This window comes from Streptomyces sp. NPDC087263 (genome assembly GCF_044744645.1).
In the GTDB taxonomy this organism is placed as follows: Bacteria; Actinomycetota; Actinomycetes; order Streptomycetales; family Streptomycetaceae; genus Streptomyces.
The window spans coordinates 1-112230 of record NZ_JBIUYT010000005.1; the positions used below are offsets into that span (position 1 = coordinate 1).

Here is a 112230-nt window from a genome sequence, read left to right on the forward strand (position 1 = left end):
CCATGAATGCCTTCGACCTGGCCTTCGACGGCCGCCTCACCGCAGGCCAACTCTAGCCACACCAACCCCAGTTACACCGCTCGCTTTACAGACCCTCTTCTCGCAGGTCACGGGTGTGTAAAGGTTAAGGTGATCCCCATTGCCGTTCGGTTGGGCGTCGATGGTCGCCATTCCGAACGGCAGCGGCAGCGCGCTGGTCTTCAAGCGACTGAGAGGGCGGCCGACGACGCCTCGGGCTGCCGGTGTGGGCGGGCCAGGCGGCGGGACATGAGGGTGATGAAGGCCCACTGGATGTGGGCTTCGGCGTGGGACATCAGACGTTCGTAGTCCCTTGCGTCAGGACGGTCCACCCTGACCGTCCGACTCGCCCCGCAATCCGGACAGTTCGCCGTCCGGGCGGCCTGGACCGCCTCGGTCCTCGCCCTCGTGCGCCGCAGCCGACGCCAGTGCCTCGAGCGACAGGCCGACGAACAGAACGCCGCAGCCCTCGCCGACGGCATCAGCGGATCACCGGGCCCCCGGCACAGCCGCGGGTCCGGAATCAGCGTCCGCGACGACGACCAACCGCAGCCGGGCAACTCCGTCCCTGTCCATGCGGCCACCGTACGACCACGCCTGCTCTACCAGTCAGCGCTCGCGGCGCCGGAGGAGTTCGGATACGCCCAGTGTGACCGTTGCCAGAGCGATGGCGACGAGCCAAGCGGGGTGGCTTCCGGCGGCGCCACCACCGGAGATCACCGATGCAGAGAACAGAATCGCGATCGCGCTGACAATGCTGACCAGCCGGAGCCATATGCGGCTCCGTGCCGCGGCAGGCAGCATGGATTGGCGGGGAGTGCTGGGCGAGGGCACACTGCGAGAGTCGGCGCCGAAATACACGAGGCACAGGACGACGGCGACCAGGGTCAGGATGACGCCCAGCCATGGCAATAGCGCGAACGAGACAGCGGCGGCCACCAGTAGGGCGTAATAGGCCGCGATCCGGTAATGATGTCGACGATCCGGGCCTGGCTCAGCTGGTTCCTGGCCGGTGGTGTCTGGGCTGGCGCCGGATGCGGCCAGGCTGCGGGCAGGCGTCGTCTGGTTGTGTGCGGTGGGAGCGGGCAGGCCGGGTCTGGCCGGCCTGATGAGCGGGTGAGGCCAGAAGTCGTTGCCGGAACCAGGCTCCGGTGCCGGCGGCTGCGATGACTGGGGAGCGGGGTCAGGCGGCGTTGCCTGTGGCTCGACGGCTGGTGTAGTGGTCGGTCCGGGCCCGGCGACCGGTCCGAGCGAAGGCTCGGGTGCCGGCGGAAGGACTGTCTGAAGCCGGGCTGCCGCGGCGGCGGACACAAGTCGGCTGTCGTCGTCCACCAGCCGCTGGAGTTCATCGACGGCACGCCCCCGCACGAGATCGTTACCGACCCGGTGCAGGTGGGCGAGCCCGTCTACGGCACCGAGGCGGTCGGTGGCGGTGGGGCTGGCCAACGCATGGCGCAGGTGTGCTGGCAGGGACCAGTTGATGTTCCGGGCGATGATGATGCGGCCCTCGACGTTGTCCTGTTTCTTAGGCCGCTGCTGTGGCATCTCGTCGACGACCCGGTCGTGGACGTAGCCGTAGAGCTCGTCGAGGGTGATGTCGCCGTCGCCGTCGAGGTCCGCACTGCCGTCGCGCAGGCCCTGGACCAGGTAGCGCGTGAACACCGACTGCACCGCCTGGCCGTGCGCCTGATTCCCCTCGAACGAGTACTGCGTCGCGTCCGACGCGGTCAGCACCGTACGGCCGCGGCCCTGGAAGCGCTCCAGCGCGTGCACCGCCGTGTCCGCCTTGGAGATCCTGCCGGCCGGGAACGCGCCGCTGTAGCAGCAGTCGAGGATCAAAACCTTCTGCCGGGAGGCACACCCCTCCATGGCCCGATCGATCTGCTCGGCGGACAGCGCGGTGAACAGCAGGCCGTCGCGGCGGGTGTTGGCCATTGCCAGGTGCAGCCTCCCGTCATCGTCCTTGAGCCCATGGCCCGTGAAGTACAGGAGGGTGAGGTCGTCACGGCGCCGATCGCGGTAGAAGTCGCCGATGGCCTCACCGACGAGGTGATGCGGTTGGTTGACCAGGGTAGTGACCTCGAACCCGGCGATGGCCGGGTCTCTCAGCACCGCGGCGAACGCCTCCGCGTCGTGTGCCGGAGCGGTCAACTGCCGCAGAGCGCTGTCCTGGTACTCGTAGGTGGCGATGAGCATCGCCAGTCGGCGGCCCATCACTGGCTGCCCGTGTGACGATGGATGTACGCGTCGATCAGGTCACGCCTCTCGGCCTCGGACGCCCGCTCCAGTTCGATCGTGTCACCGTCGATGGTCAGCGAGACACGATGCCGGGCGGAGGACCTGGCCAGCCAGTCGCGTACGGTCTCGACAAGCGCGGTGAACACACCACCGGACGCGCTCAGCGCCACGACAACGGCCCCGACAGCGACGGCATCGGCGCCCTTCGCAGCATCAGGAGGCGTGGCGCTGGGGCCAGGACGAACGGATTCGACGTCCAGATCGGCAATCTCGGCCCTCAGACGACGGGCCCCCCGCTCCCCTGCCTCCGGATCCAACTCGGGATCAAGTGCGACGACCAACAGCACTTCCATCGCATTGTCAGCCCACTGGTCCGCTGGGCTTTCCGTCGAAGCGTCGTCATGCATACGTCCACCCCCGTGGTAACTCGTCGCGATGCCGTGTCTCACAGTGTGGCGTCATTCGGCCACAGTTGGCGGTCAGTCGGAACTACTGGCGGAGCCCGGGGGAAGACCCCGTAGTCGACTACTCATCAGCTGGCGCAGCACTGCGACCCCGAGGACGTGCTCATGCCGGACTCAGAGCAGTTCCATACGTTCTTGGCAGGTTGGGATCAGACACAGCTTCTGAGCTTGTTCTTTATGGTCTGAGTCGGTTTCGTTCGATGATGCTCTCGGGTCGTTTCACGGTCTTACCCACGTCGTAGCGGGTGGCTGGCCGCCGGTTCTTCGAGCCAAGTGGCCTTCCTGGTCCGGGAGTTGAGGGTTTCGGCGCACGGGCCGGACAGGCGAGATGTGGGCGGAGGTTTCTGAACCCCCGGCGGACTCTGGCCGGGGTGAGCCGGCCGGGCTCGGCGGGCTTCTCCCACGGCCGCCGCAGGTCGGCGGCGGCCTCGCGCAGAAGGCGGATCTGGGTGTGTGCGGCGATGATCAGCCAGGTCCAGCGCTCACCGGCCTCGGGAGTCCGCAGCTTCGGCCGGGTCCACCCGAGGGTCTGCTTCATCAGCCTGAAATGGTGCTCGATGTCGAACCTTCGCAGGAACGCCTGCCAGCGCACGTCGACGTCCTCGCTGTTCAGGCCAGTGGCGGACGACCAGAGCCAGAGCGGGAGCGGGTCGCCTCCGCCGGGCAGGCGGTCGACCTGTAGACGGATCAGCGTGCCTTCGATGATGGGGAGTTCACCGGTGTGGTCGATCCATGCGGAGCGGGTGGTCAGGCGGGGGTGGAGGCGGTCCCACGCCATCGCGCGGGCGGTGCCGTACCGGTCGGTGACCTGCGTTGTGGCCGCGTCTGGCTCGCCCCAGGTGTCCGGCTTGGCGAAGCGGAACTCCTTGCCGCGCTTCGGCGGACGCCCGCCCTGGGGATAGGCCAGGGTGTACTCCTTGAGCGTGGGCGTCGGCCGTCGCATGACGCGGTCGGAGCGCACCCGTCCCAGTACCTCGACCGGGAGGCCGGTATGGAGGCGGGCCATGCGCGGAGCGTCGTAGCCGGCGTCGAAGACGACGAGGATGTCGCGGTCGCCGAAGTGCCAGCGGCCCATCTCGATCAGGTCCGTGACCACACGGCGGAGCTGGGCGCGGTGATCTCGGCGACATCGTCCTCGGGGCCGAGACGGACGGCGTCCAGGAGCTGGCACCAGGACGTCCGGCCCGATTCGAGGGCGGCGACGAACGAGTACGGCCAGCCGGGGATGAACTGGTCCGAGGACCGTCCGCTGCGGCCGTAGACGTGGCAGAACAGACGGTCGGCGCGTCAGGGCGGAGCCAGTTGCTGACGTCGACCGCCAGGACCAGACGCCCGTCGGCGGCCCGCGGCATCGGCAGCCCGGCCAGCACCTGCCGCAGCCGGGGCACGTTCACGTCCCCGTGGTTCAACGCCTCGTACATCGCTCCGTGCCCGCGCCGGTGCTCGGCCACCAGCGTCAGGTCCACGGGCGAGGTCACCGGACCGTCCGCGCACAGCAACGCGTCCACGAGCTCGAACAGTTCGTCCCCGCGCGCGGTCAGACAGTCGAATAGGTCCTCCCGGAAGCGTGAGCTTGCGCGAACGCCTCCGCCGGAACAGCATCAGGCAGCAGACTCACCTTCACAGACTTCGTACTGGTCAAGTGCCTCTTTGGGCGGAGCACATGATCGTGCGGAGGCCGCCCCCACGTCCGCCGAACAGTGGAAGCAGAAATCAAGTTCGAGTGACGTTCGGACGCTGGTAAGCAGGTCAGGCGGCAACCAGTGAGGCGTGGATCCGGCTGACGGCACGCAGGATCTCGTCTCGGTTCTTCGCCCTCTTGATCCATACCGGAAGACGGGCCACCAAGGTCATCTTCTGTCCGGTGTCGTACCAGGGCGCTCGTTCCCGCAGCGACGCCTGGACGAAACGACGGATCAAGTCGAGATGTTCGAGGTTGTACGCCCACAACCACCCGTGCCGGGTCTCGACCTGGAGCCACAGCGGCATACCGAAGTATGGATCCGTCGCTGGTTGAGCTGTGCCGGCAGAGAGCGTGACAAGGCGGCCGCTCCACACCCGTGACAGTCCGCAGCCATGACAGACCAGGCGCCGCGGCGTGAACAGAATCCGCCCCCCAGGACTGGCGTCTTCGGGCGCCGGAACGACACGGGCGGCCTTCTCACAACCGGGGCACCGCACCATGATCAAGGTGATGAAGTCGTACTCGGTGCTGCGCGGGTCTCGGAACCGAGCAGAGAGCGTGGCCATGCGGTGAGTATGCAACTGCCGTGCAGAACAGCGCATCCCGATTCAACCGCTCATGCTCAGGCCCGCCAGCCACCCTGCCAGGGCCAGACGGAGGTTAAAGAACAAGCTGAGCTTGACTCTGTCGGGGATCTTGGAGTTTGCCGGTGCGGCAGCAGAGCGTGGCTACGTGTCTCTGGAGTTGCCGCCGGTGGGCAGCTCCTGCTCGATCTGCCGCGCCGTCTGCATCAGTTCCAGGGCCTCGCGCCGCAGGTCGCTGGCGCGCTCACGCAGGTGCTTGACGCGCCGGCGCTGCTGGTCTGTGCTGTAGGAGTTGACGTACTGCCCGCGCGGCCCCGTCAGCAGTCCTTCGGCGATCAGCTGGCGCACCGCGGCCGCCGCTTCCTTGGTGAAGATGTCGAACGTCCGGGTGATCTCGAAGCGGGTCATGAACCGTTCGCCGGGTTCGTAGCTGCGGTGGATCGCGGTCCGCATCATTCGGTAGGCGCGCTCGGTCGGGGTCGTGGTGCCGACGCTGTAGAGCCGGTAGTCGGCGTGGAGGGCCACCAGCCCGTCGGCGGCGAGTTTTTTCAGTGCCGAGCGGACCACGGGCGCGGACAGCCGGAGCTCCCGCGCGATCTCGGCCAGGGCGGGCAGATGGGTGCCCGGCTCAGTGCACGACAGCCGCACCCACCGGCGTACCGACTGCACGTCGTCGTCGTTCGCCACCGCGTCGTCCGCGACCGTCATGTCCGTGCTCCCTCTCCCCAATGTGCCGATGCGGGAACCAGCCTGATCGACCGCGTGACGCGGGCGCCACAAGGTTGGCTTCACCAATGAGTCGTGGCCCCACCCAACAACGAGTGTTGGCCCCACTTGCTGATCGTCAGGGCTGGGAGTAACGACGAGAGTTGGCCCCACCTTCAGGCCGCTCTGCCGTCTCCCTCGCGCTGGTCCGACGTGAGAGTCTTTGCTGCTGGAGAAGGGGTGGCGCCATGGCGGAAACGGCAGACCGAGGTGGCCGGACGGTCCTGGAGGCGCTGGAGCGGGGCCAGGTCTGCAAAGGGGTGGTGTCGTCCATCGAGCAGTTCGGCGCCTTCGTCGACATCGGGGGCTTCCATGGACTGGTGAATGGGGCCGAGTTGACCTGGGCTCACCATTTCGACGCGGTGTCAGACATCGTGGAGGTCGGGCAGGAGGTCACCATCGTGGTCCTGGATGTCGATATCGAGCGGGAACGGGCTTCCTTCTCACTGAAGGCACTTTATCCGGATCCACTTGAGGACTTCGCTCGCGTTCAGTTCGGTCGGGTGATTGCGGGCCGTGTGGAAAGGGTCATGAGGTTCGGAGCCTTCGTCCAAGTCCACGAGAATTTTGCGGGACTCGTTCCGATCCAGGAACTTTCAGAGCGCGACGCAGATGAGCCTGAGAGCATCTTTCGGATCGGTGATGAGGTCATGGTTGAAGTTGTCGCCATCAACATGCATAGGCGCCGGATCCTGCTGTCCCTCCGCTCGTGAAGGGTTTATCGACCGATGGCGAGGTGATCAGTGCGGACCGCAGGTCATCCTGTATTCGTCGCCGCCTGCTGGGCACGGGTGTGGGAGAGGCGGTAGGAGTCGGTTCCGGTCTCGATGAAGTTGCTGCCGAAGGTCAGCCGTTACACCATCCCGGCTCCACCGGGTGGGGCCAACCGAGCCTCACCGCCGGGGCCAGTACCCACTGTTAGAGCCACAAGGTTGCGGTGAATTTCGCGAACACGTCCTGCAGACCGAAGATGGGTGGATACCGCGCTGCCGCTCGGGTGTCCAGTACGGTCACGGACCCCACGCCTTGCCCGGCACGGAGAAAATGCGTGCCCGGCCGCTCGGGCAGGGGGCCGCCCCGCAGGAGAAGGTCAGCGCGATCCACACCCTTGCGCAGGACGAAGAGGTTGCCGCCACCGTCACCAGCGACCTGCTTCGACGGCCGACAGTGATCGCCCAGGTCAAACAGGACCTACAAATCCCCTCACCCAGCCCCCTCCCGAGGCGACCGTGACTGTGGCGCCCCGATGGGGATGCGGCAGTCGACCTCCCCAGGCACTTCACCGCATCCCCGACCAGCCTCCGCCCCCTACCCGCCGACCGTCGACCGTCGAACCATTCATGCCCGACGCGTCAAGATCGCACACCGCTTGGACCGCGGCCACAAGGTGGGGACGCAGGTCGTCCGGGAAGGGTTCGCCCTGCACCGTCTCCAGCAGAACCTCCGCGACGTTCCGCACTTTCACATTGGAGTTCTGGGACACCCTCACCATGATCCGCCAGGCCTCCTCGCGCGGGCAGCGGAACACCTTCACCAGCACTCCGCGAGCCATATCGATCGCGGGACGGCTCTCCATGGCCTGCCTGAGCTGCTGAAGCTCCTGCTCCAGCCGCTAGTAGCGGTCGTCCTTCAGCACGCGCCGGCCATCGCAGGCGAGGGCTCGGGCCAACTTCCTGGCCTGCCCGTCCACGTGCAGGTCGACGGCTGAGAATGCCTGCGGGCCGACACCGCGCAGCGGGATGATGGCCACATGTCGGGGCAGCCAAGGGCGTTGATCTGGTTGGGGATCGGGCTCTGCACAGCGGGGGCCGCTGGGTTGCTCGTGGGCGGGGTGCTCAACGTCGCTATGGCAGATCTTTGGGCGAGCGTGGCAGGGGCGCGGCCGGACCGGTCGGCTGGGGGTTCCCTTTCCGGCGGTCACCGCGACGGCTCCGTCGCTTCGGGTGGGAGCATTGGTTCCGTGGCCACCGGCGACAGGGCTTCCGTGACACCTGTCCCGACGATGCCCACTCCTTCGCCGGCACCTCCGGGCGGGTCTGCCACGGCGTCCGGTGAACGGTCTGTCGCGGCGGGCGGTGACATCGGGAACGTATCGACGGGGGACGCATGAGCGGCGATTCCGCAGAGGCGAGCGGCGAGCGGGCCGTTGCTGCGGGTGGTGATATCGGCAGCGTGTCGACCGGTGACTTCGTCACGCAGGTAGCGCGGGCCACCGTCCTGCCTTCCGAGGCCTTGGACTTCAGCAGGCGGGTATTCCATCTGCCGCAGCGAGCAGAGCAGTTCGTCGGGCGCGAGCGAGAACTGCGCCTGCTGGACGCAGCGTTCACCGGCACAGGAGGTGTTGTCGTCCACGCGGTCCATGGACTTGGCGGCATCGGAAAGTCGACGCTGGCCGCGCGCTGGGCAGCCGACCAGGCGGCCGTGTACAACCCTGTGTGGTGGATCACGGCTGAGTCGCCGAGCGAACTGCAGGCCGGACTCGCCGCCTTCGGCAGAGCCCTTCAACCTGCGCTGATCGACGTCCTGACGGATGAAGCTCTTCGAGAGCGCGCGCTCCAGTGGCTTTCCTCCCACGACGGCTGGTTGCTCGTCCTGGACAACGTTTCCGACCCGTCGGACATAGGGTCGTTGTTGGCGCGGGCGCCGGGCGGCCGGTTTCTGATCACCACGCGACTGGGCGCTGCGACGTGGCGGGGGGTCACCAAGACATTGGACCTGGACGTCCTCGAGCTGGGCGAGGCTGTCCAACTGTTCCAACGCATTTACGACGGTCCCGCCGATGGGGTCGAGGACCTGTGTGGCGAAGTGGGTTGTCTGCCATTGGCCCTCGACCAGGCGGCCGCCTATTGCCGAGAAGCGGGGGTTACCCCCAGACGCTATCTCGACCTCCTGGCCCTTCATCCGGCCCAGATGTTCGCTGCCACGGCGGAGGCCGGAGACGCTCAGAGGACCGTGGCCCGGGTTTGGGAGGTCACTCTGGAACGGCTTGACGGGACGCCGGCGGTCGCCCGCATCCTGCGGACTCTTGCGTGGTGGGCGCCCGAGGCAATTCCCAGGGCGTACTTGGACGGATTGGCCGATCCGGTGACGGTGACCGAAGGGATCCGCCGTCTTGCGGCCTACAGCATGATCACACTTCGTGAAGACAGGATCTCGGTGCACCGTTTGGTCCAGGCAATGGCCCGGGCAGCGGGTCGGGAAGAGAGGCGGCGCGAAAGCGACTTCGCGGCGCGAACGCTCGGCGAAGTCCGCCTGGAAGGCCATGCCTGGGACGCAGCCGCGCAGGGTTGGGCAGCCCACGTCGAAACGTTGGCCAGTCGCGTTCCGGCCGAGGACGATACCGAAGAATTGGCGAGCCTGTTCGTCAAGGCCGCGCTGCATCTCGCCGCTCTCAATCCGACGCGTAGCGCGGCTCTGTGCGCGCGGAGCACTACCGCGATCGAACATCTCCGGGGCGCTGACAGTGCTGAGGCCTCCGGCTTACGGCTGCTCACAGGCCTGGCCCAATCATGGCAGGGCGACTTCAAACGAGCGCACCCACTGTTCGAGAGGCAACTCTCGCAGGCGACTCAGCTCTACGGAGAGGATCATCCGACCACGTTCTTGATGCGTTGTCTCACCATCTCGGTTCAGGCGCGCATCGACCCTGCCCGGGCGCGGGCGCGGGCCGAGGAGACCGTTGAACGGGTTGCGCGGACCCTCGGACACGATCATCCCCTGGTGCTCCGTCGCCGCGCGCAGATGAGTGTCCTGCTGCCTGCTGACGTGAAGCCCGACTCTGCGGGGTCTCGGCTCGCGGACGCGGTGGGGCGACTTGGCGAAGATGCCTGGGAACTGATGCCACTGGGTCGCGCATGGCTGACCGAGTTGGAGTCTGATATCGAGTTCGGTCGCGCTGCCACCCTGGTGGCGAAGATGCTGGATCGATGTCAATCGGTTCTGGGCAGCACCGACGCAGTCACTCTCGCCCTCCGTCTCGAGCAGGTCAGTGTGCTGTTCTACGCTGGCGCTGCGGCGCGTGCCCGGATGCTCGTGCCCGGACTCATCGCCGACTGGGCGGAATACATGGGTGACACAGCGAACACCTGGCACCTGATCGAGTACCTCGCCCCGCTCCTCGACCAGACCAACGAGTAAGCCCATTGCCGTCCGGGCGCCCAGCATGGCCTGCATCATGGCGAGAGTGACCAGTTAGGCGTCGGTCAGCAGCGGCACGATGCCTACTGCAGGCCGCCACGGGGCGATATGCGGTGATGCCTTCAGCAGGTCGTCGGTCTTCACGTACAGGGCGGTGGCGAGGGAGTCCAACTCTGTCTTCACACACCGACGTTGGACTCCCTCGTCTAATGCCCGCAGCCGATCCCTTGAAGTCGATCATTCAGGTGGCACGGCTGCTACTGCTCCTTGGTGGAGGGCCGTCGCACCTCGAAGTGGAAGCATCCGTATTCCAGTGCCCTGACGTGTACGAGCACCACGTCCGGATCGTTGAAGGCTGCATCGAAGCCAGTCGTGGCGTCGGCCGGAATCTCCAGAAGACGGCCGCCTGCGATATGGCCCCGGGCGTCATAGCGGCGCACGGTACGCAGGGCTCCCGGCCGAGCGAAGGGGTAGTTCTCGCCGGGGGTGAACCCGCCGCAGTCGTCGGCATGGATGAAGACGGGACCCTGTTCGTCGTACGCGCCCGGATCTGCACCCCTTGTGGCGGCCCAGCGACGCAACGGGGCGTACGAAGCAAGGGCGATCCGCTCGCCGAGTGTGATGGGGCGCAGGCAGCAGCGCAGCGGAGAGCCCACATCGTCGCCGGTCGCGATGTACGGGGCGCAGGGACGGCCCGCGTCGTCGAGAACCCGCAGTTCCTTCAGGGCGGCTGCGTCAACGGGGAGCACGGTGTATCTGGTCACGTGCCCATGCTGAATCGACGTACGGGCGATTGCTGGCAGGAAACGGACGTCACGTTCGTGCGCGCCCACGCATAAGACCCGTGCCCGCGGCCCCGCGTGGGCGATCGCTGGCGCATCGTGTACGGACCACAGCACGGCGCGGACCGAGTTCCGCAGGGCCACGAGACCCTGATCAGGATAGGTGTCGAGCACGGCGCCGGTGCAAGTCGCGGCACATGCCGTGTCCTCCGCACCCGGGCCTCGACCATGAAGCAGAGCCTCGAACGCCAACTTGACGCCCTCGGCGAAGCGGGCATTCCCGAGACGCGGATCTAGGTCGACAAGAAAAGCGGAGCCAGCGTCGATCGCCCCGGCCTGCTCGCCTACGCCCGCCCCGGCGACACCGTTGTGGTCACCCTCGACCGGCTCGGCCGCAAACCTGCGTGAAGTCCTCAACCTCGTCCACGACCTGAACGGCAAGCAGATCGGCGTGCGCTCGCTGGCCGACCCGCTGCCCATCGACACCGACGACGAGGGCAAGGGCCGCATCGCCTTCCTGCTGCTGGCCTGTTCGCCGAGATGGAGCGCACCTTCACCCCCGAACGCGCTGCCCACGCCCGCGCCGTCGCAGAAGCAGCTGGCCGCCGCGTCGGCCGCCCCATAGCCCACGCCTCCGACAAGATCGAGTACACGCGCCTGTTCAAGGACCAGGGCAGCAGCTACGGGGAGATCAGCACCAGGACCAGCATCCCGAAAACCTCCTTGCACCGCTACCCACAGGGGTAGCCGCACCGGAGGTGCTGAGTGGTCAAGGCCGGACGGCGCCTCCACCGTAGGTCGGCGAGCCCCGACGGCCTGCTCTGGTGGTTGCCGCGGTGCGCGCCCTCGGGGCCAGTGCCGCGCGCAGCGCCGGGGCGAGGACGTGGCGGGTCTCCGACGGAGTGAGGGCAGCGGGGGTGGGGAGGGGGTTGAGGTAGCGGGTGTAGATGAGGCCGCCGAGGATCGTCACCACAGCCGTGGCGCGGGCGGTCGCGTCCCAGCCGCCGAGAAATTCAACAAGCCGGGCCAGCAGCTCGCGTTCCAGGTATTCGCGGATCACTTCGGCGGCCTCGTCGCCCTGGGCGGTGAGCTGTAGGAAGTCGGCGTCCTCCCACAGGTCCGTCACCGCGTCGATCAGGCGGTCGGGGAGGGTGGCCGGGTCGCCGCCGAGGACGTCCTCCACCGTCAGCGCATTGGCGCACTGGAACTGCATCACATCCGCGAACAGGCCCTTCTTCGAACCGAAGTGGTACGCGATCAGCGCCGGGTCGACCCCGGCCACCCCGGCGACCGCGCGCACGGTGGTGCGCTGGTAGCCGCGCTCCAGGAACAGCGCACGGGCCGCCGAGACGATCGACTCGCGGGTCGGCGGGTTCCCGCGGGGGCGGCCTCGGGTGCGGGCGGGGGCAGGGGCGGCGTTATTCATCAGCGTTGAGCCTGCGTTTCGTGACCGGCACAGTCAAGGGCGTTCCGGAAGCCACACGAAGGGATGACCCGACCCCATGCGTATCGCAGTCTTCGGCGCCAACGGACCGACCGGCCGCCACCTCACCGACCAGGCCCTCGCCGCCGGCCACGAGGTCGTCGCCGTGACCCGCCGCCCCGGCTCACTCCCCGCACGGCCCGGCCTCGCCGTGGCCGTCGCCGACGCCACCGACCCGGCGGCCGTCGACGCCGCGCTCGGCGGCACGGACGCTGTCCTCTCCACGCTGGGCGCACGCCTCAGCAAGGAGACCATCACCACGTACTCGGCGAGCGCCACGGCCATCACCGGCGCCATGGCCCGCCACGGCATCAAGCGGCTGCTCGCCGTCAGCTCCAACATCGCCGACCCGAACTGGCGCCCCACCGGCGCGCACTTCTTCAACCATGTGCTCGACCCGCTGGTGAACCGACGTCTCGGCCGCACTCTCCACGAGGACATGCGCCGCATGGAGGCCGTGATCCGTCAAACGGGCCTCGACTGGACCCTCGTCCGGCCCTCGGGCCTCTTCGAGCACTCCGTCATCACGGACTACCACACCGCCGAGACCAGCGCCGACGGCGTCTTCACCGCCCGTGCCGACCTCGCCGCAAGCATGCTGCGCGAGCTGGAGGATCGACGGTACGTCCGTACGGCCATGGGCGTCATCACCACGGCCGTGAAGCCGAACATCGTCAAGCTGATCTGGAACGAGGGCGTGAGGAAGAAGTGAGCCGGGCGACCGTCGAACTCCCGGCCGTCACACAGGCGTTCCTCACGCGCCCCCATACGGCCACCCTCACTACTCTCCGCCCCGACGGCTCCCCGCACGTCACCCCTGTCCGCTTCACCTTCGACGCGACCACCGGCATGGTCCGGGTGACCACCCGCGCGGGAGCCCGCAAGGCCCGGAACGTGGTGGCGGGCGGCCCGACGGCCCGTGTCGCGCTCTGCCAGGCGGACGGCTTCCGCTGGGCCACCCTCGAAGGCCGGGCCGCCGTCACCGACGACCCCCCGCGTTTGGCCGAGGCGGTCCGCCGCTACACCGTCCGCTACCGCGCGGCCCCGCCCGCCTCGCTGGACCTGGTCGTCATCGAGGTCGCCGTCGACCGTGTCCTGAGCCTCAACCTCTGAATCCCCGTCCTGAAAGCGAAGTGACACCGCCGTGCCCACCCTTCCCATCCTCGACTCCACCCTCCACTACCGCGAGTCCGGCGACCCCGACGGACTGCCGTTCGTCTTCCTCCACGGCAATCCCACCTCCTCCCATCTGTGGCGGAACGTCCTGCCGGGTGTGGCCGCGCCCGGCCGCCGCCTTCTGGCCCCCGATCTCATCGGCATGGGCGACTCCGGCAAGCCCGACCTCGCCTACTCCTTCGACGACCACGCCCGCTACCTGGACGCCTGGTTCGACGCCCTGGGCCTTGCCGAGGCCGTGCTCGTCGGCCACGACTGGGGCGGCGCGCTCGCCTTCGACCGCGCCGCACGCCTCCCGGGCCACGTCCGCGGCCTCGCCTTCACCGAAACAATCATCAAACCGCTGGTCGGCGACGAATTCCCGGCGGCCGCAAGGGAGTTGTTCACCCTCCTGCGCACCCCCGGGGTGGGCGAGGAGATGATCCTGGAGAAGTCCATGTTCATCGAAAGACTCCCGGACACGCTCGCCACCCCGCTCGACGCTGCCGACCTGGAGGTATACCGCCGCCCCTTCCCGACCCCAAACAGCCGCCGTCCGGTACTGGCGTGGGCGCGCATGATGCCGCTGGACGCCGAGCCCGCCGACATCGTGGCCCGCGTCGAGCACTACGACGCCTGGCTGGCCGCCAGCCCCGAGGTCCCCAAGCTGCTCGCCGCGTTCGAGCCGGGCCCGGGCGCGATGACCGACCAAGGAGCCGTGGCCTGGTGCGAGGAGAACATCGCCGGCCTGGAGGTCTCCCGCCACGGACTCGCAGGCCACCACTCCCCGGAGGACCGCCCCGGGGAACTGGCCGCAGCGATCAACAACTGGGCCGACCGCCACAGGCTGGCGAGCCAGTAGGTGTCCTCGATCACGACGGTGCCGCCCGTCGCGGGGCCGACTGAGCTGCCGCTGACGTGTGTAGGCGCCGCCATCGCCGTCACCATCAAACGCCTCAGCGAACGGGAGCTCTCGGACGCCACCTCCCGGCCAGCTCTTGGAAGCCCCCGCAAGCGTGACGACAACGACGCCATGCCGAATTGACTGCTCGATCAACTCACGGGCGCGTGCAGGTGACTTCGGACATCAGCGCAGCCGCCTCCGAAAGCTGACACTGATCGGGCGTGAGATCCATGCGGGAAGTCTCTCAGAAGTGCCTCGCACAACGCGCAGGTTTTGAGGGGGCTTTCGCGAACGGCGACCTGCGGAAACATGATCACCCGGGGCCGTTCTCAGAACTCTCACAGATGGTCATTTGTGAGAGGCGCGCAGCATCAGCCTGCTGGCCGGGAGGCGTCACGCCGGGAATCATCCGGCGGGAGGTCTCCCGGGCAAGGTCGGTGTCGCCGTCAACGGCTGTTCGCGGGCGCCTCTTTCGAGGTGGCGACCGCACCTGGATCCGTGGAACGTTGCGCCGCCGCGGAGCCTTCCGCGGGCTTGGACCTGGCCAGCCACAGGCCGGTGAACACGGCGGTGGCCAAAGTGACGGCGCCGGCAGCGAGGAAGGCGCTGTTGAGACCGGTCTCGAAGGAGGCGCCGCCGGATTGGCGGGTACGGACGATGGCTCCGAGTACCGCCACGCCGAGCACCGCGCCGATCTGCCGGGTGGTGCTGCTGATACCTGAGGCGAGGCCGCCTTCCTGCGAGCTGACTGCCTGGATGGCGGCTCCCGTCAGAGGGGACATGGTCAGGGCGAAACCGATGCCGACGACTCCCAGCCGCCACCACACGTTCCCGTAGCCGGTGTCGGCGTGCACCATGCCGAGCGCCAGCAGTCCCGGGCCGGCCAGGGCCAGGCCGCTGGTGACCACGATTCGGAACCCGTACCGGGCGGCGAGCCGGCCCGCGTACGGGCTGACGATCACCATGGCGAGGGTTGCCGGCAGGGTCTGCAGGCCGGCGCGCAGGATCGAACTGCCCTGGACGTACACGAAGAACTGGGAGAAGAAGAACGACGAACCCATGAGCGCGAACCCCACCACGACCATGGCGGTGTTGGACACGGTGAACAGCCTCTGCCGGAACAGCCGCAGCGGCAGCATCGGAGTGGAACGACGCGCTTCGACGGCGACGAAGGCGGCGAGGAGGATCACAGCGCCGGTGAAGCTCACCAGGATCACCGGCGACGTCCAGCCGCGGGCACCACCCTCGATCAGCCCATAGGTCAGCGCCCCCACCCCCAGAACGGACAGCACCGTCCCCGGGATGTCGATCGCCGGGGCGCTCGGATTGCGGGCCTCTTCAAGGCTGCGCAGACCGACCAGCAGTAGGACCACGCCGATGGGCAGATTGACCAGGAAGATGGCGGGCCAGCCGAAGGCATCTGTCAGCACGCCGCCGGCCACGGGGCCTGCGGCCAGACCGATTCCGCTGAATCCGGCCCACAGCCCGATCGCCTTGATTCGTTCTTGCGGCACGGGATAGGCGGCGGCGAGCAGGGCGAGCGAGGCAGGGCTCAGCGCCGCGGCCCCGATTCCCTGCAGCACCCGGCCGGCGACCAGCCAGCCGACCGAGGGCGCGAGGCTGCAGAGCACCGACGCGACGGTGAACACCGCCACGCCGGTCAGGTACACCCGCTTGCGGCCGAACCGGTCGGCGAAGACACCGCCGGACAGCAGCAGCATGGCGACCAGCAGTACGTACGCATCGACGATCCATTGCAGACCGGTCAGCTGAGTGTGCAGCCGGTGCTGCATATCGGGCAGCGCTGCTCCAACAATCGTGTTGTCGAGCAGGACCATGAATTGACCCAGGCAGGTCACCGTGAGCAGCACGGTTGGTCGACTGCGTACGGCCACAGGCGATGCAGCCATGGGGATTCCTCTCAATCGGTGGTTGCGCCTCTCCATGGCCGACACGGTCAGCCTCCGGGCGCCCTAAAGCAGTCATTGACTGCGTTAGGAGACTGTATGGAGGCTCGCCCATAAACGCAAGTAACGACTGCGTTAAGGTGGGGGCATGAACGAGCGACAGCGAGCCCGGCGGCCCGGCGGGCGCAGCGCCCGCGTCGGCGCGGCGGTGCACCAGACCGTCACCGACCTGATCAGCGAGCGCGGCTACGGCAACTTCACCGTCGGCGAGGTCGCAGCCCGCTCGGGCGTGGCCGACAGCAGCATCTACCGCCGGTGGGGCAGCCTGGAAACCCTGCTCACCGACGTGGCGCTCACCCGCCTCAACTCGCGGTCGCCGATGCCCGACACCGGGAGTCTGGCCGGTGACCTGCACACTTACGCGGCCACCGTGGCCCGCGAGATCACCGGACCCGACGGTCTGGCGGTGGTGCGCCTGGCCGTCGCCCTGTCGAGCAACGGTCAGCAGGGCCTGCAGGCGCGTGACGACCTCCTCGCCGAACGCACCCGGCAACTGCAGTCCATGCTCGATCGAGCCCGCGAACGTGGCGAACACGCACCAGACGCGTTCGCCGTGCTGGACCACATCCTGGCCCCGATGTATATCCGCGTCTTGTTCGGCATGGGGCTCACCCCGGACTACGTCGACGGGCTGGTCGACCGATTGCTGTGACCTCGACCTGGTCCGCGGAACCAGCGACGTCACCCGCCTCTGCACCCTCGTCGCGGAGGGCAGGCTCGACTGCCAGATCGAACTCGGACACTCATGGCGCACCATCGCCGAAGCAATCGACGCCCTGCTCAGCCGCCGGGTCGGCGGCAAGGTCGTCCTCCACATCGACTAGCCACACCGGCCGGGGCCGCGCGGTGCCTCCTTCCCCGCTCGTCTTTCAACGTCCCTCCCGGGCAGAGCGCTTGAGTAACCCGTCGTCGACGCGGCAGACGCGGCCCTGGCGTGACCAGGGGCGTTGTCACGACACTGTTGATCATGGCGAGGCCGCGAGGGGCAGTCTGCAGCACGACGATGTCCGCGCCGAGTCCCCGACCATGTCGTCCCGGTACCAGACTGACCTCTACGACCGCCTGACCACCCGCGCCGCTGCGATGCGATGTTCGAACTGGCGACGCAGTGTTGTGCTCGGACAGGCCCGCGCGCACACTTCTCGACCCGGCACTCACGCCGGAGCACCACCGTGCCACGGGGCCTCAAACGGCAGTCCCCGACCAACGACGGACAGGCGTTGCCGGTTTCACAGCGCCTTGCCCGGTTTCACCGCGCCTTGGCAGAGCTCCCGATACCGCAGGCTGCGGACGGCCGGCTGGTGCCGGCCCCGGACGTCTCTTCATGGCTGCGGCCGGACGCCGATACCACGCCAGACCTCCCGTTCTCCCACACCATCGACCCGAACGAGCACAAGGACCAGAAGGTGCCCACCGCGGCCGTACTCAACCGCAGCCACGATCGAGTACGGCCGGACCACTTGGACGGCAGCACTAGACACCGTCCGGCGCGCCGACAGACCGTCCAGCGACATGGCAGGACGGCGAATCCCCTGGTCGTGCGGTCGCGGCGGACGATGTGCATGTCGATGCCGAGGGCGGCGGCATGTTCCACGAGACGCTGGCGGTTGCCTCCGTCGGCCCAGGACTTACGGACGGTGGGATGCTCGACGGCGACCTTCCCGATCAGGGCCTGGCCTGCGATCGAGTCCTGCACGCTCGCAGCGGAAACCACGGTGGCCAGGAGCAGGCCGACGGTGTCGACGACGATGCTCCGCTTGCGGCCCACGATCTTCTTGCCCGGATCGATACCCTGCCCGCGGGCAGGGACACTGCTGGAAGTCTTGATGCTCTGCGAATCGATGACACAGGCGCTCAGTTCTTCCTCCCTGCCTTCCTGACTGCAGACTTGGCGACGCAGCAGGCTGTTGAACTGAACGAAGACGCCCTCTTCCTGCCCACGCGCGAAGCAGGCGTTGACGGTGTTCCAGTGCGGATAGTCGTGCGGCAGGTAACGCCACGGGACCCCGGTCCGGTTCACCTAGAGGACCGCGTTCAGCAGACTGCGCAGGTCATGATCCGCGGGTCAGCCGATACCCAGGCCGCGGCCGCGACGCTCGGACCGCCAGGCGGTCAGGACCGGCTCGACCAACTCCCACCGGGCATCGGACAGATCACTGGGATATCGGCGACGTCAGGGCACGGTCCGGGACTACCCACCAGGCCCAGGCGCTCAGACCAGCGCCCGAAGCAGACGGCGCGCGGACAGCGCCGCCATCACATCCAACGAGTCGTTCGGAAAAGCGCACATGTTCCGGCGAACCTGTGTCAGGCAGTGGCTGAACAGCACGGGTTCAAATTGGAGAGGTAGACCATCGAGCTGGACGTATCCTTCGTGCCGTGACGGCGATATACGTGCTGGACGGCACCCAGGTGAGGACGCTGGAAGACTTCTGGCGACTCATCGGCGAGGCGGTCAACGGCCCTGGAGGCTACTTCGGCAAGAACCTCGACGCCTTCGCTGACTGCCTCAGCGGTGGCTTCGGGCAGCCCGACGATGATGACTACGTTGTTGAATGGCGTGAGCACCAGGCGTCGCGCGAGCGTCTGGGCTATCCGGAGACGGCTCGCCAGCTGGAGATTCGCCTCTCACGGTGCCATCCCACGAACCGTCCTGCTGTCAGCGCGGATCTGGCTGCGGCGCACGCAGAGCACGGGCCGACCGTCTTCGACTGGCTGATCACGATCTTCGAGGATCGTGCCCCTGGCGTCCTGCGGCTTCAGTAACCACCAATGCCTGGTCTTCACCGCTCCGGCAAGCAGCCCTCATCGACGTGGTTTGCGAGATAGATCATGGTGCCTTTGGGGTCCATGCCGAACGCGGCGGCGACGAGGTTGGGATCCATGGTGTTGACCAGGTCGAGCAGTCGAGTGCAGCGGATCATTCGGGGCGGGAAGCCGCAGGCGTCGAGGAAGTGACTGACATAGGCGGTGGACGCCGGGCCCGGCCGACCTTCGTCTGGCGGGTGACCATGACGTGGGGATTGTCTGTCTGCTGGGCTTCGCAATGGGCCAGACAGCATTCCAGCACTGCCCACGACGCCGAGTCCAGGGGAACCGGATGCGGACGGTCGCCGAGCCGGGTTGGGGCGAGCCAAGCCATGGCGCGAGGGTCCAGCGGTGACGGCCCAGTGGCTCAATTGGTCGCTTCCCGGGGGGCGGACTGCTCGCTACGGTGGGTCGGTCACGTACAGAATCAAGGTCCTCTTCCGGGCGGGAGCACCGTTCGCTTCCGGTCTGTGCGGGGCTGTGGACCGCCGGGCACACGAAGCTCAAGGGGGACTTGTGGCGAGCAGGATCGACAGGATCAGAAGGTGTGGCCTATCCGTCGCGGCGGTCTGCGGACTCGTGGCGGGGATTGTGTTGGGTGGGTCGGGCGCTGCGTCGGCAACCGACCCGGCGGACGCCCCACCCGGTTACGCGGGGCCATTCTCGTCGTGCAAAGGCTATGCGCTTCCCCGCATGCCCCTCTCGGACAACGTGGGATACATCCAGGTCTGGAAGGACGATACAGGGAGCGGCACCTACTGCGCGATGACCTTCGACAACCGGGCCGGCTCACACAACATGGAGGTTCGCGTCCGCCGCTACGTCTGGCAGACCTCGTGGTACGACAGCGGCTCCTACTCGACCTACGCCGGAAGCATCTACGTCTCAGGCGCCAACATCTACTGCGCCGAGATCACCGGGTGGGTGGAGGTCAACGGCACCAAGTATTCCGGAGGCGGCCGGGTCAACTGCGACGATTAGGTGTCCAGTACCTGCCCATTGACCTTGACGAGTGGTACGAGAGCTCCGAGCACGTAGCGAAGGTACGCACCCGAGTGCTCGACACCTCCGACCCCTGCCGCCAGGTGGATCTGCTTCGTGATGCTGCCCGCAGTACTGGAGATCGCGGGTTCGGGACAACGGTTCCAGGGACGGCTCGTTGACGGTGACGCTGCCGATAACGTCATCCGCGCTGGTTGGAGCCAGTGCGCGGCGGTTCGCCGGATGTCGGCCGCGTCGACCACTCTGGCACGACTGGTGATCACCCAGGCATGATGACCGACCATGCTGCTGCGACTGGTGTACCTGGGCATGGCGAGCGCCTTCGCGATGCCGCGGCTGCTGCCGATGAGCGATGGGGACATGGACGTAGAGGTCCTGGCTCTGCGCCATCAGATCGCGGTGCTGGAGCGGCAGCTGAACGGGCAGCGGGTGCGGTTCGACGCGGGCGACCGGGCGTTCCTGGTGGCGCTGCTCCAGGGGGGCTAGGGCGGACTTCAGCGGGATCTGTCAGCGATCACGGGGAGCGGTCACGATCCGTGAAGGGTCCGTTCGATACCGGACCGTGAGCCGGGGTACGCTCCGCCGTGGTCGGCCGGACATGACGCTCCGTCATGTTCCGGTGGGGCGGACTGAACCGTGCCGTCGGGGTCGACGTCCAGGGCATGAACCACGACGAACTCGCCTGGCAGGACGTGCTGTTCAAGGGATTCGAGGTGCTGGTCACCACGGCGGTGCACGGCGGGTGCGGGATGGTGGTGCGGCTCAGTGTCTGCCGTGACGCGGGCTCGTGTCCGGCTTGCGGCCGGGCGTCGACACGTGTGCATGACCGCTACGAGCGTCGCTTACAGGATCTTCCGCCGGCCGGGCACGCGGTACGAATCCTGCTCTTGGTGCGGCGCTTCGTATGCGCTGACAGCGCTTGTCCTCAGCGCACGTTCGCCCAGCAGATACCAGGATTGACCAGCCCCCTAGGCCCGTGTCACGGACCGGCTCCGCGCATTGCTGGACCGGATCGCGCTCGCGTTGGCCAGCCGTGCCGGGGCGCGCATGGCCAACGCTCTGGGCCTTACGGCGGGGCGGATGGGGCTGTTGAACCGGATTCGGGCCATGCCCGACCCGCTCTACGACACCCGCAGGCCCTCGGTGTCGACGATTTCGCCACCCGGCGCGGCCACTCTTACGCCACTGTGATCACGGATGGTGAACGGCACCGGCCCATCGATGTGCTGCCGGGGCACGAGGCGGCACCGCTGGCCGCACGGCTGACGGCCCACCCGGGGTGGAGGTGATCTGCCGGGACCGGGCCAGCGCCTACGCCGAAGGCGCCGCGCTCGGCGCCCCGGATGCCCTGCAGGTCGCAGACCGGTTCCATTTGTGGCAGAACCTCGGCCAGGAGGTCGAGAAGTGCGTCGCGGCCCACCGCGACCAGCTGCGCGTTCTCACCCTGCAGCCAGAAGAGGAGGACGCCACGATCTCGACCGGCAGCACCCGTCAGGAGACGTCGCTGCCCGCCGATGCCTTGCCGACCGGGTGCCGGGCTGAGCGCATGCGGGCGCATCATGCCCTGGTCCACGGCCTGTTGAACGAGGGCGTGGGTCTGCGCGCCATCGCCCGGCATCTGGGCTGGGGACGTCACACCGTCCAGCGGTTCGCCCGCGCGGCCCGCTGGCAGGACACCGTCACCGGCCGCCGCACCCGACCCAGCCGCCTCGATGTCCACCGCCCCTACCTGCAGTGACGCATCGACGAGACCGCGGGCGCCATCTCCATCAAGGAACTGCGCGAGGAGCTCGCCGCCCTGGGCCGGCCGGTGCCCTACAGCAGCCTCCGCGACTGGGCGCGCAGCCGTCTGCAGTGGCCCGACAACCCTGCCCGGCCTCCGGCGCCGCCGAGCGTCCGGCAGGTCACCGGCTGGCTCACCCGTCGCCCCTCCACGCTCACCGAGGACGAACATCAACAGCTGAAGGCAGTGCTCGACGCCTGCCCCGAACTGGCCACCGCGCACCGGCTGGTCCGCGGCTTCGGCAACATGCTCACCCAGCAGACCAGCGTCCTGCTGCCCGCCTGGATTGAGGACGCCGCCGAGGCGGACCGCCCGGACTGACCGGCTTCGCACGCGGCCTCACCAGCGACTTCGACGCCTTCACCGCCGGACTCACTCTCCGCTGGAGCTCGGGCGGCACCGAAGGCGCCGTGAACCGCATCAAAAAGATCAAAAGGCAGCTATACGGACAGGCCGAATTCGAACTACTCCTCAAGATGATCCTGCTTCAGTGACCGCCGTGACGGCTCCTCGCGATCAATGCCAGAGCCCGCTGAGACGGGGCCTTTCCAGACTGTGGCCACGGCTCGATTCGGGTCCTGAACGGGGTCTGCTGCGAGAGGAGCAGAGCAGCGTTGCCATCGCCTCCAGCGAAAGGCTTTGCGCGTGCGTCCGTCCGTCCGGATGATGGGGTGGCACGGTGATCAACCACGATGAGACAGGGGCCGTCCGACCGTTGACCCTTGCTTGGGTGAGCCGGCACCTGAAGGCCGGCGAACGGATCGTCAAAACCGAGACACTGCACGGCGGCATCACCGCCGAAATGCGGCGGCTGACCATCAGCACGCGGGACGGCGGCACCCGCGACCTGGTGCTGCGGACTTTCGTCGACCCGTTCTTCGTGGAGCACGCCGAGGACCTGCTGAACCGGGAGGCCGGCGTCCTCACGCTACTCAAGGGGACCGGCGTGCCGGCTCCCGGACCGGTCGCGGTTGATCCGACCGCCGCGCACTGCGAGTATCCGTCACTCCTGATGACACATCTGGCGGGCCGGACGGTCCTCGATGAGGAGGGATTGCAGGCGCGCGTCCCCCTGTTGGCCCGTGAACTGGTGGCAATCCACGCGTTGCGACCCGCCGAGCGGCCCCGGGAGTATGAGGCGTGGACGACCGCCGACGCAGTCGACCCTCCAGACGGCGCCGACGCGGCGGCATGGACCGCGGCGATAGACGTGATCCGCAAGCCTGCGCCGTCCTATGAGGGACGGTTCCTGCACCGGGACTTCCACCCCGGCAACGTGCTGTTCGACGTGCCGCCCCCAAGCCTGGCAGGTCCCCGGATCACCGGGGTCGTCGACTGGGTGCAGACCTCCTGGGGCCCGGCGGACCTCGATGTCGCGCACTGCTCCACCAACCTCGCGCTGCTGCACGGCCCGGCGTGGGGTCTGCGGTTCGCTGAAGCCTATGAGGAGGCTGGCGGGGTGCTGGCCGCGGCTGCGAGCGAGCGGCTGTACTGGCGGCTGCTGGACGCTCTGGCATTCACGGCGGGTGCGCAGTGGGTGGCGCGGCCGTGGCGGGAGGCGGGGCGGGCGGAACTGACGACACCGGCCGTGGAAGAGCGACTGGATGCCTACATCACCGCTCTGATGGACGCGCTGGGCTGAAAGGACGGCCCGGGGCGCGGGCACGGAGACGAGCACCAGGCCCGGCTGCCACGTCCGGCAGCGGAGCCGCTCGCACACCCGCACCGGGGCACCCCGACTTCCGCACTGGCTCCCAGCCGACGGCCCTGCGACACCTCCGAATCGAACCGCGACATCACCCACCGTGACCACTCCCCGTGATCGCTGACAGATCCCTTCAGCGGCCCCATCGGGGCGACTCCAACTGGCCCCAGTGGGAGGGGCGTTCGGGAGTACTGAGGGGTGGTGGCGGGGCGAAGTGGGGTCTGGCAGCGATCACGGGGAGCCGTCACGGTCCGCGAAGGGGCCGTTCGGTGTCACCGAAAGCTGAGCACTTCCACCGAAGGTTCCTTCATCCTGAAGGCTCAGCAAGCGGACAGCGGACAAGGGAGACAAAGATGATCGCGAGGGTGGCCGTTTGGGAACCGATGCCGACGGATGACCGTGACTGGGTGCTGGAGGCCGCTGCCACCGTGCCGGGTGTCCATGGTGCGTATCACCTCATCGATCCTGCGACTGGCAACGGGCTGTCTGTCGCCTTCTTTGAGGACGAAGCCGCAGCTCAAGCAGCCCGAGAAGCGATAGAGAAGCGCGCCGAGGAGATCGGCTGGAACAACGTCCCGCACCCGGCGCCCGCCTCCCAGACGATTTACAACGTCATCCGGCACGGGTAGCCCGGTACCGGAAGCGTGTGCGCTCAACATTCGATGGCAACGCTCGACCTTGGATGGCACGGGACGGGAGCTGTTCGATTTCGGACCGTGAGCTGGGGTACGCCCCGTCACGATGCGCCAGGCATGACGCTCCGTCATGTCCCGATGAGGCGGGCTGAACCGACCCGTCTGCGTCGACGTCCAGGACATGAACCACGACGAACTCGCCTGGCAGGACGTGCTGTTCGCGGACTTCGTGGTGCTCGTTACGGAAGCTGTGCACAGCGCGGGCGGGTTGGTGGTTCGCGCCCGAGGCCGAGCCGATGTCCTCTACGCGATGCTCCGCGACGGAACCTTCTACGAATCCCGGCCGACGACTGCGGTCACCTGACCAACGGCTCCGCAAGGAGGACAACTCGATCAGCCTCGACATCGAACCCGAGCACCGGATGGCCAGAGTCGCTCTCCGGATCCATCAGCACCCACTTGCCCAAGTGCCGCCCGATCTCACGAAGGAAGCCACAGAACACATCTAGTCGCGCCTGGCCCTGCAACTCCCGCAAATTGACGTCGAAGTCAATCTCATCGTCGGCATGGAAACGGAAGATCGCGAGCACACCGGGCACCGGCCAAACTCGCAAACTTGGGCACTCGGCTTCCGCGGGGCGGGCCAGAACGGCCGCCGCACGAGGCACCGGAAGCACCGTCTCGCCTTCGGAGTACTGGTACTTCCAGCCCCTCTCAACGACAAGATCGAGGACCCACTGCCAGTCCTCCACGGAGGCACCTGGGACCCGCACATCCGGCAGCGACCCCATCAGGTCCGGATCGAAGAAACAGCTCACGTCGTCCCACAGCAGATCGGCCATGCCGCCATCCTTCCCGCCTACGCGAACCAACGCAGCCCCGTTTCGCTTGACCAAAGGGATAGAGGCACCCCCCGGATCCGGCCGGCTATCGCCTGCCTCTCCGCAGCGGCGCCCGTCCGCAGGCCAAGCGCCACATGTGTGGGGAGATCCACTGAGCAGGTGGGGGTTCGCCCGAGTAAGGAGTGGCCGTTTTCAAGGAGCGCCATCACCCCGATCTACGACATACGCATCAAGCAGCTCTTGGAGCGCCCGAGGATGGACCAGTCATTCTGGGCCGCGTTGGCTGCCGCACTCCGCGTGGACAATGGCGCCTTCCACGAACAACTGGTCCGTCTCGGCGACAAGGCGGGTATCGGCGAGGGCATCGGCGTTCCGCGTGTGTTCGACGTCATCGCCTGGATGCATCAAGGCCAGCAGGGGCAAGCCGCAACGAGTTGAGCTCCGCGGTGAAGTCGGACAGACTGCGCTGGCCGGACAGCGATCATCCGGACTCAGAGCTCGCACGCGACAGCCCTCGCCTGCTCGTCGCACATCGTGCACACCCGCCGGCCGTCCACCGTGCCGCTCAGACGGCGCCGCTGCCCGCACACCGGGCAGAGCGGCTTGATGACGGTGCCGGTCCCGGTCGCGGCGAGAGCGTCGATGAACCTCACCCGCAGATCCTTCGCGATCACCGCGGTCTTCTCGCCGCGGGTGAACCGTTCGCCCGCCTGGTACCGGATCCGCTCACGAAACTCTCGCCGCTCGGCGGTCAACCCGCCGCCCTGCGCGTACCGCATACGACCGGCCTACCGCAGCGATCAGCACCCGACAACAACCCGAAGAGATCAGTAATTCGAAGCCGCGCTCAGGAAGCTCGTACGGTACCCCGACACCGCGGCAGGCTGACACCAGGCGTCCTCGGGCCAGCTCATAAGCACGTGGTCGCCGGCACCGGTCCGCTCCGTCAATACGACCTGTGCTGCCTCGATCGCATACGAGCCGATTCACTTGGAGAACTTCTCCTCGGCAGTTGCCGCATCGCCCCACCAGCCGTACATGACGGGACGGCCAGAGGACGTCAAGGTGAGAGGGAAGCGCATCGGGTCTGTCACCCGTGCTGGCCCCTTTGCCATCGGCTCGGCTCCCGACCAGGTCGGGCCAGTCGGGCCTTCTGCGTGCCAGGTTCTCACGACGCACGGAGACAGCGACCGACCGGTTCCGAGGCACCACACCTGATGCGCCCGTTGAGACGCGAGGGTTGACGGTACTTCAGCACCCCCCTAAGTTCACGACTTGTAAAAAGCCGTGAATCCCTTGTGTCACCCCACTGATCGTCCACCACAGTCGCATCAGCCTCCCGCCTTCGGAACGCCCCGCCCGATCCAGCGCCCGCACCGCACGCCCAGCGTCGGATGAGCGAGTCTCACCGGCTCACACCGAGCGGCAGGCGACATCCCCCACCCGATCAGGAGTTCCCGTGCCTCTGAGACACCCACACTGGTGGCGACCGCGCTCCCGGACCGCCAGTCCCGTGGTGCGCAGCCGTCGGGCCACGCTCGCGCTGACGGCGACGGCGGTCGGCGCGCTGCTCGCACCCGTCGCTCTGACCACAGTGAACGCACCGTCGGCCCAAGCAGCCGGCGCTCCCGTGCAGGTGTACTTCAGCTCGGAGTCGACCGCCTCGGGATTCGGCCCGGCCAACGCGAACTGGTTCACCAACCCGGCGGCGGGGCTCGCCTCCACCCAGTATCAGTTGTCGCGACAGTCCGACCTCACCGCGGTCACCGCGTCGGGCACGGCCACCATCACCGCTGACACGGCCACCCGTTACCAGTCCGTCCTTGGCGTCGGCTCCTCGCTGGAGGAGTCCACGATCTACAACCTGTCCCGGATGAGTGCCTCCGCGCGTACAGCAGCGCTGCGCAAGCTCGTCGACCCGGTCAACGGTGCCGGGTTCAACATCGCCCGGATCCCGCTGGGTTCGAGCGACTTCACCTCGCGGCAGTTCTACACCTACGACGACGGCGCGGCCGACCCGAGCCTGTCGCGGTTCTCCATCCAGAAGGACATCGACTACAACATCATCTCGGTCCTCAAGGAAGCGAAGGCGATCAACCCCAACCTGCTGTTGTTCGGCAGTGTGTGGAGCCCCCCGGCCTGGATGAAGAACAACAACAGCCTGATCGGCGGCACCCTTCCCGACGCGAACATCCCTGTGCTCGCCACCTACTTGCGCAAGGCCGTCACCGCCTACGCGGGCCAGGGACTGCCGCTGTACGCCGTCACGATGCAGAACGAACCGCTGTTCTCACCGCCGGACTACCCGGGCATGACGCTCACCGCCGACCAGGAACGCAGGATCGCCACCGCGCTGCGCGGCGAGCTGAACAGCAACGGCGCGTCGGCCACCAAGATCTGGGCCTACGACCACAACTTCGGCGACGGCCCGACCTACACCGCCGGGGTCCTCGGCAGTCCCGGCTCACCCAGCAGCGCGTTCAGCTCGGTCGACGGCGTCGCCTTCCACGACTACGGCGGGGATCCGACCGCCATGGCACAGGTCAAGTCGAGCTACCCGACCAAGGACGTGGCCATGACCGAGCGCGCCGTGTGGGGCACCGCCGGCGCGGACCGGATCGTCCAGTACTTCCGCAACCAGTCGATCATGTACCAGGACTGGGTCACCATGCTCGACCAGAACCGCAGCCCGGAGCAGTGGTCCGGTGCACCCGACCCGACCATGTTCATCCAGTCGCCGAGCAACCCGGACACGTACTGGGCACTGCCCGAGTACTACATCGTCGGCCAGTTCTCGAAGTTCATCGCACGCGGCGCCACCCGGGTCCAGACGAACAACGGCACCAGTGGCAATGTCACCAACGTCGCCTTCCTCAACCCCGACGGCAGCCTGGTGACCGTCGTGGTCAACCAGACAGCTTCCAACCAGCCCTTCACGTTGCGGGCCGCCGGCCAGCAGGTCAGCAGCACGCTGCCCGCCAAGACGGTGGGCACGTACATCTGGCCCGACGTCGGCGGGGGCACCAGCGGATCTGTGGACCCGACGAAGTGGTACACGGTCACCAACGCCAACACCGGCAAGTGCGTTGACGACGCGGCTGGTTCGACCGCCAACGGCGCCGCCGTACAGCAGTGGACCTGCGTGTCCGGGAGTACCAACCAGCAGTGGCAGTTCCAGTCCACCGACAGCGGCTACTACAAGCTCGTCAGCCGCAACGCGGCCAACGCCGTCTGGGACGTCACCGGCGGGACGGGAGCCGGCAACGGAGCGAAGATCCAGCTCTGGGCCTACGGCGGCGGTACCAATCAGCAGTGGAAGGCGGTTCCTCAGGCAGGCGGCACGTACACCCTGACGCCACGCAGCAATCCCGCCCAGTGCCTGGACGTCACCGATGGCTCCACCACCGACGGCGCCCGGCTCCAGCAGTGGACCTGCTCCGGCGCTGCTGCCCAGTCCTTCACACTCACCCCTCAGTAGGCCGGATCGGCGCTGCCCGGAGTCCGGCACCCGCGGTGCCGCAGGACGCCGGGCAGCGCCACCCGGGAAAGAGGCGGTCGGCCGGCAGGCTGCGGCGGCAGCCGCCTGCCAGATGTCCCGGAAGATCTCGATCTGCGCCCCGATGGAGTTCAGGCGAGACGCCATTGCAGAGTCTGCTCGCCCACCTGGTGGAGATGGTCCAGGAGGTGAGGGCCTGGGCCGTTCGCGCGCCGAGCATGGCGCGTCCGAGCGAAGCCACGGCGACACATCGACCGCAAGGACAGGCGCCTGCCGTCGACCCGCGGCAGCGGCAGGCCGGCCAGCACTTTCCGCAGTTGGCCGACGTCGATCCGGCCGTGGTTCAGACCGCCGTACATTGGCCAGATCGGCTACCCGCTCGAGCAGTTGGGCAACGCGAAGGCCGTCGCGCAGGAGCTCGGTGTCACCGCCGACCCCGAGAGCCGCTACCGTCGCGGCGCCCGTAAGCACGTCCGCGCCGACGTCGCCGCGACGATCGACGATGCGGTGCGGGCCCGCCAGGAGCCGCAGGTACGCAAGCGCCGGCAGCGACTACATGGTTTTCGACTTCTGAAAGAGGGAATCGAGACCGCTGAATTGACCGGCTGTTGAGCCGAAGCAGGACAGCTGTCACAGAGACGCGCTCGTTGTCACCACGGCGGACATCTGTCACACGCGAGGGATGTGCTGGTCCAGGATCGCCCGGAGCCGCTCGAGGTTCCCAGCCTCATGCACGCCCCGCTTGGGCAAGACGTCGACGCACATGATGTTGGGATCCCGGCTGAGCAGGACAAAGTGACTTGCCGTTTCCCGGTATCCCTGGAAAACGGACCACTTCTGGATCAGTGTGCCGTGGTCGGTACGGCACGTGACCCCGGCCGGAGACACGGTGGCGCGGTACTCGCCCTGCCATCCGACGAGCCGCTGCACCTGGGCGGCTTGCAGCCGCGGGTACCCCCACACCAGCAGGACGACCAACAGGAACAGAACCGTCGAGACCACGTCGACACTCCCGCGGACCACGGCGGAGACCAGCCACTGCCCTACCCACAGGAGGAGGAACACACCCCGCAGCAGTAGCCCGGTCCGCTTGATCCGCTCACGGACCCGCAGGCCGACCAGGGCGTCGGCCGACTGGGGCCGGTACGCCAGTTCAACTACGGTCCGCTCGTCCACGACATTGTCAGAGTTTTCCGTGTGGTTGGTGCGTTGGTCGCTGTGGCCTTCGGCCATGGTCCCTCCCGGTATAAGGCGTGCGGATCATGACGAACCGAAGTCCGCCCTCAGCCCGGGTCGAAGTCCCTCACTCAATCGTGCTTCGGCTCAGCTGTGACCGAATACCTCACTTGGCGAGTGAGCCCACGAGTTGGCGGCTGGTGCGAGTACTTCGTCTGGCTGGTGCGTTTCACGTTCGGCGTGACCAGTCCGCACCGACCTCGGTCCGGCCCTCACCAGGTACCGTGCTGGGAAGAACCCGCCCACGAGACCTCTGAACTCACCCTGACCGACCCGACCAAGGCCTTCGCCCCCACACCGAGTCGGGCGCCAGCATCGCCGGCGCCGCCCGGAACGGCCACCGTCAATATCGAACGGCGGGTGGGTGCGGCCGCCGTCGCCAGAACTCCGGTGGGCCGCAGGGGTCGGCCCACCGGAGTTCTGGCGACGTCGATCAGGCGGCGTACACCCGACCTTCCTTCACCAGGTAGTTCACCGGGTCCGAGCAGCCGATGGACGGCGTGACCAGCAGGCTCACCGCGAGCGGCGCCGGCTCCGTGCTCGCGGTCGAGAACTCACAGATGGCGCCACTGCCCGTGACCGGGAACCAGAACCACCCGTTCACGTCGCCTACGGTGACCAGGTCGGTCTCCTTCCAAGCACCGCCGCTCTGCTTGTAGACCTGGAGTTCCACGGTGGCGGCGTACTGGTCCTCCGGTGACTGCAGGGCGGTCAGGGTGATCTTGTAGTCGCTCCCGAGGACGGACGAGGCGATCTGCTTCTTCTGCTGCGCCGGTGTTGACGTACCGGCACTGGACGCCCCGGCGCCGGCGGTCCCCAAGACCCCCGCCATCAGGAGAGTGAGGGCCGCGGTGGAAGCGCGGCGGGTGCGGACGCGGTGACGGATGCCCTTGCGGACCGTGCTCATGTTTCCCCCGTTGGAACCAGTTTGTGCTGAATGGTCATTGTGCGTCATACGGTAGATATGACGACTCGCCAGGCCCAAAGGTTGTACCGCTGTCCGGTCTCGCGCTCGGCTTCAGCTGGCGGGTCCGTGCCCTGTACCTTCCGCACTGTCTCGGGCTGCTTCATCGGTGGGCCGTCTCAACTTCACTGCACTTCCCCCGTGGTCCACCAGGCCACCGATGAAGGTGCACGCCGCTGACCCGGGGCGACGACCTCCTGCCCGATCCGGTCCCGACCCAAGCCGTCACGCGGCGATCGTCAATCACCCGAACTTCGTGGTCGCCACGCCGGACTCTCCCCGCGAGGACACCAGCACCGTCCAGACCCGGGACCGCATCCGCTACCAGCTGGTCCTGGACGCCGACTTGAACGCCGAAGCCGTCGATCCCCCGCCGCGGCCGAAGACGTCTCAGAGGGCCTTTCCTCCCGCTGTTTCATATCGGGATGCGTCTTTGGGTGAACTGTCAGAGCCCTCGCCAAGTTGGGGTGGAATCCTTGGTAAGGCGGCGGGCTATCAGGGGCGATCAGCGCGATGCAGATCATGGCGGTGGAACAGGTCGGGAGGGCTTCGGCGAAGAGCTCCAGGAACTTGCGGTGCTCGGGATCGCTGACGGTCGACAGCTTCTCAGCGAGCCACCGCTGGAACAGCAGCAAGTGCCGGTCGGCCGGCGGGAGGACGCCGCACTGCATGAGCAGGTCGCGCAGGTAGGCGACCGATCGCCACGGAGTGAGCTGACTCGGCCCCTCATGGGTGAGCGGGACTTGGTTGCGGGCCAGGGCCTACAAGTTCCGCTGAACATGGGGCTGGTCGGTCGAGGTCAGCCCTCCCCAAGGGCGTCTTATCTGTCGGAGCGTGTCAAACAGTGGGAGGAGTTCGGGCCGGATGCTGCCCGTGCCGTCGTCGAGGAGTTCGTGGAGACGCTCGGCCAGGACACATCGGCCGCAGACTCCGCGTCGGTAGCGTCGTGCTTCCTGTCTGCACCGTTCGCAGGTGAAGTCGCCGAGGCCACCGGCGCAGTCGGTGCAGAGCGTCCCGCCGGCCGGTGCGAGGCCCGGGGTAAGCTGGTCGACGCCGCAAGCCCGTGCAGGTTCCGTAGGTCTCCAGGGCCTGGCGTAGCAGCCCGCGCAGAGGTAGCCCTCGGGCCAGTGGGCTGCCCCGAGTCGGACGGCCCGGCGGCATCGCGCGCGCAGAACAGGTATTCGGCGCCGACGCGGGTGCGGCTCATCTTTCGGGCCGGATGCGGGCGCGTTTGGGCCGGACGGCCGACAGATCGACAACCGCGTCGCCGGTGGCGACCTTGCGGACCGTGGCGTTCTCCGCCTTGGTGGCGATCAGATCGGTTGGGATCCAGTCGAAGATGTCGCAGAGCGCGGCCAGCACCGGCAGGGACAGCCGCTCGGGAGTGCCGGTGACCAGGCGGTGGACCTGCTAGAGGGAGAGGTTGATGCCGCGTTCGGCGAGCGGCGGGGCGAGCTCGCTGGTGGTGAACATCCCGGCGGCGGCCATCCGCTCGCGTAGTCGCCACTGGTAGCTGACCTGGCGTTTCATCAGACCCTCCTCGCGGGCTTGAGCGCGGCCTCGACCGTCGCGTCCAGGGCGCGACGCAGGGTGCGGGTGCGGGCCGCTCCGGCACGCGATCAGCGACGGCCGGTGGCCAGGATGACGAGGAACTGGCCGCCGCCCGCCTCGATGTCGGCGGTCACCGGCAGCCCCGGTACCAGTCGGGAGAACCGGTCCACCAGCCAGTCCGCCGCCTCTTGGGCGTCCCGCCTGGTCGGACAACGGCCCACCATCTCGCGGCCCCCCTTGCGCTCCAGCCTCCCGGCAACAGTGATCAGCGGCGCGGGTTCGACCACGTACAAGCGGTCCGGCCAGGCGATGACCACCTTGACCGCGCCCTTACGGGAATTGCACCCACGGTGCGCGAGCCGCTCGGCAACCTTGGCCTTGCGGTCGGCGGTCCGGCCATCGACGCTGGGCCCCCGCGGGTCGTTCACCGACTCGTCGGGGTCGACCGATTCGTCACACACCCAGCAGCGCCAGCCGTCACGCTCGGCCACATCATCAAGGAGACTCACCCGAGCAAACTAGCCTGCCCGGCCACCACCCCGCACACCAGGTGCTCGAGGAACGGGGCAGCCTGCCAGCACTCGGCACCGGCACCACGCCCAGATCTCTTGGCTGCCCGCTCCAAGACGGCGGCACCCAGGCCAGGACACCACCGGACCGACGGCCCGACCGCACGGGCCCGGCGGGCCTTCACCGTGAGCGTGGCGGCGCAGCGGGGCGGGCGGCGGAGTCCGGGTCCAGAGGCGAGGTCGGCTTCACCGCTCAGATGCGCCGGGCTGGAAACGACTGCAGCCGGCAGACCCCGCGGGCGTGATCCGATCACTGCGACCCAGCCCACTACTTTCCCTGGAGCCCATCCGACCCGCGCGGCTCACCTCAGCACACGTCGGCGGGCAGATCCGCGGGAGGAGTAGCGGCGTAGAACCCGCGCAGCGGCTCCTCGATCTTCTTGTCGGCTACCTGGCGGGAGATCAAGGACCGGTCCAGTAGTTGGTGCTGCCGCTGGTGCGGTTGGGGCTGGTCCTTTTCATCTGGCGCCCAGAGCACAAGCCAGCGCAGTTCCAGATCGCCTTCGAGGGCCGCCTGACCCCGAGCAACAACTGACCACTCAACAACCAAGATCAGCCGTTAAATTGACACACCCCGCCTGGGGTTCGATGCTGAGCGGCGTCCAATCGGTCGGCCGTTCCACTGACCCGGTAGCTCCGGGGCGATGTTCATTACTCGCTTGAAGGCGGTGCTGAAGGCGGCTCCGGACCCATAGCCGAATTCAGCGGCCATCGATGAGACCGTTCTGTCGGACTTCAAGAGGATTTGCTTGGCTGAGTGCATGCGCAAGCTCAGCATGTATTTCGCCGGAATTGTTCCGACGGAACTCCTGAATGCGTCAGAAAAGGCCGATCGCGACATGCTTGCCGCTTTGGCGAGTTCACTGACAGGCCAATTCCGCGGTCCAACATCAGCGTCTGCCCCGATCGGGGCGTGGCTGTCTCGTGTGCGATGAGCCGCATCGTGGCGCGCAGCGCGCCAGTCTCGTCCGAGTCCACGGCAAGGTGAATGACGGGGGGTAGGGCCTTCAGTAGCAGATCGGCGTTGGCACGGTCGAAGGTGAGTCTCCCGCCGATCAGCGTGGTGTCAAGTCCGGTGCCGCAGTGCCCGCGTTCTTGTCCCGGTGCCCAGACGGCTTCCAGGAGCACCCGAACCGCCCGCGGATCGCTGGAGAGTTGGTACGGCCTGCCGCCCACGACCAGGTAGCCATCACCGTCCCGCAGTCGCAGCGGTGCTTCCGCGCCCTCCAGCGTGAGCCAACAGGAACCGGCCAGAACCACCCCGAACTTCACATGCAATTGACCGGGGAAGGTCACAGCCCAGTCACCGCCCGCCCTCAACTCCGCACATACGGCGCTCTCGACTTTCGACAGGGACAGTACGTGGGACAGGGGATCCACAGGAATTCCGGACGATCGCGAAAAAAGAGCGGTGCTTCGCGTATGGATTATGCGCCGCGTGCTGGAAGCCGTGGACGCTGACCGGCTGGATGCCGCCGTCGGGTCCTGGCTGGATGCGCGGCTGCACGCCGCCGGCCAGGCAGCAGGACACGGGCGGCGCCGCCGACGGGCGGTCGCGGTGGACGGCAAGGCGGTGCGGGGCACCCGTCACGCCAGCGCCGACGGCCAGCCGGTGCACCTGCTGGCCGCCCTCGATCAGCTCTGTGGTGTTGTGCTCGGCCAGGTCCGGGTGGACGGCAAGACCAACGAGATCACCCGGTTCGCGCCGCTGCTCGAGCCGGTGGACCTGGCCGGGTGCGTCATCACCGCCGACGCCCTGCACACGCAGCGCGAGCATGCCGAGTTCCTTGTCACCGGCAAGAGGGCCCATTACATCCTGGTGGTCAAGAAGAACCAGCCGGGCCTGTACGCCCAGGTCAAGAACCTGCCCTGGCGGCACATCCCGGTCGCCTCCCGCCAGCACAACCGGGGCCATGGCCGCCAGGAGCACCGCACCCTCAAGGCCGCGGCCGTCGCCGTCGGGCTCGCCTTCCCGCACGCCGCCCAGGCCATCTGCCTCACCCGCCAGGTCCGGCCGCTGGACGGCGGGAGGTGGCGGACCGTCACCGTCTACGCCATCACCCGCGTGGACGCCCGCCAGGCAACCCCCGCCCAGCTCGCCGCCTGGATCCGCGGCCACTGGCAGATCGAGGCCCTGCGCCACCTCCGCGACGTCAGCTACGGCGAAGACGCCTCCCAGATCCGCACCGGCAGCGGACCCCAGGCCATGGCCGCCCTGCGCAACCTGGCCATCGGCATCTTGAAAACGGCCGGGCACGCCAGCATCGCCGCCGCCTGCAGGCACCACGCCCGGGACGCCACCCGGACCCTCGAAACCCTCGGACTGCGCCCAGCATGAGCAAAACGGACACGACGCGGCTACACCGAGGCCCTGGAGGTCGCGGTACTCCTCTGCCGTACCGTCACCGCCCGGCCCTCGCAGACGGTGAAGTTGCCGACGTGGCCTGCGTTCGCTCAGGTGACCCGCGCCGCCACCAGGGTCTCGAAGGTATAGGGCCGCAGGCCATCGGTACGGCCGGCGAAGTACCGCTGCTGAAGGTCTGCACGTGCGGGGTGGTCCACGACCTTTAGCCCGCACCGGCTGATCAGCCTCTCGATCTCGGATGCCGGCCAGCCAGGCTGAAGAGGCTCGCCGGCAGAAGCCGCGATCGGCGTGTAGATACGGGCGAATTCCGTCCCCGCGTCGTCGAGCGCACAGTCCTCGGCCCGATAGGAGAACACCACCTCAGACCCGGGAGCAGCCGCCGCGATCGTGCGCAACGTCGACTCGATCGCCTGTGCCGTCAGATAGGGGGCGACGCCCGTCCAGCAGAACATCGCCGGCTGCGCCCAGTCGAACCCGGCCGAGTCCAGAACACCCTGAACCGGTTCGGCCTCGAAATCAACCGGCACGAATACCTGCGAGTCGCTGAGCGGCAGGCCGAGCTCCCTGACCCGCTCGAGCTTCCAGGCCTGGGAGGCAGGGTGATCAACCTCGAACACCGTCAGCGAGCCGAGCAGATCCGGCCGCCGCCACGCGAACGAGTCAAGCCCCGCGCCAAGAATCACGTACTGCGTGAAGGCACCAGCAGCCAGCCGATCCTCGGCGTACCGGCTGCGGGTGCAGACAGCCGCACGGGACTCGCGGCGGACCGGGCCGGGGAACAGCGGATCGAACTGGTCTCGCAGTTGCTGCCATACCGGGCCGACAAGCACCAGGGCCAGCGCATCGTCCAGTACCCACGGCGACGCGTTCTCCAGGCGAAACAATCCACGCGACACGGCCGCAAACATGGCCGTCCTGCTCGGCGCGCTTTCCATGCATTCCTCCTCGCCGGCCAGAACCCAGCATGGCTGGCCACGCCCGCCCACTCCGCGCACTTCACAGGATGCGCGTGAAGCGCCCTGACGGCCATAGCCAGATCGCCTGACAGCCACGATCTGCTCGCCATTGGGATCCTCCAAAACGGCCAGGAACGCCAGCATCACAGCCGCCTGCACGCCACCACGCCCGGGACGCCACCAGGACCCCGAGACCTTCCGACTCGACCCGGCATGAATAAAACGGACATAACGTGACTATGCCGAGGCCTTGGGGGCCAGAGCCGCGGAGTGTTTGAACTTTGTTCGATTGCGCCGTGATCACTCGATGCGGTTGAGGCCGAGTTCCTGTTCGGGGTCGGTGTGGCCGTGGCGGCCGGTGGCGGCGGCCATCGGCTCCACCGACTTACGGTGCCCATCCAGCAACAGCCCCCGCGGATAGACCGCGCCCCAACGACGTTGATCCACCCGCGCGAACGGCTCGAACATCTCCGCCGCGAAGTCCTCCAGAGCACACCGGACCGCGGCCAACTCCCCACCCAGCACACCCGATCAACGCCACAATCCATCAAACGGACACGCCACCACCGAGCGAACCTGACCAAGCCCTACTAGGCTCTGCACGGCTTCCGCGCTGCCGCCTTCTTGACCATCTTCTTCACGGTGGCCTTCTTGGCGGGCGCCCTTTTCGTCGCCTTGCCGCAGCCTTCTTCTTCGGCATGTCGTGGATGGTGACGTCCTCGCCACGGTTCGCCTGCGCCTTCGCCACCGACTCCTTGAGGGCGGCCATCAGGTCGACGACCTTGCCTGCCGGGGCCTTCTGCTCCGGCACCGCGATCGACTACGTCATCAGTACGGCGAGATGAGACACAGCAGACCCTCTTCGACGACTCCGCAAGGCCGAATCCTGAAACTTCGCCGCCGCCTCACACAGGTTTCGCCGGAACATGTGCGCTTTGCTGAAGGTCTTGTTCGAGGTCAGGATGATCGAGCTTTTTTCGCAGCGCTCCGTCCGCTGTGGGGGTGATCCCCGGAACGGGGCCGTGGGCGTTCCGTACATTCCGCGGATCCATGCGGGCCGGGTAGCACTGCCGAAGAGACCTCCCCATCGACCGCATATGCGAACACCGGCCCGAGGCCGTTCCGTGTATGCCGCGGTCCGGACGAAGGTCACCGGGTCCGCGTGCAGGATCCCGGGCGGCCCCCGAGGTGGTCATGGTCCAGACCGAGAATCCTGGGTCCCGGCACCCGGCTGCGTCGCAGTCCTTCGCGGCGGCTGCGCCAACAGGGCTGCGTACAGGCCGCATTGCGGACCGTCCCCAATGTCGCGGCCGACCGGCCGACCGAGCCCCATTAGTACAGACCTGTTGACTGACCTGGAAAGCTTCCTTACGATCCCGGCGCAGATACTCGCCTCACGCGCCGCCCCCCACATCCCTCTTGTCATGCGCGCAACATTCACGTGGCGGACAGGAGTTCAGACAAGAGAACGCCCATGAAGCGCAGACCGCTGGTGCGGAGCCCGAGCGACCTACCGCTTACCCGCAACAGCCAGGCTCACCACCTTCAGCAGGAGGCGCGATGACAAGGATCGGGACCAGCAGCGCACGGCTGCGCCGCCGGTTGGCCACAGTGGCCACCGCCGGCACGATGGCCGCGGGGCTCCTCGTGGGGGCCGTCGGCAGCAGCTCCGCCACCGGCGCGGGCGTCGACTCCGTCCCCACCGGCATCAGAACCGTCTCCAGCAGCTGGACCATCCCCTGGGGCCTCAGCTGGCTGCCCAGCGGCAACGCTCTCATCACCGAGCGCAACTCCTTCCGGGTCTACACCCTCACCCAGTCGGGCACCAAGACGCAGGTCGGCACAGTCCCCAACGTGTCCACCACCGGCGGCGAGGGCGGCCTCATGGGCGTCGCCGTCTCGCCGAACTGGAACACCGATCACTACGTCTACTTCATGCACTCGGCCGCGAACGACAACCGCATCGCGCGGATGACCTTCAACGGCACCACGCTCACCGACTACACCACCATCCTGACGGGCATCGCCCGCTCCACCTACCACAACGGCGGCCGGCTGAAGTTCGGCCCGGACGGCTACCTGTACGCCACCACCGGCGACGCCCAAAACTCCGCCAACGCCCAGAACAAGAACTCGCTGAACGGCAAGATCCTGCGCATGACCACCGCGGGCCAGGCGGCGCCTGGCAACCCCTTCGGCACTCTGGTCTACTCGCTGGGCCACCGCAATCCGCAGGGCCTCACCTGGGACGCCCAGGGCCGGCTGTGGGCCGCCGAGTTCGGCAACGTCCAGTTCGACGAGCTCAATCTCATCACGCCCGGCGCCAACTACGGCTGGCCCACCTGCGAGGGCTCCTGCTCCACCGCCGGCATGACCAACCCCAAGCGCCAATGGACCACCGGCGAGGCCTCCCCCAGCGGCCTCACCTTCGCCGACGGCGCGCTGTACCTCGCGGCTTTGAAGGGCCAGCGACTCTGGCGCATCCCGGTGACCGGCACGGAAACCGGCACCCCGGTCGCGTACTACACCAGCTCCTACGGTCGGCTGCGCACCGTGGAGACGGTGCCCGGTCTCAACTCCCTGTGGCTGACCACGACCAACGCCGACGGCAACGGCGGCCAGCCGGCCGGCTCCGACAAAGTCTTCCAGGTCGACCTGAGCTGAGCCCACCACCGCACACCCCCTCCCACGGCGCAGTCCCGGCCCGTACAGTCCGGGACTGCGCCGGACCGTACGGCGGGGATCACCCGCCCCAAAGTCACAGCCGCCCCAAGGGAGTTCCCCTCGCTCCGGCGCGCCGGCGGAGCCTCAATTGGCCTGCCCCCGGCCTCGTGTCGACACCCGTCGCACCTGGCGTTCCGCAGGATGCCCAAATCGGCAGGCCATGGAAGCGCACCTCCAACGCCACGGGCTCAAGGCCCTTGGCGGCGACAGCGGGATCTCCAGGAGCGAAGTCTCCTGAATCTGCGGTGGGTTGGACGCCCGGCTGGTCATCGTCCGAGACCAGCCGCTGAATCACACCCACTTCCCCTACATCCACCTGGACGCACCCACTGCAAGGTCCGGGTCAACCACCAGGTCGTCTCGCAAGCCGCCATCATCGACACCGGCATCGCCGAGGACAGCAACCACGAAGTCCTCGGCGTCGCGGTCGGGGAACACGAAACCCTGGCGTTCCGGGCCGAGTTCCTGCGCTCGCTGCGAGCCCGCGGCCTGGCCGGTGTGCGGCTGGTCCACGCCGGCGACCACATGGGGCCGGCCGCCACGATCCACAAAGTCATGCTCGGCGCCGTCTACCAGAGGTGTCGCGTTCACTTCCGACGTCCGCGGGATCCCATGTCGCCGCTGTGCTGAACCACCACGGCGACCCGCAAGCCGGCCGATGAACCGACCCGCCAGAGCCACCGGATCTGCGCGGATACGGTGGGCGCTCTCCTGCGCGATCCGACGTTCACCCGGGCTCACAGGGACCACAAAGCAAGACAGTAACCGTTTTCATTTCCAAGGGATGGTCAAGATCCCCGGGCTGTCGCACCCCGCCTGGCAGAGTCGCCTCCACCCCCATGCTGAGGAGATTCCCAGGTGAGACGATTGCTGACCGCTGTCGCCACAAGCACCTTCCTGCTGTTGACCGTACCGGCGGTTCCCGCCGCCGCCGCGACCCCCGCGCGGCCCGCCTCCACCATCGCCTGGAGCACCTGCACGGATACGACGCTGGCCCAGGCCGGCGCCGAATGCGGCACACTCCAGGTCCCTCTCAACTACGCCCAGCCCGCCGGCACCCAGATCACCCTGGCGCTGTCGCGGATCCGGCACACCGTGCCGGACAGCGAGTACCAGGGCGTGGTGCTCGCCGCCCCCAACCCGCTGGGCGGCTCCGGGTACACCGACCCGCTGCAGGGTGCCCTGCTGCCCGAGAACGCGGGCGCCGCCTACGACTGGGTGGGATTCGCCCGGCGCGGCCTGTCCCCGAGCATCCCCGCGCTGTCCTGCGAACCCGGCTACTTCGGCTATGACCGGCCGACGTACGAGCCCGCGACGGCTGCGGAAGAGGAGGCGTGGCTGGACCGGACCGAGGGCTACGCGCAGGCGTGCGACACCGGCAACCAGTCGGCGCTGCTCGACCACATGAAGGCCACCGACACCGCCGCGGACATGGAGACCATCCGCACCGCACTCGGGGCCGGGCAGCTCAACATTTACGCCCACTCCTACGGCACCTACATCGCCCAGGTCTACGCCACGCTGCACCCGCGGCAGGTCCGCCGGATGGTGCTCGACAGCAACGTCGATCCGACACGCGTCTGGTACGACGCCGCCAACTTCGACCAGAACGTCCAGATGCAGAACAACCTGGAGTTCTGGTTCGCCTGGCTCGCCTCGCACGACGACGTCTACCACCTCGGCGCCACGACCGAGGCTGTGACCCAGCAGTGGGACGACCAGCTCGCCGCGGTGACCACTGCGCCGGCCGGCGGCGCGATAGGCCCCGACGAGTGGATCGACATCTTCCTGGTGTCCCCCTACTTCCAGGCGAGCTGGCCGTTCCTCGGGTCGGCATTCTCCGGCTGGGTGCACGACGGCGACGGCGCGACCCTGAAGGCGCTTTTCGACCAGCTCATGCAGTACGGCAACGACAACACGTATGCGGCCTTGCTCGCCGAGGTGTGCACTGACGCGCCCTGGCCGTCGGACTGGGCCAAGTGGCAGGCAGACACCCGGGCCACCGCGGCTCTGGCGCCGACCACCACCTGGGGCAACACCTGGTTCAACGCGCCCTGCCGCACCTGGGGAGCGGAGGCCGGCACCCCCGTGAAGGTGGACGGCTCGAAGGTGGCCGGCGCGCTGCTGATCGACGAGACGCTGGACGCGGCGACGCCGTTCGAGGGCAGCCTCGAAGTCCGGTCGCTGTTCCCGCACTCGTCGCTGGTCAGCGTCCCGGGCGGCACCAGCAACGGCGCCACGCCAGGCAGCAACTCCTGCGTGGACGCGACGATCGCCGCTTACCTCACCACCGGCACGCTGCCGACCCGCGTCCCGGGCCGTCAGGCGGATCGTGAGTGCGCGGCGTCGCCGCTGCCCACGCCGACCGGCTGAAACGCTTCCCGAGCGGGACCGGCCGACGGTGACAACCTCGGCCGGGCCCGCTCCCCTGCGCGAACGACTCCACGACCCGGTCGACACCATGGACCGCAAACTCGTCGCTGCCGCCGGCATGGATCCCAAAGCCTCATGAGTTACCCCTCGGACCACATCGATGCAGGACGCCTGCCATACCAGCAAGAACTTCCTGGCCGACACGGCCGAGGGCGTACGCCATGTGCAACAGGGCCACACGGCCGTGGTCACGTGGCGTGAGCACGCCGAACTGGCCTGTCCTGCCGGTAGCCGAAGAGCCGAGGCGCTCCCGTCATGTCGCACTTATGATCGGCAAGCTGCGATGCAGCGATCAACCGACCTCAAGAACAGGTCTGTTAAGGGGAGTTGCCGTGCGTCTTCGTCCCATCGTTCTCGTCCTGCCCACGCTGCTGTGCCTCGCGGCAGCCGTGTCCTGCAGCGACTCAGGCTCATCCGGCGACGACTCAGGCCCCATCGGCGCGAGGCAGCTGGACGGAACGAGTCTCTGCACGCTCCTGTCCGAGGACACCATGGCCAAGCTCCTGGGCGTGAAGAAGCTGGAGAGCGATTCGACGGCGGGCGCGGGCGACGACTGCGAGTGGACGGCGCCCGTCGACGGATCCACCGACGGCAAGCTCCAGATCAGTACCTCCTACGTGATGGAAATCGGCGAGCAGACGACTGTCGGTGGTCTTCGCGCGCGCCGCGCCATACAGTCCACGGCCTGCGAGATCTCCATCGACACGACGGGAGCGACCGACCCGGCCGGCGAGTCCGGGAAGGCCGACCCCGCCCTCCGAGTCTGGTTCCTGGGCCCGGCCGACAGCTTCGACGACGCGAAGAACTGCAAGGCGGCCAGCCGTCTCGCCGAGGCCGCGATGCGTGCGCTGCCGGAAGGGTGAGCCTGTCGCAGCGGTGGAATTAACCTTGCGCCGGTCGAGTTCAGGCTGGAACGAGAAATCGTAGTCGTCCAGCGTCTTGTGGTGCGGCAGGCTGGAGGTGCGAAGCCCGCTGCGGAAGCGGCGGTCCTCCCGGCCGGCGTTTTCCTCGGCCAGGACCAGGTCGATGAAATCGAGGTAGCCCATCTTTGCCTCGTCGGCCCGCTGGATGTGGCTGTTCAGGACCTCGGCCAGGTGAGACAGGCCGAGCTTGACGGCCACGGTGCGGATCCGGGTGGCGGTCAGCTCGCTCAACGGGCTTCCTTCACGTGGGAGTTGGTGCTGAAAGGGGCGGTCCCGGTCAGCTCGTCATAGACCGACAGCGGGCGGCGTCCATACTCGATGCGGGTGGCGGCAGCCCGGTTCAACAGGGCCTGCAGCGGCCCGGTTTCCGACCGCACCCGTTCCATGGACGCCCAGGCGCCTCCGGTGCGAAGCGTCCAGTATCAGCAGGCAGACCGCGATCAGGGAGGACCGTCCGATGGCGTAGCGGCAGTGCGCGAGGACATGGCACCGGCCCGTAGATCCGCGGCGAGCTCTCGCAGAACCGGCAGTACGACGGGGATCGGCGGGACCGTGAAGTCGGGGATGGGCAGGGGGATGAACCGCAGCCCGGCGGCTTCGGCGACGCGGGGCTCGTCTGCGAGACCGAGCTCGGCGCGCTCGGCGTCGGGAAGGGCGCAGGCCAGGATGTCGGTGCCGGCCTTGCGCATTGCTGCCATGTCGGCTGCCAGATGCGCGTCGCCGTGGGGCCTGACCATGGTGCTCAGGCGTCCCGGTCGCCGCGGACCGGTGACGGTGAAGAGGAGGCGGGGGCGGGCGGCTCGGTCATCAGGCGGACGAACCCGGCGGGAGCCAGTGGTAGCAACCACCGCACTCGTTGGTGAGCCAGCCGTTGATGCTGCCCAGCCCCCGCTCGTTGATCTGCCCGTCGTGGATGCCATACGCCCTGTCCGGGTCGACGGCGCGCACGAAGTCGATGGCCTCGTCCGTCTTCATCCATGACCCTTGCAGGGGCACCAGCAGGGTCTGCACCGGCCGGTCGGGAAGGAGCAGTGAGTCCCCGGGGTGATAGAGGGCGTCCTCGACGAGGTAGCCCAGGTTGGCGCAGTCCGGGAGGCCGCCGTAGATGCGCGCGTGCCGCCCGCCCTGGGCGGTCACCCGGAAGCCGGCCGCGGTGAATTCCTCGCCGGCGACGACGCCGATGAAGTCCAGGCCCGGGATCCGCGCCGCCGTAGGTGCATAGACGGGCACGCCCAACCCCCTGAGTCGCAACAGGTCGACGTGGTCATCGTGTTCGTGGGTCACCAGGACTGCGTCCACGCCGACGAGGGCCTCGGGCTCACTCCAGACGCCGGGATCGATGACCAGCGTGCCGCCACCGTCGAATTCCAACCGGACGCATGAATGGGTGTACTTGGTAATCCGCACCCGCGTGACCATAGCCCGACGGCTCCGCGAAATCCCTCGGGGAGTGGCTGGAAAATACCGCTCGGTCGCACTCATGGGATGCTCCGGGGTGAGCAGCGATAACTAGTGCTCTGACCGGGAAGGTTCGCCGGGGCGGTGGCTTCGCCTCGATAGTCTGTACGGCGTGATCAACTCATACGCGAGTTCCGACGATGCTGCAGTTGCAATAGCCGGAGCGCGGGCTGGCGCGGATGTGGTCCGCAATATGTACGGCCAGCGGCTCAACCGCATCGACAAGGGGGCCGGGGACTTTGCCACCGCCGCCGATGTGAAGGCCGAGAAGGCGATCCTCGGCGCTATCCATGCCGCACGGCCCGATGACGCGGTGCTCGGCGAGGAAGGCGGGCAGCAGGGCGCCGTCGACGCTGTGCGCCAGTGGTTGGTGGATCCCCTGTGCGGCACGCTGAACTACGCCGTGGGCAACATGCTGGTGGCCGTCAATGTGGCGCTGCGTGATGGTGCGGCGGCGGTGGCCGACCCATTCAGCGGCGAGGTTTTCTTCACCGATGGAGAGAGCGCCTGGGTGCGCCAAGACGGGGCCGACGAGGCACTACTGACGCCCTCGCCTGCTACCCGGTTGGTGGACGTCAACCTGGATCCGCCGTTCCCGAGTGCGCCCGGATTCCGGGCCGTGGATCTGCTGGCCCACCCTGAATTCGTCGAACATTTCCGGCCTCGGGTCGTGTCTACGACGCTGGCGCTGGCCTGGGTCGCTGCCGGCAAGCGCGCCGCGTATGTCTCCGATGGCGGCGACCTGTCCAGGAGCGTGCACTTCGCGGCCGGCATCGCTTTGTGCCGGGCTGCTGGCTGCGTTGTCACCGGGATCGACGGTGCTCCGATTGGTGAGGCCGGTCGTGGGCTTGTGGTCGCCGCCGACGACGAGACCCACAGTCTGCTGATGTCGATGACGCGCAGCCGGAACTAGTGCTGCCACGCATGGGGTTTCGCCGGGGTGGGTCAGGCTTCGACTCGGAGAGGCCTGCTGCCCCAGCGGATGCCCTTCTCACTGCGGATCCGGGCACGTTCACGGCGTTGAGCTGCGAGGACGTCTGGGTGGCGGGCGTTGGCGTTGCGCCAGCGCAGGTACGCGTGGAGGGCCCGCGTCCGCGCGGTGTGGTTGCGGTGGTTGGGGTTGGCGATGGTGAACTGCCGCAGCGGTCCGAAGTGAGCCTCGATCGGGTTGGCCTAGGACGCGTAGGTCGGGGTGAAGCACAGGTTGGCCTTGTTCTTCTTCGCCCAGCGAAGGATGTCGGCGCCTTTGTGGGCGGGCAGGTCGTCCGGGATGACGTAGATCGGGGCGCCGTCGGGGCGGGCGGCCCGGTGGGCCTTGGGGGTGGCGGGCAGCAGGGCCTCAGGGCGCATCACGATGCCCTTGCCATCGAACTACAGAACCAGGAGGGTGTCGGCGGTCGCCGGCAGCGGGATCTGGTGCCGGTAGAAAGCGTCGATGTCCCGGGCGGCGATGATGAGGTGTTCGGCCTGGCGTTTGCCCAGCACCTTCCCGCCCCGCTGGTCGATAGCCGCCTTGGCCTGGTCGTAGGAGCCGTGGAGGGCCTCGGCGACCGCCAGCCGGCGCAGGCGGTGGGAGTGCCGGCGGGCGGGCGAGGACAGGGCCCGGTCGGCGGGGTGGACACTGGGCAGCCCCTTCTGCCGCCAGGCGCACCGCTCAACGGTGACCGTGCCGAACACGCAGGCCAGCTCGCGGTGATGGCCCGCCTCCCGATACGGACGCCTCTGCCCGTCCGCACCGGTCACCACCACAGCCGCAGAGCTGGGTTGTTCGCGTTCCCGGCGGGCCCCGCACCGGCTGGTCACCGGCCGTCGGTTCCACCGGCTGCTCGGCGACCGAGGCCCCGTCCGAACTGGACATCTCCGCGACCACCTCGGCCACCGTCTCCCGCGTCACCCGCAGCCGCGACCACACCTCCCGCTCGGCCTCCAGCCGCGCCGTCAACTCCGCGATCTGCGACTCAAGGTCCTCCACCCGTACCCGGGAAGCCACCTCCCGGGCCTCCAGCTCCTCGAACAATGAGCCCGTCAGAGTCGCTTCCTCCACTGCCGCGGTAGAGACGGAACGACACGAACACACTCCGTTCAGCGTTGCCGCGCCTCACGTTCCCTTCGGAGGGGCCGCACTCAATTCGAAAACGACCTCCAACGACGCTACGAAGGCGCCGTCGTCGAGAGCTGGCTCGGCGAGATTTAAGGCATCGACCTCACATTGCGTTTCCTGCGGGACAAGCGAACCCAGGCGCAGAGACTGCAGCGGATCAGCCGCAACGTCGACCTCGGCCTACCCGCCGTCCGAGCCACAAAGAATCGTGATCAAAATGCAGAGACCAGCACCTTCGACACCGCGAACCAGCGGGTCGCTCGCGCCGGGCTGACCTCGGTTCGGCGACCAGTGATCTTCCCGCTGAACGTGTATCGCGGACGTATCGAAAATCGCATACGCCACCGCAACAGTCTCCCGTTTTCAGTGGAGTCATGGACAACAGTGCATCAACGGTCAGTTCGTCCATCGGGAAAGGACTGTGAGCATGGACTCGGATTCCGTACGCGGTGTCAACCGGCGGCGGCTGCTCGGGTGGGGCGGGTTGGCGGCCGCCGGCGTGGTGACAGGCGCGTCGCCGGTGAGCGCCCAGCCCGGCCACGCCGACCAGGCCCCCACCGACCCGATCCCGCCAGACACCCGGCCTGACGGAGCCTACGACCGGTATGTGGCGAAGTTGGCCGCCGAGGGCAAGTTCTCCGGCGTGGTGCTGTTGTCGCACCGGGGCCGGACGGTGCTGTCCCGCAGCTACGGCATGGCCGACAAGGAGAAGGGGATCGCCAACCACGAGGGCGTCGCGTTCAGCCTCAGTTCGGCGGGGAAGCCGTTCGGCGCGGTAGCCGTCTTGCAGTTGGCGCAGCAGGGCAAGGTGAAGCTGTCGGACACGGTGGGCACCCATCTGAAGGGCTTCGCCAGGGAGATCGCCGAGCAGGTGACCATCCATCACGTGTTGTCCGGCACCTCTGGGCTCGACAGCCCGGATGAGGACGTGCAACGCGTCTTCCAAAGCCGGGATGAGGCGCACGAGTACTACGAGCAGCGGGCCCGGCAGGCGAAACTGGTGGGCGTCCCGGGCTCCCCTGACACCGCCCATGAGGAGGCGGAGGTCACCATTTCCGCGCTGATCGTGGAGGCCGTGACTGGCGAGACGTACTGGGACTACGTGCAGGAGAACATCTTCGGGCGCTGCAACATGACCGGCTCCGCGTTCTACACCAGGCCGCAGTGGCTCACCGACGAGCACATCGCGCACCCGTACATGGAACTGGCCGACGGCAGCGTGGTGGATGCCGTCCGCAACCTGGACAAGAGCAGCCCGGACCCGAACGTACTCGGCAGAAATCCGGGCCGCGCCTTCATCGATGCCCCCGGGGACGGTGGCTTCGCCACCGCGCCGGATCTGGTCCGGTTCGCGCGCGCGCTGGGCGACGGAACGGTGCTGGACCGGCCCTGGGCCGACGTGCTCACTGCCGCCAAGATCCCCCACGGACCGGCGTCGTTCGGGGCGTACGGGATTCCGGTCTCCATCGTCAACGGCCAGTGGAACTACCAGCGCGCCGGTGGCAACCCGGGTGTCAGCGCCAACTGGGACATCTACCCGTACACCGGCTGGGTCGGTGTCATCCTCAGCAACCACGACGGCGTGCCGCTGCAGGAGATGATCGGGCAGGAGATGCAGGCCATCACCGGGGCCCCGGCCGGCGGGGGATCAGGTGGCTGAGCTACCGGGGGATTCCGCGAATGCACGGCCAGTGCCGTGCGCGGGGGCCTGGCCGGCGCCGAAGCCGTCCTCAAACTCCGCGCCCTGAACGACAACGACGACTTCGACGAGTACTGGACCTTCCACCTCGCCCAGGAGCACCAGCGTCTCTACCCCACCCCCGACCAGCACAACTACCAACTCACGGCCTGACCCACGGACCTCCCAGAGCCGGAGCTACACCCATCGACGACTGCACACGGCTGCGGGTGCTGCGGATCTATCCGACGCTGAACCAGGCCCCTGCGATCCAGTTCCTCGACTACGTCATCCAACGCCTGCCGTTCCAGGTCGAAGTCATCCAGACCGACAACGGGGCCGAGTTCCAGTCCGCCTTCCACCGGCACGCGCTCGACAAGGACATCGCCCACAGCTACATCAAGCCCCGAACACCGCGGCTGAATGGCAAGGTTGAACGCTCCCACCGCATCGACGCCGAGGAGTTCTACCGGCTGCTCGACGGCGTCATCATCGACGACGTCGACGTCTTCAACGACAAGCTGCGCGAGTGGGAGGACTACTACAACTACCACCGCCCGCACGGCGGCCTCGGCGGCCAGACCCCCTACGAACGCCTCAGGCAGAAGACCACGGCCCAGGCGTAATCGGTGATCGTCAGTTGCACACGACGCGGACTCAGAACAGTCCACCGAGGAGCAGGCGGGCTCTGCTCGGCGTCACCGTCATGCCGATAGCAGTGTCAGTTGGACCAAGTCGGGGACAGAAGAAGCCGGGCGGCGATCCACTCAGCCGCATCAGACCGGTTGGTGCTTCGTCTGCTGCCCCGGAGGAGTCGACGATGCCGCCTAAGAACGCCGGCCCGTCGAAGTGGACCCTGCCGCCGGAGAACGTCACCTCGTCGAAGTGGAAGCCGACCGCAAGTGGCAGCCTATCGCCCCGGCCCGCCGCCCGAAGGTCAAGGCCATCGTCTATGTCGTCGACGGCAGTGTCGTACGCGTACGGTCCGTCGCCCCGGATCCGTCCAAGTGGCGTGAGGACGACCGCGGATACGCTGATGTATCCGTGGGCCACGCGCCCCTGGACAACCTCCAGATCGCCGAGCGACTTCCCGCCCTCGGCACCCGCAACGGTGACCCGCGCCCGCACGTCCGCGGAAAGCTCCACGAATACATCGTCCCGTGACCCCCATTCCGCTGAGCCAGCTTGCTGACTCAGCGAGTAGACCCGATGGGCTGCCGTTGGCAGCCGCTGGCCGCCACACTGTTGGTACGGCTTCGCGATGACTCGCCGACGGGGGACGTATGCAGGACGACGCTTCGATGAGAACGGGCCACGCTAATACCCAGTCGGACGGCATGGTGAACGTACTGCTACTCGTCGCGCCCGACCCCGAGCTGGACCCGGAGGCGGGGGAACTACTGGCGCACCGGCTGCGGGCCGAGATCGCCGAGCTGGACGTCGAGTCGGTCCGTCCCGCGCCGATGGACACAGCCCCGGACGGTGCGAAGGGCGCCGATGCGGTCATGCTGGGGGCGGTCGTCGTGGCGTTGAGCGCGTCTGGCGGGGTGTTCAGCACGCTCGTCGAGACCCTGCGCGACTGGCTCGACCGGTCCTCCGCACGGCATCGCGTCTCGCTGACCATCGACGGCGACACCATCGAACTGGAGCGGGCGTCCGCCGACGAGCGGCGAGACCTGGTCGACGCCTACATCCGCCGACACACAGGCAGTTAGCCATGGGACGCCGACTGGCGCTGCTGATCGCCACCTACGACTACCAGGACACCGGACTGCGGAGGCTAACCGCTCCGGCTCACGACGCGGAAGCGTTCGCCGCGGTCCTGAAGGATCCCGACATCGCGGGGTTCGAGGTCACCACACTGATCAACGAGCCGCATCACCGGGTGGGGGAAGCCATCGGCGACCTCTACCGTGACCGGCGGCGCGACGACCTCACCCTGCTGTATTTCACCGGTCACGGACTCAAGGACGAGGACGGCCGCCTCTATCTGGCGACGGCAAACACCCGCCGCGACAGCCTGCTGTTCACGTCCCTGCCCGCCGAGCAGGTCGACCAGGCCATGTCCGGTTCCATGTCCCGGCAGAAGGTGCTCATCCTCGACTGCTGCTACAGCGGCGCCTTCCCGGCCGGGCGCATCGCAAAGGCCGACACCGATGTGCACGCGTTGGAACGGTTCCAGGGCCGGGGCCGGATCGTACTGACCGCATCTGATGCCGCCCAGTACTCGTTCGAAGGAAACCAGCCGCACGGCGAGGCCGCCCAGTCAGTATTCACCCGCCATCTTGTGGCGGGCCTGCGGGACGGCAGCGCCGATCTCGACGGTGACGGAAACATCACCCTCGACGAGCTCTACAGCTACGTCCACGACCGGGTCGTCGACGAGATGCCACAGCAGCGCCCGAAGAAGCAGGACAATGTCGAAGGCCGCATCGTCATCGCCCGGAACATCAACTGGACCCTGCCGTCCTATCTGAGCAATGCGCTCGGCAGCCCGATCGCCACCGACCGGCTTGCCGCCCTCGACGGACTCGCCCACCTGCACCGAATCGGCAACGACAACGTCCGCAGCCACGTCCGCGAGGAGATCCGCCGCCTCGCAGACGACGACAGCCGACTCGTGTCGGCCGCAGCTGCCGCACGCCTGCGGTCCCTCCTTCCCCAACCACCCGAAACCCCCCGCGAACCACCGGCCGGTCCAGTACCCGACGCGGCGGAGACTGCGACCAAGACACTGCCCGACATTCACCCCAGTGCGGCGCCCCCGCCCGAGCACAGCAGCCACGGCCCTGACACCGCTACCCCAAGGGGCGTCAGCCCATCACCGGTCCGGCCCACTGACAGGGGCGCCCCCACCACCGGGCAGCCCTCACCAATCCCGCCGAGCACCTCGCGGCCCGACACGCCGGGTCAGCCTGCACTCGATGTGTCACCGCCCGCAGCCCGCCCGGCCGAACCCGACCTCCCCGCTCTAACCGGGCTCAACCCGACAACTTCCGCCGTCCTCCCGGCGACATCAGACGCCACTCCCCACACCGCCAACCGTCAACTCACGACGCCCGGCCCCACCCCGAGCCGCGCATCGGCGCCGACACCCACGCCGCTACCGCAGACTGCACCCCCCATCACCAACCCGGTGCCGCCCCGGCAGACCGCTCCCGAGCAGAACTGGACGAATCGGCAGCCCAGTAGCACTCTCCCCGCGACCGTCCCTACCGGCGGCGCCACCGGGCCAGAGCCCCGCCTGCAGGCGGACCCTCCCGACCAGGCGCCCCAGCCCTCTGCGGCTCCGACCGCAGGCCCCACCGGCATATCCCGACGACGGGTTCTGCTCGGCCTCGCCGGGACCATCACTGCCACCGGACTCAGTGTCGCCGGCTGGTACATCGTGAAGACCGACAACTCCCGGAGACCGAAGTGGACGTTCGCCAACGGCGGCTCGAATTACTCGTCGCCGCTGGTGTCCGGCGGGGTGGTGTATGTGGGGGGCAGCGACGAGTACCTGTATGCAGTGGATGCCGCCACTGGCAAGCAACAGTGGAAGTTCCCCACCGTCACGAATGCCGATGAGCCCTCGTCGCTAGCGATGTCCGGCGGGGTGGTGTACGTCTGCGGCGGCAAGCAGCTATATGCGGTGGATACCGCCACCGGCAAGCAACGGTGGAAGTTGCCCACAGGCGGAAACGTGTACTCGCCAGCGGTGGCCGACGGGCTGGTATACGTCAGCAGCGACGAGTACCTGTATGCGGTGGATGCCGCCACCGGCAAGCAACAGTGGAAGTTCCCCACCGCCGCCGGTGTGTTCCGGTCATCGCCAGCCGTGGCCGACGGAGTGGTGTACGTCGGCCATATCGACAATGGGCTGCTGTACGCGCTGGATGCCGCCACCGGTGAGCAGCGGTGGAAATCCGACATCGGCATCGTGTCCGGCGCACCGCCGGTGGTTGTTGGCGGCGTGATGTACTTCACCACCTTCGGCGGACAGCTGTATGCAGTGGACGCCGCCACCGGCAAGCCGCAGTGGTTGTTCATCAACGGCGGCGGTGGCTCGCCAGCGGTGTCCGGCGAGGTGGTGTACGTCGGCGGCGGCGAGTATCTGGATGCGGTGGATGCCGTCACCGGCAAGCAACAGTGGAGGTTCCCCACCGGCAGTGCCGCGTCCTCGTCACCGGCGGTGTCCGGTGGGGTGGTGTACGTCAGCACCGCCAGCGACGACAAGTACCTGTACGCGGTGGATGCCGCCACCGGCAAGCAACGGTGGAAGTTCCCCACCCACGAGCCCGCGTCCACGCCAGCGGTGTCCGGCGGGCTGGTCTACGTCAGCACGTGGGATCAACTGTATGCGGTGCCGGTGTAGACGCCGACGGAAGACGCCTACAAGCATCTGATCGATGCGATTCTGCGTGCTGATCTGGATGCCCCGCGCGAGCAGCGGCACACCGCCAAGCGGGTCTTCGACCGGCTGGTGGACGAGCGCGGAATGAACAACGTCTCCTACGGTCGAGTACGGGACTGCATCAGGCGCCGCAAGCCCGAGATCTGGGCCGAGGCCGCGGACCACCCAGCGTGTTCATCCCGCAGACACACCGCCCCGGCGAGGAGGCCGAGGTCGACTTCGGGGACGTCGACCTCACGCTCGACGGCGTACGCGCCCTGTGCTACCTGTTCGTCTTCCGGCTCCCCTTCTCCGGGAAGGCCGTTCATCACGTATCGGCTTCGCAAGGGCAGGAAGCCTTCTTCGAGGGCCATGTCCACGCCTTCCAAGTGCTGGGCGGAGTACCCAGGGGCAAAGTCCGCTACGACAACCTCACCTCCACAGTGGCCCGGGTGCTCGGCTTCACCCGGGCCCGGGTGGAGACAGACCGCTGGACGGCGTTCCGTTCCTAGGCCGACCTGGACGCCTTCTACTGCCGGCCCGGCATCGACGGCACCCAGGAGAAGGGCGGCGTCGAGGGCGAAGTCGGCCTGATCCGCCGCAACCACCTGGTCCCTGTCCCCGACGTCACCACCCTGGCCGAGCTCAACACCCGGATCGATGAGTGGGACCGGCAGGACGACCAGCGCCGGATCGGCGAGCGCCCGTGCAGCGTCGGCGAGTACTTCGCCATCGAAAAGCCCCTGCTCCAACCGCTGCCGGCAGACCACTTCGAGACCGGGCGGCTCCTGACCCCGCGCGTGGACCGCTACGCGCAGATCACCGTGCGGCAGAACCACTACTCGATGCCGGTACGGCTGATAGGCCGCCAGGTCCGGGTCCTGCTGCCCGCCTCCGAAGTGGTGGTCTACGAGGGCCGCGCCGAAGTCGCCCGGCACGAGCTCCTCATCACACGCGGCGGGAGCCGCCTCGACCTGGACCACTACCTGGAAGGACTGCTGCGCAAGCCAGGCGCGCTGCCCGGGGCAACCGCACTGGACCAAGCCCGCTCCGCCGGGAAGTTCACCCCCGTGCACGACGCCTGGTGGGAAACCGCCCGCCACGACCACGTCGTCGCCGGGATCGCCGCCGCCCTGCGGGCCCGGGGCCCTGACCGCAGACGCAGTGGCCCTGGAAGCCCGCCTGGCCGCCGAAGGCGAAACTCCAAGCGAGCCGGGCCTGGACACGGCCCTGGGACATATCGCCTCTCCGGTGGTGTCACTGACCGCACGCAGGCTGGCCGCACTGCCCCCGGGCCCCAGGCCGCTGCCCTCGGTGGCCGCCTACGACCAGCTCCTTCGTCACACCCGACCTCCGGCCGAGCATCCCACCAGTTAAGGGAGTCCCGCGGTGCGCTCCGCCCGTCCCCGTGGTCTGACCGAGCCCGCCGCCGACGCGGCCATCGACACGGCTTGCCGCAACCTGCGCCTGCCCACCATGCGAGGGCAGTTCTCCGAGCTCGCCGACGCCGCGGCCCGCAACCAGATGACCTACCGCGGGTTCCTGGCCGAGCTGCTGATGGCCGAATGCGACGACCGCAACCGCCGCTCCGAACGCCGGATCAAAGCCGCGGGTTTCCCCCGCGAAAAGGCCGCTGTGTCTGATCGGCGACAGCGGCACCGGCAAGTCGCACCTGCTGATCGCGCTGGGCACCGAGGCCGCGATGGCCAGCTTCCGGGTCAAGTACGTCCTGGCGACCAAACTCGTCAACGAGCTCGTCGAGGCCGCCGACGAAACGCTGCTGACCAAAACGATCGCCCGCTACGGAAGGGTCGATCTTCTCTGTATTGACGAGCTGGGCTATATGGAACTGGACCGGCGCGGCGCCGAGCTACTGTTCCAGGTTCCGACCGAGCGCGAGGAGAAGAACAGTATGGCCATCGCCTCCAACGAGTCCTTCTCTAAAGCGCACATTTTCCGGCGAACCTTTGCCAGGCAGCGCCGAAACAAGGCAGGTTCCCGCCTTGTGGTGAATCGGCCCGTTCATGGGGTAGTCGGCCGTGAATACTCAGTACCCGCAGAACACGTGGACATGGAACTCTGTCCCTCATGAGCGAGCCGACCCCCTACGACCATGACCGATCCGCGTACTCCCGTGAAGGACTGGCCCGGCTCGTACTTGCCGACCACGCCACAGAGGTGGCGGACAGCGCCGCCGGGCTGGTGGGTACTCGAAACGATGTTGATACCGGACTCGCCGGTCGCGTCAGCCAAGCCCGACAGCTCATCGAACTAGCTGAGCGGACTCTGAACTCGGCCGTCGTCTACGAAGTCGAACGCGGCAGCTCCTGGGCACAGGTCGCGGCCTACCTGGATATCAGTGCTGAAGAGGCCCGAGAGCGGTACACCCCCGCTGTCCAAGCGTGGAACACCGCATTCGAGGAGCCGTATCGGTTGGACGAAACGGGCCGCAAGCGCATCCCCCAGCTGCCCACCGCGGCATACGATCCCAGCTGGGCATGCACTCAGCTGGATCGTTGGGCCTTCCTGCGGCATGTCGGGATCGACGACAGGCAGGCGGTCAGCGCTGGCCTCGTCATGGCCGACGCTGCGGACGAACCCGTACCGGCAAAGGACGGGAGCTGAGCGATGGCACTCTCTGGACTCGACGCCAAACGGGCCATCCGGCTCTCGGCCTTGACCGACGAGCTCCGCCCCCTGCTGGCGACAGGCACGGAGATGTCAGCGATCCAGTCGATGCTCAGCGCGCGTGGCATCGGCGTGATGGACTCCATCGTTGTCACCCGCGAACTGCTGGGTGCTGGGCCGGGAGACCTTGGTCTGGCAAAGACTCTGGTCCTCGCCACTCCGGCGCGCATTGGCGAACGGGAACAGCACCACGCACTTGTCGACGAACTGCTCGTGGCGCTCGACGAGGTCGACCAGGCCTGACCACATTCCGAGGCAATGCCGGGCCTGACGCGAGGTCACGGTTGCATCGGACTCTGGGCTTTACGAGCGATCCGGAAGTCACGGTATTCGTCGCACACAATGCCCTGATTGACCCAGCGTCCGGGATCCGCTCCGAGCTCCTGAACGGCCACCTGGAGGGCTTCCTCGGGAGTCGCCAGGACGGCGATTTCCCGTCCCCAGCTCTCTTCGTCCGGGTCCAGGGGCGGGAACTCGGTGACGTCGTGGAAAGTGTCGGTGCCAGCGTCCACGACTTCGCTGAGATAGACGGTGACGCCCGAGCGGTCGGGGCTGATGGCAATCCAGCGAACGACTTGGCGGCCGTCGCGCTCGATGCCGCCGAGGAACTGCTCGATCTCCTTCCCTCGGTGCAGTGCTCCAAGGGCGAACACGGGCGACAGGTGTCGCACCTCAGTGTCTCCGTTCACGCTGTTCGGGGAGGCGTCCAGCCTCGACATGGTCGGCAAGGTAGATCATGACGCCTTCGGGGTCCATGCCGAGGACCGCGGCGACGAGCTTCGGGTCGAGGGTGTTCACCAGGTCGGCCAGCCGGGTGCACCGCAGCGTCCGGGGCGGAACACCGCAGGGGTCCATGATGTGACTGACATAGGCAGTCGAGGCCGCGGACCGGCCGGATTTGGTGATCTTCGTGACGATCACGTGGGGGTTGTCGGTGCGCTGGCTCTCGCGGTGGGCCAGACAGCGTTGTAATACCGACCAGCTGGCCGGGTCCATCGGCACCGGATGCGGGCGTTTGCCCAGTTGGACGGTGCGGTTGATCGGCTCGATGTCGTCCACGCACAGGTTTCGCACTTCGCTGCTGGAGGCCGCGTGCAGGAGGGCCAGCATTCCGAGGAAGGCCTCGTGGGGGTGGGCGTCGGTGGTGGTGGTCCAGCGGCGGAACAGCTGGCGCTGCTGGTCGACGGCGACGGTGGCGCCGCTGAACCCGGACGGGCCTTTCGCCTTCAGACCGCGGGTGGGGTCGACGAGGACGACTTTGCCAGAGCGGGCGAAGCGGAAGTACTGCCGCAGTACGGTCAGTCGGCGCTGGCGGGCCTTGGGCCGGGTGGCCAGGAACGCTTCGATGTCGTCGACGTCGGCGAGGGCCCAGTCGAGTTTGCCGCGCTGGTCGGCCAGGAAGCGGGCGAGGTCGCGGACGATGGCCAGGGTCGCCTCGATGGTGATGTCGGCGCGCGGCAGGGTCCCGGCGCGCAGGGCACGTTCACGTGCTCGCAGCAGTGCGTCGGAGAACGCCTGGATCTGGGGCCGCAGCGGCAGCGGGGCGGCTTCGATGCGGCGTCGGCGGCGGCCGGCCGCTAGCTGGTCGGCGTGGTTGGTCGGCAGCGCCAGGGCGCGCTGGGTGAAGAAGTCCTCCAGCGCGCGGGCGAGGGAGCCCATCGAGCGGCCGGGGCGACGAGCACGCTCCAGGAGAGCCTGCGGATGATTGGGGTGTTCGTCCTCCAGGAGCCGACCGAGAGCGCTGATCATGGTGCAGGCCCGGCTGGCGCAGTGCCGGGCGGCGAGGTGGCCGGCGAAGTCGCCCAGCCACGGCGGTGGGTCGGTGAGGCGTTCTTGCAGGTTGGCGGCGGTGATGAACAGCCGGTCGGGGTGCTTCTGCCAGCAGGCCGAGCACAGTCCCAGTCCGGCATGGCTTCGCACCTGGCCGCACCCGGCGCACGCACGCGGTGGCTGCTTGGGCTGGCGGACGCGTGAGCAGTGGCCGCACCAGCCGGTGGCGGTCTGCAGGAAGCCGGGCCGTTGGCAGCGCGGGCAGGTCCGTTTGGCCGCGACTCGCTCGGCTTCCCGCCGACAGGCCCCGCGGCTGGTGGCGGCCGGAGAGCGCACCGGCCGGCCGCAGGTGGTGCAGGTCCGCGAGCAGTTGATGCACCGTCCGGTGTCTTTCTGCAGGACCCGTGACTTTCGGCAGGTCGGGCAGGGGGTTCGGGTGGCTTCGTCCTTGAGCCGGGCGGTGCAGCGGCAGCAGTAGTCCCGGCCGATGATCCCGACCGACGCCCCGCAGCCGACGCAATCCCGCTGTCACATGCCCATCGTCGCCCCGTCCCCGTTCGCGTCAGATCGGAGGCATGGACCGGCCGGTGGCTGAGGCGGCCCGGGGCAGCTCTGCTGCTGGTCGGGCGGGGGTGGCGGGGCGTTGGACGGGGGTGGTGTCGACCTCGATCAGGTCGTTGGGGGTGCATTCGAGCGCGGTACACAGCGCGGCCAGGGTCGACATCTTCACCTGCGAGGGCTCCTTGGTGAACAGCGCCGACACCGATGCTGAGGACAGCTCCAGGCCGGCCCGTTCGGCCAGGAGCCGCCGCAGTTGGGCGCCGGTCCAGACCTCGCGCTGGGCGGCGGCGATCCGTAGCTTCCACTTGATGTTCACGACGCGGGATCCTCTCCGGTGAGCTCGCTGAGGGTGCTGGTCACCGCACGGCGATAGGCGTCCTCGATGAACGTGGCCGAGGGCCGGACGTATCGCATGGTTGAACTGACGGTCCAGTGACCGAGGAGTTGCTGGATGGCCACCAGGTCCACGCCGCGTTCGTAGTTGTGGGTCGCGCAGGCCCGGCGCAGGGCATGCGGGCTGAAGCGGACTGCGGACGGGCAGCCTTCGAGTTCCATCAGATAGCGCAGCCGGTTACGGACGGTGCCCTGGTGGAGGTGGCCGCCGGACTCGTCGGCGAACAGCGCGGGCGAGTCGGGGAACTTGCCGCGCACGTCGTCCAGGAACCAGTGCAGGACCACGTCCAGCTGGTCGAGCATGGGCACCCAACGCGGCCGCGGCCCGGAGGTGTGGGCGCCCTTGCCGAAGCGCACGTGCAGTTTCCCGAACGGGCCGCGGTCGAAGTGGACATCGGGGCGGTCGAGGCGCGCTGCCTCGTCCGAGCGCAGGCCGGCGTGATACAGCGTCCGTAACAGCGCATAGTCGCGGGCGGCGGGTGCGTACTTGCGGGCGGTGGCGATGCGGGCTTTGAGGAAGGCGAAGAACTCCTCGACGCGCTCCGGGGTCGGTGGCGGCAGCAGAGCTGGCGAGTCGTCGCCGACATGGCGCGAGGCGTTGAACTCGTCGACCGGGCAGACCAGCCGGATCCCGAACGCGGCCTCGATCTCCACGGCCTTGCGGGCCTGCAGGAACCGGTGGAAGCCCTTGAAGATCTGGACATAGCCACGGCGGGTGGACGGGGCACGCCCGTCCACCGCCAAGCCGCCGACCACGCGGTCGATGTCCTCAGGAGTGACGTCCCAAGCGGGCCGGCGCAGGGCTTGCAGCGTCCGCTCCAGCAGGCCGGTGTCGTTCTCGATGGCCACCGGGCTGAACCCGCGGGCCCGCCAGGAGGCCACGAACGCTTCCACGCATAACGCCTGGAACTCCCACGGGTCCAGGGCAGCTGGCAGGTCAGAGACTGCTCGGCCCTCGATCACCCGCAGACGCGACTCCACCATCGGGCACACCTTCCTCGCACCTGATGAATGAAGGTAGCGCCTTCAAAAGCATGCTGTCAGCGAGACAATCAAAGAGACGCCCAGGACCCGCCTACGGCCAGGTGCCAGGGCAGACTCCTCGCGGGGAACAAGTGCCAGCCCCAGTTGCGTGGACCAAGACGTTCACCGAGGCTCTGCGCGGCCATAGTGGACCGCCTCACCTTCGGCGGCAACATCATCGAGACCGGCACCGACTCCTACCGACTCGCCCACACCAAGGCCCGCGCCGAGCACGCCCAGTAGTTGGCGGGGGGACGGACCAGGTCCTACAGGGCAACCATCAGGTGTGCAGGATGCGCAGGGCGAGCAGTGTCTGCCAGGTCCAGCCGATCGTGAGTGAGAGACGCTGGATCAGTCCGCCGAGGTCGACCCAGCGTTGATGCTGGCTGAACGCGGCACTGGCCAGGGCCATCGTCGCTGCGAAGAGCACGCCGCTGGCGATCGAGTAGATGGCCCACCCGGGCGAGTGGGACAGGGCGAATACGAAACAGGCCACCGTAAGGGCGAGGAATCCGATGAGCGAGAACAGGTCGTGCAGCGCCCCTGCGCGGGTGTGGTGCTGGAGCTGATCAGGGGTGCCGGGAGGATAGCCGCTCACCGGATCTGTCCGGAAGGCGCCTGCACTCAGCAGGCCCACCGCCCACACACCGATCAGCAAAGCACCCCACGCGGAAGGCCCTACACGCCACAGGCCCACCGCGAAGACCAGCGACAGTAAGCCCGCGAGGAGGAAGTTGACGGTCTGCGCCCACCCGGCACGGCCGAGGGAGAGCGAACTGACGGGATGACGGAACGGTTGGTAGTCCACACGGCTGGCGCCTTCCAGCAGATACGTGAGGGTGAATACAGGGCCAGCGGCCATCCCGCAGGCAAGAAGCGCTTGATTACCCATCATGTCAACATAGGTTGACGAGGTAGGTACGTCAACCTATGTTGACATGACTGTGAACGTCCCCCGAGACTCGCTAAGGCATCGACTCGCGCCTCTGCTCCGCGAGATCAATTGCGGAACAACCCTCAGGGTCCCTGACCGGCATCCGAACTCCACAACACGACTACAGCGACCCCGTAGTGGCGCCAATCAACTTGTTCAAAGCCAAATACTCAAAGCCTTCAAACCTGCTCAACACCCCACTCGCCCTCGCCTGTCAATCCCCCCGTTTCGTGGAGACCTTCCTATGCAGCCAGATCCTCGGCGAGGCCGGCCCAGTAGTCGTGTTGGCCTCGATCTTTCGTGACGGCTTTCCGGTTCATCCTGTGGGCCGTTCGGCATGTTGGGTCGGGTGCGGGCAGGCCAGCGGCCCGGCTGTCGCGTCGGGTGGGCGCCGGGTTACACGCCACCGGCGTGCGCATTCTGGTCGTTGGGGCGGGTTGTCGCTGCTGGTCAGTCGGGGTTCGGGAGTGCCTGCAGACGTGCGATCGCGCCGGTGATCACGTCGGTCCAAGGCCAGTGTGTCGCGAATTTCAGCTGCCGACGGCGGGCTGTGGTGACGAGCTGGGCGGCGGCGGAGAACAGACGGATCCGCAGACGGCGTGGCTCCCAGAGCCGGGCCCGGCCGGTCAGGGCGAGCATCGGCATCCAGGCGAGCAGGTCCAGGGCGAGCTGGACGATCTCCAGCCAGATCCGGTTCTGCGCCGTGCCGTGGAGTGGCAGGTTGCGCAGGCCGGTGGCACGGGCACCTCGAATGCGGTCTTCGGCTCTAGGACCTGTCCTGCCGATCGTGCCGCAGACGCGGGGTCTGGCACGCACATCTGCCGCGTTCTCGTCGGTCGCCGACGCGCCGCGTCGACTCCCTCCTCCGCCTTGCAGCTGCATGCACCAGACCCCGCTCACGGCGTTCATAAGGCGCCGCCGATTTCCCGCGACTTGATCGGCCGGACGGGCCCTAGCCCGTTGGCGGTGGCGCAGCTCGAGGGCGGCGATCGCCGTGCCGGTGGTATTGGTGGCGAAGCAGGTCAGCCGCAGTCCGTCGGCGTCCATGAAGCGCAACTGGGCGCCGGGGTGCGGACGTTCCTTGCGGACGATCAGCCGCATTCCCTTCGGCCAGCCCTTGATTACGTCGCCGTCGAGCTCGGCGATCCAGGCGCCTTCACGGACCTCGCCGCCGGGCTCGGTGGCCGCCGTCCAGGCGAGCCTGGAACCTTCAGAACGGCGTGGTGGGTCTACTCGGTGATAGTCATGCCGACCGAGTACGACAGCCACCGGCCTCGCCTGGCCAGCCAGGCCACGAACTCGTGGGTGCCGCCGCCGGAATCGGTCCGGATCAGTGTCTGACGTCCGCGCCGGTACTTCATCGGTAGCTGGGCCAGGGCGAGTTGGGCGGTGGTGATGTGGTCGGCGGCTGTGTTGCTGCCAGCGTTGCCAGGCCGCAGCAAGCCCGCGACCGGCTCCCCGCTGCCGCCTCGGCCGTGATCGACGAAAGCCATCAGCGGGTGGTGTCCGAACGTCTTCTTCCAGGTCGCGGCGGCATCCTGCTTCTCGGAGTGAGCCAGCACGAGCACCCCGTCGATGTCCACGATCACTTGTCCGCTGGCGTCCGGTCCCGCTTGTCCAGCCAACTCCCAGACGTGTTCGCGGACATGGGCCCGTGCGGTGCGGATCGCCGCCAGGGCCTTAGGCCCGGCCGAGGCGAGGACATCGATGAGGCGGGAGACGGTGGGATCAGGAGCCACCGGACCGAACACCCCCGGCTCGGCCCGCAGCTTCCCCACGTCGGCGAGGCAGTCTCCGCCGACCGCGACCGCGAGCGCCACATCCAGCAGGACTTTGCCCGGGTCGTGCACCGCCCGGGGCTTGCGCCACGGTGACAGTGCCGTCGATATCGCCTGATCCAGCCCAGTCTTGCGGACCGTGTCCTCCAGCAGCACAGCCCCGGCCTGCGAGACCACGGCCCGACCGCCGCCCTCGACGCAGACACGCGGGTAAGGTCCGATACGTTTCATCACCTGGGAAATGCCTCCAGACGGTACGAAAACTAGGACCTCGACAATCCTCATTCTCGCTGGTCAGAGGTACTTTCTGATTTCGTGATCACTGGCCGGACAGCTCACTTTGTGAAAGCTCGCGGCTAAAAGCCGCCGCCGGCACAGACCGCCGCATCGACGAATGGCACCGACATAGCCAGGGACAACGCGCTCCCGGTGCCTGCACCTGGCGGGGACAGGCACCAAACGTCCGCAACTGCCAAGCTGGCATGCATGGACCATCGACCACACAGCATGGACCAGCGAGCCGAACTCGGTACCTTTCTCCGCGCCAGGCGTGGCCGGCTCCAGCCGCAGGACGTCGGCCTCATCGACTACGGCCGCCGCCGGGTACCCGGACTGCGCCGCGAGGAGCTCGCGCAGCTGGCCGGAGTCAGCGTGGGCTACTACACGAGGCTCGAGCAGGGACAGAGCCCCAACGCCTCGGACGCCGTGCTGGATGCGATCGCCCGGGTGCTGCGGCTCAGTGAGGCCGAGCGCGCTCACCTGCACGGCCTGGCCCGCAACAAACCGCGTACTCGGCGCCGCTCCCGGCCCGAACAGGTCCGCCCCGGTATCCGGCTGATGATCGAGTCCATGGGAGACGTGCCCGCCCTGGTCCTGGGCCGCAGCGGCGACGTGCTGTGCTGGAATCGCATGGCGCATGCCCTGCTCGCAGCGCACATCGACTTCGACGCACCGGCCCATGCAGGCAGCCGCCCCAGCGTGGCCCGCCTCGTGTTTCTCGACCCTCACACGCGTGAGCTGTATGCCGACTGGCACGAAAAAGCCCGGGACACCGTGGCCGACCTGCGCATGACGGCAGCCCGCTACCCCGACGATCCCCGCTTCACCGAGCTCATAGGCGAACTCACCCTGCACAGCCCCGAGTTCGCCTCTCTGTGGGCCGCACACACCGTGCGCCCCTGTGTGCAGTTCACCCGGGACTTCCAACATCCTCTGGTCGGCGCGCTGACCTTGACCAACGAACTGCTCGACCTGCCACATGACGAAGGACAGCGCGTGGCGGTCTTCAACGCCGAGCCCGGCTCGTCCTCACACGCGGCGCTCCAGCTGCTGTCCGACCTGAGCTTGTCGCCCTCGGTCGCCCAGCAGGAAACCGCCGTAGCCGACTGATCACCGGCTCCTGAACGTTCGCCGCGCCCTCGGGGGCGCGCGGACCCCGCCCGGCCTGGCCTCGTCATCCCCCGTCGCTGCCAGGCCGGGCCTTTTTCCGTCTCCTCGACGCCGCTGCAGTGGGCCGAATTTCTCGTGCCACGACCTGCTGCAGCACACAAGCAGCGCACGCCGGCCGCTCGGCGCAACCTCCGCCCGGATGTCCGCCCCGATTACGACAACCCCGCACTGTGCGCGGGCGTTTGCTGCCTGACGTTGGTGAAGTAACACCCCGAGACCTTCACTGACGATCGATGGTCGGCTGGAGCCTGCACCTGCCAGGGGTAGACACCGCGGGCCTGCCCACCACAGAGGGCTGGGTAGCGCACCCCCCGGACCACAGGCTTGTTCTCACCCACCCAAAGCTCATTTGTGAGAGGCATCCCACCATGGTGGTAACCAACACCCCCCATCTCGCTTCCGAAACACCCGACAAACTGGGCGTGCGGGGCTGGCTCACCCTGATCACGCTGTGCAGTGCAACCTTCCTGATCGCGCTGGACTTCTCGATCGTCACGGTGGCGCTGCCTGAGATCGGTCGCGATCTGAACTTCGCCACCGCCGGCGACCTGCAGTGGGTGGCCACCGCCTGCCTGCTGCCCACAGCAAGCCTCCTCCTGCTCTTCGGCCGTGTCTCGGACCTCGTCGGCCGGCGCCGCCTGTTCATCCTGGGCATCATCCTGTTCACCGGGCTGTCTCTGGTGGGCGGGCTCGCACCCAACCCCGCCGTCCTCATCTCGGCCCGCGCCGGCCAGGGTATTGCCGCCGCGATGATCGGCCCCACCGCCATTGCCCTGATGACCGCCTCCTTCCGCGAAGGACCGCAGCGCACCAAGGCCCTCGCGGTCAACGGCGCCCTGCTCTCCCTTGGCTTCGTCATCGGCACCATCGGCGGCGGCCTCATCACCAGCGGCCTCAGCTGGCGCTGGACCATGCTGATCATGGTGTTTCTCGGTGCGTTCGTCCTGCTCGGCGCGGCGGTCCTGCTGCCCAAGGACGGCGCCCCTGTCGCCGCCCGGCTCGACGTACCCGGCGCAATCCTGGCCAGCGGCGGTTTGTTCGCTCTGGTCTATGGCATCTCCACGGGTGCCGACGCCGGCTGGACCAGCGGTTCCACGCTCGGCTCCCTCATCGCCGCCGTGCTACTCATTGCCGCCTTCCTGCTCGTCGAAGCCCGCCACCCGGCCCCCCTCGTCTCGCTGGAACTGCTCAAGCGGCCCACGGTCAAGTGGAGTTTCGTCGTCGGCTTCGTCACCTTCGGCATGTGCGGCGGTACCACCGTGCTACTCAGCCTCTACATGCAGGACGTCCTGGGCTACTCGGCACTGGCGACCGGCTTCGGCTTCCTCGCCGAAGGTGCCACCGCCCTTGTTGCTGGCACCATCGCATCAAAGCTGATCGGCTCACTGGGCACCCGCCAGACCATGGTTCTCGGACTTCTGGTGCAGGCCATCGGTACCGGATTCATGGTCTTCCTGCCCGCGAACAGCAACCTCCCGCTGCTGCTGATGGTCACCTCGGGCGTGATGGGCTTCGGCCACGTCCTGGCCGTCGTCGCCTTCATCACCACCCTCACCTCCGGCCTGCGCAGTGACGAGCAAGGTGTGGCCGGCGCGCTCTCGCAGATGCCGCAGTTCGTCGGAGCCATCGGCGTGGCCGGGCTGGCCGCCATCGTCACCGCCCGCTCCGCCGCACTCGCCTCCACCACCACGGCAAAGCTCGCAACCCTCGGGGGACTGCACGCCGCGACACTCACCGCAGGATTCGTCTGCATCGCCGGCCTGCTCGTCGCACTCACCCTGCTGCGCCGCGCGGCCCCCGCTCCGGAGCCCGCACCCGCAGCCTGACCCCTCTCAGCGGCAACCCCGAGTGAGCTGCCAAGCTCCCCGAGCCCGGTGTGACACAGCCCTCAATGCCCCTGTCACACCGGGCTCGTTGCTGTCCCGCAAACAGTTCGGACAGTTGTCGGCAGTCTCGACTCCCCATGAGTGCCCACTCGGGGGCTGCGGCCAGGGTGCAGTGGTCACCGTCAACGAATGAGGTGCGCACGTTGCTGAGGACAGCGGAACAGCCGTCCGCGGCGTCGGCAGCGACTGCCTGCGAGGACACCCCCGGCCGTCGCCCCGACACGGACGCTTGGTCACCTGAGAAGTGCTTCTTTCCTCACAGCCACCATGACTCTCGATAAGCAGGAGCGCTTCTCGCGTTTGTGATCAAGCCTCGGACGGCCGAGCTCATGAAAACGCGAGGTTAGTCGATCGGGCTGTTCCAGTCGCTACACGCTGTGTAGCCGGTGTGTGTGTTGTAGAAGTCGGTGATCCAAGTCGCGATCCGGATCCAGGCCTCGGCGCGGGTGGCGAAGGTGTGCCGGTGGAGGTACTCCACCTTCAGCGCGCTGTTGAACGCCTCACTGACGGCGTTGTCAAAGCACGAACCGACCCGGCCCATGGACTGGGTGACGCCCAGTCCGCGGCAGGCCCGGCGGAATTTCCGACACGCGTATTCGCTGCCGTGATCACTGTGGAAGAGGACACCGCGGACGTCCCGCCGCGAGTCGTGCCAGCCCTGTGCAAGGCGGCCACGACCAGGTCGGCGTCGTGCTTGGCGCCTGTCGCATAGCCGAGCGGCTGCGGGAGAACAGGTCGATGACCGTGGCCAAGTCCAGCTTGCCCTCGCCGGTTTTGATCTCTGTCATGTCCCCGCACCAGACCAGGTCGGGTGCCTCGGCGGTGAAGTCACGGCGCACGAAGTCCGGGGCGGCCGGCCGCTTCCCGGGCCTGGTCAGCCCCGACGCCTGTGGATCTCTCGACCCGCCGGACCGAGCTCGGCCATGATCTTCGCGATGGTGTTCACCCAGATCCGCCAGCCCTTGCGGACCGGCGCGATCTAGATCTTCGGCGAGCCGTAGGTGCCGCCGGAGCTGGTGAACTCCTCCTTGACCACCTGTACCAGCCGTAGGTGGCGCGGCTGTCGCGCGCCGGGCCTGTTGGGTGCGGCGCTTGTAGAACCACGCCTCGCCCACGCCCAGGGCGCGGCACGAGACGCGCTGCGCAATGCCGTACTCGGTCCTGAAGTCGCTGATCACCCCGACCACTTGGGACGGGTCCGCACGGCTACTCCACCCACAGGGCCGCGCACCGTTTGAGCACATCACGCTCCATGCCCAGTTCCTTGTTGTCCCGCTTGATCTGGGTGTTCTCCCGTCACAGCCGCTCCAGCGAATCGCTCTCGCCGGCCGGCGCCGTCCCCGCCTGGCGGGCCCGGGACAGCCAGCTGGCCAGGGTGGTCTCGTTGATGCCGAGGTCCTTGGCAACCTCGGCGACCGGCTTTCCGGTCTCTGTCACGATCCGTACAACGCCCTCGCGGAACTCCGGATCGAACGTCCGTCGCTTCTCCGCCATGACTCCCAACTCCCCCTGCATCCGCGGTCTTCACGCTACGAGGGGAGAGACAGGATCCCGACGGCGCTCTCCCGCCACACCGCTCTCACATACTCGTATACGTCGCGATGATCTCCGGGACATACACGCCTCCTGGGGGCGAAGGGAGTACAGACCTGCGCAAGGTTCAGGCTCCGGGCCGTACGACGCACTTCACGAACCCGGCCGGTCTCTCGGCGAGTTGGCGGAATCCCTCGTCGAGGTCGTCCAGTCGGGCCTCGTGGGTCAGCAACGGCTCCAGGGTCAGCCGCCGGGCGGACATCAGGTCCAGGCCGTCGCGGAGCGCTTGGAGCTGGCGGTGGCGCTGTGGGGTGAAGCCGTTGACGATGGTGACCCCTCGGTACCAGAGCTCGATGTCCAGTGTGCGTGGGCCGTGGTGGTGGTAGCCGGCGACGCACAACGTGCCGTGTTCCGCTGTGAGTTCGCCGGCCTGCCGCAGTCCTGCCGCCGATCCCGTGAACTCGACGACGATGTCGTACGAGCCGGGGTCGGCGTCGGACGGCGCACACGCCTCGTGCGCGCCGAGACTGGTCGCGAGGGCACGGGCCTCGGGCCGCGGATCGACGCCCACGAGATGAACGGGCTCGGCGGCCGCGGCCACTTGGACGGCGATCAGGCCCATGAAGCCCAGCCCGACGACGGCCACCCGTCGCCCCGGAGCCGGCCCGCACCTGGACAGCGCCTCGACCACGCAGGCCACCGGCTCGCCCAGGACCGTGTTGGCGTTCAGGTTGAGCGGCAACGGGAGCAGGTCCCTGGCCGGGACGTGAACGGTCTCGGCGAAGGCTCCCGAGGCGAATCCGGTGACCTGTTCCCCGACGGTCCAACCGTGGACCCCGGGACCGATCGCGCTGATCTCGCCCGACAGTTCGTGGCCCAGGCGCAGTGGCGTACCGCCATCGTGTCCCGTCCAGGCCGGCAGTTCAGAGGTGCACAGACCGGACAGCGCCGTACGTACGACGACTTCGCCGGGGCGGGGCGGGGCGTCGGGGCCCTCGACCGTCTCACTTGTGCGGGCCGAGACCACCTGGGACCAGCGCATGTCAGTGACCTCCGTGAAGTGCCAGGTTCAGGGCTCCGCGTGCCGGCGGGGCGTCGAGCAGGTGCGGTGCGGTTCCTGGCAGATCATGGGCGAGGCGGTTGGTGACAGAGGTCCACAGGCGCTGCTGGCCGGTGATGACTCCTCCGGCGAAGACGACCGTGTCGGTGCGGGCTCCGCGCGCGGCCAGCCGTGTCACCAAGCCGGCCAGAGCGTTTCCCCCCTCCGCGATGACGTCGCGGGCCAGCGCCGAGCCCTCGTCCGCCGCGGTGAAGACCGCCTGGGTGTGGCGCCCCCAGGTCTCCACACCGCCGTCCCAGCTCATCGCGGCGGCCAGCTCGGGCAGGTCCGCTGCGCCGTAGGAGCCGAGCAGCGCCTTCGTCAAAGGGTCGGCGGCGAGGTCGGTGCCGGTGTCGGTGTGGGTGAGGAGCGCGCGTGCGGCCTCGCGCACGAGAGCGGAGCCTGATCCCTCGTCGCCCAGGACCCAGCCCCAGCCTCCCGCGGACAGCCGCACGCCGGAATCGCGATGGCGCCCGACAGCTATGGAGCCGGTCCCCGCGACGACTCCGATGCCGTGCTCGAACCCGGCTGCCGGGACGAGCAGTTCGGCGTCGTTGACGACAGTGACCGGGATGCCGCCCAGTGCGCCACCCAGGGCCTCGGCGAGCAGTGAACTCTGCGCCGGCGTCTCGCACCCGTGAGCGCCGACAGCGATACGGACGAGCTCCACGTCACCGGCGATGGCACGCAGTCGGGCGATGAGCCAGTCCGCCGCCCGGCGGAGGTCACGGGTCTGCCAGTCAGTGCTCGGCAGGATGACGTCGTCAGTCACCGTGTGAGCGACGGCGTCGGCGAGGAGGACGTGGGTTTTGGTTCCGCCGATGTCGACGCCTGCTACGACGGGCCTCATACCGCGCGCTCCTCGGTCTCGGTGCTGCAGGTGCGGGCCTTGAACGGGGTCGGGGTCGGGCTCATCCGACGGCTTCCTGCGTCTTGGTGTCGGCGTGGTGGAAAACGAAGTCCTCGATGTCGACGCCCCGTGCCTGGGCCAGCGCACCCGCGAGTCGCTGCACGACGCTCGTCTGCAGGACCGTACGGACCGGGAGGGAGAGGTGACCGGGGATCGGGACGACGTACAGCAAACCGGAGCTGGTGAGGGGCATCGTGGTGAGGGCGAGGGTGGGGTGGCCCGCCTCGGCCAGCGTGCGGGCGAGGTCGAGTTCGCGGCCGTCTCCGATGGTGACGTGCAGGGTTCGGCCCGCCGACTCCATGGCGCCGTGCAGGTAGTTGCGGGTGACCAGAGCGGTGGCAGGGACCCGGCACACCTCGCGCAGCAGAAGCGCTCCGGCCTCCGTGACGGATCGCGCAGCTCCCGAGGCGACGAGGTCCGCGGCGACCATGCCGGCGGCCCGTGCCGCGAACTCGTCGACCGTGGTGCTCATCGCCCGCTCCTGTTCCTCCAACAGCCCCGCAATACCCGCCCATTCAGCGGTGATCCGCGCCAACGACCAGCCCGCGAGGGCCCGGGCGATCATCGTCAGCGCGATGAGCGTGCCCGTGTAGCCGACCGTGGAGGCATAGCTGTCGGGTTCACTGCCGAGGTCGACGCGAAGAGTCGCACTCTCGGCGAGCGGCGAAGGGGCCGCGTTGACCAGGGCGGCGCGGTGTTCGGGTGCGACATACCCGAGCGCTTCGAGCGTCTCGGTGCTGCGGCCGGACTGGGACACCCCTATGACGAGGTCCGCATCGGCGAACACCGTCCCGGGTACAAGATCACCGGCAAGTGCGCGACGGGCGGGCAGCCCGAACTCCTCGAGCAGTCGTACGGGCAGAGCGAGCGCGGCATGACTCGCACCGATCCCCGTGAAGACGGGACGTCGTGCTGTCAACACGGCGCCCAGTTCATCGAGTTGAGCGGCGACATGGGGCACGATCCGTTCCAGGGCGGCGGGCTGAGCCGCTCGGCCCTGGGAGTACGGAATGGTCCCTTCGGGAGCTGCGGGCACGGGAGTTCCTTTCGTGGGGGGAGGCGCCGATGTCGGCGCCGGGATGGGGCTGCGGACGGCGCCGGAGGCGCGCGAAGCGATGGGGGCGACTGGAGGTGTGTACGTACGAGACCTGCGGCTGGCGGAATGAGACGTACGAGGAAACGGACACGGGGGAAACAGCCGCCCCAGGCCAGGCGCACGGGTGCCCGGTGTCGGAACGGAATTTCAGCCCCCTGCGCCGGACTCTCGCGCTCTCACAACCCGGGAGGGCGTCGCCTCAGGCCGACCCGCCCCGCGCGAATGATGTCCGCAGCCGGTACCGGTCACCCCGGTAGGTGATGGTCGTGATCAGCACGACCCGCCCCTTGGCGTCCGTCATCGCCGACTCCATGACGAGGACCGGCTCACCGGGAGCCATGTCCAGGTGCGGAGCGAGGTCGGCGGGACAGCCGCGCGACTCGACCATCGACTCGGCGTTGACGGGTTCGAATCCGGTCGCGGTCAGCTCGTCCAGCATGGATGCGTGAGCGAAGTCGACCTGCCCCAGGCCGGGGGCCAGGTTCAGCGGGACCCTCGAGGAGTCGACGCCGATGGGCAGCCCATCCAGCATCCGGACCCGGTCCAGACGGAAGAGTTCCGTCCCTGCTGCCACCCCGAACTCGTCGCCCTCGTCGAGGGTGGCCGGGCTGACGTCTGCGCTCAGCACCAGCGAGGAGGGCGTCAGACCCTTGCGGCGGGCGGTCTCGCTGAACGACTCCAGGAAGTTGGGCCATTCCCGGTCCGTGCCGCCGTGTTCCGCGACGTACCAGCCGCGTCCGTGCGAGGAGCTGAGCACCTTCTTCTCGACCAGCTCACGCAGCGCGCGCCGCAACGTGACGCGGCTGATGCCCAGTTGACCGCACAGCTCACGCTCGGCGGGAAGGCGTCGTCCGGCCGGGAGCGAACCGTCCTTGACCCGCTGCTCGATCGCCGCGACGGCCTGCACCCACAGGGGTTCGTGGTGGTCCGCGGCGATGGGCGCCAAGGTGTCCTCAGGCGTCGTGTTCACCGTGTCCCGACCTTCCCTTTTTCCTGCAGCTTTTCCTGCGGTGTCGATGTTCGCGTGGGTTCCGGTCCGTGGTTCGGTTCCGGTCCATTGTTCCATTCGGGCGCCCCGTTTCATCCGGCCATTCGGTCGAAGGCCGCATCGAGTTCCTTGTCGGTACGCCGGCGCCCGGGATCACCGTCGAACCAGTCGACAATGCCGACGGCGCCCTTGCGGAAGGGCGTGCCCGGCGTGAACTGCGGGAGCAGCCGGTGGAGTTTGCTGTTGTCGTAGATGAGGGAATGACGGAAGTCCTCCGTGAGTACGGTCCCCATCCAGGGGATCTCGCGGCCGATGTCCTCGCTGGAGCGGTGCACGAGCAGCGGCTCTACGCCGGCGGCGCGGGCGAGCGACGTGTGGATGCCGTCCCAGGTGAGGATCTCGTCCGAGGTGATGTGCAGGGACTCTCCGGTGAGGCGGTCGTCGCCGAGCAGCCCGGTGAGGGCGTGGGCGAAGTCGCGGGCGTGCATGAGGTTCCACAGCGAGGTGCCGTCTCCGTGCACGACGGCGGGCCGTCCGCGCCGCCAGCGGTCGATGACCGTCCAGCCCGCGAGGAGGGGCAGGACGGTCTCGTCGTAGACGTGGGCGGGCCGGATGATCACTGCGGGGAAGCCGTCGCGGCGGTGGGCGCGCTCAAGGGCCTCCTCGCACTCCAGCTTCAACCGGGGGTAGTCGAAATTCCCTGCACGGCGGGCCGAGGACTCGTCCACGGGGAGGCGGGGTGCGGGACGGGCGTAGACAGATCCGGTGGAGATGAAGACGTACTGTCCTGTCCTGCCGGTGAAGCGGGCGACGTCGGCGGCGATGTCGTCGGGGTGGTAGCCGATGAAATTGACGACGACGTCGAAGTGCTCGGTCCCGGCGAGCACGGTGTCCATCGCGGCGGCGTCGCGGACGTCCGCCTGGAGGTGCCTGACCTGGGGCGGGACGGGTCGGTGCGTGTCACTGCCGCGTGTGACGATCGTCAACTCCACGTCCTGCTTGGCGAGTTCAGATACACAGGCGGCGCTGAGCACTCCGGTGCCGCCGAGGAAGAGGACGCGCATCGTGGAACTCACCGCTTTCCCCGGGCCAGTCCGCGCCCGACCAGATGGGTGTAACTGCGGCCGAGGAGTTGGTACATGTCGTGGTGGGAGCGGTCCATTTCCACGATGTTCCAGCGCACGGCCGGGTTGGCGCGGGCGGCGGCCTCCACATCCACGACACCTTCGCCGAAGGGCACCATGTGGTCGTCCATACCGCGCGCCGGCCCGTCCTTGAGGTGGACGGAGACAAGGCGGTCGCCCAGCGACGCGGCGAGTGCTGCGGGATCGACTCCTCCGGTGTGGGCCCAGTAGGTGTCGAGCTGGAGGAGTACACAGGGTTCCAGTGCGTCGAGCAGGATGTCGTACGCGGTACGGCCGTCGAACACGTTGCGGAACTCCGCGAAGTGGTTGTGGTAGGCGATGGTCATGCCGTGTACGGCGGCGTTCGCGGCAGCGCGGTTGACACGGTCGGCACCCAGATGGATGGCATCGACGCTCGTGAACTCCTCGGGCTCCAGGCTCCATACGAGGGTGTCAGCACCCAACTCCTCGTACGCGTCGAGGACGTTGTCGGCGTCCTCGTCGACAGGGAAGGGGGCATGGGCGCTGCACAGCGCGAGGCCGAGAGCATCCAACTCGGCGCGCACGCGTGCCGGTTGATGCCCGTACAGACTGATGGTCTCGACGGCCGGATAGCCGAGGGCCGCGACCTTGGCCAGGACGCCGAGCAGGTCGTCGGCTGCCTCGCTGTGCAGCGACCACAGTTGCGCCGCGATCACGGGCGGCGGGGATGTCGTCATGTGCGGTCTCCGATTGTGCGCCCGTTGCCCAGCGGCCAGCGGGTGGACCAGCTCTCCACGGTGTCCACGTCGTCGAGCCCGGCGGCCCAGAGCGCGGCCTGGCGCACCAGCTGCCGGAAGCCCGGGTTGCCCCAGGCGCGGGGGTCGTGGCCGAGAGCGCTGTAGCAGACTCGGCCCGCGCCGTGCTCGCGCACGTAGACGAGTGGTTCGGTGTATCCGTCGGGTCGTTCGCGGTCGGCGAGGACCTGTACGTCGTCGGCGTACTCCAGGACGTAGTACTCGTCGTCGATGGCGAAGTCGACCAGGTGGCGGGTGACGGGGTGGTCGGTGCGGATCCGGACGTCGAAGCGGCCTTCGGAGCCGGAGTCGCCGTGCGAGAGGTACCGGGACCCGATGAGTTCGTACGCCGTGCGGTCCGCGTCCAGGCCGCCCTCGCCGAAGCCGAAGAGGTTGCCGGCGTGCAGCACGACGAGGCCCTTCCCGGCGGCCACCAGGTCGGCGAGTGCCTTCTGCTGGCGCGGATCGAAGACGGTCGACGAGCGATACAGGACGTATACGTCGGCTTCTGCGGTGGCGGGCATCGGGTCGGTGAAGCGGTCGAGGCCGACGGCGCGCGCCGTGGACAGTCCGGCTTCGGTGACGATCTCCTGGAGCGCAAGGGCGGCGCCGATGAGGTCGTGGTGGAGGTCGGTTCCTTCCACCACCACAAGGGCCGAGGCGGAGCCTCGCAGTTTCATCCGGGTCCTTCCTGGAAACGGCCGCGTGCGGGGCGCGGCCGTGCGGTGCGGTTATGCCTTCTGTGCGGACTCGGCGTACTCCTTGGCCATCCGGTCGCCGCCGTTCTGCTTCCAGGTGCGCACGGCGTCCTTGAGGCTGGAGGCGGGCGAACGGCCCAGGGTGACCGCGGTGATGGCGTCCTTCATCTGCTGTTCGAGGGAGGAGCCCTTGGTGTCGTACGTCGCGGAGTAGAGGTGGGCGGCCGGATTGGGCAGCAGCAGCGGGGCGGCCTTGGACTGCCACGCGTGGTACATGGCGTCGACGCCGGGGGCGCCCTGCGGGTCGCACAGCACCTGGGGTCCGCCCGCGATGTAGGCGAAGCCGAGGTCCTGTTCACGCTGACCCTGCTTGCTGAGGACGGGGGCCTTGTCCTTGACCGTGTAGTCGCTGCCCTTGACGCCGTAGGTGAGGACGAAGGACTCCTGCGAGCCGAAGGGTGAGGCGAGGTAGTCCAGGACGCTCAAGAAGCGGTCGATCCTCTTCTTGTCACTGGTCTTCTTCAGCATGGTGATGGCGTACGCACCGGTCCCCTGCCAGTAGGTGGCCTTGCCGCCGTCCTTCTCGAACGGGGGGATCATGCTGAACTTGACGTCGTGGTCGTCGAAGGTGATACCGACCGAGCGGTTGCCGTCGACCATGACGGCGATCTTCCCGGCGCGGAAGAGAGCGCCGCGCTGCACCTCGCTCATGGTCGCGGTGTCGGGGTGGAAGTAGCCCGCCTTCTTCAGGTCGGCGAGGGCGGCGACGGCAGGTATGAACTGCTCGTGCTCGTAGTGGGAGAGGAAGCTGCCGTCGCTCTGCTGTGTCCAACGGTTGGGCACGCCGAAGATCATCATCATGTTCTCGACGGTCTGCATGTCGTTGACGACGCCGCAGAACGCGTAGACACCGGCCTTGTGGTCGGTGACGGCCTTCGCCATCTCCGTGAACTCGGCGAGGGTCTTCGGCTCAGGGTTGGCCCCGGCCTTCTGCAGTACGTCGATCTTGGCGAAGAGCTGGCTGGTGAACGGCGGGTCCGACTTCGGGACGGCGTAGAGACGGCCGTTGAGGTACCCGTTGAGCCAGCTCGCCTCCTGGATGCCGGCGAGATTGGGGTACTTCTTCACCGCGTCGCCCGACAGGTACTCGCTGAGGTCGGTGAACTGGGCCTGGGCGAGCTGGGGCAGACGAGACACGTTCATGCCCATCGGCACGGACACGACCTCGGGCAGGTCGTTGCCGGCCACGAGTGCGGGGAACTTCGTGCCGAAGTCGGCGTAGGGCACCCTGAGCGGTTTGAGCTGGAGGTCCAGCTCCTTGTTGAGCAGCTGCCAGTAGACGTTCTCGTCCAGCGGCGGGGCGGGCTGGCCGTAGGTCATGACCAGGAACTCGAACTCCTTGCCGTCGCCGGGCGCCTGCTTCACCGTGCGTGCGCCGTTCAGCGGGAAGGATGCGTAGACGTCCATGACGCCTTGCGCGGTGCCGGGCAGGAGGGGCTTCGGCTTGTTCGCCGGCTCGACATAGGTGGGGATGGGAACGGCCTTGCCGGCGGGGGCGGAGCTCACCCCTGTACCGCCCGAACACGCGGTCAGCGCGGACAACGAAGTCGCGCTCAAGGCGGTGAAGGCGGCGCCCTTGAACAGGGTGCGGCGGCTGAGGTGGGGGTTGATCGGCATTCTGTCTGTCTCCTAGCCCTTGATGGCCCCGGTGAGCATGCCTTTGGACATGTGTTTGCTGAGGAAGGGATACGCGCACAGAATCGGAAGCGTGGCGACGACGACCAGCGCCATCTGCATGGCCTGGGCCGGCGGCAGGTCCTGGACCGCGGTGTTCTGCGAGGTCGTCGCGACGCTGCTCGCCAACACGAAGTTCCGCATGACCAGTTGGAGCGGCCACTTGTTGGAGTCATTGAGGTAGAGCAGCGGATCGAAGTAGTTGTTCCAGTAGCCGACGGCGATGAAGAGGCCGACGACCGCGATCACCGCCTTGGACAGCGGCAGCACGATGGACGCGAAGATGCGCCACTCCCCCGCCCCGTCCATCCGCGCGGCGTCGAAGAGTTCTTGCGGGATGGCCTGGATGAAGCCCCGCACGATCACGATGTTGAAGGCGCTCACGGCGCCGGGGATGATCAGTGCCCAGTAGGTGTCGAGCATGCCGAGCTGCTTGACCATCAGGTAGACGGGGATCATGCCGGGCGCGAAGAGCAGCGTGATCAGTACGAAGGACAGCAGCCCGCGCTGGAAGATCGCCCCCCTGCGGCTGAGGCCGTAGGCGGCGAGGACAGTACAGACGAGGCTGAAGGCCGTGCCCACTCCGGTGACGCCGACACTCACCACGATCGAGCGGGCGACCCCGGTTCCGTCGAAGATCTGCCGGTAGGCGGCGAAGGAGACGCTGGTGGGCCACAGCACGTAGCCGCCGTTGGCGTCGATCTGCTTCTTGGTGGCCAGGCTGGTGGAGACGACCGTGAGGAAGGGGAAGATCACCACGGCGGCGATCAGAACCAGCGCGAGGCCCTTGAGGACGAGTGCGATCGGCTTCGGCTTGCCCTGCCATACAGGGCGGTGGACGGAGGTGGTCATCGCCGGTATATCCCTTCCTCGCCGAAGCGGTGGGCGAGCTTGTTCGCGGCGAGGACGAGGGCGAGGCTGACCACGCCCTTCAGGAGCCCCGCGGCGGTGGCCACGCCCCAGTTGCCGTCCTGGACTCCGTTGAAGTACACGTAGGTGTCGATGACTTCCGCGGCTCCGGGGCCGACCGCGTCGCGCTGGAGCAGGATCTGTTCGAAGCCGACGGTGAGGGCGTCGCCGAGCCTGAGGATCAGCATCAGGATGATGATGGGGCGCATGCCCGGCAGCGTGACGTGCCAGAACCTGCGCAGCGCGCCGGCGCCGTCGATGGCGGCGGACTCGTACAACTGGGCGTCGATGGCGGCGATCGCGGCGAGGAAGACGATGGTTCCCCAGCCGGCGTCCTTCCAGATGGCCTGCGAGGTGAGCAGGAGTTGGAAGGTGCCCGGGTCCGACATGATGTCGAGGCCGCTTTTCCCGTGGGTGACGAGAATGCGGCTGATGACTCCGCCGCCGCCGAGCATCTGCTGGAACAGCGCGACGATGATCACCCAGGACAGGAAGTGCGGTAGGTAGATCACCGACTGCACGAAGTTCTTCACCGCCGGCATCGCCACCGAGTTGAAGAGCACGGCGAGCAGGATCGGCACGGGGAAGAAGAGGAGCAGTTGGAGGAAGGTGATCTCGAAGGTGTTGGTCAGGGCGCCCCAGAACAGGTCGTCCTGGAAGAGGGCCGTGAAGTTGTCCCAGCCGACCCACTGGGACTGGGTGAAGCCGAGGAACGGCACGTAGTCCATGAATGCGACGACGCTGCCGAGCAACGGTATGTAGGTGAACAGCAGCAGGACCAGGACTGCGGGGGCCGTCATCATCAGCAACGGCGAATCCTGCCGCAGGCGTGTGACGAAGGACTTGGCGCGAGCCGTGCCCGGCTTCTTCCCGGTCTGCTTGTGTGGTGGTGGGTGAGCCGGCCGGTCCTGCAAGGACTCGGCCGGGCGTGGCTGCGCGGCATTGACGGTCATAGGGACCTCTCGACAGTGGGGACTGCGCAGGTACCAGAAGAGTTCGGGGAACGTACCACTTGAACCAAAGCAATACAACAAGTAGCGTCGCGCCGGGACTTGAGTGACGAACATTCCGCACCGTCGACAGTTGGGACCCGTCTTGGACGCCTTTCGAGCTCTGCTGCCCCGCCCCGGACGGGCCCAAGTCAGCTCCGGTCATTGCAGGTTGACCGCCGATATACCCATCGCCGGAGCCCACTCCCCGCTGGCCGGAGCCATGCTGCGGAGCTTTCTCTCCGAGTTGCTCCACGGCCCAATGCCGGGCATACCAAGCAATACCACTGAGGACACACGGGTACTGCTCACAGACGGGGCGGAGGGCCATGCCCCGGGCGCCTACACCCTGCGTGTCTCGCCCACCCAGGTCGAGATCACGGCGGGCGGCACCGAGGGGGTCGCGCACGCCCTCACCACACTGCGCCAGCTGCTGCCGGACGCCGTCTACCGGCGTGCTGCCGGTCCGCCGTCCGAGGGGTGGCGGGTGCCCTGCGGGGTCGTCGAGGACGAACCCGTCTTCGCCTGGCGCGGCGCGATGCTCGACGTCGCACGCCACTTCTTCCCCAAGCGGACAATCCTGCGCTACGTCGACCTGCTGGCCGCCCACCGCTTCAACCGGCTGCACCTGCACCTGTCCGACGACCAGGGCTGGCGGGTGGAGAGCCGCCGCCACCCCGAGTTGCACACCACCGGCTCCTGGCGCACCTCCACCCGGCTCGGCCCCGGCGGCCCCGATGACGGAACCCCGCACGGCGGTTACTACACCCTCGACGACCTCGCGGAGATCGCCGGCTACGCCCGACTGCGCGGCATCACCCTCGTCCCCGAGATCGACGTGCCCGGCCACACCTCGTCCCTGCGTGCGGCGGCTCCCCTGCTCGGCCGCCCCGGAGAACCGCAGGCCGTTCTCGACACGGTGTGGGAGGGCGGCACCTCGGTCGCCCCGGTCGCGCGCACCGAGGCGTACCTGCGCGACGTGCTCGAAGAGATCATCGAGGCGACCGGTGCGCCGTACGTCCACCTCGGCGGGGACGAGTGCTCGATGGACTGGTGGGCCGAGGATCCTGAGGTGGCAGCGGCGATGGCGGCGGCCGGATGCACCGAACCACGCGAGATGCACGGGCACTTCCTGCGCTCGCTCGGCCGGTTCCTGGCCGGGCTCGGCGTACGGATGATCGTCTGGGACGAGGGCTACGTCACCGGAGGCGTGCTGCCGGACACGATCGTCATGGCCTGGCGCGGCGACGAGGCCTCGGGCCGTGCCGCGACCACCCACGACGTCGTACGCTCCCCGCTGTTCCCGACCTACTTCAACTTCGACCAGTCGGACCTCGACGCCGAACGCCGGTCGGAGGGCGGCCCGATCACCCTGACCGACGTGGCACGCTTCGCACCCGCCCCGACCGACTGGTCCAAGGAGCAGCGGGCCCACGTCCTCGGCGGGCAGTTCCAGATCTGGACGGAGTGGGTGCCCGACGAGCGGCACCTGGACTATCTGGCCTTCCCGCGCGCCTGCGCCCTCGCCGAGGTCCTGTGGTCGGGTGGTGTCCCGGACCCTGCCGACTTCGACGCCAGGCTCGTACGCCAGCTGCGGCGGCTCGACGCGATGGGCGTGGAGTACCGGCCGCTCGCCGGTCCCCACCCGTGGCAGACCGGCGGCACCGGCGTATGGAAACGCTCCTCACCCGGCAGAATCGCGGAGACCCGCAAGTGGCTCGACTCGATCTCCAACCAGCCGTGAGCGACCACCAGCCCGGAGGAACCCTGGTGACGAAGATCCTCGTCAGCCACATCGGCTACAACACGGCCGCCTCCAAGAGGGCGATCGTGATGCTCAACTCCCCTCAGGAACACGGTGAGTTGGCCGCCACGGCCACACTGGTAGGCGAGGGCACCCGGCGGCAACTGCCGGTCGGTCCGGTGGAGCACGTCGACCGCTGGTCCGTCGGCTCCTTCCGCCGGATCGACTTCTCCGATCTGCGCACAGCGGGCGTGTACCGCATCGAGTACGGCACCGAGCGCTCCGCCGACTTCCGCGTCGACGCGACTCTCCTCCAGCGGAGCACGCTCTCGGACGTCCTGTACTACTTCCGCTCGGTGCGTTCCAGCGGCGCCATCGACCGCAAGGACCGCCACACCCGCTTCTACGGGGACGACTCCGGCCGCACGGTCGACGCGCGCGGCGGATGGCTCGACGCCTCGGGCGACTTCAGCAAGTTCCTCAGCCATCTGAACTACACCCGCATGATGAACCCGCAGCAACTCCCCTTCTGCGCCTGGGCGTTCATGGAGGTCAGCGACACTCTTGCGGACCGTCACCCGCGCCTGCACCGGGCACTGGGCGACCGCCTGCGTGACGAGGCGCTGTTCGGGGCCGACTTCCTGGTGCGCTTCCAGTCGCCGGAAGGCTACTTCTACACCGCGATCTTCGACGCCCTCACCAAGGACCTCGACGAGCGCGTCATCAACGCCCCGCTCCAGGAGTGCGTGCGCACCCAGCGCTGGCAGGCGGCCTACCGGCAGGGAGGCGGCCTGGCGATCGCCGCCCTGGCCCGCGCCGCCACTCTGAACGACCACGGCGACTTCGACAGCTCCGAGTACCTGACCGCCGCCCGCCGGGGATTCGAGCATCTTGAGCGGCACAACAAGGAGTACCTGTACGACGGCGAGGAGTCCGTCATCGACGACTACTGCGCGCTGCTCGCAGCCGTGGAGCTGCTGCGGGCCGGCGCCGGGGAGCCCGATCCCGTGGTCCTGGCCGCCGCCGAGCGCCGTGCCGCCGCTCTCACCGACCGCTACACCGACTCGGGCCACGGATTCGGTTACCTCCTGGGCGATGTGACAGGGCGTCCGTTCTTCCACGCCGCTGAATCCGGCCTCCCGGCCGTCGCCCTCCTACGCTTCGCCGGCCTCTGCCCCGACTCCCCGCTGGCCCCGACCGCCCGCAGGACCGCACTCTCCCTGATGCGCGACGCGGCCGCTCTCGCGGATGAGGTGGCCAACCCCTTCGGCTGTGTACGCCAGTATGTGCAGCCGACGGATTCCGCCCCGCGCACCAGCTTCTTCTACCCGCACGACAACGAGACCGGCTACTGGTGGCAGGGCGAGAACGCCAACATCTGCTCGGTGGCCTATGCGGCCCAGCTGGCTGCCGAACTCCCCGACTGCCCAACCGAGTTGCGTCCCCGACTGCTGCGCCTGGCGGAGGACCAGCTGCACTGGGTGACCGGCCTCAACCCCTTCGACTCCTCCATGATCAAGGGAATCGGGCGCAACGCTGTCGAATACCACCCGGACTATCCCAACGTCCCCGGAGGCATCCTCAACGGGATCACCTCCGGATTCGAGGACGAGCACGACATCGCGTTCATGCCCGACCACCATAGGGACACCGGCAACAGCTGGCGCTGGACCGAACAGTGGATCCCGCATTCGGCCTGGTTCCTGCTGGCCGCGGCGGCGGCCCGATGACCGCTGCCGTGCGCCCCTTCGGTCCAGCCGTCGTGCGCCCTTTTCATCCGGCCGACCTGCCCGGCATGTACCGGGTGTGTCTCAGGACCGGTGACTCGGGACGGGACGCGACACCGCTCTACCGCGACCCCGATCTGCTCGGCCACATCTACACCGCGCCCTATCCGGCCGCGGACCCCGCACTCACCTTTGTCGCCACCGACGAGTTGGACACACTCGGGTTTGTCGTCGCCACCGCCGACACGTACTCCTTCGAGGAGTGGCAGGAAGAGAACTGGTGGCCCGGTCTGCGCGCTCGATACCCTTCCGCACTCGCCGTGGACCCGGAGGACGGCACCCATGACTGGCGCCGCGTGGACCATCTCCAGCGCACACGGCCGCACCATGACGACCTGTACGTCCGCCACCCGGCGCACCTGCACATCGACATCCTCCCCCGCGGTCAGGGCAGCGGACTCGGCCGCCGTCTGATGAGCACGCTGACCACGGCCCTGCGCGACAGGGGCGTACCAGGGCTGCACCTCGGCGTGGGCAGCGGGAATCCCGGGGCACGCGCCTTCTACCTGGCGGTCGGCTTCACCGAGCTCAGCCGCCAGGAGTGGGGCTCGCAGATGGTGATGACGCTGGACTGATCACCGGAGCCATGGCGCTGAGGGCGCTCACGAGCGCGGAAGGGCGGAGCTTCCTGCCCGGACGCTTCGGGAGAGCCGCCGTTCCCCCGACAGAGGAATTCCCGATGAACGGGAGCTCCCTGGTGAGGTCCGTCTCTCCAAGGCCGGGCGTCGACCACGCGGCCGACGCGCAGGCCACCCACACCGGCCAGAGTCGTCAGTGACACGCGGGCCCCTCGCCGTGCCCGCGTCCGTTGCTGCTGCGCGGTACGTCCAGGGTGGGATTGCGGTCGAAGAAGCCGACCGGCTTGAGCTTGAAGCCCGTGTAGTCGACGGGCATGACGGGCCAGTCCTCGGGGCGCGGGAAGTGAGTGAGCCCGAAGGTGTGCCAGAGCACGATGTCCTCGCCGTCCACGCTGCGGTCGGCCGCCGTCCAGGACGGCAGACCGGCGCCGCCCGGGTGCTGGTTGACGAGGTCACCGGCCGGGTAGCGCTCGTCGTCGGCATGCCGGGTGACCCAGAGGTGCTTGGTCGCGAAGGCCGCTCGCAGCGTGACGGACGCCGAGTCGTCGGCGAGCAGGGTGGGCAGGGCTTCGGGCACGAGGGCGTAACCGACCGGCTGGCCCAGGCGGTTGGTGACGTCGGGGTTGACGATGTGCCAGACCCGGCCCTTGCTGCCGTCCGCCTGCCGCTGGGCCTGGCTCTCTCCGGTGAGGCGGGTGACCTGGCGGGCGAAGGCGTTGCCGTACGGGTTCTTCTCGCTGATGGGGATACGGACGGCGTCGACCTCGTCGACCGCGTTGCGCTGCCCGTCGACCGCCATGTCGAGGCGGGCCGAGAAGAGGTGCTGGTGGAAGGGGGCGCCGAGGCCGGGGGCGATCTCGGTGGCGAACTCCCTTCCCTCCTCGGAGTATCCGGAGGTGAAGACGACGCCGGTCGCCTTGGCCTCGCACTCGATGGTGCCGTCCAGGTAGAGGTACCAGTAGAAGCCGTAGTCGTAGTTGCCGACGGTGGTGAAGAAGGAGATGACCATACGGCGCTGGCGACGGGTCTCATTGGAGCCCGCGAAGATGTCGCTGTGCTTCCACAGCACCCCGTAGTCCTCCTCGTGCATGCAGATCGCGTTGCGGATGACGGAGGGCTCGCCGAGCTCGTCGGCGATGGTCACATCCGTGTAGTGGATCTCGCCCAGACAGTCGCAGCCCAGCTCCAGGGAGTTGGTGTAGCGGCCGAAGAGGTACTCGCCCTGGTCGAAGTAGTTCTGCCAGAACCGGACGGGTGAGGCGTCGGCGTACGGGACTACCATCTCGGCGATCGAGGCACGGTGCACCACGGAGCGATCTCGCCCCAACTCCCTGTCGTAGAAGGAGATCTGGTGAAGCGTCAGTCCCTCGCGGACGTTGAAGCCGATACGCAGCGACCAGTTCTCCCACCGCAGCAGCCCGTCCTCGACCGTGAAGGACGCGCCCTCGGGCTGGGTGATCTCGATGGGCTTGAGGGTGGTGCGGGCGGGGCCGGTGTACTCCGGGTCCTGGAAGTTCCCCGACTCCCGCGGCACGGCGAGGAGTTCGTGGTCGATGATCTCGATGACGGTGCGCGCGGTGAGGTCGACGTACGCCACCAGACCGTCCACGGGGTGGGCCCACGGGTGGTCCCGCTCATGGTCCTGGTGGAAGCCGAAGCTGCGGACGATCCGCCGGCCCGCCTCGCCCTCGTATCCGTAGTGGCCGGCCGAGAGCGGGCACGCACGTACGGTCTCAGGGGCAAGCCCGCGCCGGGCGAGCGCCGCCCGCCACCCCTCGTTGGCGTCGAGGATCTCCTGACAGGTCTCGAACTCCGAGTCCAGGATCGGAAGTTGACCGGCGACCGACGTGTCTATCTTCTCGAAGATGTCGATGGTCTCGCGGGTCACCGAAACCGTCACGTCGTACGAGTCACCGTTCGCCCGGTCGAGCAACATCACCCGCAGCCGCCGGTCGACGGGGCCGCCCGGAGCGAAACCGAGCAGCTCGGCCTTGGCCGGCTCCTCGGGGCCGACGAAGACGAACCGTATGTCGCCGCCGAGGTGTCCGGCCTCCTCCAGTACGGCACGGGCGGTGCGTATCTCCTCAGCGGTGAGCATCGCGAGGGGGTGGGTGGGCGTCATGTGCGTACTCCTCGAACGGGTCCGGGAAACAGCGGATCAGGCGGAGGCGGGCAGTTCGGCAGGCGCGGGGACGCGGTGCCTGCGGGCCCAGCCGAGGACGAAAGCGGCGGGGAGCAGACCGAGCAGCAGCGTGGCGAAGGCTGCTGAACCACCAATCAACAAAGGGAAGTTGAGTACGGTCAACACCAGCAGCACGGTCAGTCCGAGGCCGCCGAGCGCCGGCGCCCAGAGCGTCTGCCAACGGCGGCTGTCGGCCGCGGAGCGCCGGAAGAAGACCAGGACGGCCGCGCAGGTCAGCAGCATCAGCACATCGACGCCCGCGCTGGCGAGGCCGCCCATCCAGGTGAAGACCTCGGTGATCGGGTCCAGCCCTGCGAGGGCGAACACCGCGATCAGCACGGCCGCGCTTGCCGACTGGGCCAGGGACGCCACGTGCGGCGAGTGGTGGCGGGCGTGGGCACGGCCGAGGCGAGCGGGCAGCGCGCCGCGGTCGGCGAGCGAGTGCACATAGCGGGCGATCACATGGTGGAAGGAGAGGATGCAGGCGAACAGGCTGGTCACGAAGAGCACTTGGGCGAGGTGTTCGGCGGACGAGCCGAGGTAGCGGTGCACGGTGGCCATCAGCATGTTCTCCGGATCGCGTCCCGCCTCGGCGACGGCCTCCTCGTCTCCCCAGGCAGAGATCAGCGCCCAGCTGGAGAGCGCGTAGAAGGCTCCGACGAGGACGAGGGCAAGATAGGTGGCGCGCGGGATGGTGCGGTCCGGGTCGCGGGCCTCGTCGCGGAAGACGGCGGTGGCCTCGAAGCCCAGGAAACCGGCGATGGCGAAGGTGACGGCGAGTCCCGGCGCTCCCGAGGTGAGCCGGTCGGGGCTGACCAGTGCGGTGGACAGGCCGTGGTCCCCACCGCGCACCAGGACCGCCGCGTTGAGCACGAGGACGATACCGACCTCGCCGACCATCAGCACGCCGAGGACCTTCCCACTGAGGTCCACCTGGCGGCAGCCGAGCACACCGACCACCACGGCGACCGCTCCGGCCCAGGTCCACCAGGGCAGATGAGGCCCGCCGTACGACTGGACGAGGCTGTCGAGCGCCACCCCGATGTACCCGTACACCGCCGCCTGGATCGCGGTGTACGTGACCAACGCGAGGTAGGCGGACCCGAGCCCCACGCGTCGGCCGAGGCCCTTGTCGACGTACGCGTAGAACGCTCCCGCTTCCTTGACGTACCGCGCCATCGCGCAGAAGCCGACCGCGAAGAGCAGCAGGACCACGCAGCAGACGACGAAGGCGGCGGGGAAGGCGGCGCCATTGCCGAGAGCGATGCCGAGCGGAACGCTGCCACCGACGACGGAGAGCGGGGCGGCGGCAGCAAGGACCATCAGCACGATGGAAGCCGTGCCGAGGGAGCCACGGAGGGCGGGCGGTGCGGTCGTGCTGGGCGGGCTCGCCGTGCTGGTCATCGCGGGCTCCTCTGCGATCGCGGTTGCCGCAAGCGGCCTGTGCCGCAGTCTCAACAGCGCGCATTGCCGAGCCGTCACGCGTCGGTGAAAGCCCCCGGCGCGCCGAACGGGAGAGCCCCGCGCCCGCTTTCCCGTTCCGGAACACGTCCCGGCGATCTGCCGCTCATCCGGCCGAAACAGAACGGTCCTACCGTGCGGTTCGGCACCACGGGTACGGAAGGGGCGGTTGATGAGCGTCCAGGGCACGGCTCCTTCTCCCCTCCTGCGCGGCCACTCCCCCGTCGGCGGCCTCGACCGGCGTTCCCTCGGCCCGCTGCCGGTGCTCGCCCAATCTGTCTCCGCCGTCGCGCCGACCGCCGCGATGGCCACCACGCCAGGCCTGGTCAGGGCGGACACAGGGGTCTTCGCCGTGTGGTCCGTGGCGCTGGCGACGGTCCTTGCACTGCTGGTGGCCGCGTGCGTACGGACCTTCTCGCGCCGGATGGCCGCGCCGGGGGCCCTCTACTCCTTCACCGCCAAGGGGCTCGGCCCGGCCGCCGCGTTCTGCTGCGGTTGTGCGCTTCTGATCGGGTACGGGGTCCTTGCCATGGGCGCACTGACCGGCTCGGGCCTGTACGCAGAACAGTTCCTGGCCCGTCTGGACATCTCGCCCGGACCACCCCAACTCACCGTGGCGGCGGTGGTGTTGGTAACGGGAACTCTCGTCGCGTACTTCCTCCTACGGGGTATACGGCTGTCCGCCGGGCTGACGCTCTGCCTGGAGGCGGCGTCGATCGTCCTGGCGCTGACGTTCTTCGTGGTACTGTTGGTGCGGCACGGCGCCCGTCCCGACATGCGGCAGCTCACCCCGCCGACCTCCGCGCTCGGTCCGGTGATGGCCGGTGCGCTGCCCGCCTTCGCCGCGTTCATCGGCTTCGAGAGCGCCGCCGCGCTCGGCGCCGAGACCCGGCGGCCCTTCCTGACGGTGGGGCGGGCAGTGCGGTGGACCGTGGTCTGCTCCGCCGCACTGTTCCTGCTCGCCGTCTACGCCCAGGTCCTCCCCACGGCCGGGCACACCTCGGTCCGGCTGCCCGCCCTCCTCGATCTGGGCGTCTCCCTCTCCTTCTTCGCCTGTGCCCTGGCGTCGGGCACCGCGCTGGTGCGGCTGCTGTTCTCGATGGGACGCGAACGGATGACCCCGCACCGCCTGGGGCGTACCCACCCCACCCATCACACCCCGCACATCGCCATCGCCCTGGTGCTTCCGGTACTTGTCCTCGTCCCGCTGGCACTGATCGCTACGGGGACGGCGCCGCACGTGCTGTTCGCGCGCCTGGTGAACCTCTGTGTGTACGGGTTCCTCACCGCGTACGCCCTGGTGTGCCTGGCCGCCCCTGTCTTCCTGCACCGCATCGGCGAGCTGACCCACGGTCCGGTGGCCGTCGCGGTGCTCAGCGTGCCGTCGCTGCTCGCCGTCCTGCTCGCCCATGCGGCGACCGGCGGTGCCCTCATCCCCTCGCTCTTCGTGGCGCTGATGGCGGCGGGCACGGCCTGGTTCCTGTGGATGAGCAGACGCGATCCGGCGAGCGTCGGGGCGATCGGCGTCTACGACGAGACGAGCGCCGCCGACGTGTTCCCGGAGCCGCCGCGGTGAGCGCAGAGGCGCTGCCACTCAGCGGCCGCCAACCCCGCGCCGTACGCAACGCGCTTTCGGTGCTCCAGCAGGTGGCACGGGCCGGGCCCGGAGTCACCGCGAAGGAGATCTCGGCGGGGCTGCGACTCGCACCCGCCACGACGTACCGGCTGCTGAATGTGCTCGTCGAGGAAGAGTACTTGGTGCGGATGCCGGATCTACGGGGCTTCGCGCTGGGCCGCAGGGTCTCAAACCTGGCCCCACCCCGCCCGGTACCCGAAGTCCCCGCCGCCGCGCATGCCGTGGTCGCCCGGCTGCGGGAACGGGTGCGCTTCGGCGTCCACCTGGCAGGTCTCACGGATGGCCGGGTCCACCTCACCGACCCGGACCCGGACCATCCGCCGGCCGACGGCGGGCTGCTGAGGGAGCTGGCGCGCATACGCGACGACGGAGCGGCCGTGCGCCGCTTCGCGCTGGGCCCGCACCAGGCGTGTCTGGTTCGCCCGGTCCACAGCGCCGCGAACGGACGGCTGGCCGCCGCGCTCGCGGTGTGCGGAACGGCCGCCCGCATCGAAGCGCCCGACGTTGGACTCATCCACCAACTGAACGTTTCCGCAGATGAGTTGACGCTCCTCGTGGTGTGAATTCCCCAACGTCTCGTACGGGGCGACGGGCAGAAGTCGATCCGCATGACGGGCCGCCCTGTTCGCCTCGTTCCCGGACGACGCCCTCTGCCTGCGGGCATCCAGCCTTCCGAGGAAGGGCACCGGAACTGCAATGATCAGCAAATTCCGGCGCAGCTTCTCCCGTACCCGCAAAGGGAGTTGAAGCCGCTCGGCATGACCGTCCGGCAGGAGCATCTCCCTGCCCTGGACCTGGATACCGAGAGCGGTCCCGCCTTCACGAATCGAGCACAAATACCCGTCTCGACAACCCGACTCCTTCACTCTCTGAAGATATCCAACTCCCTTGAGCCACAGTGATGTTCAATGGTGCAGACCTATTGACTGAACGCCTTCAAGTCCCGAAACATAGCGTCCTGAGACCGGCCGCGTCCTTCCGGCCGGAAGCTGCAGGTGCGTGCTGCGGCGGCGCAAGGCCGACTGGCATCCGCCGCCTGGGCCCGCCCGCGTTTCAGGAAGGCATCCCCCCACATGAATCACCGTAAGCATCTGCTAATTCACCGCCCGGACGGACATACGGACACCCCACGTCACCGTATGCGCCACCGCGGTCGGTGGACGGCGCTCGCCGTGGCGGTCGCGGCATCCGCGACCGGCATGACCGCGGCCGCCTGGGCCGACGGCACAGACGGGAGCCCAGCAGCCGCTGCGGCCCCCGCCGCGGTCGCCCCCTACCTCTACAACGGCTGGGGCAGTCCCCCCGACCCTGCCGAGGTCATGGACGCCACGGGCGTCAGCTGGTTCACGCTCGCCTTCGTCCTCGACGCCGGCGGCTGCTCCCCGCAGTGGGACGGCAGCCGCCCCCTCACCGGCGGAGTCGACGAACAGACCGTGAACACGATCCGCGCCAAGGGCGGTGACGTCGTCCCGTCGTTCGGCGGTGCGAGCGGCGCCAAGCTGGAACAGTCCTGCGCCGACGCCACGGCACTGGCGGGCGCATACCAGAAGGTGATCGACGCGTACGGCCTCAAGGCGATCGACGTCGACATCGAGGGCGACGCCTATAACGATCCGGCCGTCCAGCAGAAGACCATCGACGCCTTGAAGCAGGTCAAGGCCGACAATCCGGGGTTCCTCACCTATGTCACCTTCCCCAGCGATCAGAGCGGCCCCGACGACAGCATGATCCAGCTCGCCGCCGACTCAGGTCTGGAAGTGGACGGTTGGACGATCATGCCGTTCGACTTCGGCGGCGCCGGGCAGGACATGGGCAGCCTGACCATCCAGGCCACCGACGGACTCAAGAACGCCGTCAAGACCGCCTACGGCTACAGCGACGACACCGCCTACCGGCACAGCGGCCTCTCCTCGATGAACGGCATCACCGACGTCAACGAGACCGTCAGCACAGGCGACTTCGAGACGATCCTCTCCTACGCCTCCGAACACCACCTGGCACGGCTCGCCTTCTGGTCCGTCAACCGGGACCGGCCATGCCCGGGTGCCTACCCGAACGACGACACCTGCTCTGGAGTAGCCCAGGAGCCCTGGCAGTTCACCGACATCTTCGCCCGGTTCACGGGATGAGGGGGAGTACGACGATGATCTTCGGCAGGAATCGCGGGCCTCGCACCGGACACCGTAGAGGCCGGCGCACCACGCGTTCCGCCCTCGCCCTGGCCGTCCTCGCGGGGGCGGGCACTGCGGTATTCGCCCTACAGAGCGCCGGTGCGGCCGCGGCCGAACCCGACCTCGGCCCCAACGTCCAGATCTTCGACCCGTCGATGTCCAGCAGCGACATCCAGGGCAAGCTCGACTCGGTCTTCAGCCAGCAGGAGACCAACCAGTTCGGCGAGGCCCGGCAGGCGCTGCTCTTCAAGCCCGGCTCGTACGACGTCGACGCCAACGTCGGCTTCTACACCCAGGTCGCGGGGCTCGGCCTGTCGCCCGACGACGTCACCATCAACGGCGCTGTGCACGCGGAGGCCGACTGGTTCCAGGGCAACGCCACCCAGAACTTCTGGCGATCGGCGGAGAACCTCGCCGTCAACCCCACGGGCGGCGCGGACCGTTGGGCGGTGTCGCAGGCAGCCCCGTACCGCCGCATACACCTGAAGGGAGACCTACAGCTCGACGACGGCGGCTGGTCCAGCGGTGGTCTGCTCGCCGACACCAAGGTCGACGGACAGGTCAAGTCCGGCTCGCAGCAGCAGTGGCTGTCCCGCAACTCCGAGTGGGGCAGCTGGAGCGGCTCCAACTGGAACATGGTGTTCGTCGGCGACCAGAACGCCCCCGCGGGCAGCTTCCCCAGCCCGCCGTACACCACGGTCGACCAGACACCCGTCTCCCGGGAGAAGCCGTTCCTGTACATCGACGACCAGGGCGCCTACAAGGTGTTCGTGCCCGCGCTGCGCAAGGACTCCAGCGGCACGTCCTGGTCGTCCGGCACCCCCGAGGGTACGTCGATCACGCTGGACGACTTCTTCATCGCCAAACCGGGCGCGACGGCGGCCGAGATGAACGCGGCGCTGGACGCGGGCAAGCACCTCCTGATCACCCCGGGCGTCTACCATCTCGACGAGACGCTGAAGGTGACGAAGCCCGACACCGTCGTCCTCGGTCTGGGCCTGGCAACCCTCATACCCGACAACGGAGTTACGGCGATGTCCGTGGCCGACGTTGACGGCGTCAATCTCGCCGGTCTGCTCGTCGACGCGGGCACGCAGAACTCCGCCACACTGATGGAGGTCGGCCCGCAGGGGGCGTCCGCCTCGCACTCCGCCGATCCGACGTCCTTGCACGACGTGTACTTCCGCGTCGGCGGCGCCGCCGTGGGCAAGGCGTCGCAGAGCCTCGTGGTCAACAGCTCCGGCGTGATCGGCGACCACCTGTGGATCTGGCGGGCCGACCACGGCGACGGTGTCGGCTGGGACACCAACACCGCCGACACCGGACTGGTCGTCAACGGCGACGACGTCACCATGTACGGCTTGTTCGTCGAGCACTACCAGAAGAACCAGACCATCTGGAACGGCGAGAACGGCCGCACGTACTTCTACCAGAACGAAATGCCCTACGACCCACCCAACCAGGACGCCTGGATGAACGGCTCGACCCAGGGCTACGCCGCCTACAAGGTCGCCGACTCCGTTCAGCACCACGAGGCATGGGGACTCGGCAGCTACTGCTTCTTCAGTGCCAACAACTCCGTAGCCGCCGAACACGCCTTCGAGGTGCCCCAGACGGCCGGGGTGACGTTCCACGACATGGTCACCGTCTCGCTCGGAGGCACCGGCACGATCCACCACGTCACCAATGACACAGGAGGCCCCTCGAACTCGTCGAGCAATGTCGCCGACTTGGTCAACTATCCCTGACTAAGGGAGAGTTGAAAGGGCAGTTCGGCGCCGGAGGGCGGGCAGGGCGAGGGTCACCCCGTCCCCGCCCGTCCTCTGCCGCGCGAGCAGAGAGGGCGAGTGCACGACGGCGGAACACGCCCTCTGCGAAGTCGTCGTGGCGTACCGGGCGGCCAATCAATGTGAGCCATCAGCGACAGAGCTTTTTGAACCACACCCTGCGCCCGTGGGTGAACCATACGAAGGGCTCACCGCCTCCCGCTGAACAACGTACGGAGCTCTTTCAGTGGCCACCGATCGAGTGATGGTCACCCGGTAGTCAAGTCAATCGGCATCCGCATGGCCAGCAGGACCGGCAGGCCCCATCGAAGAAGCGCGTTGTCCACGCCGTAGCCCCGCAGGACGACTGCCTGGCGGGGAATCGGGATGTTGTCATATCGATGGCGTGCTGGGGCGCGCCCCCGGGTTGTGATCGGTTGGCCAACGGCTCGTTGGGCTGGCACGAGTAGTGACACTGCTCGGACGGCCTGAGGAATGGCGCTGGGCTGGGGCGTGTATCGAATGTGCTGCTCTCAGTCACCGCTGCGGCGGGCAGTCCGGAGTCGCGGTACGGAACGATGACTCCATGGCTCATATCGCGTTGTTCCACTCAGTTCTCGGCCTGCGCCCAGCTGAACTTCTCGCCGCCGAGCGGCTACGTCGCGCCGGCCACGAGGTAGTTACGCCCGACCTCTTCGGCGGCGAGACCGCGGTCACCCTCGACCAGGGATTTCAGCTGGTCGACCGGGTCGGCTGGGCAGCTGTGGTCAAGCGCGCCCGGCAGGCCCTCGGGGGTATGCCGGACGAGACCGTGCTCGCCGGTGTTTCCATGGGCGCGGGTGTCGTCGCCCATCTCTGGCCCGAGCGCCCCGATGCCGTCGGCGTTCTTCTGCTGCACGCCACTGCCGACCTTCCCGCATCCGTTCGTCCAGGTCTCAGGGTCCAGTTGCACGCCGCTGATCCGGACGAGTTCGCGCCGCCCGGGCGCGTTGCCGCGCTCTGCCAAGCGGCACGGGAGAGGAGTGTCGACCTGGAGGTTTTCCGCTATCCGGGCGCCGGCCACTTCTACACCGACCGTGACCTTCCCGACCATGACCCGGCCGCAGCCGAGCTGACCTGGCGCCGGGTGCTGGACTTCCTCGACTGAGTCGTGCGTCAAGAGAGGATCTCGACTCTGCGATGATCTTGATTCGTGTCGCATGGAGATCTGACAGACGAGCAATGGGCGGTACTGGAACCCCTGTTGCCGCGGGGAGAGAAGGCGGGCCGACCGCCGATATGGACCCGCCGAAAGCTGATCGACGGCATACGGTTCCGAGTGCGCACAGGCGTTCCGTGGGCAGGACACGCCGCAGGAGTACGGGCCGTGGGGCCGACCGTACGACCTGTTCCGCCGCTGGCAGCGCAGCGGCACCTGGCACCGGATCTTCACCGTCCCGGGCGGGCGCCAAGAACCTGATCACCTGGCGGATCAACGTCGACTCCACCGCCTGCCGGGCCCACCAGCACGCCGCCGGAGCGATGAAAAGGGGGACTTACTGATCGTTTCAATATGAACTGGTGAGAGGCGTGGTGCCGGGATCTGCCGTAGGTGAGCCGGCGCGAGCGGTCACCAACTGGGGGATGACCGTCCCATCGCGGTCTGCGCGTCGGCTGCCGCGAGCACGGTGTCGGCCAGTTCTGTGACGGAGTGTCCGCCACCCGCATTGATGCGATTCATGCCCAACCTGTCGATGGCATCGACCATGAGTGTCTGGTAGCGCTCAGTGCGGGCCAGGAACTTGTCGATCAGGGCCTGTTCCTCGTCTGTTGCTGCTTCATAGCCGCTCGCCACGTGAACGCGGGCGCGTACTACGGAGCCGTCGGCGGATAGCCACACGACGGCCGTGCGCGGGACCCGCAGCCTCGCTACGCGGACGGGCCAGAGTGCCGACCCCTCCAGAACCAGGCCCGTCCTGCTACGATCCTCGGCCGCATGGACCGTGATCAGGTCTTCGATGCGGGGCCACAACCGATCGTAGTGGCCGAGAACGGAGGTGATCAGTTCGTCAACCGTGAGGGATTCGTAGTGTTCGGCGACGTGCGCCGGCACCTCCCACTCCGGAGTTCTCCAGGGTCGCCCAGGGTGCCGAGCCAGCCCGTCAGTGCTCAAACAGTCGAACCCGAGCTTCTCCGCCACCATTTGGGCAACGGTCGACTTTCCGACGTTCGACGTCCCGCCGATCAGGACCACCCGTACATCACGCACGCCGACGACCCTACTGATCCGTCAGGGACGATGCCTGTAGTCGGCGGAGACAAATGATGCAGCATGCCAGTTGCACGAGCCCGTGGTGGTGGCTGGCGCGACGTTCGTAGCGGATGCGTAGGCGTTTGAACTGGTGGAGCCAGGCAAAGGTGCGCTCAACCACCCACCGGGTCTTCCCCTTCCGCAAGGTGATCACAATGCTGCTCCACGAGGCAGGCGAAGTACTGCGGCCGGGGAGCCCACGGCCGGTCGGGCAGTCGGGCAGTCGGGCAGTCGGGCAGTCGGGCAGTCGGGCAGTCGGGCAGTCGAACAAGTCGTCCCGGAAGCGTGGCGCTTGCGCGAATGCTTCCCCCTCCGAGACCGGGGTCAGACAGCAGACCCACCTTCACAGCCTTCGTCTCGATCGGTGCACCCGTGGTTGGAGCACATGATCAGACGATGGCCATGCCGACGGCCGACGAACGCCCAGGTGAGCAGGCAAGTTTGAGGCCCGTTTCGACCTCAGACCTTGAAAGACAAGCTGAGCGCGGAGTTCATGGATGAGCAGGACCGGCGCAAGAGTGCGGGCAGTTCGCCCGGTGTGCAGTCGGGCAGCCATTCGTCCAGAGCACAGCGCCAGGCGGCCACGAAGAACTCGATGAGGAGCCGGAGCTCAAGACGGCTCTGTACGTCGAGTCGGCGCGCGATCTCGGCCTGGACCTCGGCGCAGTGCCGCAGCGTGTAACCGTCGAGTGCGGGCGAGTCTGCGATCAGCCGCAGCGTGAGTGAGAAGCGCCGGTACCAGTCCTCATCCATGCGCTCCAGAGTGGTCAGCATGGCGGCGAGGAAGACGTCGGCCAGAGGCCCGGACTTCTTGATGCCGTCCAGGACTTCCAGGTAGACGTCCCAGAGCTGCTTGACCGCGGTGAGCGCCACGTCCTCCTTGGAGCGGAAGTTACGGAAGAAGGTCCGCCGGGACACCTCCACCTGCTCCAGCAGCGCGTCCAGCGGAGTGCTGTCGAATCCGCGTTCGCCGAAGAGCGTGACGGCGGTGTCGGCCAATGCCTGGCGAGTGCGGACCTTCTTGCGTTCGCGCAGGGTGGCGGGCTGTTCGGAGACGGTCATCACGAGCACTTTACCAAGTACGCCGACATCGCGCATGTGCTCTGATGAAGCAAACGCCACACTGTGGCACTTCATGAAAAGGGTCTCCTGTGCGCGCACTCGTCGTCGACCACACCTCGCCCGGACACCTGTCACTGACGGACGTCCCCGCACCGCGGCCCGCCGCCCACGAGGCGCTCGTGCGGGTCGAGGCGGTATCGCTGAACTTCGGCGAGGTCCATGAGGCGACACGCCCGGAGATGCCGAACGGCACCGTGCTCGGCTGGGACGCGGCCGGCGTGGTCGTCCGGGCGGCCGCCGACGGTTCCGGCCCGGCCGAGGGAGAGAAGGTCGTCACCCTCGGCGAGACCGGCTGGGCAGAGCTGCGAGCCGTACCCGCTGCCCGGCTCGGCACCGCACCGAAAGACGCCGACCCCGGCGCACTGAGCACCGTCCCCGTGGCCGGACTGAGCGCCCTGCACGTGCTGCGCCGGATGGGATCACTGCTCGGTCGCCGCGTGATGGTCACCGGTGCCTCCGGCGGCGTCGGCCGCTACGCCATCCAACTGGCCGCCCGCGCGGGCGGCCACGTCGTTGCCATCAGCCGGAACCCCGCCCAAGCGGACGGACTACGAGCCCTGGGCGCCCACGAGGTCCACCCCGAGCCGGCCGCCGTGCGACAGCCCGTATCGGCCGTTCTCGACAACGTCGGCGGACAGCACCTCGTCGACGCCTTCGCCGCCCTGTCGGCCGGCGGCATCCTCTTCACCGTAGGCCGCTCTTCCGAGGCCGACGTCGTGCTGTCACCGGATGCCCTCCTGGGCAACGAAGGACGGCACGACCGGTCGATCCACACCTTCTTCCTCTTCAGCGACCCCACCACCGACTTCTCCGCCGATCTGACCTGGCTGGCCGGCGAGATCGCCACAGGCCGCCTCGATCCGGGCATCAGCTGGCGCGGCCCCTGGACACGCCACTTCGAGCCAGTACAAGCTCTGCTCGGCCGCCGTCTCCACGGCAAAGCCGTCCTCGATTTCGAGTAGCCGGCCGGATTCAACACCGCCACAGCCTCCGCCGGCGCCGCACAACGCCAACGGAGGTTAAAAGAGAAGCTCAACGAAACCGGCCGGGCACACGTCCCCGATGAGCGGCAGCGATGTAGCGCATCGCGGCGCCGGTACTGATCCCGAACAGCCGCATCAGGCGGAGAAGATCGGCCGATTGCGGCCAGTTCAAAGGGTCAGTTCCGGCAGGGCACGGCGTTGGCGGCGTAGCGGGTACCGAAGCCGCTGTCGGGCAGGATCGCGGCCGGACGGCATGTGGCACCGCGTCCCGTTGACGCGACCGGTCGGGCGGTCGGGGACTGCTGACGATCACGCCCCCGGTCGCCCATGTGATCCGCGAGAATCATTTCGACGGCTCTGTGACGAGTCCGCTTGCTGAACCATGACGGGCGTTGCGGTCAGGACAGCGGGGCAACTCTCCGCCGGAGGCACCGTCACTCTCGGAGGAGAGTGACTCCTTGATCGCCCGGAAGAAGGGCCGCCGCTCAGCCAGTTGTGCACCTGGCACCTTGACCAGAGGCTCCGGGCGGCGCCCGAAGCCGGCCGGCGGTCAGGGCAATCCGAGTGCCGAGAACGCCTCGTCGAGGTGCTGCCGCGGATCACCGGTGCCACGTAGTACCGCGGTGAGCGGACGGTGGTCCGTCATCCCGTGGACAGCCGCCAGCGCGGTCGCCCGCTGCGCCGCCTCCTCCTGTGTCGGCAACTCGGTCGGATCGACCCACCAGACGTGGGCGGTCACCAAGCGGCCGTCGCGGTACAGATGAAGTGTGTAGTCCGCGCCCGCGGGAGACACGCCCTCACCAAGTCCCAGTTCGCCGCGAGTGCCCCGCTGGGCCGGATCGGGCGCCCGGACGAGGTCGCCGAGGTGGTGGCCTTCCTCGTTTCCGGGCAGAGCAGAGACGAAGGCGAGGAAGGCTGACCGGCCGTTCCCGTCGTCGAACGGAGGGAAGAAGCACCCATCGAGGTAGGTGCGTGCGGCGCGGACGGGCAGCCTACGGCGAGTCAGCCTTTCGCCTCCGCCCGGTAGGGGCGGAAGAACTCACGCAGTTCCTCTGCGTAGAGCTCGGGCTCCTCGAACGGTGCGAAGTGGCCGCCGCGCGGGGGCTCGGTCACGCGTACGGCGTTCGCCGTGCGCTCCAACCATGCCCGCGGCGGGCGGACGATGTCGGCGCGGAAAAGCGAGAAACCGGACGGCACCTCGACCCGCCGGGCGAGCTGGGCGGGCGGGATCGCGGCGTTCGCGTGGTACATGCGCATCGACGAGCCGATCGTCCCCGTGAGCCAGTAGAGCGTGACGTTCGTCAGGATCTCGTCCTTGGTGAAGCTCCGTTCGATGTCGCCGTCGCAGTCGCTCCACGCCCGGAGCTTCTCGACGATCCATGCGGCGAGCCCGGCCGGCGAGTCGGTGAGCCCGACGGCGGCGGTCTGGGGCTTCGTGCGGTGCATGGCACCGTAGGCGCCCTCGCCCGCGCCCCAGGCAGCGGAGTCCTCGAACCAGGCCCGCTCCTCGGGCGTGAGATCGGCCGGGTCGCCGGTGAGGACGGGAAGGCCCCCGTCCGTACGGTGGACGGCCACGACACGGTCGGGGTGGTCGAGCGCGAGGTAGCGGCTCACGTGGCTGCCTATGTCCCCGCCCGCCGCGCCGAACCGCGCGTAGCCGAGGACGCTCATGAGCTCGGCCCACAGGCCGGCGACGGCGATGGAGTCGAGCGGCGGGCCGGTGGGGCGGTCGGAGTACCCGTAGCCCGGCATGTCGGGCACGACCACGTCGAACGCGTCAGAGGGGTCGGCGCCGTGCGCGCCGGGATGGGTCAGGAGCGGAATGACCTTCGAGTAACGCCAGAACGAGTCCGGCCACCCGTGGCTGAGGACCAGCGGCAGTACGGGGCCGGTCGGCGCGACAGCCTGGGCGTGCACGAAGTGGATCCCGAGGCCGCCGAGCCGGGTACGGAAGCGGGGAAGCTCGGCGAGCGCCGCCTCCTGCGCCGACCAGTCGAACCCGTCCGCCCAATAGGCGACGAGTTCACGAAGGTAGGCGATGTCGGTTCCGAGCGACCACCCGGCGTCCTCCGGCGTGTCCGCCCAGCGTGTCGCGCGCAGCCGCGCGCGGAGGTCCTCGAGCGCCGCGGGCCCGGTCTGCGAGGTGAACGGCTCCGGGCGGGGCGATACGTCCGACATGGCACGCATGTTAACGCGGCGGGAGCCAACCTCCTGAGCGGAGTCCAGACGCCCGACACGCGCGGCGCGGTGGACGCGTATACGTATACGTATGCGATTCGTCGACACGCCTGCGGCAGATCGCCTGGTCGGACGGCGAACGCCCTGCGGAAGTACATTCGCCCCCTCAGGATGAGGCCGGCCACTGACCCTGCATGGGTGGTGAGGAGGCGCGGCTAGCCGGTGACGCCGAAGGTGACGCGGTAGTAGCAGGCGCCCTTGCACGGCATCGTCGCCTCGTCGTCGAAGGCGTACGAGTAGGCGTAGGGTGCGGCCTTCTTGAACACCTGGGTGTAGTCGACCGGCCACTTCGAGGGGACGCAATTGTCGCGGCCCGCCCACTTGTTGAGGCAGCAGTACGTGTCGCCGCCGAACGCAGCGCAGGGCGGCTTGCAGCCCACGACCTGCCCGCCCGAGACCGCCTGCATCCGGAGGGGACAGTCGACCTCCGTGGTGCAGACGCCCTTATAGCAGCCATCGCCGCTGACCGGGTCGTTGGTGGTCGTGTGGGAGACGTTGATGTACATGGGCAGGTTCGATCCGTCGACCATGCTCACGTCGTAGAAGTCCATGCCGGCGTATGCGTCGAAGGTGAACTCTCCCAGGGTGGTGGGCGGGTTGGGACCGTTGCAGACACTGGTGCAGTCTCCGGTCGCGCAGAAGCCCGCTGCCGTGGAGGTGCATCCCGTCCGGCCCCAGATACGTCCGCCCCAGTTGTTCGCCACGGTCACCGACATGCTCTGGCCCGGCTTCAGTTGGCGGCCTTCCGGGTAGACCGGGGTGTTGGTGGCGACTGCCCAGACCGTCCTGTCGGTGTGGTTGACGACGGTGATCAGGCGTTTGCCCGCCGGCGCGGTCGACGGCTGCTGCGTGGACGTACCGGCTCCCCCCGTCGCTCTGTTCCCGCTGGGCGCTGACGCGCTCGCCGTGGCGGAGGGAGAGTGACTGGGGCGCGGCGATGCCGACGCGGAGGGCGAAGTGCTTGGTGTACGAGACGGGGACGCGGTGGCCGTGGGCGGTACCGCAGCAATACGGCGGTCCGCTGCGGAAGTGCCGTTGGTCCCGGACGGTGACCACGTGTTGTAGGTGATCAGGATCGCGGCGGCCGTCGCGAGGGCTGCTGCCCCGGCGTACCACCGGCGCTGTCGCGGAGATTTCGCGCCGTGTCGACTGCGTCCTCGTGCCATTCTTGTGCCTTCCTCGTGCTCTTCGGGCTGCGTACGCACGTATCGGTGACCGTTTCGGCGGCAGCCCGACAACACAAATCTCAAATCCTCCTGCCGAACTTTCTGTTGTCCGAGTCCGCGCCAGCGGTCTCCGTTCATGGGGGGCGTCCTCACGGTCCGGACCGCGGGCCGGGGAACTGCCACAGCTGCACCCACACGCAGAGGAATGGACCCACATGCCGAAGATCCGCCGGAGTGGACCGGACACCGGGACGGTGATGGCGGCGCGCGCCGGTGACCGACAGTCCCTGGATCAGCTGGTGGCTCAGTGCCTGCCGTTGGTCTACAACATCGTCGGCAGGGCCCTGAACGGGCACGCCGATGTCGACGACGTCGTACAGGAGACGCTGTTGCGCATGGTGCGAGGACTGCCGGAACTGCGGGAGCCCTCCGCGTTCCGGTCCTGGCTGGTGGCCATCACGATCAGACAGGTACGCAACCGTGAACACGGCAGGGCCGCGGCCCGCGGCCGCAGTGCACGCCTGGAGGACGCGGAGGCGATACCCGACCCCGCCCTGGACTTCGCGGGCCTGACCATCCTGCGCCTCGGACTGACCGAGCAGCGCCGCGAGATCGCCGAGGCCACCCGCTGGCTCGACCCGGACGACCGGGAACTCCTGTCCCTGTGGTGGCTGAAGGAGACCGGCGAACTGGAGACCGGGGAACTCGCCTCCGCCCTCGGACTGTCGACCCGTCACGCCGCTGTGCGGGTCGGGCGCATGAAGAAGCAGATGGAGGCCTCGCGTCTCGTGGTGCGCGGCCTGGGAGCCGCCCCGCGCTGCGCCGGGCTGGAGGAGACCGCCTCGGCCTGGGACAACATCGCGAGCCCCCTGTGGCGCAAGCGGTTCGCACGTCATATCCGCGGCTGCGGGGTCTGCACGGGCGCGGAACAGGGGCTGCTCCCCATGGACAGGCTGCTGCACGGCTTGCCCCTGCTGGTTGTTCCGCCCAGCCTCGACACGGCCCGCGTGGTCGCCGCCGTCACCGGAGGCGGTACGCCGTCCTCCGGCCCGGGCGCCGACGGCTCCCCTGCGTCCGCGCACGCGGAAGGAGTCGGCCGCGGCAGTCGTCGGGGCGGTCACAGACGTCCTGCGCGCCGGCCGTCCGGCCGTGGCGGGACGCGTGCTTTCCCCAAGCCGGTCCTCGGCGGCGCGGCGGTGGCACTGGTGGCGGTGGCCGTGTTGGTGGGGGCCCGACTGACGCCGGATTCCTCCGCCCCGGCCTCGAAGACTGCGCTGCCCTCCTCGCCCACCCCGGCGGTCACGGCGTCGCCGAGCCCGTCCCCCTCGGTTGTCCGGTCCGCCTCCCCCACCCCGGACCCGACGCGGACGGCAGAACCGACTTCCAGTCCGGCGCGTACCGCCGCGGCCGCGGCTCCGGTGGAGATCGCCTCTTCCGCCAGGAAGGGCGTGGGCGTGTGGTCCTTCAACGGAGTGAGCCAGGCGCTCGCCGCGTCCGGGGCAAGCTGGTACTACACCTGGGCCACCCGGCATCCGGGCGTCACGACACCGTCGTCGGCGAACTTCGTGCCGATGATCTGGGGAGCGGCCTCCGTCACGGACGCCTCCCTTGCCGAGGCCCGCGCGCACGGTCCCTATCTCCTCGGGTTCAACGAACCCGACATGGCCGAGCAGTCGAACATGACGGTGGAGCAGGCGCTGGGGCTGTGGCCGCGGCTCATGGAGGCCGGCAAGGTCCTGGGCAGCCCGGCGGTAGCGGCGGGCGCGGACGTCCCCGGCGGCTGGCTGGACCGCTTCATGTCCGGCGCAGCGGCGAAGGGTTACCGGGTGGACTTCATCGCGCTCCATTGGTACGGCGGGGACTTCCGCACCCCGCAAGCCGTCGAGCAGCTGACGTCGTACCTGGATGCCGTCTACCAGCGCTACCACAAGCCGATCTGGCTCACCGAGTATGCGCTGATCGACTTCTCTCAGGGGACCCGCTTCCCCTCGCCGACGGAGCAGGCCGCCTTCGTCACCGCGTCCACGAAGGCGCTTGACTCCCTTCCCTACCTCCAGCGCTATGCGTGGTTCGGGCTCGGCGCCGACCCGTCGAAGCCGAACAGCGGCCTTTTCACGAACGGCACGACGACGACTGCGGCCGGGCGGGCCTTCCAGGCCGCACGCTGAACCTGGGAACGACGGAAACCTTCCCGGCCGGGGCGTTCTCCGGCCGGGAACAGACCCACGCCCAGAGGTATGGGACCGGCGGTTCATCCTCTGCACTCGACTTGCTCATGCGCCTGGGCACGGGCGGGTCGCCTTCGCCGCAGCCGGCCCACGCGGCCCGCCCGTCGGGGCACCGCCATGGTCCTGGCGGGCAAGATCGATGTCTCGTGGGGCTCTTCACCCGTCGGCGGCTTGCCAGCCCCGCCACGGGCGGCTGAAGTGGAGACCGCGCTGCACAACGCGGTGGGCGTGCTGCGGCTGCGCCGCCCGTGTCCGTAACACGGGGCCTGGCCCTGGTCATCACACCGGCTCCCGGCCGCCCCCGACGGACAGCACCGCACGGAGGAAACACCCGACGAAGGACCGCCTGGGCCCGGATTCTCAGCGCCTTTGCGGCCGGATCCTCAACCAGCTCGTGGCTGTTCAGCCCCGACACAAAGGTCGCGCGGCAACCCCCACCTTTTCTTTCGAACCGTAGAGCCGTAACTCCCGTTGTGGGGGTGCCGCATGGGACTCCTACCCCGTCCATGTGCGGTGAACGCCCTTCGCCGTCCCCGCCCAGCTCCGGCCGCCCACAGGTGACCTGAAGGACAGGTACGCGCCGACCAGGCCCGGGCTCACCTCCGCCCTCCAAGCCCTCAGTCAGTCCCCCTCCTCCTCTCACCGCACAGGAACTGCGTACTCAATGACCAATGCTGGACAGACCGTTGACGGCTTGACCCCCGCGTTCGGCCCATGCGGTCTCACCTTGCTCGGCCCCGCGCCGAGCGATGCCGTACATCTGCCGCAGGGCGGTGCACCGCCCCGCTGCACACCGGTGAAAGGACCCGCACTCCTTTCACAAGCGACGGCGGACGGCGGTGTGCACGCATGAAATCCAAGATCGACCCACTGTCCGTGGTGGCGATGGCGGTCACCGTCGTCGCCATCTCGGCCACCGCCCCTCTCACCGCCGCCGCCACCGCCTCGCCGCTCGCCATGGCCTTCTGGCGCAACTGCCTGGGCTTCGCCGTACTCGGCCCCCTTCTGCTGCTGTTGCGCCGCCGTGAGGTCGTACGTGTCGTACGCGGTGAGCGCGGCATCCTGCGCCGGGAACAGTGGCGGCCACTGGTCTTCGGCTTCCTCGCGGCCACCTCGCTGGCCCTCCACTTCGCGGCCTTCATGACCAGCACCCGGCTCACTTCGGTCGCCATGTCCACGGCGCTCGTCGCCACCCAGCCCGTCTGGCAGGCCCTCATCGCGGCAGGCCAGGGTGTACGGACCTCACGCAGGACCTGGGCCGGGCTCGCCCTCTCCGTCCTGGGAGCGACCGCGGCAGCCGGTCTCGACATCAGGTCCGGCGGCACCGCGCTCCTGGGAGACCTGCTCGCACTCGCGGGGGCCATCGCCCAGGCCGGTTACACCGCGCTCAGTGAAAAGTCACGCGCCGACGTGAGCACACCCCTCTACTCGACCTTCACCTCCATGATCTGCGGCCTGGAACTCCTCGCCGTCTGCTGGCTCGCCGACATCTCGCTGACCGGTTTCGACAGATCCACCCAACTGTCGCTGCTCGGACTTCTCCTCCTCCCTCAGATCCTCGGACTCGGCTCGCTCAACTTCGTCCTCGGCAGGGTGTCGGCAACAACGATCAGCGTTCTCCTCCTCCTTGAGACCCCTGTGGCCGCACTCGGGGCATGGTGGCTGATGGACCAGGGCATCGAGCCCGCAACCATCCCCGGGCTCCTGCTGATCATCGTCGGCGTCACCGTCGTAGTGACAAGCAGCGCCCAGGAACAACCCGCGGCGCAGCCAGGCAGACAGGGCCAGGATTCACCCCCATACCCGGCCTACGCCCCTCACATCCCTCAACCACCGTTCGCAGCACAGAACATGACATACCGTCAAGTCGGCCCACCCGATCCCCGGTTGGACTGGGCACAACACCCCGAACTCGAAAGCCCGACCATCAGATTCAGCTACCACGGCGCAGGAGCCTTCGACACCGTTCACCTCCGCAGACCACGCCTGGAGGACGACGAATACCAACCGGCCTTCCACGAACCCACCGACGCACTGGCCGATCACAGCCCACAAAGGTGACCGGGCTCGACCCGCACACCGCGGATCGGGTAGGGCTGTGTCTCATGAACTTCCAGTCACTCTCACTCGGCCGGAGGATGAGGACGACCCATGAAGAGTTCCGCGGACGACATCATCTGTGCGGTGGTCGATGCTCTGGAGCAACGGGCCTCCGCTCGGGGAGAAACCGTGCGAGCCCTCGGTTCGGTTCGCGCCCTTGTCGCGAATGACGAGGCGGAAATCGCGGTCGACTACCTCATCAACACGGTCAACTCGTTCCGGCTCGCGCTGCGGCAGGGCGAGTACGACCGGCTAGTGTCGGCAGCCGTCCGTCTTGACTACGCAGACTGTTTGACCGACCTCGATCGTCAGGTGCTCGTCCCCGACGACGAGGACGAGTAGTCGCACCGTCGGCTGGTCGGCGCCCCCGGGTGCGGACGACGACCCGCCGGTGGCGCCCGTTTCGCGGCCGGGGTGTCAGTGGGTGGGAGCGTGATGGTGCGGGGTCGGCTTGCGGGGCAGGATCTGAATCCCTGCCGACTCATGACCGTTCATGGTGGAAACAGTGATGTATCGAGTGCCGAGGGGGTCGACGCGCTCGGTCCATACGGTGCGGTCCTCCAATCCGACGACAACTTCGGCCGGATCCTCGCCGCGTACGGCGGCGTCTTCGTCGCCGGGTTGATCGCCTGGGGCATGGTCGCCGACTGCTACCGCCCCGACCGCTTCGACGTCATCGGCGCGCTCGTCTGCCTCGCCGGGATGGCGGTCATCATGTTCCGCCCCGCGCGGACACTTACGGGCCGCGCGGATCAGGCACCAGCCCGCGAATCGAGCTCCGCAAGCGCCCCCGGCGGCGCAACATAGCCGGTGATCGCCGGTTAGGAAACCGGCCTTCGTCGCGATCATTGAAACATCCCACCCGCTACCCAAGAAGGGCATCACGCTTGTTCCCGAACCACTTCGACCGCAGCGCCTCGCCGCGCGTCGGATACCGCGTACCCGAGTCAAGATGCTCCCGCCACCTCGACCATGGACGGGCACACGGCCGGAGGTGGAGGGGGTGTTCAGGTGCGGAGGGATGGGAAGAGGTGGGCCGCGTTACGTGAGGTCAGAGCGCGCCAGGTGTCGTCTTTGGGCTGGTCGGCGCTGTCGAGGGAGGCAATCTGGGCAGCGGTGCCACCGGCCGGGGTCCAGCAGTAGTCGCTGCCGTACAGCAGGCGTTCGCTGCCGAAGGCCGCGACCAGGGCCGGGACCTGGTGGGGGAACGGGGTCCCGGCCATGTCGAACCACAGGCTGCGGACCTGGTCCTGGACGGTTGGGTCTTCGGGATCGCCGCCCTGGAAGAGGGTCCGGAACAGTTCCATGCGGTCGGCGAGCGGGGGCAGTGCGCCGCCGACGTGGGTGAAGATCCACTGGATGTGCGGGTAGCGGGTCAGGACTCCGGCGAAGACCAGGTCGCTGACGGTGCGGGTGGAGTCGAAGATGAACTCCAGCATCGGCCGGGGCCGGTGCAGGGCGACGGTCTGGTAATTGGGCGGGGAGGTGGGGTGGACGAAGACGACGGCGTTGCGGCGTTCCAGCTCGGTCCACAGCGGCAGGTAGTGCTCATCGCCCAGGTAGACGCCCTCGGCGCTGGTTTCCAGGGCGACGCCGTCGCTGCCCAACTCATCGAGGGCATAGGCGAGTTCAACCAGGGAGCCGTCGACGTCGGGCAGCGGCAGCGAGGCGAAGTGGCCGAAGCGGTCGGGATGGTCGCGTTTGAGGCCGGCGCCGAACTCGTTGACCTCGCGGGCCAGCGCCCGGGCAGCTGGGTCGCTGCCGAAGTGGGTGCCGGGTGAGGAGACCGACATCATGGCCGTGCGGATGTTGCCCTGGTCCATCAGGTCCAGGTGACTCCGCACGTTCCAGGCAGGCCACCCCGGCATGCCGTCGGGGTGCTCATGGCCGGCGGCCTTGGCCTGCCGTATGTAGGAGTCAGTGACGAAGTGGGCGTGTACGTCGATCAGGGCAGCGGAGGTATCAGGGGTGCTCATCGAGGGTTTCCTCTCATCGGTCGGCGGACCTCTGTACCGCAGGGTGGCTCGGCTCGCGCCAGCGCAATCGGCGCGATCACAGGCGGAGCAGGCGTTCGGCGTTCTCGTGGGCGATCTTGTTCTTGGATTCCTGCGGGAGGTTGGCCTGCTCGAAGTGGGAGCACGCCCTCGTTGCCGACGAAGGGGTAGTCCACGGCGAAGACGATGCGCCCCACAGGACATGGTCGGCACCGAAGAATCCCAGGATGCTCGACAGGGCGACGGGGTTGGCCGCCTGCGCGGTTTCCACGTGGAAGGTCTTGAGGTCGGCCAGCAGTTCCTCGACGGTGCGGTCGCTGTCGTAGCTCATCGTCATCGCCAGGCGGTGGGCGGCGAACGGGACGAAGCCCCCTCCGTGGGAGAGGATGAACGTGATGTTCGGCCGGCGGCGTACGGCGCCGCCGCGCACCAGGCTCACCACGGTGGGCGTGGTGTCCAGCAGGTAGTCCGCGACATAGGGCGGAATGCCCTCGGCTGCGGGCCCCTCCAGGTGCGAGGGGTGGATGTAGACGACGGCGTGCCGTCGGTCGAGTTCGGCCAGCAGGGGCGCGAAGCGCGGGTCGCCGAGATACGCGCCCTCGGCATTGACGGACAGGACCACGCCTTCCGCTCCGAGGTTGTCCAGGGCATGGGCGGCCTCGGTCATGCGGTCCACTACGTCCGGGAGCGTCACGGTGGCGAAGACGCCGAACCGGTCGCTTCGCCGCGATGCCAGGTCGGCTCCGAACTCATTGACCAAGCAGGCCAGGCTCCGCGCCTCGGCATCGCCCCCGCCCAGGAGCACACCCGGCACTGAGAGGGACACGATGCCGGTGCCGACGCCGTGCGCGTCCATCGCTTTCAGCGCGAGATCCTCGCTCCATACCGGGGCGAGACCTCCGGTGGAGATGCCGCGTCCGTCCAGGAATGCCTGGTAGCGCGGGGGGATGACGTGCTGGTGCACATCGATGCGGTCGGGTGGCGTGGCGGACCTCCGTAAATAAGAGACAATTTAGTCCACTAATGCCACGGTACACCCACCGTCTGCTCGCCTTACGCCGGTGCGCCGGGCTATAACGGCACATGTGAGCTCTCAGCAACCATCCGGTGATCCCTCCGACGCCGCCACCCGAGCACCAGGCACGCAACCCCCTGACCAGCCTGTATCCCCTCCCGTGGCGAGCGAAGGAACGGCATCGGTCACCCCCAGGGCTACCCGCCGGCGCGGCGAGGAGCTCGCCCGAGCGCTCTACCAAGCAGCTATGGAGGAACTGGCCCTCACCAGCTTCGAGGAACTCGCCTTCGACAGAATCGCCCTGCGGGCGGGCACCGGGAAGTCATCGCTGTACCGCCGCTGGTCCACCCCGAAGGAACTGGTGCTCGCCGCCCTGACCGACCCCGTGGTCGGCTTCGGCTGGCCGCTCACGCCCGACACCGGGACTCTGCGCGGCGATCTCACAGCACTGCTCGGCTCCTTCGCCTGCATCCTGGAGGAACCCCGCGGACGCGCCCTGCTTCCCCTGATGAGCCAACGCGCCCGCCACCCGGAGCTCTACGAGCAGGTCCACCGCCTAGTGATCCAACCGCACCAGCACATCGTGCTCGACGTCCTGCGGAGAGCCGCGGACCGCGGCGAGATCGACCCGTGCCATGTCACGCCCCGCGTCGCGTCCGTCGGCCCCCGCCTGATCATCGTCGAGTCCATGGACACGGGCACCGTCGGCCGCGCCGAAGTCGACGCGATCATCAGCGAGGTGCTCCTGCCACTGACCGCCGCCTGAGTCGAGTTGCGCCCAGAACCGTGCCGGCTCGTCTCCGCGTGATCATGGACAACGGCAACGCTCAATAGTTGCCAGTTGTCGACCGTTAACGATCTTCCGGTTTAGGCGGCGCGTTCCTACCGCACCGTTCCACTATGGCCGCACAGCATCCGAGGAAGAGCCGTAGCAGGCACAACACTCCTACTGCGTCGATTCGGTACATCGACGGGTCGACTCGCGAAGTCCCCTTCAACCTGCTGCGCTTGAGGAATTTCGACGAGTCGGACCCGTGGGCGCCGGGTCCGTACACGGTATGGCGCACTACTCGGGCGACTACGCCTCGGCGACGACGGGCGGCCAGGTCGTCTACGAGAGCCGGCTGGAGTTGGCCCGCCTGCTGCTCGCTGACTTCGACCCGTCGGTGTGCGGCAACTATGCCCAGCCCTTGCGCATGGTGGCACGGATCGACGGCAAGGTCCGCAGCCACGTTCCGGACTTCCTTCTGGTGATGGGCTCGGGGGCGGTGCGCGTCGTCAACATCAAGGCGGCCTCGCGCCTCAAAGACCCCCAGGCCGCGCAGGCGCTGGCCTGGCCGCTGCTTCCCGGGTATCCCACGCGCCGCGCGGCGGCACTGACTGAGCCCCTTCGCCGACCTCGACGTGCCGCTGTCGCCGGACCTGAAGAAGTTGGAGACGGCCGCGGGCTTCGCGATCTTCAACCACCGCAAACGGCCAGTCGCCCCGTCGGCACGCGGTCAGGCCCTGCTCGACGAAGCGCAGCTACTGCTGCAGCGTCTCGACTACGACCGACCACAACCACCCGGTCTGGATCGCCCAGGCCCGATCTGATCACTCCTGACGCCCTCGGCCGAAGCTGGCCGCTGCAACGTAGACGACGATCTCCGGTTACCCAAACCGGCGATCCTCGCGACACTTGAAGCGTCCCTTCCCCCAGAATTCCAACGGTCCGTCATGGGCACGACCTGCTGGCCGCCACGTCGGAGTAGCCATTCCCAGCCACGCTCGCACTTGCGCGCCCAGGTACGTAGGACAGCGACCACTACCCAGCGTTACCGCGCAAAGAGCGTTCACACAGGGCTTTTGCTCATGATCAGGCGATAACGTCCACAGCCAAGAGTGCTCACCGATATCAACGCCCCAGGTCAGAGGGCCGCGAGTGCTCACGGATCTGCGGAAACTACATGCGCCGTCATCGGTCCTGAACACTCCGTAGGTGTCGTAGTGTTCGGCGAAACCGGCACAGCGGTCGCGATTGCGCTGGTCGTCCTGCAGATGAAGGTCGCTGAGGTAGAGCAGTCCGCCCGGTTTCAGGACACGGCTCAGCTCCCCGATCGGCCGTCGTTGCGCGTCGTCTCCGGGAATGCAGGTCAGCACCGCGAAGAGCAGGACCGCATCGACGCTCTCGTCCGGCCGCGCCAGTGTCGGCGGCGTGTCCAGCACCGCGAAGGACATCGCGGGGTGCAGACGGCGGGCCTCGGCGATCATCCCTGGCGAAGCGTCGATCCATTAGAGTTGCGCGATGTTCGAAGGAAGTTTGGTAAGGCTCCGTGCGCTGCGCGCCGAAGACGCGGCGCATCATCTTCGGTGGCGCAACGACCCGGAAGTGGTGCGCTGGGCCGCGGCCGGCGATCCGTGTTTCGGCCCGGTCACAGCAGAGGCGATCGGGCTCGGCTTCGACACCATGCTGCGCCTGAGCCCGAGGGAGTCGGCCGTGTTCACGGTTGAGGACCTGGCAGGCGGAAGGGTGATAGGCATGGCCGACTATCGGGACTTGGACCCGCACGCCGGAGTGGCCACCCTGGGAGTCACCATCGGTGAGCGAGAGTTCTGGGGTTGCGGCCACGGCAGTGACGCGATGCGGCTGCTCGTGGGCCACCTGTTCGGCGCGTACTTTCTGAGCCGGCTGGAGCTGGACACGTGGAGCGGCAACGAGCGCGCCGTGCGCGCCTTCACCAGGCTGGGCTTCCGTGAGGAAGGCCGCCGTCGGTCGGCGGTGCTGGTGGAGGGAGAGCGCTACGACCGGGTGCTCTTCGGGCTGCTTCGCGAGGAGTGGGCGAACCCCGCGTGACGCCGTAGAAGGTCTTCCAAGGGCTGTTCGTGGGGGCGAGAACGAGGGTGCCCAAGATCGTTGTGTGACGAACAACCTGGACACTCTCGAGACCGCACTCCATGTGACAACCGACGACCTGTTCAAGGAGCATCTGGACTTGGCGTCGTGGCGGCCGACCGTGAGGATCGCGCCGCACCTCACCGACGCCGAGCTACTCCGCGAGGTCACCCGGATCCCGGCCAGCAACACCTCCCTGTGGAGCGACGACATGTGGACCGTGGACTCCACACCCGTGGAGTGCGGCCGCTCACGCGAGACGGTGACACACGGGGCGAGCGGCAGCGGCCCGGCATCAAGACCCCGATCAAAGCCCCGGACGGCACCACCGCCGACGACTGCCCGCACATGAGGGTCACCGCGCTGCCGCCACGGTTCCGCCCCGCAGACCGCGGTCGGTCGGCGCGGCAGGTCGCCGCGTACCTGGGGTCTCGCGCCTGGGGCCGCGTCATCCGACATCGGCGCACAGAACGCGGTCCACGAGCCCGCGGACGGCCCGCTCTGCCGCGAGCAACTGCTCGTAGCTGCTGCCGGTGCCGTTGGCTACGACGACAACCGAGCTGCGCGCGTCTTCGGTGAAGCCGGTGCGCACGGTGAACCCTTCCAAGTCCCCTCCGTGGCCCCAGGTATGGCCGCCGCAGGTCAGAGGCTGCTGCATCAGTCCCAGGCCGTATCGCAGGCCGGGGAACCCCACTTCGAAGTCCTTTCCGACGGACACAGTCCTACGCATCTCCGCGAGTTGGGCCGGAGGCAGCAGGCGGCCGCCGAGCAGGGCGGTGAAGAAACGGTCCAGGTCGCGTTCCGTGCCGACGAGGGCAGCGCCCGCGTCCACGGACGAGACGTTCCTCGCTGTGGTGTCCGTCCAGGTGCCCGAGTCGGGGAACAGGTGATACGTGTGCGCGTGCGGAGGCTTCAGGTAAGGCTTGTCGCCGGGGGCGTAGGTGCCGGTCAGGCCGAGTGGGCGGATGATGCGGTCGCGCACCTCCGCGGCCCAGGGCCGTCCGGTGGCCCTTTCGATGATCATTCCGGCCAGGACGTAGCCGGGGTTGGAGTAGTTCCAGTCGGGCTCGGGGTCATCTGCCGAGGCGGGCGGGAAGTCCGGCTGGTGGCGCACCGCGCCGGCGACCAGCTGCTCGGGGTTCCAGTGGTCGAATCGCGTCCGCTCGAAATCGGCTGCGGTGTTCCCGATGTCCTCCTCGGTACCGTAGTTGTGGATTCCGCTGGTGTGCTGCAGCAGATTCCTGACGGTGATGCGACTGCCGTCGTTGCCGTTGCCGCTCACCACACCCGGCAGCCAGCGCTCGACGGTGTCGTCCAGGGACAGGCGGCCCTCGGCGACGAGTTGCAGCACCACGGTGGCCACGAACGTCTTGGTGACGCTGCCCATCCGGAACTCCGCCTCGCTCGGCACAGGTCGGCCGGTGTGCAACTCGGCCTCGCCCGCTCGGGCCTGCACCGTACGAACGCCGTCGCGCACCCGCACCGTGATGCCGACGAAACCGCCCTCCGTAAGGACGCGGTCCGTCTCGCGTTGGAGCTGCCGGGAGGTGAACCGACCGTCCGCGATGTCCGCGGACGCCGGGCGAGGGGCGGCCACAGCACCGGGCACGAGGGCCGTGGACACGACGGCGGCAGCGAGCACAGCGGCAGTTGCGAGCCGGGCCCGCGAGGTCATCACTGTTGCCTTCATGCTCTCGCACTCTGCCGGGGGCGGGCCGGCCGCGCCCATGGCGGCAGCCTCCGGAAGCGGGGTGGGGATGTCTTCAGGCCCCGGGTCGGGCCAGCCGGTGAGGGACATCCCGGACGGTGGCCAGGACGCACCCAGCGCGTGGGCGCAAGGAAGGGACATCCGGAACACAGGCGACCAGGGCCACTGAACCCCAGAGCCGTTGGAGTCCCCGTTGTCAGCCGCCGACTGACAACCCCCGCCGAGCCATCCGCACTCCCATTACGGTGTCCCCATGCCGCATGCACCCGCGCTCCTCGTCCTTGACATGCAGAACGCCGCCCTAGCTATCGCTCACCGGCCGATGGAGACCATCGCCACGATCGCCTTGCTTCGGGAACGTGCCCGTGCCGCCAACGTGCCTGTCATTACGGTCCAGCACGACGGCCCTGGGTTGGAGCCCGGCACTGAGGCGTGGCAAATCGTGCCCGAACTGGCCCCTGGTGAGGGCGAGAAGACCGTGCGGAAGGGCAGCGCCGACGCCTTTCTCGACAGCGACCTCGGCCCGTTCCTTTCGGGACTCGGCGTCACCGAGGTGGTCGTCACCGGGTTCGCCACCGAGTTCTGCGTGGACACGACCGCGCGGCAGGCACTCAGCCGCGGGTACGACCTCGTGCTCGTCGCCGACGGCCACACCACCTCAGCCCGTCCGGACGTCGACGGGTTCGTCGCGTCCGACCGGGCCGTCCTGCACCACAACGCCATCTACCGGCACATCAACTTCCTGGCACGCAGCATCCGTGTCCTGCCGGCTGCCGATGTGGACTTCACTGCTCCCCAGGGTCCTGACCACGCTTGAATCTGCGAGCCTCCGCCCTCATCAACACCAAGTGCACCGCTGCAAAGACGTATTCGTCCACGTCCAGAGAGGCCCCAGTGTCCAGAACGCCGCAGCAGATCTTCGAGAGCTACATCTTCGCCGGCACCATCAGCCGGAATGCCGATGCCCTTGCCGAGAGCTTCACCGAAGATGGCGTTTGGGAGGCACCACTCATGCCTGCTGACGCAGCCTTCCCCAAACGGTTGGCAGGTCGCGAGGAGATCCGAAGCGCAATGGCGACGTACTACGAACAGCCGGTGAAGGACGACCGCACACCGAACCTTGAGAAGACCGGATACGTACTGCACACCACCTCCAGTCCCGATGTGTTCATCGCCGAAATCGACACGGTATTCGACGGGGACGGCGAGGACACGGTCATCTCGCTGGTGCAGATCTTCCGCATCCGCGACGGAAAGATCGCCCGCCTGCGCGACTACTTCACCCCGGAGCTGATGAGTTGAGGACGTGACCGTTTCCACAGTCCGAAGAGCGAACCACTACTGAGCAGTTGGCCCGGGAAGCCGCCGGGGGAACGCGAAGTGAGCCGCTCGGCGACCAGGGGTTCCGACAGAGGGGCGCCGCGGCGGTTCATCAAGGCTCGGGCCTATGACCCATGTTGTGCGATCTGCGGTGCCCGCACAACATGGGGCCCAGCACCGTCGAGTCGAGCGACAGCGATCATCGCACGCCCCATCTCCTCGGTACTGGTCACATATCGGGGTGCCAGTCGACGCAGGATCAGATAGAGCCAGGACGTAAGCCGATACAACAATCGATACCACCCGGTGCCGGAGGTTACCCCGTGCGTGGGCTGGATCCATCCGGGGCGAAAAGCGTAGGTGTACATGTCCATGGCCATCAGAGCGTTTTCCGTACGACCCTTCACCCGGGCCCAGTTCATGCGCCCGCGTTCTGTACTGTCGGCGCCTTCTCCCGATACGTATACGAATGTCAAGTGCGGATTGTCGGCAGCTACTGCCTGCGCGGCTGCCAGGGTGTAGGTGTACGTGATCTTCTCGTAGTCCGTTGTACTGCGCCCTGCTGCGGATACTCCAAGGCAGTAGAAGCAGGCGCCGCTCGATCAGCACCGCGGCACTCATGAAACGCGGCCTGCCCGTCCGCGCCCTCCTCATCCCCGCCTTCATCCTCATGGCCATCACCTCCCTGCTCACATTCGCCCCCGACTGGCAAGCAGTTCCCGCAGGCACCGCCTGGCAGTTCCTGTGGGACGCGGCCTTCTCACTGACCGGCGGCGACCTCTGCCTGCGCGACCATGGGCATCGTCCTCAGCCTCCGCCTCAGAAGCCGCGCGAGCCGGGCGTGACAAGGTGAAGGTGTCTCGACACAGGTGTTGGGCGACTCCCTTGCGTAGCGGTTGAGACCGTTGGGAAACGCACCACCCGCTACAGACGAGTGGGCCCGCTACTCAAGCGAGCGAACCCACTCGGCCTCGGTACAGAACCGGTTGGAACAGGGCTTCTCAGTTCGGCCGACGAGCGGTTCTACGCTGCGCGGGCTGCTGCCCCGTCAGCTGTTCTGGGCCCCGTTCCAGACGTTGTACGCGGAGTTGCCGTACGCCGATGTGGCGGCAGCCGATCCGTAGCTGCCGGAGTAGGCGCCGGTCTGGATCGCGGAGCCGTCGGGCTGGTAGTTCTCGATCCAGGCACCGCCGCTGGCGCCACCGGACAGGCCGTTGCAGTTGTTCATCAGGCGCTGCCCGTCGGGTCCGGCGTAGCCCTGACCCTCGCACCAGACGGCGTAGTCCTTGTCGGCCGGCAGACCGATGATGTGCGCGTAGTTGCTCGACCAGTTGAAGCCGAGCCCGGTGGAGCCCACGACGTCCTGCACACGTCGGCCGCCCGGAGTGTCCAGGACGAGAAAGGCGCTGTCGTTCTCCTGACCGCCTCCCGTGACCCAGCCCGCGCTGCGCCAGCCCCACCAGCCGTAGGGCGCGTTACCCGTGTTGTAGTTCGGAGCGAAGCGGTAGTTGGTGCCGCCTTCGCCGAACCCGCAGTGCCGAGCGGTGGCCAGCACCGAGCCGTTGTTGCTCGTGACAACGTTGCCAGAACAGATGTAGTCGCCCTTGCCCGGGATCGTGAAGTACAGGCGTCCCACGGTCCCCCACACACTGGCCTGGGCCTCAACTCCCGAGCTCACCGTCGGTCTTGTCGCGGGGATGTGTACGGGCTCGCCGGTGGCCTCGGCAGCAGGGCCCGAGGTGGGCT

The 112230-nt window shown here is 68.1% G+C and carries 109 protein-coding genes and 16 pseudogenes (1 of these 125 only partly in view); 62 read left to right on the plus strand and 63 right to left on the minus strand.

Going from position 1 to position 112230, the window contains the following annotated elements:
• Positions 1-627 precede the first annotated feature (627 nt).
• The 5 genes and pseudogenes from ACIPC1_RS17030 to ACIPC1_RS17050 form a co-directional block, all read right to left on the minus strand.
• Positions 628-2232, minus strand: coding sequence for a caspase family protein (locus ACIPC1_RS17030; RefSeq protein ID WP_402517681.1), 1605 nt, complete (start codon positions 2230-2232; stop codon positions 628-630).
• Positions 2232-2663 (minus strand): hypothetical protein, encoded by a 432-nt coding sequence (locus ACIPC1_RS17035; protein ID WP_402517682.1) that lies wholly within the window; start codon positions 2661-2663, stop codon positions 2232-2234. Before ACIPC1_RS17035 ends, ACIPC1_RS17030 begins: the two co-directional genes overlap by 1 nt.
• Positions 2664-2895: 232 nt before the next feature.
• Positions 2896-4338, minus strand: a pseudogene (locus tag ACIPC1_RS17040) (NF041680 family putative transposase).
• 131 nt (positions 4339-4469) lie between these two features.
• Positions 4470-4970 (minus strand): hypothetical protein, encoded by a 501-nt coding sequence (locus tag ACIPC1_RS17045; protein ID WP_402517684.1) that lies wholly within the window; start codon positions 4968-4970, stop codon positions 4470-4472.
• A gap of 162 nt (positions 4971-5132) precedes the next feature.
• Positions 5133-5696, minus strand: coding sequence for a GntR family transcriptional regulator (locus ACIPC1_RS17050; protein WP_402517687.1), 564 nt, complete (start codon positions 5694-5696; stop codon positions 5133-5135).
• A gap of 245 nt (positions 5697-5941) precedes the next feature.
• On the opposite strand from ACIPC1_RS17050, the gene ACIPC1_RS17055 reads away from it, so the two are divergent.
• Complete coding sequence (locus ACIPC1_RS17055) at positions 5942-6466, plus strand: S1 RNA-binding domain-containing protein (RefSeq protein ID WP_402517689.1); 525 nt, start codon at positions 5942-5944, stop codon at positions 6464-6466.
• A gap of 331 nt (positions 6467-6797) precedes the next feature.
• Positions 6798-6986, plus strand: a complete 189-nt coding sequence (locus ACIPC1_RS17060; RefSeq protein WP_402517690.1) for a DUF6192 family protein — start codon at positions 6798-6800, stop codon at positions 6984-6986.
• Between the two features lie 46 nt (positions 6987-7032).
• On the opposite strand, the gene ACIPC1_RS17065 is transcribed toward ACIPC1_RS17060, so the two are convergent.
• Positions 7033-7362 (minus strand): ANTAR domain-containing protein, encoded by a 330-nt coding sequence (locus tag ACIPC1_RS17065; RefSeq protein WP_402518772.1) that lies wholly within the window; start codon positions 7360-7362, stop codon positions 7033-7035.
• Between the two features lie 3 nt (positions 7363-7365).
• Entirely contained in the window at positions 7366-7503 is a 138-nt protein-coding gene (locus ACIPC1_RS17070) for a hypothetical protein (RefSeq protein WP_402517691.1), read from the minus strand.
• Positions 7504-7859: 356 nt separating this feature from the next.
• Here ACIPC1_RS17070 and ACIPC1_RS17075 point away from each other — a divergent pair, with 356 nt between their 5' ends.
• A complete protein-coding gene (locus ACIPC1_RS17075; protein ID WP_402517692.1) occupies positions 7860-9890 on the plus strand; it encodes an NB-ARC domain-containing protein in 2031 nt (676 codons plus the stop codon).
• 57 nt (positions 9891-9947) lie between these two features.
• On the opposite strand, the pseudogene ACIPC1_RS17080 reads toward ACIPC1_RS17075, so the two are convergent.
• Both ACIPC1_RS17080 and ACIPC1_RS17085 read right to left on the minus strand, forming a co-directional pair.
• Positions 9948-10073, minus strand: a pseudogene (locus ACIPC1_RS17080) (IS982 family transposase); the annotation flags it as partial.
• 74 nt (positions 10074-10147) lie between these two features.
• Positions 10148-10654, minus strand: a complete 507-nt coding sequence (locus ACIPC1_RS17085; RefSeq protein ID WP_402517694.1) for a DUF1203 domain-containing protein — start codon at positions 10652-10654, stop codon at positions 10148-10150.
• 385 nt (positions 10655-11039) lie between these two features.
• Here ACIPC1_RS17085 and ACIPC1_RS17090 point away from each other — a divergent pair, with 385 nt between their 5' ends.
• Positions 11040-11297 carry a hypothetical protein gene (locus ACIPC1_RS17090; RefSeq protein WP_402517696.1) on the plus strand — a complete coding sequence of 86 codons (258 nt, stop codon included), beginning with the start codon at positions 11040-11042 and terminating at the stop codon, positions 11295-11297.
• Positions 11298-11441: 144 nt separating this feature from the next.
• On the opposite strand, the gene ACIPC1_RS17095 is transcribed toward ACIPC1_RS17090, so the two are convergent.
• On the minus strand, positions 11442-12098 hold the full coding sequence (locus tag ACIPC1_RS17095; protein ID WP_402517698.1) for a TetR/AcrR family transcriptional regulator: 657 nt from the start codon (positions 12096-12098) through the stop codon (positions 11442-11444).
• A 76-nt stretch (positions 12099-12174) separates the two neighbouring features.
• Here ACIPC1_RS17095 and ACIPC1_RS17100 point away from each other — a divergent pair, with 76 nt between their 5' ends.
• From ACIPC1_RS17100 to ACIPC1_RS17110, 3 genes are read left to right on the plus strand one after another with little or no spacing between them, the layout of a single operon-like run.
• Positions 12175-12867 carry an NAD(P)-dependent oxidoreductase gene (locus ACIPC1_RS17100; protein ID WP_402517699.1) on the plus strand — a complete coding sequence of 231 codons (693 nt, stop codon included), beginning with the start codon at positions 12175-12177 and terminating at the stop codon, positions 12865-12867.
• A complete protein-coding gene (locus ACIPC1_RS17105; RefSeq protein ID WP_402517701.1) occupies positions 12864-13268 on the plus strand; it encodes a pyridoxamine 5'-phosphate oxidase family protein in 405 nt (134 codons plus the stop codon). The genes ACIPC1_RS17100 and ACIPC1_RS17105 overlap by 4 nt, the downstream gene beginning before the upstream one ends.
• A 31-nt stretch (positions 13269-13299) precedes the next feature.
• Positions 13300-14172: a haloalkane dehalogenase gene (locus tag ACIPC1_RS17110; RefSeq protein ID WP_402517703.1), complete on the plus strand. Its 873-nt coding sequence runs from the start codon at positions 13300-13302 to the stop codon at positions 14170-14172.
• 488 nt (positions 14173-14660) lie between these two features.
• On the opposite strand, the gene ACIPC1_RS17115 is transcribed toward ACIPC1_RS17110, so the two are convergent.
• Complete coding sequence (locus ACIPC1_RS17115; protein ID WP_402517706.1) at positions 14661-16124, minus strand: MFS transporter; 1464 nt, start codon at positions 16122-16124, stop codon at positions 14661-14663.
• A gap of 145 nt (positions 16125-16269) precedes the next feature.
• On the opposite strand from ACIPC1_RS17115, the gene ACIPC1_RS17120 reads away from it, so the two are divergent.
• Entirely contained in the window at positions 16270-16833 is a 564-nt protein-coding gene (locus ACIPC1_RS17120; RefSeq protein WP_402517708.1) for a TetR/AcrR family transcriptional regulator, read from the plus strand.
• Positions 16834-17664: 831 nt separating this feature from the next.
• On the opposite strand, the pseudogene ACIPC1_RS17125 reads toward ACIPC1_RS17120, so the two are convergent.
• Positions 17665-18333, minus strand: a pseudogene (locus ACIPC1_RS17125) (IS5 family transposase); the annotation flags it as partial.
• Between the two features lie 227 nt (positions 18334-18560).
• On the opposite strand from ACIPC1_RS17125, the gene ACIPC1_RS17130 reads away from it, so the two are divergent.
• Positions 18561-18947: a barstar family protein gene (locus tag ACIPC1_RS17130; RefSeq protein ID WP_402517709.1), complete on the plus strand. Its 387-nt coding sequence runs from the start codon at positions 18561-18563 to the stop codon at positions 18945-18947.
• A gap of 17 nt (positions 18948-18964) precedes the next feature.
• Here ACIPC1_RS17130 and ACIPC1_RS17135 read toward each other — a convergent pair whose 3' ends face one another.
• The gene (locus ACIPC1_RS17135) at positions 18965-19105 is read right to left on the minus strand and encodes a hypothetical protein (RefSeq protein ID WP_402517710.1); all 141 of its coding nucleotides are present in this window, start codon (positions 19103-19105) and stop codon (positions 18965-18967) included.
• Between the two features lie 577 nt (positions 19106-19682).
• Here ACIPC1_RS17135 and ACIPC1_RS17140 point away from each other — a divergent pair.
• The 8 genes from ACIPC1_RS17140 to ACIPC1_RS17175 all read left to right on the plus strand — a co-directional run bounded on the left by ACIPC1_RS17140 (position 19683) and on the right by ACIPC1_RS17175 (position 24478).
• On the plus strand, positions 19683-19970 hold the full coding sequence (locus tag ACIPC1_RS17140; protein ID WP_402517711.1) for a hypothetical protein: 288 nt from the start codon (positions 19683-19685) through the stop codon (positions 19968-19970).
• A 303-nt stretch (positions 19971-20273) separates the two neighbouring features.
• Complete coding sequence (locus tag ACIPC1_RS17145; protein WP_402517713.1) at positions 20274-20477, plus strand: hypothetical protein; 204 nt, start codon at positions 20274-20276, stop codon at positions 20475-20477.
• Positions 20478-20740: 263 nt separating this feature from the next.
• Complete coding sequence (locus ACIPC1_RS17150) at positions 20741-21280, plus strand: transposase family protein (protein ID WP_402518773.1); 540 nt, start codon at positions 20741-20743, stop codon at positions 21278-21280.
• On the plus strand, positions 21277-21729 hold the full coding sequence (locus tag ACIPC1_RS17155) for a hypothetical protein (protein ID WP_402517716.1): 453 nt from the start codon (positions 21277-21279) through the stop codon (positions 21727-21729). Before ACIPC1_RS17150 ends, ACIPC1_RS17155 begins: the two co-directional genes overlap by 4 nt.
• Positions 21730-21801: 72 nt before the next feature.
• Positions 21802-22095 carry a hypothetical protein gene (locus ACIPC1_RS17160; RefSeq protein ID WP_402517719.1) on the plus strand — a complete coding sequence of 98 codons (294 nt, stop codon included), beginning with the start codon at positions 21802-21804 and terminating at the stop codon, positions 22093-22095.
• Positions 22096-22504: 409 nt separating this feature from the next.
• Positions 22505-23416, plus strand: a complete 912-nt coding sequence (locus ACIPC1_RS17165; protein WP_402517722.1) for a phosphotransferase family protein — start codon at positions 22505-22507, stop codon at positions 23414-23416.
• 416 nt (positions 23417-23832) lie between these two features.
• Complete coding sequence (locus ACIPC1_RS17170; RefSeq protein ID WP_402517724.1) at positions 23833-24108, plus strand: hypothetical protein; 276 nt, start codon at positions 23833-23835, stop codon at positions 24106-24108.
• Between the two features lie 187 nt (positions 24109-24295).
• Complete coding sequence (locus tag ACIPC1_RS17175; RefSeq protein WP_402517725.1) at positions 24296-24478, plus strand: hypothetical protein; 183 nt, start codon at positions 24296-24298, stop codon at positions 24476-24478.
• Here ACIPC1_RS17175 and ACIPC1_RS17180 read toward each other — a convergent pair.
• On the minus strand, positions 24471-24956 hold the full coding sequence (locus ACIPC1_RS17180) for a hypothetical protein (RefSeq protein WP_402517728.1): 486 nt from the start codon (positions 24954-24956) through the stop codon (positions 24471-24473). The genes ACIPC1_RS17175 and ACIPC1_RS17180 overlap by 8 nt on opposite strands.
• Positions 24957-25115: 159 nt before the next feature.
• Between ACIPC1_RS17180 and ACIPC1_RS17185 the strand changes: the two genes are divergently transcribed.
• The gene (locus tag ACIPC1_RS17185; RefSeq protein ID WP_402517731.1) at positions 25116-25394 is read left to right on the plus strand and encodes a DUF6308 family protein; all 279 of its coding nucleotides are present in this window, start codon (positions 25116-25118) and stop codon (positions 25392-25394) included.
• Positions 25395-25447: 53 nt separating this feature from the next.
• On the opposite strand, the gene ACIPC1_RS17190 is transcribed toward ACIPC1_RS17185, so the two are convergent.
• The gene (locus tag ACIPC1_RS17190) at positions 25448-25735 is read right to left on the minus strand and encodes a hypothetical protein (RefSeq protein WP_402517733.1); all 288 of its coding nucleotides are present in this window, start codon (positions 25733-25735) and stop codon (positions 25448-25450) included.
• Positions 25736-26469: 734 nt separating this feature from the next.
• On the opposite strand from ACIPC1_RS17190, the gene ACIPC1_RS17195 reads away from it, so the two are divergent.
• Complete coding sequence (locus tag ACIPC1_RS17195) at positions 26470-28434, plus strand: RICIN domain-containing protein (RefSeq protein WP_402517735.1); 1965 nt, start codon at positions 26470-26472, stop codon at positions 28432-28434.
• A 228-nt stretch (positions 28435-28662) separates the two neighbouring features.
• Here ACIPC1_RS17195 and ACIPC1_RS17200 read toward each other — a convergent pair.
• Positions 28663-28811, minus strand: a pseudogene (locus ACIPC1_RS17200) (transposase); the annotation flags it as partial.
• A 1-nt stretch (position 28812) separates the two neighbouring features.
• On the opposite strand from ACIPC1_RS17200, the pseudogene ACIPC1_RS17205 reads away from it, so the two are divergent.
• A pseudogene (locus ACIPC1_RS17205) lies at positions 28813-29004 on the plus strand (XRE family transcriptional regulator); the annotation flags it as partial.
• A 117-nt stretch (positions 29005-29121) separates the two neighbouring features.
• Here the strand turns inward: ACIPC1_RS17205 and ACIPC1_RS17210 are convergent.
• The 6 genes from ACIPC1_RS17210 to ACIPC1_RS17235 all read right to left on the minus strand — a co-directional run bounded on the left by ACIPC1_RS17210 (position 29122) and on the right by ACIPC1_RS17235 (position 34152).
• Complete coding sequence (locus ACIPC1_RS17210) at positions 29122-29685, minus strand: YcxB family protein (protein WP_402517737.1); 564 nt, start codon at positions 29683-29685, stop codon at positions 29122-29124.
• Between the two features lie 436 nt (positions 29686-30121).
• Complete coding sequence (locus ACIPC1_RS17215) at positions 30122-30595, minus strand: hypothetical protein (RefSeq protein ID WP_402517739.1); 474 nt, start codon at positions 30593-30595, stop codon at positions 30122-30124.
• Positions 30596-31855: 1260 nt separating this feature from the next.
• The gene (locus tag ACIPC1_RS17220) at positions 31856-32014 is read right to left on the minus strand and encodes a hypothetical protein (protein ID WP_402517741.1); all 159 of its coding nucleotides are present in this window, start codon (positions 32012-32014) and stop codon (positions 31856-31858) included.
• 257 nt (positions 32015-32271) lie between these two features.
• Positions 32272-32712: a hypothetical protein gene (locus tag ACIPC1_RS17225; protein WP_382476486.1), complete on the minus strand. Its 441-nt coding sequence runs from the start codon at positions 32710-32712 to the stop codon at positions 32272-32274.
• A 619-nt stretch (positions 32713-33331) separates the two neighbouring features.
• Complete coding sequence (locus tag ACIPC1_RS17230) at positions 33332-33613, minus strand: helix-turn-helix domain-containing protein (RefSeq protein WP_402517744.1); 282 nt, start codon at positions 33611-33613, stop codon at positions 33332-33334.
• On the minus strand, positions 33544-34152 hold the full coding sequence (locus ACIPC1_RS17235) for a cupin domain-containing protein (protein WP_402517746.1): 609 nt from the start codon (positions 34150-34152) through the stop codon (positions 33544-33546). The genes ACIPC1_RS17230 and ACIPC1_RS17235 overlap by 70 nt, the downstream gene beginning before the upstream one ends.
• 58 nt (positions 34153-34210) lie before the next feature.
• Between ACIPC1_RS17235 and ACIPC1_RS17240 the strand changes: the two genes are divergently transcribed.
• Complete coding sequence (locus ACIPC1_RS17240; RefSeq protein WP_402517748.1) at positions 34211-35110, plus strand: ISAs1 family transposase; 900 nt, start codon at positions 34211-34213, stop codon at positions 35108-35110.
• A gap of 116 nt (positions 35111-35226) precedes the next feature.
• On the opposite strand, the gene ACIPC1_RS17245 is transcribed toward ACIPC1_RS17240, so the two are convergent.
• From ACIPC1_RS17245 to ACIPC1_RS17255, 3 genes are all read right to left on the minus strand, one after another.
• Positions 35227-36237, minus strand: a complete 1011-nt coding sequence (locus tag ACIPC1_RS17245; protein ID WP_402517750.1) for a class I SAM-dependent methyltransferase — start codon at positions 36235-36237, stop codon at positions 35227-35229.
• A 156-nt stretch (positions 36238-36393) separates the two neighbouring features.
• The gene (locus ACIPC1_RS17250) at positions 36394-36603 is read right to left on the minus strand and encodes a transposase (RefSeq protein ID WP_402517752.1); all 210 of its coding nucleotides are present in this window, start codon (positions 36601-36603) and stop codon (positions 36394-36396) included.
• Positions 36604-36730: 127 nt separating this feature from the next.
• The gene (locus ACIPC1_RS17255) at positions 36731-36904 is read right to left on the minus strand and encodes a hypothetical protein (protein ID WP_402517755.1); all 174 of its coding nucleotides are present in this window, start codon (positions 36902-36904) and stop codon (positions 36731-36733) included.
• A 749-nt stretch (positions 36905-37653) separates the two neighbouring features.
• Between ACIPC1_RS17255 and ACIPC1_RS17260 the strand changes: the two genes are divergently transcribed.
• The 4 genes from ACIPC1_RS17260 to ACIPC1_RS17275 all read left to right on the plus strand — a co-directional run bounded on the left by ACIPC1_RS17260 (position 37654) and on the right by ACIPC1_RS17275 (position 42113).
• Positions 37654-38757 (plus strand): PQQ-dependent sugar dehydrogenase, encoded by a 1104-nt coding sequence (locus ACIPC1_RS17260; protein WP_402517757.1) that lies wholly within the window; start codon positions 37654-37656, stop codon positions 38755-38757.
• Between the two features lie 201 nt (positions 38758-38958).
• On the plus strand, positions 38959-39447 hold the full coding sequence (locus ACIPC1_RS17265; protein WP_402517761.1) for a transposase: 489 nt from the start codon (positions 38959-38961) through the stop codon (positions 39445-39447).
• 228 nt (positions 39448-39675) lie between these two features.
• Complete coding sequence (locus tag ACIPC1_RS17270) at positions 39676-41190, plus strand: alpha/beta fold hydrolase (RefSeq protein ID WP_402517762.1); 1515 nt, start codon at positions 39676-39678, stop codon at positions 41188-41190.
• Between the two features lie 392 nt (positions 41191-41582).
• Positions 41583-42113: a hypothetical protein gene (locus ACIPC1_RS17275; protein WP_402518816.1), complete on the plus strand. Its 531-nt coding sequence runs from the start codon at positions 41583-41585 to the stop codon at positions 42111-42113.
• A gap of 9 nt (positions 42114-42122) precedes the next feature.
• Here the strand turns inward: ACIPC1_RS17275 and ACIPC1_RS17280 are convergent.
• The 4 genes and pseudogenes from ACIPC1_RS17280 to ACIPC1_RS17295 form a co-directional block, all read right to left on the minus strand.
• Positions 42123-42404, minus strand: a pseudogene (locus ACIPC1_RS17280) (ATP-binding protein); the annotation flags it as partial.
• A pseudogene (locus tag ACIPC1_RS17285) lies at positions 42401-42541 on the minus strand (integrase core domain protein); the annotation flags it as partial. The pseudogenes ACIPC1_RS17285 and ACIPC1_RS17280, both read right to left, overlap by 4 nt.
• Positions 42542-42613: 72 nt before the next feature.
• Entirely contained in the window at positions 42614-42910 is a 297-nt protein-coding gene (locus ACIPC1_RS17290) for a hypothetical protein (RefSeq protein ID WP_402517763.1), read from the minus strand.
• A gap of 70 nt (positions 42911-42980) precedes the next feature.
• Positions 42981-43592 (minus strand): MBL fold metallo-hydrolase, encoded by a 612-nt coding sequence (locus ACIPC1_RS17295; RefSeq protein WP_402517765.1) that lies wholly within the window; start codon positions 43590-43592, stop codon positions 42981-42983.
• Positions 43593-43743: 151 nt separating this feature from the next.
• On the opposite strand from ACIPC1_RS17295, the gene ACIPC1_RS17300 reads away from it, so the two are divergent.
• Positions 43744-44544, plus strand: a complete 801-nt coding sequence (locus ACIPC1_RS17300; protein ID WP_402517768.1) for an inositol monophosphatase family protein — start codon at positions 43744-43746, stop codon at positions 44542-44544.
• Positions 44545-44576: 32 nt separating this feature from the next.
• On the opposite strand, the pseudogene ACIPC1_RS17305 reads toward ACIPC1_RS17300, so the two are convergent.
• Together ACIPC1_RS17305 and ACIPC1_RS17310 are read right to left on the minus strand one after the other, a co-directional pair.
• Positions 44577-44948, minus strand: a pseudogene (locus ACIPC1_RS17305) (transposase); the annotation flags it as partial.
• A gap of 54 nt (positions 44949-45002) precedes the next feature.
• A complete protein-coding gene (locus ACIPC1_RS17310) occupies positions 45003-45434 on the minus strand; it encodes a hypothetical protein (protein WP_402517771.1) in 432 nt (143 codons plus the stop codon).
• A gap of 725 nt (positions 45435-46159) precedes the next feature.
• Here ACIPC1_RS17310 and ACIPC1_RS17315 point away from each other — a divergent pair.
• The 11 genes and pseudogenes from ACIPC1_RS17315 to ACIPC1_RS17365 all read left to right on the plus strand — a co-directional run bounded on the left by ACIPC1_RS17315 (position 46160) and on the right by ACIPC1_RS17365 (position 54716).
• Complete coding sequence (locus ACIPC1_RS17315) at positions 46160-47392, plus strand: serine hydrolase domain-containing protein (RefSeq protein ID WP_402517773.1); 1233 nt, start codon at positions 46160-46162, stop codon at positions 47390-47392.
• A 36-nt stretch (positions 47393-47428) separates the two neighbouring features.
• The gene (locus ACIPC1_RS17320) at positions 47429-47584 is read left to right on the plus strand and encodes a hypothetical protein (protein WP_402518818.1); all 156 of its coding nucleotides are present in this window, start codon (positions 47429-47431) and stop codon (positions 47582-47584) included.
• 56 nt (positions 47585-47640) lie between these two features.
• Positions 47641-48036, plus strand: a complete 396-nt coding sequence (locus tag ACIPC1_RS17325; protein ID WP_402517774.1) for an integrase core domain-containing protein — start codon at positions 47641-47643, stop codon at positions 48034-48036.
• Positions 48037-48295: 259 nt separating this feature from the next.
• Positions 48296-48574, plus strand: a complete 279-nt coding sequence (locus ACIPC1_RS17330; RefSeq protein WP_402517776.1) for a hypothetical protein — start codon at positions 48296-48298, stop codon at positions 48572-48574.
• Between the two features lie 173 nt (positions 48575-48747).
• Positions 48748-49125 carry a hypothetical protein gene (locus ACIPC1_RS17335; RefSeq protein WP_402518775.1) on the plus strand — a complete coding sequence of 126 codons (378 nt, stop codon included), beginning with the start codon at positions 48748-48750 and terminating at the stop codon, positions 49123-49125.
• Positions 49126-49127: 2 nt separating this feature from the next.
• Positions 49128-51767 carry a PQQ-binding-like beta-propeller repeat protein gene (locus ACIPC1_RS17340; RefSeq protein ID WP_402517778.1) on the plus strand — a complete coding sequence of 880 codons (2640 nt, stop codon included), beginning with the start codon at positions 49128-49130 and terminating at the stop codon, positions 51765-51767.
• A gap of 209 nt (positions 51768-51976) precedes the next feature.
• Complete coding sequence (locus tag ACIPC1_RS17345; protein ID WP_402517779.1) at positions 51977-52297, plus strand: hypothetical protein; 321 nt, start codon at positions 51977-51979, stop codon at positions 52295-52297.
• A 288-nt stretch (positions 52298-52585) separates the two neighbouring features.
• A pseudogene (locus ACIPC1_RS17350) lies at positions 52586-52696 on the plus strand (Mu transposase domain-containing protein); the annotation flags it as partial.
• A 478-nt stretch (positions 52697-53174) separates the two neighbouring features.
• Positions 53175-53724 (plus strand): annotated as a pseudogene (locus ACIPC1_RS17355) (ATP-binding protein); the annotation flags it as partial.
• A gap of 149 nt (positions 53725-53873) precedes the next feature.
• Positions 53874-54410, plus strand: a complete 537-nt coding sequence (locus tag ACIPC1_RS17360; RefSeq protein WP_402517781.1) for a hypothetical protein — start codon at positions 53874-53876, stop codon at positions 54408-54410.
• Positions 54411-54413: 3 nt separating this feature from the next.
• Positions 54414-54716 (plus strand): hypothetical protein, encoded by a 303-nt coding sequence (locus ACIPC1_RS17365; protein ID WP_402517783.1) that lies wholly within the window; start codon positions 54414-54416, stop codon positions 54714-54716.
• 35 nt (positions 54717-54751) lie between these two features.
• Here ACIPC1_RS17365 and ACIPC1_RS17370 read toward each other — a convergent pair whose 3' ends face one another.
• The 4 genes from ACIPC1_RS17370 to ACIPC1_RS17385 all read right to left on the minus strand — a co-directional run bounded on the left by ACIPC1_RS17370 (position 54752) and on the right by ACIPC1_RS17385 (position 58181).
• Positions 54752-55192, minus strand: coding sequence for a hypothetical protein (locus ACIPC1_RS17370; protein ID WP_402518820.1), 441 nt, complete (start codon positions 55190-55192; stop codon positions 54752-54754).
• On the minus strand, positions 55146-56393 hold the full coding sequence (locus tag ACIPC1_RS17375; RefSeq protein WP_402517784.1) for a tyrosine-type recombinase/integrase: 1248 nt from the start codon (positions 56391-56393) through the stop codon (positions 55146-55148). Before ACIPC1_RS17375 ends, ACIPC1_RS17370 begins: the two co-directional genes overlap by 47 nt.
• 412 nt (positions 56394-56805) lie before the next feature.
• Positions 56806-57120, minus strand: coding sequence for a helix-turn-helix transcriptional regulator (locus tag ACIPC1_RS17380; protein ID WP_316784810.1), 315 nt, complete (start codon positions 57118-57120; stop codon positions 56806-56808).
• Positions 57117-58181, minus strand: a complete 1065-nt coding sequence (locus ACIPC1_RS17385) for a tyrosine-type recombinase/integrase (RefSeq protein ID WP_402517786.1) — start codon at positions 58179-58181, stop codon at positions 57117-57119. Before ACIPC1_RS17385 ends, ACIPC1_RS17380 begins: the two co-directional genes overlap by 4 nt.
• 165 nt (positions 58182-58346) lie before the next feature.
• Here ACIPC1_RS17385 and ACIPC1_RS17390 point away from each other — a divergent pair.
• Positions 58347-58463 (plus strand): annotated as a pseudogene (locus ACIPC1_RS17390) (AAA family ATPase); the annotation flags it as partial.
• Between the two features lie 37 nt (positions 58464-58500).
• Here the strand turns inward: ACIPC1_RS17390 and ACIPC1_RS17395 are convergent.
• The 3 genes and pseudogenes from ACIPC1_RS17395 to ACIPC1_RS17405 form a co-directional block, all read right to left on the minus strand.
• Positions 58501-59115: a DUF998 domain-containing protein gene (locus tag ACIPC1_RS17395; RefSeq protein WP_402517789.1), complete on the minus strand. Its 615-nt coding sequence runs from the start codon at positions 59113-59115 to the stop codon at positions 58501-58503.
• Positions 59116-59604: 489 nt separating this feature from the next.
• Positions 59605-59922: pseudogene (locus ACIPC1_RS17400) on the minus strand (transposase); the annotation flags it as partial.
• A gap of 186 nt (positions 59923-60108) precedes the next feature.
• Positions 60109-61163 (minus strand): annotated as a pseudogene (locus ACIPC1_RS17405) (IS1380 family transposase); the annotation flags it as partial.
• A gap of 276 nt (positions 61164-61439) precedes the next feature.
• On the opposite strand from ACIPC1_RS17405, the gene ACIPC1_RS17410 reads away from it, so the two are divergent.
• Both ACIPC1_RS17410 and ACIPC1_RS17415 read left to right on the plus strand, forming a co-directional pair.
• The gene (locus tag ACIPC1_RS17410) at positions 61440-62321 is read left to right on the plus strand and encodes a helix-turn-helix transcriptional regulator (protein ID WP_402518777.1); all 882 of its coding nucleotides are present in this window, start codon (positions 61440-61442) and stop codon (positions 62319-62321) included.
• Positions 62322-62749: 428 nt separating this feature from the next.
• Positions 62750-64207: an MFS transporter gene (locus ACIPC1_RS17415; RefSeq protein ID WP_402517790.1), complete on the plus strand. Its 1458-nt coding sequence runs from the start codon at positions 62750-62752 to the stop codon at positions 64205-64207.
• A gap of 403 nt (positions 64208-64610) precedes the next feature.
• Here the strand turns inward: ACIPC1_RS17415 and ACIPC1_RS17420 are convergent, their stop codons facing one another.
• The 12 genes from ACIPC1_RS17420 to ACIPC1_RS17475 form a co-directional block, all read right to left on the minus strand.
• A complete protein-coding gene (locus ACIPC1_RS17420; RefSeq protein WP_402518778.1) occupies positions 64611-64826 on the minus strand; it encodes an integrase core domain-containing protein in 216 nt (71 codons plus the stop codon).
• A 737-nt stretch (positions 64827-65563) separates the two neighbouring features.
• Positions 65564-65761, minus strand: coding sequence for a transposase (locus ACIPC1_RS17425; protein ID WP_402517792.1), 198 nt, complete (start codon positions 65759-65761; stop codon positions 65564-65566).
• A 166-nt stretch (positions 65762-65927) separates the two neighbouring features.
• Positions 65928-66842 carry an alcohol dehydrogenase catalytic domain-containing protein gene (locus ACIPC1_RS17430; protein WP_402517794.1) on the minus strand — a complete coding sequence of 305 codons (915 nt, stop codon included), beginning with the start codon at positions 66840-66842 and terminating at the stop codon, positions 65928-65930.
• A gap of 1 nt (position 66843) precedes the next feature.
• A complete protein-coding gene (locus ACIPC1_RS17435; RefSeq protein ID WP_402517796.1) occupies positions 66844-67749 on the minus strand; it encodes an N-acetylglucosamine kinase in 906 nt (301 codons plus the stop codon).
• A 61-nt stretch (positions 67750-67810) separates the two neighbouring features.
• On the minus strand, positions 67811-68845 hold the full coding sequence (locus ACIPC1_RS17440) for an SIS domain-containing protein (protein ID WP_402517797.1): 1035 nt from the start codon (positions 68843-68845) through the stop codon (positions 67811-67813).
• A gap of 259 nt (positions 68846-69104) precedes the next feature.
• On the minus strand, positions 69105-69875 hold the full coding sequence (locus tag ACIPC1_RS17445) for a GntR family transcriptional regulator (RefSeq protein WP_402517799.1): 771 nt from the start codon (positions 69873-69875) through the stop codon (positions 69105-69107).
• 110 nt (positions 69876-69985) lie between these two features.
• Positions 69986-70969: an NAD-dependent epimerase/dehydratase family protein gene (locus tag ACIPC1_RS17450; RefSeq protein WP_402517800.1), complete on the minus strand. Its 984-nt coding sequence runs from the start codon at positions 70967-70969 to the stop codon at positions 69986-69988.
• Positions 70966-71736, minus strand: a complete 771-nt coding sequence (locus ACIPC1_RS17455) for a sugar phosphate isomerase/epimerase family protein (protein ID WP_402517802.1) — start codon at positions 71734-71736, stop codon at positions 70966-70968. Before ACIPC1_RS17455 ends, ACIPC1_RS17450 begins: the two co-directional genes overlap by 4 nt.
• Positions 71733-72473, minus strand: coding sequence for a ThuA domain-containing protein (locus tag ACIPC1_RS17460; RefSeq protein WP_402517804.1), 741 nt, complete (start codon positions 72471-72473; stop codon positions 71733-71735). Before ACIPC1_RS17460 ends, ACIPC1_RS17455 begins: the two co-directional genes overlap by 4 nt.
• A 51-nt stretch (positions 72474-72524) precedes the next feature.
• On the minus strand, positions 72525-74168 hold the full coding sequence (locus tag ACIPC1_RS17465) for a hypothetical protein (RefSeq protein ID WP_402517806.1): 1644 nt from the start codon (positions 74166-74168) through the stop codon (positions 72525-72527).
• Between the two features lie 12 nt (positions 74169-74180).
• Positions 74181-75077, minus strand: a complete 897-nt coding sequence (locus ACIPC1_RS17470) for a carbohydrate ABC transporter permease (RefSeq protein WP_402517809.1) — start codon at positions 75075-75077, stop codon at positions 74181-74183.
• Positions 75074-76087: an ABC transporter permease gene (locus ACIPC1_RS17475; protein ID WP_402517810.1), complete on the minus strand. Its 1014-nt coding sequence runs from the start codon at positions 76085-76087 to the stop codon at positions 75074-75076. Before ACIPC1_RS17475 ends, ACIPC1_RS17470 begins: the two co-directional genes overlap by 4 nt.
• Before the next feature lie 103 nt (positions 76088-76190).
• Here ACIPC1_RS17475 and ACIPC1_RS17480 point away from each other — a divergent pair, with 103 nt between their 5' ends.
• The 3 genes from ACIPC1_RS17480 to ACIPC1_RS17490 are packed head-to-tail and all read left to right on the plus strand — an operon-like array spanning position 76191 to position 80229.
• On the plus strand, positions 76191-77867 hold the full coding sequence (locus ACIPC1_RS17480; RefSeq protein WP_402517812.1) for a beta-N-acetylhexosaminidase: 1677 nt from the start codon (positions 76191-76193) through the stop codon (positions 77865-77867).
• A 26-nt stretch (positions 77868-77893) separates the two neighbouring features.
• A complete protein-coding gene (locus tag ACIPC1_RS17485; protein ID WP_402517814.1) occupies positions 77894-79597 on the plus strand; it encodes a glycoside hydrolase family 9 protein in 1704 nt (567 codons plus the stop codon).
• Positions 79594-80229, plus strand: coding sequence for a GNAT family N-acetyltransferase (locus ACIPC1_RS17490; protein WP_402517817.1), 636 nt, complete (start codon positions 79594-79596; stop codon positions 80227-80229). The genes ACIPC1_RS17485 and ACIPC1_RS17490 overlap by 4 nt, the downstream gene beginning before the upstream one ends.
• 196 nt (positions 80230-80425) lie before the next feature.
• On the opposite strand, the gene ACIPC1_RS17495 is transcribed toward ACIPC1_RS17490, so the two are convergent.
• Together ACIPC1_RS17495 and ACIPC1_RS17500 are read right to left on the minus strand one after the other, a co-directional pair.
• Positions 80426-82354: a primary-amine oxidase gene (locus ACIPC1_RS17495; RefSeq protein ID WP_402517820.1), complete on the minus strand. Its 1929-nt coding sequence runs from the start codon at positions 82352-82354 to the stop codon at positions 80426-80428.
• A gap of 36 nt (positions 82355-82390) precedes the next feature.
• The gene (locus tag ACIPC1_RS17500) at positions 82391-83818 is read right to left on the minus strand and encodes an APC family permease (RefSeq protein WP_402517822.1); all 1428 of its coding nucleotides are present in this window, start codon (positions 83816-83818) and stop codon (positions 82391-82393) included.
• 229 nt (positions 83819-84047) lie between these two features.
• Between ACIPC1_RS17500 and ACIPC1_RS17505 the strand changes: the two genes are divergently transcribed.
• The 6 genes from ACIPC1_RS17505 (at position 84048) to ACIPC1_RS17530 (ending at position 90907) form a co-directional block, all read left to right on the plus strand.
• On the plus strand, positions 84048-85451 hold the full coding sequence (locus ACIPC1_RS17505) for an APC family permease (protein WP_402517824.1): 1404 nt from the start codon (positions 84048-84050) through the stop codon (positions 85449-85451).
• A complete protein-coding gene (locus ACIPC1_RS17510) occupies positions 85448-86074 on the plus strand; it encodes a helix-turn-helix domain-containing protein (RefSeq protein WP_402517826.1) in 627 nt (208 codons plus the stop codon). The genes ACIPC1_RS17505 and ACIPC1_RS17510 overlap by 4 nt, the downstream gene beginning before the upstream one ends.
• A gap of 576 nt (positions 86075-86650) precedes the next feature.
• A complete protein-coding gene (locus ACIPC1_RS17515) occupies positions 86651-87640 on the plus strand; it encodes a chitinase (protein ID WP_402517828.1) in 990 nt (329 codons plus the stop codon).
• A gap of 14 nt (positions 87641-87654) precedes the next feature.
• Positions 87655-89430, plus strand: coding sequence for a coagulation factor 5/8 type domain-containing protein (locus tag ACIPC1_RS17520; protein ID WP_402517830.1), 1776 nt, complete (start codon positions 87655-87657; stop codon positions 89428-89430).
• A gap of 604 nt (positions 89431-90034) precedes the next feature.
• Positions 90035-90595 carry a dienelactone hydrolase family protein gene (locus ACIPC1_RS17525; protein WP_402517832.1) on the plus strand — a complete coding sequence of 187 codons (561 nt, stop codon included), beginning with the start codon at positions 90035-90037 and terminating at the stop codon, positions 90593-90595.
• A gap of 45 nt (positions 90596-90640) precedes the next feature.
• On the plus strand, positions 90641-90907 hold the full coding sequence (locus tag ACIPC1_RS17530; protein WP_402517833.1) for a transposase: 267 nt from the start codon (positions 90641-90643) through the stop codon (positions 90905-90907).
• A gap of 150 nt (positions 90908-91057) precedes the next feature.
• Here ACIPC1_RS17530 and ACIPC1_RS17535 read toward each other — a convergent pair whose 3' ends face one another.
• The 3 genes and pseudogenes from ACIPC1_RS17535 to ACIPC1_RS17545 all read right to left on the minus strand — a co-directional run bounded on the left by ACIPC1_RS17535 (position 91058) and on the right by ACIPC1_RS17545 (position 92800).
• Positions 91058-91681 carry a hypothetical protein gene (locus ACIPC1_RS17535; protein ID WP_402518779.1) on the minus strand — a complete coding sequence of 208 codons (624 nt, stop codon included), beginning with the start codon at positions 91679-91681 and terminating at the stop codon, positions 91058-91060.
• A 25-nt stretch (positions 91682-91706) separates the two neighbouring features.
• A pseudogene (locus ACIPC1_RS17540) lies at positions 91707-91874 on the minus strand (transposase); the annotation flags it as partial.
• Positions 91875-92197: 323 nt separating this feature from the next.
• The gene (locus ACIPC1_RS17545) at positions 92198-92800 is read right to left on the minus strand and encodes a TetR/AcrR family transcriptional regulator (protein WP_402517835.1); all 603 of its coding nucleotides are present in this window, start codon (positions 92798-92800) and stop codon (positions 92198-92200) included.
• An 89-nt stretch (positions 92801-92889) separates the two neighbouring features.
• Here ACIPC1_RS17545 and ACIPC1_RS17550 point away from each other — a divergent pair, with 89 nt between their 5' ends.
• The gene (locus ACIPC1_RS17550) at positions 92890-93822 is read left to right on the plus strand and encodes a zinc-binding dehydrogenase (protein WP_402517837.1); all 933 of its coding nucleotides are present in this window, start codon (positions 92890-92892) and stop codon (positions 93820-93822) included.
• A 571-nt stretch (positions 93823-94393) separates the two neighbouring features.
• On the opposite strand, the gene ACIPC1_RS17555 is transcribed toward ACIPC1_RS17550, so the two are convergent.
• The 3 genes from ACIPC1_RS17555 to ACIPC1_RS17565 form a co-directional block, all read right to left on the minus strand.
• Positions 94394-94636 (minus strand): hypothetical protein, encoded by a 243-nt coding sequence (locus ACIPC1_RS17555; RefSeq protein WP_402517838.1) that lies wholly within the window; start codon positions 94634-94636, stop codon positions 94394-94396.
• Positions 94637-94845: 209 nt separating this feature from the next.
• Complete coding sequence (locus ACIPC1_RS17560; RefSeq protein ID WP_402517840.1) at positions 94846-96021, minus strand: epoxide hydrolase family protein; 1176 nt, start codon at positions 96019-96021, stop codon at positions 94846-94848.
• Between the two features lie 215 nt (positions 96022-96236).
• Positions 96237-96896 carry a thaumatin family protein gene (locus ACIPC1_RS17565; protein WP_402518780.1) on the minus strand — a complete coding sequence of 220 codons (660 nt, stop codon included), beginning with the start codon at positions 96894-96896 and terminating at the stop codon, positions 96237-96239.
• On the opposite strand from ACIPC1_RS17565, the gene ACIPC1_RS17570 reads away from it, so the two are divergent.
• The 5 genes and pseudogenes from ACIPC1_RS17570 to ACIPC1_RS17590 form a co-directional block, all read left to right on the plus strand.
• Complete coding sequence (locus ACIPC1_RS17570) at positions 96847-97005, plus strand: hypothetical protein (protein WP_402518821.1); 159 nt, start codon at positions 96847-96849, stop codon at positions 97003-97005. The two genes, ACIPC1_RS17565 and ACIPC1_RS17570, sit on opposite strands and share 50 nt — an antisense overlap.
• Positions 97006-97462: 457 nt before the next feature.
• A complete protein-coding gene (locus ACIPC1_RS17575; RefSeq protein WP_402517841.1) occupies positions 97463-99415 on the plus strand; it encodes a sigma-70 family RNA polymerase sigma factor in 1953 nt (650 codons plus the stop codon).
• Positions 99416-100324: 909 nt separating this feature from the next.
• Complete coding sequence (locus ACIPC1_RS17580; RefSeq protein ID WP_402517843.1) at positions 100325-101536, plus strand: DMT family transporter; 1212 nt, start codon at positions 100325-100327, stop codon at positions 101534-101536.
• A gap of 90 nt (positions 101537-101626) precedes the next feature.
• Positions 101627-101917 (plus strand): hypothetical protein, encoded by a 291-nt coding sequence (locus tag ACIPC1_RS17585; protein WP_402517844.1) that lies wholly within the window; start codon positions 101627-101629, stop codon positions 101915-101917.
• Between the two features lie 183 nt (positions 101918-102100).
• A pseudogene (locus ACIPC1_RS17590) lies at positions 102101-102301 on the plus strand (YnfA family protein); the annotation flags it as partial.
• Positions 102302-102582: 281 nt separating this feature from the next.
• Here the strand turns inward: ACIPC1_RS17590 and ACIPC1_RS17595 are convergent.
• Both ACIPC1_RS17595 and ACIPC1_RS17600 read right to left on the minus strand, forming a co-directional pair.
• On the minus strand, positions 102583-103551 hold the full coding sequence (locus ACIPC1_RS17595) for an amidohydrolase family protein (RefSeq protein WP_402517845.1): 969 nt from the start codon (positions 103549-103551) through the stop codon (positions 102583-102585).
• A 76-nt stretch (positions 103552-103627) separates the two neighbouring features.
• Entirely contained in the window at positions 103628-104533 is a 906-nt protein-coding gene (locus ACIPC1_RS17600; RefSeq protein ID WP_402517847.1) for an amidohydrolase family protein, read from the minus strand.
• A 298-nt stretch (positions 104534-104831) separates the two neighbouring features.
• Between ACIPC1_RS17600 and ACIPC1_RS17605 the strand changes: the two genes are divergently transcribed.
• The gene (locus ACIPC1_RS17605) at positions 104832-105350 is read left to right on the plus strand and encodes a TetR/AcrR family transcriptional regulator C-terminal ligand-binding domain-containing protein (RefSeq protein WP_402517849.1); all 519 of its coding nucleotides are present in this window, start codon (positions 104832-104834) and stop codon (positions 105348-105350) included.
• Between the two features lie 638 nt (positions 105351-105988).
• On the plus strand, positions 105989-106177 hold the full coding sequence (locus ACIPC1_RS17610; protein ID WP_402517851.1) for a hypothetical protein: 189 nt from the start codon (positions 105989-105991) through the stop codon (positions 106175-106177).
• Between the two features lie 57 nt (positions 106178-106234).
• Here the strand turns inward: ACIPC1_RS17610 and ACIPC1_RS17615 are convergent, their stop codons facing one another.
• The gene (locus ACIPC1_RS17615; RefSeq protein ID WP_402518782.1) at positions 106235-106852 is read right to left on the minus strand and encodes a class I SAM-dependent methyltransferase; all 618 of its coding nucleotides are present in this window, start codon (positions 106850-106852) and stop codon (positions 106235-106237) included.
• 16 nt (positions 106853-106868) lie between these two features.
• On the opposite strand from ACIPC1_RS17615, the gene ACIPC1_RS17620 reads away from it, so the two are divergent.
• Together ACIPC1_RS17620 and ACIPC1_RS17625 are read left to right on the plus strand one after the other, a co-directional pair.
• On the plus strand, positions 106869-107417 hold the full coding sequence (locus tag ACIPC1_RS17620; RefSeq protein WP_402517853.1) for a GNAT family N-acetyltransferase: 549 nt from the start codon (positions 106869-106871) through the stop codon (positions 107415-107417).
• A gap of 64 nt (positions 107418-107481) precedes the next feature.
• A pseudogene (locus tag ACIPC1_RS17625) lies at positions 107482-107721 on the plus strand (IS982 family transposase); the annotation flags it as partial.
• 183 nt (positions 107722-107904) lie between these two features.
• Here the strand turns inward: ACIPC1_RS17625 and ACIPC1_RS17630 are convergent.
• Entirely contained in the window at positions 107905-109146 is a 1242-nt protein-coding gene (locus ACIPC1_RS17630) for a serine hydrolase domain-containing protein (RefSeq protein ID WP_402517856.1), read from the minus strand.
• A gap of 271 nt (positions 109147-109417) precedes the next feature.
• On the opposite strand from ACIPC1_RS17630, the gene ACIPC1_RS17635 reads away from it, so the two are divergent.
• The 3 genes from ACIPC1_RS17635 (at position 109418) to ACIPC1_RS17645 (ending at position 111337) form a co-directional block, all read left to right on the plus strand.
• The gene (locus ACIPC1_RS17635; RefSeq protein ID WP_402517858.1) at positions 109418-109981 is read left to right on the plus strand and encodes an isochorismatase family protein; all 564 of its coding nucleotides are present in this window, start codon (positions 109418-109420) and stop codon (positions 109979-109981) included.
• A gap of 77 nt (positions 109982-110058) precedes the next feature.
• A complete protein-coding gene (locus tag ACIPC1_RS17640) occupies positions 110059-110466 on the plus strand; it encodes a nuclear transport factor 2 family protein (RefSeq protein WP_402517861.1) in 408 nt (135 codons plus the stop codon).
• Positions 110467-111103: 637 nt separating this feature from the next.
• On the plus strand, positions 111104-111337 hold the full coding sequence (locus ACIPC1_RS17645; RefSeq protein WP_402517863.1) for a hypothetical protein: 234 nt from the start codon (positions 111104-111106) through the stop codon (positions 111335-111337).
• Between the two features lie 195 nt (positions 111338-111532).
• Here the strand turns inward: ACIPC1_RS17645 and ACIPC1_RS17650 are convergent, their stop codons facing one another.
• On the minus strand, positions 111533-112230 hold the 3' portion of the coding sequence (locus ACIPC1_RS17650; protein ID WP_402517865.1) for a peptidase. Its footprint extends 226 nt past the window's final position; 698 of the gene's 924 nt are visible here — the last part of the coding sequence; its start codon lies beyond the right edge, outside the window; the stop codon is at positions 111533-111535.

Bases quoted from the DNA above. Each gene is read 5' to 3' on its own strand.
- ACIPC1_RS17030 (WP_402517681.1), bottom strand. From the start codon at position 2,232: ATGGGCCGCCGACTGGCGATGCTCATCGCCACCTACGAGTACCAGGAC.
- ACIPC1_RS17035 (WP_402517682.1), bottom strand. From the start codon at position 2,663: ATGCATGACGACGCTTCGACGGAAAGCCCAGCGGACCAGTGGGCTGAC.
- ACIPC1_RS17045 (WP_402517684.1), bottom strand. From the start codon at position 4,970: ATGGCCACGCTCTCTGCTCGGTTCCGAGACCCGCGCAGCACCGAGTAC.
- ACIPC1_RS17050 (WP_402517687.1), bottom strand. From the start codon at position 5,696: ATGACGGTCGCGGACGACGCGGTGGCGAACGACGACGACGTGCAGTCG.
- ACIPC1_RS17055 (WP_402517689.1), top strand. From the start codon at position 5,942: ATGGCGGAAACGGCAGACCGAGGTGGCCGGACGGTCCTGGAGGCGCTG.
- ACIPC1_RS17060 (WP_402517690.1), top strand. From the start codon at position 6,798: ATGCGTGCCCGGCCGCTCGGGCAGGGGGCCGCCCCGCAGGAGAAGGTC.
- ACIPC1_RS17075 (WP_402517692.1), top strand. From the start codon at position 7,860: ATGAGCGGCGATTCCGCAGAGGCGAGCGGCGAGCGGGCCGTTGCTGCG.
- ACIPC1_RS17095 (WP_402517698.1), bottom strand. From the start codon at position 12,098: ATGAATAACGCCGCCCCTGCCCCCGCCCGCACCCGAGGCCGCCCCCGC.
- ACIPC1_RS17100 (WP_402517699.1), top strand. From the start codon at position 12,175: ATGCGTATCGCAGTCTTCGGCGCCAACGGACCGACCGGCCGCCACCTC.
- ACIPC1_RS17115 (WP_402517706.1), bottom strand. From the start codon at position 16,124: ATGGCTGCATCGCCTGTGGCCGTACGCAGTCGACCAACCGTGCTGCTC.
- ACIPC1_RS17120 (WP_402517708.1), top strand. From the start codon at position 16,270: ATGAACGAGCGACAGCGAGCCCGGCGGCCCGGCGGGCGCAGCGCCCGC.
- ACIPC1_RS17135 (WP_402517710.1), bottom strand. From the start codon at position 19,105: ATGATCCGCTGCACTCGACTGCTCGACCTGGTCAACACCATGGATCCC.
- ACIPC1_RS17140 (WP_402517711.1), top strand. From the start codon at position 19,683: ATGCCCCTCTCGGACAACGTGGGATACATCCAGGTCTGGAAGGACGAT.
- ACIPC1_RS17145 (WP_402517713.1), top strand. From the start codon at position 20,274: ATGCTGCTGCGACTGGTGTACCTGGGCATGGCGAGCGCCTTCGCGATG.
- ACIPC1_RS17150 (WP_402518773.1), top strand. From the start codon at position 20,741: ATGGTGGTGCGGCTCAGTGTCTGCCGTGACGCGGGCTCGTGTCCGGCT.
- ACIPC1_RS17170 (WP_402517724.1), top strand. From the start codon at position 23,833: ATGATCGCGAGGGTGGCCGTTTGGGAACCGATGCCGACGGATGACCGT.
- ACIPC1_RS17175 (WP_402517725.1), top strand. From the start codon at position 24,296: ATGAACCACGACGAACTCGCCTGGCAGGACGTGCTGTTCGCGGACTTC.
- ACIPC1_RS17180 (WP_402517728.1), bottom strand. From the start codon at position 24,956: ATGGCCGATCTGCTGTGGGACGACGTGAGCTGTTTCTTCGATCCGGAC.
- ACIPC1_RS17190 (WP_402517733.1), bottom strand. From the start codon at position 25,735: ATGCGGTACGCGCAGGGCGGCGGGTTGACCGCCGAGCGGCGAGAGTTT.
- ACIPC1_RS17210 (WP_402517737.1), bottom strand. From the start codon at position 29,685: ATGGCCGAAGGCCACAGCGACCAACGCACCAACCACACGGAAAACTCT.
- ACIPC1_RS17215 (WP_402517739.1), bottom strand. From the start codon at position 30,595: ATGAGCACGGTCCGCAAGGGCATCCGTCACCGCGTCCGCACCCGCCGC.
- ACIPC1_RS17230 (WP_402517744.1), bottom strand. From the start codon at position 33,613: ATGTCGCGATCGGCCTTTTCTGACGCATTCAGGAGTTCCGTCGGAACA.
- ACIPC1_RS17245 (WP_402517750.1), bottom strand. From the start codon at position 36,237: ATGCTGGCGTTCCTGGCCGTTTTGGAGGATCCCAATGGCGAGCAGATC.
- ACIPC1_RS17260 (WP_402517757.1), top strand. From the start codon at position 37,654: ATGACAAGGATCGGGACCAGCAGCGCACGGCTGCGCCGCCGGTTGGCC.
- ACIPC1_RS17265 (WP_402517761.1), top strand. From the start codon at position 38,959: ATGCCCAAATCGGCAGGCCATGGAAGCGCACCTCCAACGCCACGGGCT.
- ACIPC1_RS17290 (WP_402517763.1), bottom strand. From the start codon at position 42,910: ATGGTCAGGCCCCACGGCGACGCGCATCTGGCAGCCGACATGGCAGCA.
- ACIPC1_RS17295 (WP_402517765.1), bottom strand. From the start codon at position 43,592: ATGGTCACGCGGGTGCGGATTACCAAGTACACCCATTCATGCGTCCGG.
- ACIPC1_RS17315 (WP_402517773.1), top strand. From the start codon at position 46,160: ATGGACTCGGATTCCGTACGCGGTGTCAACCGGCGGCGGCTGCTCGGG.
- ACIPC1_RS17335 (WP_402518775.1), top strand. From the start codon at position 48,748: ATGGTGAACGTACTGCTACTCGTCGCGCCCGACCCCGAGCTGGACCCG.
- ACIPC1_RS17340 (WP_402517778.1), top strand. From the start codon at position 49,128: ATGGGACGCCGACTGGCGCTGCTGATCGCCACCTACGACTACCAGGAC.
- ACIPC1_RS17360 (WP_402517781.1), top strand. From the start codon at position 53,874: ATGAGCGAGCCGACCCCCTACGACCATGACCGATCCGCGTACTCCCGT.
- ACIPC1_RS17365 (WP_402517783.1), top strand. From the start codon at position 54,414: ATGGCACTCTCTGGACTCGACGCCAAACGGGCCATCCGGCTCTCGGCC.
- ACIPC1_RS17370 (WP_402518820.1), bottom strand. From the start codon at position 55,192: ATGTCGAGGCTGGACGCCTCCCCGAACAGCGTGAACGGAGACACTGAG.
- ACIPC1_RS17385 (WP_402517786.1), bottom strand. From the start codon at position 58,181: ATGGTGGAGTCGCGTCTGCGGGTGATCGAGGGCCGAGCAGTCTCTGAC.
- ACIPC1_RS17395 (WP_402517789.1), bottom strand. From the start codon at position 59,115: ATGATGGGTAATCAAGCGCTTCTTGCCTGCGGGATGGCCGCTGGCCCT.
- ACIPC1_RS17410 (WP_402518777.1), top strand. From the start codon at position 61,440: ATGGACCAGCGAGCCGAACTCGGTACCTTTCTCCGCGCCAGGCGTGGC.
- ACIPC1_RS17415 (WP_402517790.1), top strand. From the start codon at position 62,750: ATGGTGGTAACCAACACCCCCCATCTCGCTTCCGAAACACCCGACAAA.
- ACIPC1_RS17425 (WP_402517792.1), bottom strand. From the start codon at position 65,761: ATGGCGGAGAAGCGACGGACGTTCGATCCGGAGTTCCGCGAGGGCGTT.
- ACIPC1_RS17430 (WP_402517794.1), bottom strand. From the start codon at position 66,842: ATGCGCTGGTCCCAGGTGGTCTCGGCCCGCACAAGTGAGACGGTCGAG.
- ACIPC1_RS17435 (WP_402517796.1), bottom strand. From the start codon at position 67,749: ATGAGGCCCGTCGTAGCAGGCGTCGACATCGGCGGAACCAAAACCCAC.
- ACIPC1_RS17455 (WP_402517802.1), bottom strand. From the start codon at position 71,736: ATGACGACATCCCCGCCGCCCGTGATCGCGGCGCAACTGTGGTCGCTG.
- ACIPC1_RS17460 (WP_402517804.1), bottom strand. From the start codon at position 72,473: ATGAAACTGCGAGGCTCCGCCTCGGCCCTTGTGGTGGTGGAAGGAACC.
- ACIPC1_RS17465 (WP_402517806.1), bottom strand. From the start codon at position 74,168: ATGCCGATCAACCCCCACCTCAGCCGCCGCACCCTGTTCAAGGGCGCC.
- ACIPC1_RS17470 (WP_402517809.1), bottom strand. From the start codon at position 75,077: ATGACCACCTCCGTCCACCGCCCTGTATGGCAGGGCAAGCCGAAGCCG.
- ACIPC1_RS17475 (WP_402517810.1), bottom strand. From the start codon at position 76,087: ATGACCGTCAATGCCGCGCAGCCACGCCCGGCCGAGTCCTTGCAGGAC.
- ACIPC1_RS17490 (WP_402517817.1), top strand. From the start codon at position 79,594: ATGACCGCTGCCGTGCGCCCCTTCGGTCCAGCCGTCGTGCGCCCTTTT.
- ACIPC1_RS17495 (WP_402517820.1), bottom strand. From the start codon at position 82,354: ATGACGCCCACCCACCCCCTCGCGATGCTCACCGCTGAGGAGATACGC.
- ACIPC1_RS17500 (WP_402517822.1), bottom strand. From the start codon at position 83,818: ATGACCAGCACGGCGAGCCCGCCCAGCACGACCGCACCGCCCGCCCTC.
- ACIPC1_RS17505 (WP_402517824.1), top strand. From the start codon at position 84,048: ATGAGCGTCCAGGGCACGGCTCCTTCTCCCCTCCTGCGCGGCCACTCC.
- ACIPC1_RS17515 (WP_402517828.1), top strand. From the start codon at position 86,651: ATGCGCCACCGCGGTCGGTGGACGGCGCTCGCCGTGGCGGTCGCGGCA.
- ACIPC1_RS17520 (WP_402517830.1), top strand. From the start codon at position 87,655: ATGATCTTCGGCAGGAATCGCGGGCCTCGCACCGGACACCGTAGAGGC.
- ACIPC1_RS17525 (WP_402517832.1), top strand. From the start codon at position 90,035: ATGGCTCATATCGCGTTGTTCCACTCAGTTCTCGGCCTGCGCCCAGCT.
- ACIPC1_RS17545 (WP_402517835.1), bottom strand. From the start codon at position 92,800: ATGACCGTCTCCGAACAGCCCGCCACCCTGCGCGAACGCAAGAAGGTC.
- ACIPC1_RS17560 (WP_402517840.1), bottom strand. From the start codon at position 96,021: ATGTCGGACGTATCGCCCCGCCCGGAGCCGTTCACCTCGCAGACCGGG.
- ACIPC1_RS17575 (WP_402517841.1), top strand. From the start codon at position 97,463: ATGCCGAAGATCCGCCGGAGTGGACCGGACACCGGGACGGTGATGGCG.
- ACIPC1_RS17580 (WP_402517843.1), top strand. From the start codon at position 100,325: ATGAAATCCAAGATCGACCCACTGTCCGTGGTGGCGATGGCGGTCACC.
- ACIPC1_RS17585 (WP_402517844.1), top strand. From the start codon at position 101,627: ATGAAGAGTTCCGCGGACGACATCATCTGTGCGGTGGTCGATGCTCTG.
- ACIPC1_RS17595 (WP_402517845.1), bottom strand. From the start codon at position 103,551: ATGAGCACCCCTGATACCTCCGCTGCCCTGATCGACGTACACGCCCAC.
- ACIPC1_RS17605 (WP_402517849.1), top strand. From the start codon at position 104,832: ATGGAGGAACTGGCCCTCACCAGCTTCGAGGAACTCGCCTTCGACAGA.
- ACIPC1_RS17620 (WP_402517853.1), top strand. From the start codon at position 106,869: ATGTTCGAAGGAAGTTTGGTAAGGCTCCGTGCGCTGCGCGCCGAAGAC.
- ACIPC1_RS17630 (WP_402517856.1), bottom strand. From the start codon at position 109,146: ATGAAGGCAACAGTGATGACCTCGCGGGCCCGGCTCGCAACTGCCGCT.
- ACIPC1_RS17635 (WP_402517858.1), top strand. From the start codon at position 109,418: ATGCCGCATGCACCCGCGCTCCTCGTCCTTGACATGCAGAACGCCGCC.
- ACIPC1_RS17645 (WP_402517863.1), top strand. From the start codon at position 111,104: ATGAAACGCGGCCTGCCCGTCCGCGCCCTCCTCATCCCCGCCTTCATC.